Source organism: Pseudoalteromonas sp. Of7M-16, assembly GCF_022347805.1.
Lineage (GTDB): Bacteria > Pseudomonadota > Gammaproteobacteria > Enterobacterales > Alteromonadaceae > Pseudoalteromonas > Pseudoalteromonas luteoviolacea_F.
Map to the genome: position 1 here is coordinate 288,356 of NZ_JAKRFY010000002.1, position 94,922 is coordinate 383,277.

General features: G+C 42.0%; 101 protein-coding genes and 14 tRNA genes (1 of these 115 cut by a window edge). 31 read left to right on the forward strand and 84 right to left on the reverse strand.

Translation table 11 applies throughout. The features are described from left to right. From MHN81_RS03185 to MHN81_RS03245, 14 genes are all read right to left on the reverse strand, one after another. Window positions 1-877 carry the start of a serine/threonine-protein kinase gene (locus tag MHN81_RS03185; RefSeq protein ID WP_239425015.1) on the reverse strand. 1,706 nt of this gene lie to the left of the window's left edge, so the window shows 877 of its 2,583 coding nt (coding positions 1-877); it begins with the start codon at window positions 875-877; the stop codon falls past the left edge of the window. Between the two features lie 355 nt (window positions 878-1,232). Continuing rightward, entirely contained in the window at window positions 1,233-1,478 is a 246-nt protein-coding gene (locus MHN81_RS03190) for a hypothetical protein (RefSeq protein WP_239425016.1), read from the reverse strand. A gap of 209 nt (window positions 1,479-1,687) precedes the next feature. Then, window positions 1,688-1,822, reverse strand: coding sequence for a hypothetical protein (locus tag MHN81_RS28035; protein ID WP_275446915.1), 135 nt, complete (start codon window positions 1,820-1,822; stop codon window positions 1,688-1,690). Window positions 1,823-1,926: 104 nt separating this feature from the next. After that, window positions 1,927-2,322 (reverse strand): hypothetical protein, encoded by a 396-nt coding sequence (locus MHN81_RS03195; RefSeq protein WP_239425017.1) that lies wholly within the window; start codon window positions 2,320-2,322, stop codon window positions 1,927-1,929. 56 nt (window positions 2,323-2,378) lie between these two features. Further along, window positions 2,379-2,651, reverse strand: coding sequence for a hypothetical protein (locus MHN81_RS03200; protein WP_239425018.1), 273 nt, complete (start codon window positions 2,649-2,651; stop codon window positions 2,379-2,381). 10 nt (window positions 2,652-2,661) lie between these two features. Beyond that, window positions 2,662-3,462 (reverse strand): hypothetical protein, encoded by an 801-nt coding sequence (locus MHN81_RS03205; RefSeq protein ID WP_239425019.1) that lies wholly within the window; start codon window positions 3,460-3,462, stop codon window positions 2,662-2,664. 17 nt (window positions 3,463-3,479) lie between these two features. Beyond that, the gene (locus tag MHN81_RS03210) at window positions 3,480-3,917 is read right to left on the reverse strand and encodes a hypothetical protein (RefSeq protein ID WP_239425020.1); all 438 of its coding nucleotides are present in this window, start codon (window positions 3,915-3,917) and stop codon (window positions 3,480-3,482) included. After that, window positions 3,914-4,510: a hypothetical protein gene (locus MHN81_RS03215; protein WP_239425021.1), complete on the reverse strand. Its 597-nt coding sequence runs from the start codon at window positions 4,508-4,510 to the stop codon at window positions 3,914-3,916. Before MHN81_RS03215 ends, MHN81_RS03210 begins: the two co-directional genes overlap by 4 nt. Then, window positions 4,507-5,607, reverse strand: a complete 1,101-nt coding sequence (locus MHN81_RS03220) for a hypothetical protein (RefSeq protein WP_239425022.1) — start codon at window positions 5,605-5,607, stop codon at window positions 4,507-4,509. The genes MHN81_RS03215 and MHN81_RS03220 overlap by 4 nt, the downstream gene beginning before the upstream one ends. Window positions 5,608-5,609: 2 nt before the next feature. Continuing rightward, complete coding sequence (locus MHN81_RS03225) at window positions 5,610-5,843, reverse strand: hypothetical protein (RefSeq protein WP_239425023.1); 234 nt, start codon at window positions 5,841-5,843, stop codon at window positions 5,610-5,612. A 118-nt stretch (window positions 5,844-5,961) separates the two neighbouring features. Next, window positions 5,962-6,156 carry a hypothetical protein gene (locus MHN81_RS03230; RefSeq protein WP_239425024.1) on the reverse strand — a complete coding sequence of 65 codons (195 nt, stop codon included), beginning with the start codon at window positions 6,154-6,156 and terminating at the stop codon, window positions 5,962-5,964. A 9-nt stretch (window positions 6,157-6,165) separates the two neighbouring features. Next, the gene (locus tag MHN81_RS03235) at window positions 6,166-6,309 is read right to left on the reverse strand and encodes a hypothetical protein (RefSeq protein WP_239425025.1); all 144 of its coding nucleotides are present in this window, start codon (window positions 6,307-6,309) and stop codon (window positions 6,166-6,168) included. Window position 6,310: 1 nt separating this feature from the next. Then, entirely contained in the window at window positions 6,311-6,574 is a 264-nt protein-coding gene (locus MHN81_RS03240) for a hypothetical protein (protein ID WP_239425026.1), read from the reverse strand. Window positions 6,575-6,586: 12 nt separating this feature from the next. Further along, complete coding sequence (locus MHN81_RS03245) at window positions 6,587-7,417, reverse strand: major capsid protein P2 (protein WP_239425027.1); 831 nt, start codon at window positions 7,415-7,417, stop codon at window positions 6,587-6,589. Between the two features lie 513 nt (window positions 7,418-7,930). Between MHN81_RS03245 and MHN81_RS03250 the strand changes: the two genes are divergently transcribed. Continuing rightward, entirely contained in the window at window positions 7,931-8,818 is an 888-nt protein-coding gene (locus MHN81_RS03250) for a DUF2971 domain-containing protein (RefSeq protein ID WP_239425028.1), read from the forward strand. 6 nt (window positions 8,819-8,824) lie between these two features. On the opposite strand, the gene MHN81_RS03255 is transcribed toward MHN81_RS03250, so the two are convergent. From MHN81_RS03255 to MHN81_RS03290, 8 genes are all read right to left on the reverse strand, one after another. Further along, the gene (locus MHN81_RS03255; RefSeq protein WP_239425029.1) at window positions 8,825-9,523 is read right to left on the reverse strand and encodes a hypothetical protein; all 699 of its coding nucleotides are present in this window, start codon (window positions 9,521-9,523) and stop codon (window positions 8,825-8,827) included. Next, complete coding sequence (locus tag MHN81_RS03260) at window positions 9,520-10,047, reverse strand: hypothetical protein (RefSeq protein WP_239425030.1); 528 nt, start codon at window positions 10,045-10,047, stop codon at window positions 9,520-9,522. Before MHN81_RS03260 ends, MHN81_RS03255 begins: the two co-directional genes overlap by 4 nt. A gap of 21 nt (window positions 10,048-10,068) precedes the next feature. Beyond that, window positions 10,069-10,587, reverse strand: coding sequence for a hypothetical protein (locus MHN81_RS03265; RefSeq protein ID WP_239425031.1), 519 nt, complete (start codon window positions 10,585-10,587; stop codon window positions 10,069-10,071). Continuing rightward, window positions 10,584-10,772 carry a hypothetical protein gene (locus tag MHN81_RS03270; protein WP_239425032.1) on the reverse strand — a complete coding sequence of 63 codons (189 nt, stop codon included), beginning with the start codon at window positions 10,770-10,772 and terminating at the stop codon, window positions 10,584-10,586. Before MHN81_RS03270 ends, MHN81_RS03265 begins: the two co-directional genes overlap by 4 nt. Continuing rightward, on the reverse strand, window positions 10,772-10,966 hold the full coding sequence (locus MHN81_RS03275) for a hypothetical protein (protein WP_239425033.1): 195 nt from the start codon (window positions 10,964-10,966) through the stop codon (window positions 10,772-10,774). Before MHN81_RS03275 ends, MHN81_RS03270 begins: the two co-directional genes overlap by 1 nt. A 273-nt stretch (window positions 10,967-11,239) precedes the next feature. Beyond that, window positions 11,240-13,201: a replication endonuclease gene (locus MHN81_RS03280; RefSeq protein ID WP_239425034.1), complete on the reverse strand. Its 1,962-nt coding sequence runs from the start codon at window positions 13,199-13,201 to the stop codon at window positions 11,240-11,242. A 1-nt stretch (window position 13,202) separates the two neighbouring features. After that, window positions 13,203-13,439, reverse strand: a complete 237-nt coding sequence (locus MHN81_RS03285; protein WP_239425035.1) for a hypothetical protein — start codon at window positions 13,437-13,439, stop codon at window positions 13,203-13,205. Continuing rightward, the gene (locus tag MHN81_RS03290; protein WP_239425036.1) at window positions 13,436-13,684 is read right to left on the reverse strand and encodes a hypothetical protein; all 249 of its coding nucleotides are present in this window, start codon (window positions 13,682-13,684) and stop codon (window positions 13,436-13,438) included. Before MHN81_RS03290 ends, MHN81_RS03285 begins: the two co-directional genes overlap by 4 nt. A 438-nt stretch (window positions 13,685-14,122) precedes the next feature. On the opposite strand from MHN81_RS03290, the gene MHN81_RS03295 reads away from it, so the two are divergent. Continuing rightward, window positions 14,123-14,572: a hypothetical protein gene (locus MHN81_RS03295; RefSeq protein WP_239425037.1), complete on the forward strand. Its 450-nt coding sequence runs from the start codon at window positions 14,123-14,125 to the stop codon at window positions 14,570-14,572. Window positions 14,573-14,856: 284 nt separating this feature from the next. Here MHN81_RS03295 and MHN81_RS03300 read toward each other — a convergent pair whose 3' ends face one another. After that, window positions 14,857-15,357, reverse strand: coding sequence for a hypothetical protein (locus MHN81_RS03300; protein WP_239425038.1), 501 nt, complete (start codon window positions 15,355-15,357; stop codon window positions 14,857-14,859). 8 nt (window positions 15,358-15,365) lie between these two features. Continuing rightward, window positions 15,366-15,524: a hypothetical protein gene (locus tag MHN81_RS03305; RefSeq protein WP_239425039.1), complete on the reverse strand. Its 159-nt coding sequence runs from the start codon at window positions 15,522-15,524 to the stop codon at window positions 15,366-15,368. 159 nt (window positions 15,525-15,683) lie between these two features. On the opposite strand from MHN81_RS03305, the gene MHN81_RS03310 reads away from it, so the two are divergent. Beyond that, window positions 15,684-15,878: a hypothetical protein gene (locus tag MHN81_RS03310; RefSeq protein ID WP_239425040.1), complete on the forward strand. Its 195-nt coding sequence runs from the start codon at window positions 15,684-15,686 to the stop codon at window positions 15,876-15,878. Beyond that, window positions 15,878-17,152 (forward strand): site-specific integrase, encoded by a 1,275-nt coding sequence (locus MHN81_RS03315; protein ID WP_239425041.1) that lies wholly within the window; start codon window positions 15,878-15,880, stop codon window positions 17,150-17,152. Before MHN81_RS03310 ends, MHN81_RS03315 begins: the two co-directional genes overlap by 1 nt. Before the next feature lie 17 nt (window positions 17,153-17,169). Here the strand turns inward: MHN81_RS03315 and MHN81_RS03320 are convergent. The 22 genes from MHN81_RS03320 to aspS all read right to left on the reverse strand — a co-directional run bounded on the left by MHN81_RS03320 (window position 17,170) and on the right by aspS (window position 29,272). Beyond that, a tRNA-Ser gene (locus MHN81_RS03320) sits at window positions 17,170-17,260 on the reverse strand. Between the two features lie 97 nt (window positions 17,261-17,357). Continuing rightward, window positions 17,358-18,401 carry a quinolinate synthase NadA gene (nadA, locus tag MHN81_RS03325; RefSeq protein ID WP_023402198.1) on the reverse strand — a complete coding sequence of 348 codons (1,044 nt, stop codon included), beginning with the start codon at window positions 18,399-18,401 and terminating at the stop codon, window positions 17,358-17,360. Between the two features lie 122 nt (window positions 18,402-18,523). Then, a tRNA-Lys gene (locus MHN81_RS03330) sits at window positions 18,524-18,599 on the reverse strand. 26 nt (window positions 18,600-18,625) lie between these two features. Next, window positions 18,626-18,701, reverse strand: a tRNA-Lys gene (locus MHN81_RS03335). 23 nt (window positions 18,702-18,724) lie between these two features. Further along, a tRNA-Lys gene (locus tag MHN81_RS03340) sits at window positions 18,725-18,800 on the reverse strand. A 25-nt stretch (window positions 18,801-18,825) separates the two neighbouring features. Continuing rightward, window positions 18,826-18,901, reverse strand: a tRNA-Lys gene (locus tag MHN81_RS03345). A gap of 23 nt (window positions 18,902-18,924) precedes the next feature. Continuing rightward, window positions 18,925-19,000, reverse strand: a tRNA-Lys gene (locus MHN81_RS03350). A 25-nt stretch (window positions 19,001-19,025) separates the two neighbouring features. After that, a tRNA-Lys gene (locus MHN81_RS03355) sits at window positions 19,026-19,101 on the reverse strand. A gap of 23 nt (window positions 19,102-19,124) precedes the next feature. Further along, a tRNA-Lys gene (locus MHN81_RS03360) sits at window positions 19,125-19,200 on the reverse strand. Window positions 19,201-19,227: 27 nt separating this feature from the next. Beyond that, window positions 19,228-19,303: transfer RNA gene (locus tag MHN81_RS03365), tRNA-Lys, on the reverse strand. A 21-nt stretch (window positions 19,304-19,324) separates the two neighbouring features. Then, window positions 19,325-19,400 (reverse strand) — tRNA-Lys (locus MHN81_RS03370). 24 nt (window positions 19,401-19,424) lie between these two features. Then, window positions 19,425-19,500 (reverse strand) — tRNA-Lys (locus MHN81_RS03375). 151 nt (window positions 19,501-19,651) lie between these two features. Further along, complete coding sequence (ybgF, locus tag MHN81_RS03380; RefSeq protein ID WP_023402199.1) at window positions 19,652-20,407, reverse strand: tol-pal system protein YbgF; 756 nt, start codon at window positions 20,405-20,407, stop codon at window positions 19,652-19,654. Window positions 20,408-20,424: 17 nt separating this feature from the next. Beyond that, window positions 20,425-20,958 (reverse strand): peptidoglycan-associated lipoprotein Pal, encoded by a 534-nt coding sequence (pal, locus tag MHN81_RS03385; RefSeq protein ID WP_023402200.1) that lies wholly within the window; start codon window positions 20,956-20,958, stop codon window positions 20,425-20,427. Between the two features lie 41 nt (window positions 20,959-20,999). After that, a complete protein-coding gene (gene tolB / locus MHN81_RS03390; RefSeq protein ID WP_231105444.1) occupies window positions 21,000-22,313 on the reverse strand; it encodes a Tol-Pal system beta propeller repeat protein TolB in 1,314 nt (437 codons plus the stop codon). 54 nt (window positions 22,314-22,367) lie between these two features. Next, complete coding sequence (gene tolA, locus MHN81_RS03395) at window positions 22,368-23,309, reverse strand: cell envelope integrity protein TolA (RefSeq protein WP_023402202.1); 942 nt, start codon at window positions 23,307-23,309, stop codon at window positions 22,368-22,370. After that, window positions 23,309-23,737, reverse strand: coding sequence for a protein TolR (gene tolR, locus MHN81_RS03400; RefSeq protein ID WP_023402203.1), 429 nt, complete (start codon window positions 23,735-23,737; stop codon window positions 23,309-23,311). The genes tolA and tolR overlap by 1 nt, the downstream gene beginning before the upstream one ends. Continuing rightward, complete coding sequence (tolQ, locus tag MHN81_RS03405) at window positions 23,724-24,428, reverse strand: protein TolQ (RefSeq protein WP_023402204.1); 705 nt, start codon at window positions 24,426-24,428, stop codon at window positions 23,724-23,726. Before tolQ ends, tolR begins: the two co-directional genes overlap by 14 nt. Window positions 24,429-25,234: 806 nt before the next feature. Then, complete coding sequence (ruvB, locus tag MHN81_RS03410; RefSeq protein WP_023402205.1) at window positions 25,235-26,236, reverse strand: Holliday junction branch migration DNA helicase RuvB; 1,002 nt, start codon at window positions 26,234-26,236, stop codon at window positions 25,235-25,237. 2 nt (window positions 26,237-26,238) lie between these two features. After that, window positions 26,239-26,856, reverse strand: coding sequence for a Holliday junction branch migration protein RuvA (ruvA, locus tag MHN81_RS03415; RefSeq protein WP_023402206.1), 618 nt, complete (start codon window positions 26,854-26,856; stop codon window positions 26,239-26,241). Window positions 26,857-26,858: 2 nt separating this feature from the next. Further along, entirely contained in the window at window positions 26,859-27,380 is a 522-nt protein-coding gene (gene ruvC, locus MHN81_RS03420; RefSeq protein ID WP_023402207.1) for a crossover junction endodeoxyribonuclease RuvC, read from the reverse strand. A gap of 110 nt (window positions 27,381-27,490) precedes the next feature. Then, window positions 27,491-29,272: an aspartate--tRNA ligase gene (gene aspS, locus MHN81_RS03425; protein ID WP_239425042.1), complete on the reverse strand. Its 1,782-nt coding sequence runs from the start codon at window positions 29,270-29,272 to the stop codon at window positions 27,491-27,493. Window positions 29,273-29,467: 195 nt separating this feature from the next. Here aspS and MHN81_RS03430 point away from each other — a divergent pair, with 195 nt between their 5' ends. Both MHN81_RS03430 and MHN81_RS03435 read left to right on the forward strand, forming a co-directional pair. Beyond that, window positions 29,468-30,316, forward strand: coding sequence for a DUF72 domain-containing protein (locus MHN81_RS03430; protein WP_023402209.1), 849 nt, complete (start codon window positions 29,468-29,470; stop codon window positions 30,314-30,316). 68 nt (window positions 30,317-30,384) lie between these two features. Continuing rightward, on the forward strand, window positions 30,385-30,585 hold the full coding sequence (locus tag MHN81_RS03435) for a hypothetical protein (RefSeq protein ID WP_023402210.1): 201 nt from the start codon (window positions 30,385-30,387) through the stop codon (window positions 30,583-30,585). Window positions 30,586-30,626: 41 nt separating this feature from the next. On the opposite strand, the gene MHN81_RS03440 is transcribed toward MHN81_RS03435, so the two are convergent. Continuing rightward, window positions 30,627-31,043, reverse strand: a complete 417-nt coding sequence (locus MHN81_RS03440; RefSeq protein WP_023402211.1) for a GFA family protein — start codon at window positions 31,041-31,043, stop codon at window positions 30,627-30,629. Between the two features lie 70 nt (window positions 31,044-31,113). On the opposite strand from MHN81_RS03440, the gene MHN81_RS03445 reads away from it, so the two are divergent. Then, entirely contained in the window at window positions 31,114-31,626 is a 513-nt protein-coding gene (locus MHN81_RS03445) for a YgjP-like metallopeptidase domain-containing protein (protein WP_036977442.1), read from the forward strand. A gap of 44 nt (window positions 31,627-31,670) precedes the next feature. Here MHN81_RS03445 and MHN81_RS03450 read toward each other — a convergent pair whose 3' ends face one another. The 3 genes from MHN81_RS03450 to MHN81_RS03460 form a co-directional block, all read right to left on the reverse strand. Then, the gene (locus tag MHN81_RS03450; protein WP_023402213.1) at window positions 31,671-32,468 is read right to left on the reverse strand and encodes a M48 family metallopeptidase; all 798 of its coding nucleotides are present in this window, start codon (window positions 32,466-32,468) and stop codon (window positions 31,671-31,673) included. Window positions 32,469-32,908: 440 nt separating this feature from the next. Next, window positions 32,909-33,517, reverse strand: a complete 609-nt coding sequence (grpE, locus tag MHN81_RS03455; protein ID WP_239425043.1) for a nucleotide exchange factor GrpE — start codon at window positions 33,515-33,517, stop codon at window positions 32,909-32,911. Window positions 33,518-33,575: 58 nt separating this feature from the next. Continuing rightward, a complete protein-coding gene (locus tag MHN81_RS03460) occupies window positions 33,576-34,520 on the reverse strand; it encodes a transcriptional regulator (RefSeq protein ID WP_023402215.1) in 945 nt (314 codons plus the stop codon). Between the two features lie 93 nt (window positions 34,521-34,613). Between MHN81_RS03460 and nadK the strand changes: the two genes are divergently transcribed. The 3 genes from nadK (at window position 34,614) to recN (ending at window position 37,880) form a co-directional block, all read left to right on the forward strand. Continuing rightward, on the forward strand, window positions 34,614-35,498 hold the full coding sequence (gene nadK, locus MHN81_RS03465; protein ID WP_239425044.1) for an NAD(+) kinase: 885 nt from the start codon (window positions 34,614-34,616) through the stop codon (window positions 35,496-35,498). 62 nt (window positions 35,499-35,560) lie between these two features. Next, window positions 35,561-36,142 carry a hypothetical protein gene (locus MHN81_RS03470; RefSeq protein WP_023402217.1) on the forward strand — a complete coding sequence of 194 codons (582 nt, stop codon included), beginning with the start codon at window positions 35,561-35,563 and terminating at the stop codon, window positions 36,140-36,142. A 61-nt stretch (window positions 36,143-36,203) separates the two neighbouring features. Continuing rightward, complete coding sequence (gene recN / locus MHN81_RS03475; RefSeq protein ID WP_023402218.1) at window positions 36,204-37,880, forward strand: DNA repair protein RecN; 1,677 nt, start codon at window positions 36,204-36,206, stop codon at window positions 37,878-37,880. 52 nt (window positions 37,881-37,932) lie between these two features. Here the strand turns inward: recN and MHN81_RS03480 are convergent, their stop codons facing one another. The 4 genes from MHN81_RS03480 to MHN81_RS03495 form a co-directional block, all read right to left on the reverse strand. Continuing rightward, window positions 37,933-38,523 carry a cytochrome b gene (locus MHN81_RS03480; RefSeq protein ID WP_036977435.1) on the reverse strand — a complete coding sequence of 197 codons (591 nt, stop codon included), beginning with the start codon at window positions 38,521-38,523 and terminating at the stop codon, window positions 37,933-37,935. A gap of 216 nt (window positions 38,524-38,739) precedes the next feature. Then, entirely contained in the window at window positions 38,740-40,155 is a 1,416-nt protein-coding gene (locus tag MHN81_RS03485; RefSeq protein ID WP_023402220.1) for an FAD-dependent oxidoreductase, read from the reverse strand. A gap of 10 nt (window positions 40,156-40,165) precedes the next feature. Further along, window positions 40,166-44,623, reverse strand: coding sequence for a glutamate synthase large subunit (gene gltB / locus MHN81_RS03490; RefSeq protein WP_023402221.1), 4,458 nt, complete (start codon window positions 44,621-44,623; stop codon window positions 40,166-40,168). A 489-nt stretch (window positions 44,624-45,112) separates the two neighbouring features. Beyond that, window positions 45,113-45,451, reverse strand: coding sequence for a Grx4 family monothiol glutaredoxin (locus MHN81_RS03495; RefSeq protein ID WP_023402222.1), 339 nt, complete (start codon window positions 45,449-45,451; stop codon window positions 45,113-45,115). Between the two features lie 235 nt (window positions 45,452-45,686). On the opposite strand from MHN81_RS03495, the gene MHN81_RS03500 reads away from it, so the two are divergent. The 4 genes from MHN81_RS03500 to MHN81_RS03515 all read left to right on the forward strand — a co-directional run bounded on the left by MHN81_RS03500 (window position 45,687) and on the right by MHN81_RS03515 (window position 51,219). After that, window positions 45,687-46,268: a Fe-Mn family superoxide dismutase gene (locus MHN81_RS03500; RefSeq protein ID WP_023402223.1), complete on the forward strand. Its 582-nt coding sequence runs from the start codon at window positions 45,687-45,689 to the stop codon at window positions 46,266-46,268. A gap of 192 nt (window positions 46,269-46,460) precedes the next feature. Next, window positions 46,461-48,383 (forward strand): PrkA family serine protein kinase, encoded by a 1,923-nt coding sequence (locus tag MHN81_RS03505; protein WP_023402224.1) that lies wholly within the window; start codon window positions 46,461-46,463, stop codon window positions 48,381-48,383. A gap of 22 nt (window positions 48,384-48,405) precedes the next feature. Then, on the forward strand, window positions 48,406-49,692 hold the full coding sequence (locus MHN81_RS03510) for a YeaH/YhbH family protein (protein WP_239425045.1): 1,287 nt from the start codon (window positions 48,406-48,408) through the stop codon (window positions 49,690-49,692). An 18-nt stretch (window positions 49,693-49,710) separates the two neighbouring features. After that, complete coding sequence (locus MHN81_RS03515) at window positions 49,711-51,219, forward strand: SpoVR family protein (protein WP_023402226.1); 1,509 nt, start codon at window positions 49,711-49,713, stop codon at window positions 51,217-51,219. Window positions 51,220-51,654: 435 nt separating this feature from the next. On the opposite strand, the gene MHN81_RS03520 is transcribed toward MHN81_RS03515, so the two are convergent. After that, window positions 51,655-52,626, reverse strand: coding sequence for a sensor domain-containing diguanylate cyclase (locus MHN81_RS03520; RefSeq protein ID WP_023402227.1), 972 nt, complete (start codon window positions 52,624-52,626; stop codon window positions 51,655-51,657). 4 nt (window positions 52,627-52,630) lie between these two features. Continuing rightward, window positions 52,631-53,635: a response regulator gene (locus tag MHN81_RS03525; protein WP_023402228.1), complete on the reverse strand. Its 1,005-nt coding sequence runs from the start codon at window positions 53,633-53,635 to the stop codon at window positions 52,631-52,633. A gap of 188 nt (window positions 53,636-53,823) precedes the next feature. On the opposite strand from MHN81_RS03525, the gene tpx reads away from it, so the two are divergent. Next, window positions 53,824-54,411 (forward strand): thiol peroxidase, encoded by a 588-nt coding sequence (gene tpx, locus MHN81_RS03530; protein ID WP_023402229.1) that lies wholly within the window; start codon window positions 53,824-53,826, stop codon window positions 54,409-54,411. A 168-nt stretch (window positions 54,412-54,579) separates the two neighbouring features. Here tpx and htpG read toward each other — a convergent pair whose 3' ends face one another. Both htpG and MHN81_RS03540 read right to left on the reverse strand, forming a co-directional pair. Further along, window positions 54,580-56,496: a molecular chaperone HtpG gene (gene htpG, locus MHN81_RS03535; protein WP_023402230.1), complete on the reverse strand. Its 1,917-nt coding sequence runs from the start codon at window positions 56,494-56,496 to the stop codon at window positions 54,580-54,582. Window positions 56,497-56,706: 210 nt separating this feature from the next. Then, on the reverse strand, window positions 56,707-57,009 hold the full coding sequence (locus MHN81_RS03540) for a helix-turn-helix transcriptional regulator (protein ID WP_023402231.1): 303 nt from the start codon (window positions 57,007-57,009) through the stop codon (window positions 56,707-56,709). Between the two features lie 192 nt (window positions 57,010-57,201). Between MHN81_RS03540 and MHN81_RS03545 the strand changes: the two genes are divergently transcribed. Continuing rightward, window positions 57,202-57,654, forward strand: a complete 453-nt coding sequence (locus tag MHN81_RS03545) for a helix-turn-helix transcriptional regulator (RefSeq protein ID WP_023402232.1) — start codon at window positions 57,202-57,204, stop codon at window positions 57,652-57,654. Window positions 57,655-57,706: 52 nt separating this feature from the next. Here the strand turns inward: MHN81_RS03545 and MHN81_RS03550 are convergent, their stop codons facing one another. From MHN81_RS03550 to MHN81_RS03595, 10 genes are all read right to left on the reverse strand, one after another. After that, window positions 57,707-58,051, reverse strand: coding sequence for a hypothetical protein (locus MHN81_RS03550; RefSeq protein WP_239425046.1), 345 nt, complete (start codon window positions 58,049-58,051; stop codon window positions 57,707-57,709). Between the two features lie 734 nt (window positions 58,052-58,785). After that, window positions 58,786-59,154: a hypothetical protein gene (locus tag MHN81_RS03555; RefSeq protein ID WP_155250836.1), complete on the reverse strand. Its 369-nt coding sequence runs from the start codon at window positions 59,152-59,154 to the stop codon at window positions 58,786-58,788. 293 nt (window positions 59,155-59,447) lie between these two features. Next, on the reverse strand, window positions 59,448-60,047 hold the full coding sequence (gene recR, locus MHN81_RS03560) for a recombination mediator RecR (protein ID WP_023402236.1): 600 nt from the start codon (window positions 60,045-60,047) through the stop codon (window positions 59,448-59,450). A gap of 131 nt (window positions 60,048-60,178) precedes the next feature. Continuing rightward, the gene (locus tag MHN81_RS03565) at window positions 60,179-60,703 is read right to left on the reverse strand and encodes a rhomboid family intramembrane serine protease (RefSeq protein ID WP_023402237.1); all 525 of its coding nucleotides are present in this window, start codon (window positions 60,701-60,703) and stop codon (window positions 60,179-60,181) included. A 187-nt stretch (window positions 60,704-60,890) separates the two neighbouring features. Continuing rightward, entirely contained in the window at window positions 60,891-61,217 is a 327-nt protein-coding gene (locus MHN81_RS03570; protein ID WP_010368987.1) for a YbaB/EbfC family nucleoid-associated protein, read from the reverse strand. Between the two features lie 59 nt (window positions 61,218-61,276). Next, window positions 61,277-63,826, reverse strand: coding sequence for a DNA polymerase III subunit gamma/tau (gene dnaX / locus MHN81_RS03575; protein WP_239425047.1), 2,550 nt, complete (start codon window positions 63,824-63,826; stop codon window positions 61,277-61,279). A gap of 5 nt (window positions 63,827-63,831) precedes the next feature. Further along, a complete protein-coding gene (gene apt / locus MHN81_RS03580; RefSeq protein WP_023402239.1) occupies window positions 63,832-64,377 on the reverse strand; it encodes an adenine phosphoribosyltransferase in 546 nt (181 codons plus the stop codon). A 388-nt stretch (window positions 64,378-64,765) separates the two neighbouring features. Continuing rightward, window positions 64,766-65,536, reverse strand: a complete 771-nt coding sequence (locus MHN81_RS03585) for a putative DNA-binding domain-containing protein (protein ID WP_239425048.1) — start codon at window positions 65,534-65,536, stop codon at window positions 64,766-64,768. Then, window positions 65,536-66,381 (reverse strand): DUF692 domain-containing protein, encoded by an 846-nt coding sequence (locus MHN81_RS03590; RefSeq protein ID WP_343224723.1) that lies wholly within the window; start codon window positions 66,379-66,381, stop codon window positions 65,536-65,538. The genes MHN81_RS03585 and MHN81_RS03590 overlap by 1 nt, the downstream gene beginning before the upstream one ends. Window positions 66,382-66,420: 39 nt before the next feature. Further along, on the reverse strand, window positions 66,421-66,885 hold the full coding sequence (locus tag MHN81_RS03595; protein WP_063383341.1) for a hypothetical protein: 465 nt from the start codon (window positions 66,883-66,885) through the stop codon (window positions 66,421-66,423). A 194-nt stretch (window positions 66,886-67,079) separates the two neighbouring features. Here MHN81_RS03595 and MHN81_RS03600 point away from each other — a divergent pair, with 194 nt between their 5' ends. Both MHN81_RS03600 and MHN81_RS03605 read left to right on the forward strand, forming a co-directional pair. Then, window positions 67,080-68,060, forward strand: a complete 981-nt coding sequence (locus tag MHN81_RS03600; RefSeq protein WP_239425049.1) for a tRNA-dihydrouridine synthase — start codon at window positions 67,080-67,082, stop codon at window positions 68,058-68,060. Between the two features lie 42 nt (window positions 68,061-68,102). Next, entirely contained in the window at window positions 68,103-68,468 is a 366-nt protein-coding gene (locus tag MHN81_RS03605) for a hypothetical protein (RefSeq protein WP_023402246.1), read from the forward strand. Here the strand turns inward: MHN81_RS03605 and MHN81_RS03610 are convergent. The 9 genes from MHN81_RS03610 to MHN81_RS03650 all read right to left on the reverse strand — a co-directional run bounded on the left by MHN81_RS03610 (window position 68,455) and on the right by MHN81_RS03650 (window position 76,778). Next, on the reverse strand, window positions 68,455-69,477 hold the full coding sequence (locus MHN81_RS03610) for a hypothetical protein (RefSeq protein ID WP_239425050.1): 1,023 nt from the start codon (window positions 69,475-69,477) through the stop codon (window positions 68,455-68,457). The genes MHN81_RS03605 and MHN81_RS03610 overlap by 14 nt on opposite strands. A 183-nt stretch (window positions 69,478-69,660) precedes the next feature. Further along, window positions 69,661-70,923, reverse strand: a complete 1,263-nt coding sequence (locus tag MHN81_RS03615) for a hypothetical protein (protein WP_023402248.1) — start codon at window positions 70,921-70,923, stop codon at window positions 69,661-69,663. 10 nt (window positions 70,924-70,933) lie between these two features. After that, window positions 70,934-71,548, reverse strand: a complete 615-nt coding sequence (locus MHN81_RS03620; RefSeq protein WP_023402249.1) for an energy transducer TonB — start codon at window positions 71,546-71,548, stop codon at window positions 70,934-70,936. Next, on the reverse strand, window positions 71,548-71,952 hold the full coding sequence (locus tag MHN81_RS03625) for a biopolymer transporter ExbD (protein WP_023402250.1): 405 nt from the start codon (window positions 71,950-71,952) through the stop codon (window positions 71,548-71,550). The genes MHN81_RS03620 and MHN81_RS03625 overlap by 1 nt, the downstream gene beginning before the upstream one ends. A gap of 14 nt (window positions 71,953-71,966) precedes the next feature. After that, window positions 71,967-72,491, reverse strand: a complete 525-nt coding sequence (locus MHN81_RS03630) for a MotA/TolQ/ExbB proton channel family protein (RefSeq protein ID WP_023402251.1) — start codon at window positions 72,489-72,491, stop codon at window positions 71,967-71,969. Beyond that, entirely contained in the window at window positions 72,491-73,855 is a 1,365-nt protein-coding gene (locus MHN81_RS03635; RefSeq protein WP_023402252.1) for a MotA/TolQ/ExbB proton channel family protein, read from the reverse strand. The genes MHN81_RS03630 and MHN81_RS03635 overlap by 1 nt, the downstream gene beginning before the upstream one ends. Before the next feature lie 6 nt (window positions 73,856-73,861). Next, a complete protein-coding gene (locus MHN81_RS03640) occupies window positions 73,862-74,632 on the reverse strand; it encodes a DUF3450 domain-containing protein (protein WP_023402253.1) in 771 nt (256 codons plus the stop codon). 379 nt (window positions 74,633-75,011) lie between these two features. Then, window positions 75,012-75,677, reverse strand: coding sequence for a CatA-like O-acetyltransferase (locus tag MHN81_RS03645; protein ID WP_023402254.1), 666 nt, complete (start codon window positions 75,675-75,677; stop codon window positions 75,012-75,014). Window positions 75,678-75,737: 60 nt separating this feature from the next. Next, a complete protein-coding gene (locus MHN81_RS03650) occupies window positions 75,738-76,778 on the reverse strand; it encodes a Glu/Leu/Phe/Val dehydrogenase (RefSeq protein WP_023402255.1) in 1,041 nt (346 codons plus the stop codon). A gap of 421 nt (window positions 76,779-77,199) precedes the next feature. Here MHN81_RS03650 and MHN81_RS03655 point away from each other — a divergent pair, with 421 nt between their 5' ends. Then, the gene (locus tag MHN81_RS03655) at window positions 77,200-77,367 is read left to right on the forward strand and encodes a hypothetical protein (protein WP_023402256.1); all 168 of its coding nucleotides are present in this window, start codon (window positions 77,200-77,202) and stop codon (window positions 77,365-77,367) included. 51 nt (window positions 77,368-77,418) lie between these two features. On the opposite strand, the gene MHN81_RS03660 is transcribed toward MHN81_RS03655, so the two are convergent. After that, the gene (locus MHN81_RS03660; protein ID WP_239425051.1) at window positions 77,419-78,945 is read right to left on the reverse strand and encodes a fumarate hydratase; all 1,527 of its coding nucleotides are present in this window, start codon (window positions 78,943-78,945) and stop codon (window positions 77,419-77,421) included. 241 nt (window positions 78,946-79,186) lie between these two features. Between MHN81_RS03660 and pabB the strand changes: the two genes are divergently transcribed. The 3 genes from pabB to MHN81_RS03675 all read left to right on the forward strand — a co-directional run bounded on the left by pabB (window position 79,187) and on the right by MHN81_RS03675 (window position 82,561). Then, window positions 79,187-80,530, forward strand: coding sequence for an aminodeoxychorismate synthase component I (gene pabB, locus MHN81_RS03665; protein ID WP_023402258.1), 1,344 nt, complete (start codon window positions 79,187-79,189; stop codon window positions 80,528-80,530). Continuing rightward, window positions 80,527-81,084, forward strand: a complete 558-nt coding sequence (locus MHN81_RS03670) for a CoA pyrophosphatase (RefSeq protein ID WP_023402259.1) — start codon at window positions 80,527-80,529, stop codon at window positions 81,082-81,084. The genes pabB and MHN81_RS03670 overlap by 4 nt, the downstream gene beginning before the upstream one ends. A 100-nt stretch (window positions 81,085-81,184) precedes the next feature. Next, the gene (locus MHN81_RS03675; RefSeq protein ID WP_023402260.1) at window positions 81,185-82,561 is read left to right on the forward strand and encodes an L-serine ammonia-lyase; all 1,377 of its coding nucleotides are present in this window, start codon (window positions 81,185-81,187) and stop codon (window positions 82,559-82,561) included. Between the two features lie 84 nt (window positions 82,562-82,645). Here the strand turns inward: MHN81_RS03675 and cysB are convergent, their stop codons facing one another. Then, window positions 82,646-83,623, reverse strand: a complete 978-nt coding sequence (gene cysB, locus MHN81_RS03680) for an HTH-type transcriptional regulator CysB (protein WP_023402261.1) — start codon at window positions 83,621-83,623, stop codon at window positions 82,646-82,648. 279 nt (window positions 83,624-83,902) lie between these two features. Between cysB and MHN81_RS03685 the strand changes: the two genes are divergently transcribed. After that, the gene (locus tag MHN81_RS03685) at window positions 83,903-84,664 is read left to right on the forward strand and encodes a hypothetical protein (RefSeq protein ID WP_023402263.1); all 762 of its coding nucleotides are present in this window, start codon (window positions 83,903-83,905) and stop codon (window positions 84,662-84,664) included. Here MHN81_RS03685 and MHN81_RS03690 read toward each other — a convergent pair whose 3' ends face one another. After that, window positions 84,665-85,954 (reverse strand): NCS2 family permease, encoded by a 1,290-nt coding sequence (locus MHN81_RS03690; protein WP_239425052.1) that lies wholly within the window; start codon window positions 85,952-85,954, stop codon window positions 84,665-84,667. A gap of 119 nt (window positions 85,955-86,073) precedes the next feature. On the opposite strand from MHN81_RS03690, the gene MHN81_RS03695 reads away from it, so the two are divergent. The 3 genes from MHN81_RS03695 (at window position 86,074) to MHN81_RS03705 (ending at window position 87,539) form a co-directional block, all read left to right on the forward strand. After that, complete coding sequence (locus tag MHN81_RS03695) at window positions 86,074-86,532, forward strand: SEL1-like repeat protein (RefSeq protein ID WP_023402265.1); 459 nt, start codon at window positions 86,074-86,076, stop codon at window positions 86,530-86,532. Window positions 86,533-86,642: 110 nt separating this feature from the next. Next, the gene (locus MHN81_RS03700; protein ID WP_023402266.1) at window positions 86,643-87,068 is read left to right on the forward strand and encodes a SulA-like leucine-rich domain-containing protein; all 426 of its coding nucleotides are present in this window, start codon (window positions 86,643-86,645) and stop codon (window positions 87,066-87,068) included. Between the two features lie 15 nt (window positions 87,069-87,083). After that, complete coding sequence (locus tag MHN81_RS03705) at window positions 87,084-87,539, forward strand: YchJ family metal-binding protein (protein ID WP_023402267.1); 456 nt, start codon at window positions 87,084-87,086, stop codon at window positions 87,537-87,539. A gap of 92 nt (window positions 87,540-87,631) precedes the next feature. Here the strand turns inward: MHN81_RS03705 and MHN81_RS03710 are convergent, their stop codons facing one another. Beyond that, on the reverse strand, window positions 87,632-88,153 hold the full coding sequence (locus MHN81_RS03710) for a VC2046/SO_2500 family protein (protein ID WP_023402268.1): 522 nt from the start codon (window positions 88,151-88,153) through the stop codon (window positions 87,632-87,634). Window positions 88,154-88,265: 112 nt separating this feature from the next. On the opposite strand from MHN81_RS03710, the gene MHN81_RS03715 reads away from it, so the two are divergent. The 3 genes from MHN81_RS03715 to MHN81_RS03725 all read left to right on the forward strand — a co-directional run bounded on the left by MHN81_RS03715 (window position 88,266) and on the right by MHN81_RS03725 (window position 88,562). Next, window positions 88,266-88,350, forward strand: a tRNA-Tyr gene (locus MHN81_RS03715). 19 nt (window positions 88,351-88,369) lie between these two features. Next, window positions 88,370-88,454: transfer RNA gene (locus MHN81_RS03720), tRNA-Tyr, on the forward strand. 23 nt (window positions 88,455-88,477) lie between these two features. Beyond that, window positions 88,478-88,562, forward strand: a tRNA-Tyr gene (locus MHN81_RS03725). Between the two features lie 53 nt (window positions 88,563-88,615). Here MHN81_RS03725 and MHN81_RS03730 read toward each other — a convergent pair. Continuing rightward, entirely contained in the window at window positions 88,616-89,278 is a 663-nt protein-coding gene (locus tag MHN81_RS03730; protein ID WP_023402269.1) for a YgjP-like metallopeptidase domain-containing protein, read from the reverse strand. A 78-nt stretch (window positions 89,279-89,356) separates the two neighbouring features. On the opposite strand from MHN81_RS03730, the gene MHN81_RS03735 reads away from it, so the two are divergent. Then, complete coding sequence (locus tag MHN81_RS03735; protein ID WP_023402270.1) at window positions 89,357-90,337, forward strand: ion channel; 981 nt, start codon at window positions 89,357-89,359, stop codon at window positions 90,335-90,337. Between the two features lie 7 nt (window positions 90,338-90,344). On the opposite strand, the gene MHN81_RS03740 is transcribed toward MHN81_RS03735, so the two are convergent. Continuing rightward, window positions 90,345-90,977 carry an HD domain-containing protein gene (locus MHN81_RS03740; protein ID WP_231105442.1) on the reverse strand — a complete coding sequence of 211 codons (633 nt, stop codon included), beginning with the start codon at window positions 90,975-90,977 and terminating at the stop codon, window positions 90,345-90,347. A gap of 95 nt (window positions 90,978-91,072) precedes the next feature. Here MHN81_RS03740 and MHN81_RS03745 point away from each other — a divergent pair, with 95 nt between their 5' ends. Further along, window positions 91,073-92,263, forward strand: coding sequence for a class I SAM-dependent methyltransferase (locus tag MHN81_RS03745; RefSeq protein WP_239425053.1), 1,191 nt, complete (start codon window positions 91,073-91,075; stop codon window positions 92,261-92,263). Window positions 92,264-92,301: 38 nt separating this feature from the next. Here MHN81_RS03745 and MHN81_RS03750 read toward each other — a convergent pair whose 3' ends face one another. Further along, window positions 92,302-94,167: a S8 family peptidase gene (locus MHN81_RS03750; protein ID WP_023402273.1), complete on the reverse strand. Its 1,866-nt coding sequence runs from the start codon at window positions 94,165-94,167 to the stop codon at window positions 92,302-92,304. Window positions 94,168-94,922 lie beyond the last annotated feature (755 nt).

Here is a 94,922-nt window from a genome sequence, read left to right on the forward strand (position 1 = left end):
TAGTTTCACTTACGTAAGGCAAGGAAGCCGTATCGTCAGCGTCGCCCGCTTCTAGCAATGCTAGTGTTCTGCTCAATACATTGATAATTTCTTTGCTCGAAGGACGGGCATCCTCTGACTTATCGAGCATCTGACGCAATAGAGTAGTTAATTCCGTTGGTATTGAGGGAGTCAAGCTCTCTGGTTCAATCAATGCACCTCGTTTAATCTTGCTTGCAAGCTCCTCTCCCTCAGCGCTACTAAATGGGTGACAGCCAAACAACAACTCAAAACACAGTACTCCAAAAGAGAATATATCTGTCGCATAGCCAAGGGATCTGCCTTCCAGTTGTTCTGGCGACATTGCTCGGATGCTGCCAAAGCTGTTCGATTGAAGCTGCCCAGCTACGTTGCTATGAAGTGAGTTGGCAATACCAAAATCGGAAAGCTTGACCTCTCCGGTATCAGAGATAAGAATATTGCTGGCTTTTACATCGCAGTGGACCAGCGATAATTGATGAATGTACTGCAACCCATGGGCTACTTTTTCCAAAATTGCTAACTTCTCAGTTAAAGTAAGAAATTTTTGCTTCACATATTTCGCTAAGGTTTGCCCTGACACATATTCAAGCACAAGAAGAAGCTGAGAATCGACTTCTACAATGTCATACAGCTGAACAATATTGGGGTGGTTCGCTTTCGCCATTAGACGCGCTTCATACAGAGCCTGTTCCCGTATTTTGTGATCATCGTGCCGGTCAGTCAGCGTAACACGCTTTACTGCTACTTGCCTGTTAAGGCGTGTATCATTAGCGAGAAAAACATCGCTCATTCCACCAGAGGCAATGTGCTTTATCGGCGCTAAATACGTAACAGAAAAACAGTCCTCATTTTGCATACACTCTACCTACCTTGGATCTAGAACTAATGCGAACAGCTGATATTCTATCCTAACTATAAGTTTAATAATAAATGATTGTCGCCAAATGGTAGATTTTTTGACCTGAACATCTTGTGAAATTCTAAATGGAAATCGTAATGCAGAGCAAAGATTAATAATTTGAGTAAAGGAACTATCGGAATTTGAGAAATATAAAGAAGGAATGGCGGAGAGAGAGGGAGTCGAACCCAACATAAAAAACTAAATAACCAAAAATACCCCGCTATAACTGCACTGCGGAAAAATATGCGGGGTTATATTTGGTTATATTGAGACTGCTTTTAGCCCCAGATTAGCCCCAGCTGCAAAAAAACTATTTTGTTAACGCTGACAACTCATTAAATGCATCGACAAACACACTAACCTTATCTTTACAATCGTATAATTCATCAGACTTTTTGTAGTTCTCAGCTTTTAGCTTTTTTATTTCATCTTGCTGCGTTTGATATTGTGCTACTAGATGATCGATTAATTTTGTCGAAGTATTTATGTTTAGAGAACTTTTCAAACGCTCAATTTCTTTTGCTATGTCACTGCTAGGTCTATATGTAATAGCCATCTCAAAATCTCCATTTCAATCAAAAACAGTTCTACACTAACCCAAAAACATAAAAATGCAATCATTTTATAGTTCAGCTCGATATTTCCAGGACAAATATTGATTGCATTTAGTGCTATTTAGTCCTGGGAAAAACGCATTTTTTGCTATCATTTTTTAGAAAAACAAAAAAGGGAGCGTTATGCTCCCTTTTGCCTCTTCCACGTATGCTAAATAAATAGCGGAACCAACGATTTTAATATTGCCGCAGCCTCTGGATTAGCAGTAGACAATACCCCACCGACAAAGCCCGCAAAACAACTAAATTTACGCGTTTCGCAAAGCGATTTAATTTTTTTAGACATTCAATTTCCCTATATTAGATTAGTGTGTTTTTTCAATTGCGCAGCCAATACAGTGACAAGCAAACCTGCAATGACCGTGACACCAATTTTTTTCACGGTTGGATTCATGCTAACGCAATCCCGCGCTCTATTTGCTCAATTGTGAATGCACCTTTTGCGCCTTCCATTTCAGCCATCCAGAAAATCAATTCTGGATAACGTTCTAATGGCATAAAAACATCAGAGCGAATACCCATTTTTTCGCGGACATACGTAATATAACCGTCAGTATGGTTTTCATTGTCAGGTGCCCAGCGCGAAATGATACCGTCAATTGTATCTAGCCCGTGTTTGTTACGGTATGTCATCAGCGTTTTGTATGCTGCTCTAAAACCCAGTTCTGGCGATTCAAATTTCACAAACTCGCCATCATCGCCCACTGCACCATTCCATTTTATTTTGTTTGCTCTGATATTTAGCGGGTTATTGTTTCGCACGTTGCGATTTTTTCGACTAGACATAGTTAATATCCCTATTGTTAGAATCGCGGCAACTCCTGCCGCGACATACTTAGCGTTCACGGCTTTGGATAGCGCGCTTTGATTTCTAAGACCTTCTCACGCCAAGCCTGCTCAGCCTCAGCCGTCTGGTCGAACTGATACTCAATAAAGAGTGGATCAGCTTCGCGATTGTATGCTTGCTGACGCTGCTCAATGACTACTTTAGTTTCTTCAATTTTCACTGCGCTTTTAATCAGTTCGTCAGCTTCTAGCTCGCTTGCACCTAAGCTCATAAGTGCTCCACGCGCATGACCATCTAATAAAATTTTCTTTCCTTCAAACTCGATCATGATATTCCCTTTATTTGATGTTGATGTTTGGATAATTAACAACTTGGTCTATAACGAATGATACAGACGCACCTTTGGAAATATCCGCTAGACTCGCGCCGTTGTATGGTACATTCACAAATCGAACAAATAACATTGCGTATGGATGGCCCCCAGCAATATGCAGCGCTTCGATTTGTTCAACGCTTGGCGTAACCAAATCAGCACCAATCGTTCTTAACACCACGCCATCAGCTGCTAGCTTTTCGTTGATTTGCTCTGACGTAGCATCATTCGAGGCGATAACAAACTGCAACTTTGTATGATTTGAAGAACCATCAGCAGCAACACCAAGTGTTCGAGCCCGAATAAGATGCAGCATAGTCAACGCGCCGTAACTTGGTGTTTGAAAACGTGCAATTTCGTATTCAGAGGATACGGGAACTGGTTGCCACTTAGACATGTGAGAGTTCGCAGGGTCTTGAACCAAAACCATACTTTCTTTACTGTGAAGTTGCCTATCATAGTAACTCTTTCTCACGTGGCTGTGAGATGAGTACAAATCGTTTAACACTGCGTCAACTGCAACACGTCGTTGTTGTAGTTCACTATCCGCCTCAGCGAACGCTTGCGCTTTGTCTGTGTTGAACTGATTTAACACTTCACCTTTTTGCTGCACGAACTCGTCAATTTTAGCGTTGTAAGCTGTCACAAAACCTTCAAGTGTTTGTGTATGCTCAGCTTTCATGTTTGCAATTTCACCGCCGCGAATCGCACTTATTAATTCACTAGCAGTCGCTGCTAATTTGCCGATATTTTCTAATTCAGTCATATCATTTCCTTGATTAACTAAAGTAAGTGTTTGCCTTGCTGAACATCAGCAATGACGTTTTCTATAGCAAGGCCCAGCGCATTATTTGCGGTAAAGCCGTTGCTGATGTTTAGATTCAGACTTTCAACCAGTGCAGTGAGCGCTGTGTTTAAGTCGTGGCCGTTTTGAATAGCAATATTTGTGCTACCCGAGACAGCATTTATTAGATCGTTAATTTCAACACCGTGTTTAATCGAGATAGCCGTCAGTGCTGCCACATTGTCAACTTGGGCGCGATGGTTGTTATAGTCTGTTAACTCACGGCTTAACACATCACCCAATGCTTTACTGACACCTGTGAATGAACTGTAAAGCTCATTCATTAGCGTCACAGCATCATGCTGTGATGGGTCAATCTTTGTGAGTATCTCAGCAAGTAAACTGGCGCTATTTTGAGGATTGCTGATATAGCTCATTGCAATACCTCTATAACACTCAGTTTTGCTTTATGGCTTTGGTCTGAGTTAAACGCATAAACCGCTGCACCATTGCTTAACACAAACGAACCGCCAGCTTTGATTAAACCGCCATTTCGTTGACCCACATTAGCCCCACCAACGCGAATATCTACTGGGTTCACGCTCGTATTTTGCAGAATAAGCTCTTTGCGGTTTATGTTAGCGCTTGCGACCATTTTCGACTCTTGCGGTGATAAATCAGTATCATCAAGCGAATTTAGTCCTAAGCCGACCTCAGAACGCGAAAGCACCTTCACTTCTTCTCTAATGCTGTCTACTTGAATACTGTTTACAACTTTGACATTGCCATCTGCGGCAGACGTGATATTGATATTCGCAATGTCATATTCAATAACAAGTTCAGTATCACTCTCGTTATTTATTTGTATACTGCTAATTTCACCCAAGTCATATTGACGGCTAGCCGCACCCACAATCCCGCTATGATTTTCAAATGAAATCCTAAAGGGGTGTGATGCGTTAATGATATTCAGCCAACGCTTTGTCACTAGAAGCGGAAAGCTATCGAAAGGTTGAATTGTTAACTTCATTTACCACTCCCCTTTGTCGCAATCATTGCCACCATTACGACAGCTACGCCAACACCAACAGCAATTGAAATATACCTGACCATATCACTGGCAGATTTTGCGACTAAATCCTGTCCCTGAAGGCTTGTCGATTTTGCTAACGCTGCGACACGTTCTAGTGCTGCGTCATTCGCTGTGATATTCGACTCAGTAGCATTTGCTAGAAACTCAGTTACATCAGTCTGAACATCTGATAACTTGGCTAAGTTCTGGACATGTGAATTACCTAAATTTTCAGTTACAGCTGTCAGCATCTCGTTTTGATTGCCGAGCACATTGTTAGATAACAGAGACACCGCAGACAGTGAGTTAAATTGATTATCAGAAAGTGTTTCTGAAAGAGAATTTAGTAACCCTGTGTTATCTGCGTGTATATCTCGCAAGTCGCCCGAAATGTCAGAGACCATCGCGTGATTACCTAGCGCAATCGCTTTACTCAAGCTTTCCATTGCGTCAACACTATGATTTGACACGTCAGCCATTTCTGACGCATTCACAGCGTTTGCTGTCGCCAATCCCCCAACGTATTCATTCGATAAATATCGCGCAATGTCACCCACTTCATCAATGGCATGCTCACCAAAGTTTAACGCATTGTTTGTCACGTCATTCATTTGCGATAACGCATGTTCGCTAGACTCGATTGCATGCAGCGAAATCTCTCGAGACGCGTCAATTGCACCGCCATCTAGGATATTAATTACGCCACTATTCCCAGCATATTCGCCATCATTTTCAATACTGTTATCTATGTCGTTACGTACTGAATTATCTATGTCTTGGTTAAGCTCATAATCATTACGCACTGAATTATCTATGTCATTGCGTACTGAATTATCTATGTCTTGGTTAAGCTCATAATCATATTCATAGTCGTAGTCATAATCGTTACGTACTGAATTATCTATGTCGTTGCGTACTGAATTATCAACTTCATAGTCAATATCAGTGCGTGATGCATCGACATTGCTCGCACCTGCAAACTGTCCATCGTTTACTTGGCTGTATGATGTTTGATTTGTGCTTGTGTTTTGGCTGCTTCTAGACTTACCTCCCATCGCTAAAGCTCCAACCTAAATACATATTCATCGTGGAAAATCCCTCTCTTTTTCGTTACCAGCTTGGCGTCAATATTCGCCATTCCATGGCGGATGTGATTAGGGTTACGTGTATGCCAACGTATCGATTTACAGCCGTTTGCATATGCGTGTTCAATTATTGGGTGTACTGCATCGCCCAAATTGCGCCCCGCGGCGGCGACAACAACCAGCTCTTTTCCTTCCTTGCGTAGCACTATGAAAAGCTCCTTGTGCTGATAAAGCTGGCTGATTCCGTGTCGTATCTCGCGCTTTATTGTCCCTCGCGCTCCATAGAGTGCGGGGCGCAGAACCTTCAACACATCTGGCGTTAAATCAACTCTTTCCACCAGATAAAACCCAGTATGCCGCTAACGCTAACCCCACATATAACACCCATTGCGGCATGCCTTTGTTGTATACCGTGCCGCCAAACCTAGTATTATTGTTATATGTGCTATCGCCATTACCTGATTTAGCATGACCGCCATTGATAGGCATTTGACCGTTATTTGTAAAATTCTGTGGCATAGGGAGCATTTACTTACCCCACATCAAATACGCGCTATATACCGCCGCTGCGACGACTGATAACTTAACAATTGAGCGCATAAACCCTCCCAATGATGCACCAACAAATAGGCCACCAATCCCTGCTATTGCAGGCCATAACAATAACGGCATGCTAACTCCTTAACATCATGATCGCACCGAGCAGCAACGCTCCACCAATTAGCATGGTGTTTCGATCAAAAACAAAAGGCGGCTGTACAGTTGGTTGAAACACTTTTGTTGAGCCGTCTGGTCGCGGGGCTTTTATCGGCTCTTGTGCCTTTTTCACCTCTGGCTGCCGCGCCCTTTCGTTTTGGATTTGAGCCCAGCCATTTTTAATAGATGTACCGAAATCATCAAGTGACTCCATCGTTCCATCAATTATTGATTGCCACATAGATAGGCTCTCCTATGCAGCTCTTGGTTGAGGGATAACATTCTGGCTATATCCTTCAAAGTATGTTTTTATTGAACCCTTTCCTGTCACTTCAAAAGTGAACTCAAGACCAGCGGTAGTTAATGCTCCATTACTACCAAACTTAAACATCGTAAAATCAAGCAGGCAATGCCCTTCTTGTAACGAAATATCTGAGTATTCACTCAAATCAAAATCTAAATCCTCTCTCGAGTATTCATGCACTTGAGCACCGCCACGCTTGACAAGAATTTTCTTTATTTGCACTTCGTTTTCGTCAAATATCAAACGCTGAGCAAACTCATTTATTTTAGGGTTTGGCATCGGCCAAACATGCTCGCCTTCTGCCGCAGTGATTTGCACATATTCTTTTTTGATTGGTGAAAATATTTTACCCATATTGTCAGTATCAGACACATACGCAACGCCGCGCATTTGTGGCTTTTCAGGGTCGCCTGTGCCGCGCTGACCAAACTGAACAGACAGTGTTACATCTTCAAGTTCAGACGTTGCTAATTGTGTTTTGAAAATACCCGCGGGGGCTCGATACCTGAAATTACTCAAGCACAGAACAAAACGTCCCTGCTGCACTTTGTCTTGATACAAGGCATTCAATAAGCGTAGGCGTTTACCTGTGATTTTAATTTGCTCACGTCCGCCAATGTCGATTTTGATATGCTCAATTGCAGTTTCAGACTTTAAATTTGTGACCAACTGAATATCATGGTATGTCCAACCAGCTTGCAGCTTACATGTCCATTCTTCACCATAGTTATTACCAGCAAAAGCGGCTAGTTTTACTTTTGAAATATCATTTTTTGCCATAAATTCACCTAACCAATAATATCTTCTATTGGGTCAAAGTTGTTTGACGCCCATACCACTACAGCTGCTACAACCGCTGCGATACCAGCTGTCATCAGATGTCCTTTCATATCTTTACTCATTGAATTGTCCCTAATTAATACAATGTTTGCTTTTGGCGACGTGCATCGCCCCATATTGACCAATTACTACGCTTGCGTTTATTTTCCGCTCTGCGCTTCAATTTTTTAGCCCTTTTCGGTGTTATCCGAGTTTTCGTTTTTTCCATCCGCTGAGGGCGGACGTTCCATGTCCGAAACATGCTTTGTTCCTTTTGCGATTTTTGTAATTACAAAAGCGGCAACCGCTGAGCCAAAAGCCACCAGTATGTTTAATTTCATTTTTCGTGTTTTGCTGTTCGTTGCTGCTTCAGTGGGAACAACACTAGAAAAAGTTTACGGTTAACGTCAACGGGGATTTTGGTGTGCTAACCTATTAGGTTAAATTAGTGAAAAAAAACAGGATTTAACTCTTATGAGTACGGAAAATTCAGACATTATCTATCATTACACTTCTGCTGAAGCTGCTTATTTCATTCTTTCAAGTCAACAAATACGAATGTCTAGCCCAGAGGCTTTAAATGATTCGAAAGAGCTTAAAGTACTGAGTGAAGCTCTAGCAGAGATTGTCTCTAGATCCAAAGGTGAAGGGCATATAAGAGAGACAGACAAACGGTTTTTTAGCTACCAGATACCGCCCATTGTAGAGGCTGACGAAAAAGAGCATCTATATCATATCGCTAGCTTTTCAAAACAAGGTGACAGCCTAAGCCAGTGGCGAAGCTATAGCGATGATGCTCGTGGCATTGCTATTGGGTTTGATAAGCATGAACTTTGGAACTACATAAAAGAGAACAACTCGAATCCATTGTCGAATAGTATAGATATACATGAATGCGCATATACGCTTGAAGAAAAGTCAAAAGTTTTCAAAGAGATATCGGACAGCTTTTTGATAGATTTGTTCAAATGGCAAAATAGTCTTACGACTGCTTCCCCTCAAACTTCGCATCGTACATTTGAAAGTGATATTTTAAAAGTCATTCCAAAGATGAAAACTGAGGCATTTAAAGAAGAAGAAGAAATTCGTGTAGTTAGAAAGTTTAGTAAAAATAATTTGAGCACTAATTTACGTGAAGAGAAAGATAATCAACAAAGCCCAAGTGTAGAATTTAAATTGTCCAATGGGGCTATTACTTCATTCAGCAATCTCAAATTTGATCCAAGTGTAGTCAAAAGAATTATTTTAGGGCCTAAATGTCCTATCGATAAAGACTCAACAGACTTGAAAATGTTTCTAGAATCAGTTGGTGTGGAAGTTAATGATGATACGATTGACAAATCTGCTGCAAGCTATAGATAAAGCCGCTTAAGCGGCTTTTTTAAACTTCAATTTCCCTTTCTTAACGTTGCCAAATCCTGGCGACTTGAAGTAATATTCCAGCGGCTTTAAATCTATGATTTTTTGGTCTGATACACCTAGTTCGCTCGATACTCGCTTTACATCCCCCATTGCTTCTTGCATCCCAATCCATTTGTACGGTGACATTGATATGACTGTATTTGGAATAGGCTGTAATCGCTGGCTCACACTATGCACAACAAAACCAAACTTACGGCCAACCTCTAATAGCTCGCCATACACAGAGTCTTCATTGCCGGACGTAACCGTCACGCGGTTAATTTCTTCAAGATAGATATGTAATAGTTTTTTGTGTTTTCCGTCTCCCAACGCCCAACATGCTCGCAAGAACTCTAAAAACACCTTTCTTCGTGCTGCGGTGGTGGTTTGGTCTTTGGCTGGAGTAAAGGCAATTTTAAAACCGCGATTAGTTTGTCTTCCCGCTTTGGCTGCATTGAAGAAATCTTTTAGATTTGTATAGGTGCGTACTTCACGGTCTAGAAACTTTTTCCCCCTATGTTCGCCATAACGGTCAAAAATCAGCACTTGGTCAGTCGGTTTTAATCGCCCCATTTGCTTAACCGCGGTAGATTTACCCGCACCAGTAGTGCCTGCATACAAACAATGCAGCGCGCTTAATGCTTCGTTTGGGTTTATCGGATTCATGCAGCCTTCTCCGATACTTCATCAGTCTTAGTTTGTGGGTCGATTTTATCTTCTCTTGTGGCCGATTCCGCCTTGATTTGCCTTACCTGACTAAATGACTCGCGTACTAACGCCACAGTAAATAAACCCGCCATAACTTCATCTTTGTACTGACCGAACGTGCCAATTGCAGTAGGGCCATACTTAGCAATAATTGGGGCATACTTCTCAACGGCTTCGGCTTTCATATCATCGGGTAACTTAAATGCTTTACCCACCATACTTTGCATCATGGCCTCATAAGTACCTAGCGCCATGTGCGCAACACCCGCAACCATTTCGGGACTCATATTATTGGTCTCGGGCTGCTCGCTAAACTCCGCGCTTTGCGGTTCGGCTTGTTCTGGCGGTACAAAATCGTTTTCCAAATCGGTTTGTGCAAGGCTCTGTTCCATTGCCTTGGCTTCGCTTTCACGACCGTTTAAAAACTGGTTTTCTGATTGAGATACCGCATCAATAGCGGTTTCTGGGGTAATGTCATTCATGGTTTGTCCTTAAGTTAAAAGTTATGCAATCGCAAACAAACTGCCTATCACTGCACCAAATACTGCACAAAATGCGATTTTTTTGGCATTTCCACTTTCATTAGCTGCTGTGGTGTTTGGCTGTGCAATCGGTTTTACTTCGGGTTCATCTGATAATTGTTTAACCCCGTCATTTGGGGATTCTGTCGGTTGATCAGCTAATTCTTTTTCAACTACTTCTAGCGACTGATTTAATGCTTCACTTTCTTGATGGTCAATATCGCTGTAAACCGCATCATTTGGGGTTTCTAATGCTTCGGCCGCTTCTAACTCTTCAATGGTCCTGTGAGTATTTTCACGGATTAACTGCTGATATTCAGCACCACTTGCCTGATCACATTTACACTTAGGGCAAAGCAAATACCTTAAGTGGGCCTTCTTTTGACCTTTTGGTTGATGAACAGTAGAAATCTCCCCACAATGATGACGATAGACCCCAAGAACAGGGTTTTTGCTAGCGCTCATTGGTACATGGCCACCCTCAACTGGTACTAAGTTCATGCTTGCTCTCCTAACTTTTCTTGAAGCTTAATAATTGTGAGCGCCATTTCTTCCATGGCGCTTATACTTAAATTGATTGCCTCATCTGCAAGTTTTACTTTTTGGTCAAGTTGCCAAGCAGACAAACCATCAGCTTTTTGTTTAAGTTTTTTGCACTGCTGCAATTTACAAAGTACGTTTTCCATCAAATCGCCTTTTTCATTTTTCCTGTGGTTAATGAACGGGCCATAAAGGGAATGTAATCGGTGTTCTCACACAGAAATTCACACATCTGTTTAACCTCAATTTCAGCCCCTGCTGGCACCCACAAAGTTACTTTTTTTAAGCCTTTACCCTTCTGCTTTTGTTCATACTTTTGATTTCGTGTTAGTTTGCGCATGAGCCCCCCCGTCACCAGTGACGGCTTGTTGAAATGGTGTATTTCTCATGCGCCTTACTACTTGAATCACCGCCATTGCGCTTATTATGTAATGCTCTTGAGGGACGCCCTCCTATTATTGGAACAACTGAAGTTTTAAAACAGGAACGCCGCCTTGAGCGCTTATATGCACTCTGAAAAGTTCGATTTTCCTGATTCGCCTGCCAACACAGCATTCCTACTAACAGCATCCAACAAAATAGAAATACCGAGACTAAAAGGCCTGATAAATCCTCACACATAGCTCACACTCTCCTGCATTAGCTGACCCCCGAGAACGCTATACTCGGTCACAGTTTTATTGATTTCATCGGTTTCAATGTATCTAGCGCCCCGCTGCACGCTATTGCGAATCTCTGGGGGTATTAAATTGATAGGATTCAATTTATCCCCGTGCCTGACCTGCCAGTCATTTGGCTCAGGGTTACAATTATTTCCAGTGCTCCAAGGAGATGCTGGCGCACCTCTTTTTTTCAAAACCCATTTTATCGCTCTGGTCACATACGTTCCCGCACTCATGGCTACGCCAACAACACGAGACTTGGCTTCGCCATAGTCGTTTTCGCCGTCGCCCTCTTTCGCAATTGCTACCGGGCGCTCTTTTCTTGTAGCGAATGCACCACCCAGCAATTCGATGAACTCAGAAAATCGAGAATTGTCCGCAGCCTCAAAAATTTCTTTGCCAAGTACGGCTAACTTTTCGATTTCCTGCTCTGTAAATCGTCGAAATTCGCGCCAGATACCAATAGGCGCACCGCCTATGAATTGAAATTGACGAATACGCCAGCGCGAAGCCCATGCACCGATATTCATCACCACACCGTCTTCGTCTATTGGTAGTCCCGTTTCATCGTCGTACATACCATCGCAATGCGCGCCGTTAATATTTTTCGATATGTACTTAATGATGTAGGCAACCGCGTCGCCCTTGTCTGGGTCTTCCTCTACAGCATCAAATCTATTCTTATCCGCGCCTTTTTCGTCTGCGTCTTCTTGCAACGCAAACCTACGCATGACACCTGTAATGAATAGCTCGTCTTCATCTCTCATGAACATGAGCATGTGCCAGTGCGGTGTTGCATCTTGGTGCGGCTCAACAATGCGCAGCCCAAAGAATTTGATTTTCTCTTTCGCAAGTGTGGCTCGAACTTTCGCCCACTGAGACACTAAGTAATTTTGAGTGTCTTTTGGTGATGCATTGTTGTATTTCGAGCTGTTAGCGTGGTATTTACTGGGCGCGGTAATCGTGTAGAACATACCTTTCATTTCGTTATACTTGGCCCACTCTGCGTAACCACGTATGCGAACAATCGTTTCAATCCTACGAATTTCAGGGTTTGAAACAGAGCCATCAAACACTTCGCGCAAATCCACCTCATGTCCTGCCTCGCTTTCGATTTGCATCGAATCAACCCACTCAGCCTGAGATTTTCGGCTACTTCTGAACTCTTGTACTGCGTCTTTGCTTGCGTATGGACTCACATTTTTTCGAACCAACCCCATAGTGATATTCAGGTGTTCGAGTGTCGTATCTCGAATACGCTTTAATTTGCGTATCCACCATTTATCACAACACATACGCTTAATGCCGCGTTCCAATTTGTTAGCAAGTTCGTCTGTATCACAGGCTTTGCATTTAGTCGGGCACCTATCCCAAACTGAACAAGCGTTGTTAAAAGTCGATAAGTAAGGCGGTGTAATCCCCTGTGAGAGCGTGAAATCCACAGCTTTGATATAGCATGCAAAAACTAGTTGCTCTGCATCTTCTAAAGTCGTCGATTCGTCAAAATCAACAATGCACATCTGCGTACAGATCAGCGCTAATTGCTTCGCTTTTTCTTTTCTGCGTTTTGAACTGTTCAACTCACCAACTGTCAGTGGTGTTTTTTCTAAAATTTCAGTGACCCGGGCAACCAATTTACGCAAATATATATTTGCCGAACGCTCAGGGTTTTTAGCTGTAGTTGAGTGAAAACGCTTAACGTATCCGTGCGCGGCAATACGGCGTAATCTATTGGTAGGGATTGAGCGCAATAACTCTTTTGTGCGCTCTGCAACAGCATCAAAGCCAAATTGCGTATAGCAAAATGGCGCTTTGGCGGTGATGCAAATCGGCTGCATTTTGCGGGATTCTTCGCAGTCTCCAACCAACTCCCACGCTATCGGTAGTGAACGAGAATCTAATGTGGCTTGCACGTTACCGCCCAACCTTTACCCAAGCTGCAAGCGTATCTTCTATGATTTTAATCAATTGCTTAGCAACCTCACCTCTGACAGCTAATTTGGCAATCAAAATTTTGATGTATAAGACCTGCTTTTGAGTAGGGGGGAGCTGTTTGCTAGTTGCATCTCGCATATGCGCAGTAATTGCAGGAACGAGCAAAATTGAGGCTACTAAATCAAGGTCTTCCGGGTGTAAGTCAACAAAGCTCATAGCGTCATGCCTCCCGCAGTTTTCATTGCCACTTCACGCAAAACTTTATATTTCAAGCCTTGGTTTTCCATTGGTGCGGTTTTGACTAATGCATGACGAAGCAAAGAACCTGGAGATTTTTGCTCTTGGGGGGCGGGGGTGTAATTGCCAGCGAATTGAGTTTTTAAACGCTGAAATTCGGATTTCAGTGTTTTTAGCTTTTGGCGTTGGTGCGCCCAGTGATTTGGGTCTTTGATTAATTCCATCTTGCATTCCTCAACTTCTTAAGCGCCGAGTTGCAATCATTGATGGTATTTACACAACACGTGTAACCCTGCTTCTCCCTCATCTTTACTGCTTTAGCTTTTCGGTCTTTAAACAATAAAATTCTGTAAATCAAAGCATGCTGAATAGCGCGTTGCTCTTTATATGAAAATGATGGAGGTAATAGAATTTGCATTTCTTTCTCCTTGAATAATAAATTTCCTTGTAAAGCAGAGGGGTGACATGGCCATGCCACTCCCTCTATCAAGGAGCCAGTCTAAAAATAAACTTTTCGTAAACTTTCATATATTACATTACGATCCATTTACTATTAATGTCAACATTAAGTAAGGAGAAAGAAATCTAGCCAAGTAATCAATTTGATTAAAAATACAGGGGGCTGTAATATCGATAACAAGTTCTTCAATTAAACAAAAAACATGACACAACCAACACAGCCAACACCACCCCCATGGGTAAAGACGGTTCAATCCGTAATGAAGAAGCAAGGAGTGAAGCAGCGCGATCTACTGCATATCTTCAATGTTAAGAGTCAGGGTGCTGTAAGCCACTACTTCAGTGGGCGAAATAGCTTGTCGAAGAATCAAATTGATGATTTATCGAAGTTTTTAGGAATTAGTCGAAATGTTTTTTTGGAAGAGCAGGCTAAATCGGCCCACGAATTGGATACGGCATCGCTAACCGAAGCGTTTCAAACACTTGCTAGATTAGACAACTTAAGTGATGAAGAAATTATTGGCTTTTTCAATGTTTATGAAAAGATGGGACCTGATCGGGTTGCTGAAGTTTACGATGTTCTTTATAAAATAAACCAATCAAAACAAGAGCAATTAAATACAGCCATTCACACATTAAAAAAGGCTCGCTAGGAGCCTTTTTTACTTTCTTATACTTTTCAGCATGTTGTCTCGCTGTTTTAAAAGGATTGTTTGTCCTGCCAGACTATTCTGCCCATCAAGCTGTGGTTTAACACCAAAAGCCCTACAACCTATTAAATAATTAATATCTACAACGTCTGAAAAACTCTCCTTAGACTTAGTAGCCCTATATTGCCTGACCGAAAAAAACGCTTCCCGACAAGCAATACAGAGAGTAAAAACTATCGCGCAAATTACTATAACGCTTATAACAAGCTCCATCTAACTCACCATATTTACAGATACTCACCTTTGGTGCTCGTAGACACCTTGAATTGCAAGATACACAAAACACACACAAAACACAACAAGACATTAACAGTGTTAATCGAAATGGTGTAAATGTATGACAAGCTAAATGTCCCTAAAACAGCCTTTTCAGCCAAATAAATTAAATGTATAGACACCTGTAATATATATAAAATGATAACAGCTAGAGCTGCCTTGCTCATTTTTAGCCTAAAGTAGTCATGTAGCAATCTAATTGAAAATACTGCAACCAACTGAATAGCGCAAAAAGTCAAATGAAACACCGCCTTTGGTAATATCCCTGCGTTATTCTTTGCATATGCAAGCACGTATGGCGTGATGTAATTCATTAATAGAGAGAAAAAAACAACACTCGTTAATGCTATCACCTTACTATCTAAGCGCCTGTATACAATCAAATAAATCAACCACATTGCTATATAAGCAAAAGTGATGTGTTCAGAAAACGAAAGTAATTTTTGCTCCATTTTATTCCCTAAGGTTTAGCCCAATTCTTATTAGCAACACGAGCCTGCGCTTGCGCTACGGTTGGGTCTAAACCTCCACCACTAGTGGCCCCAAAAACGATTCCACATGCACTTGCATCAAGCTCTTTAATTTTTCTTTTATTTACTTTTAAAAATACATTTTTCATCAGTTCCTTTACTCCATTGAGAATTAAAAATTAACAGCAAAACCACACAAAAACAAATAAAACCACTTAAAACTTTACATGTATGTATTTTTTTACGTATAGTTTTACAGGAAGCGGCGTTACCGAAACTGATATTATCAAATAGAAGGAGATTTGAACATGAATGCATACATCAAACTAGGCTGGGTACTACCCACCATTATGGAGCAGTTTAAAGGGCTCGATAAAGAGAAACTTGATAACCGCAGGAAGAAGGGGCAACTTGAGGAAGGTGTGATTTGGAAGAAGGCTGGCGACAACCGCATTTACTACCACTTTGAAAATTGGGATAACTTTGTAGAGAACGGCCAGTAATGAATAGTTTAAAGGAGTACTGCAAGCAGTTTGAAGGTGTAAGCATTCACGGCAAGAGCATTAGAATTGATTTTTATTTTAAGTCTGTGCGCTGCCGTGAAGCACTCAAAGGTTTATCACTCACAAAGTCGAACATTAAGTTTGCCAGTAACAAACGAGCAGTTATTTTACATGAGATTGCCACAGGCACATTTGATTACGCAGAACACTTCCCCAACTCTGAACGCGCTCTTTTGTGGAGCGCCAAACCTAAACGCGAAGAGATTCCAACCGTCGCACAAGCAATGGAAATTTGGCTTAGCATCAAAGAGACTCAAGTCGCATTTAGTACAATCCGGTCATACAAAAGCAAGGTTGAAAATCATGTGCTGCCTGTATGGGGCCATTTCAAATTAAATGAGGTGCGTCAAAGTCACATCAAAAAGTGGATTAGCGTTGACCTATCATCGTTAAGCAACAAAACAATCAATGAAGTACTCATTCCGTTTCGTGGAATTTTTGATGATGCACGAGCGGACCGTATTATTGAATTCAGTCCATTGGAGTATGTTGATAACCTAAAGATTGTTCGTGATGAGCCTGACCCTTTCACCCGTGAAGAATTAGACATATTTGCAAGCACACCAACAAAACGCCCACAGGAAGTAAATGCGTTTATCTTCTGCTGTTGGACAGGTTTACGACTGTCTGAACTGCTTGCGCTAGCTTGGGAGGATATTGACCTAAATAACGGCACCATCAAAGTGCAACGAGCAATTGTCCTTAAACAATATAAAGTACCAAAAACCGCTGGAAGCGTTCGCACAGTTCACTTGCTCGAGCCAGCAATTGAAATATTACGGTCACAATTAGCCCTGAGCGCGATGCTAAAGCCTCACACTATCAAAGTGATGCAGCAAGACAATAAAACCGTTAAAACTGAATCCCTGCGCTTTGTGTTCGTTAATTCGCTATCAAATGAAGAATTGAAAGGCGAAGCGCCATACCGAGACCGATTTTTTAAAACACACCTTAAAAAGTGCAAAATTAGATACCGAGGCCCAAGCCAAGCGCGCCACACATTTGCAAGCCAACTTTTAACGGCTGGCGTTAACGAGCGATGGATAGCAAATCAACTGGGCCATACATCTACAAAGATGCTCGAACAGCACTATGGAAAATGGATGCACAATGAAGTACCAGACATGTCAAAACGCGTTAGTGAGCAACTTGGATTTAGCCAGAAAAGTCCCAAAATGGTCCCAAACCTAAGCAAGAAAAGTATAAATAATTGATTTTAAAGGGAAAGGAATGGCGGAGAGAGAGGGAGTCGAACCCTCGATACGCTATAAACGTATACACGAGTTCCAGTCGTGCGCCTTAAGCCACTCAGCCATCTCTCCGCACTGAATGCGGGGCTAATACTATGAAAACCCCCGCCTTTTAGCAAGTACTTTTTTTGTAATCTCGCTTAATTGGCTAGATTACAAACAATATCCATTAGCCTTTTAAACTTGCAGAGAAATCTAACATACGGTTCAGTGAACGCAGTGCCCCTTCACGTAACTCCATATCGACGAAGACTTCTTTACCTTCTGGATTAATTAGCGCTTCTTCAATCGCTTGTAGCCCATTCATGGCCATCCATGGACAGTGCGCACAGCTACGACAAGTTGCACCTTCACCTGCTGTTGGTGCTTCAAAGAACTCTTTCTCAGGGCAAAGCTGCTGCATCTTGTAAAAAATACCGCGATCTGTTGCCACGATGAATTTTTGATTATCCATTTCTTGTGCCGCTTTGATCAATTGACTTGTAGAACCAACAGCATCAGCAAGATCAACGATTTCAGCTGGAGACTCTGGGTGCACCAGCACAGCCGCATCAGGATGAAGCGCTTTCATATCTTTTAGCGCTTTTGTCTTGAACTCATCGTGGACGATACACGCACCGTTCCACATGATCATGTCAGCACCTGTTTTCTTTTGAATGTAAGAACCCAAGTGTTTGTCAGGACCCCAAATTATGGTTTCACCTTCAGAGTCTAAGTGCTCGACTATCTCTAGAGCACAAGAAGACGTCACAATCCAATCTGCACGCGCTTTTACCGCTGTCGATGTGTTTGCATAAACCACGACTTTTCTTTCTGGGTGTTCATCACAGAATTTAGAAAACGCATCAATTGGGCAACCCACATCCAGTGAACAAGTTGCAGCCAATGTTGGCATCACTACGGTTTTTTCAGGTGTTAAAATTTTTGCCGTTTCGCCCATGAAACGAACACCTGCCACAATAATGATTTCCGCATCTTCTTGCTTGGCACCAAAACGCGCCATTTCAAGTGAATCTGCGACACAACCACCAGTCTCTTCCGCTAACGCTTGGATCTCTGGATCTGTGTAATAATGGGCAACCAAGACCGCATTTTTCTCTTTTAACAATGACTTGATCCGCGCTTTATACTGCTGCTTTTCTTCATCATTCAACGGTGCTGGTTTTGGAGGAAATATATAATCCTCAGGCATGATTTGTTCTGCTAGACTCATTCTCTCGACCACATAGTCCACATTGCATAATTGGCGCGAATTATACGAAAAATACGGAGATAATCCTAGTAAATGACAAGATTAGGAAAGAATATTTAAGAATAAAAGAGTCGTAAAGGAAATGGTGGGTCATGATGGACTCGAACCATCGACCAATGGATTAAAAGTCCACTGCTCTACCAACTGAGCTAATGACCCGCTCGAGGAAATTTTTTAAACTTGAATGGTGGGTCATGATGGACTCGAACCATCGACCAATGGATTAAAAGTCCACTGCTCTACCAACTGAGCTAATGACCCGCTCGGGAAGTTTTAATCTTGAATGGTGGGTCATGATGGACTCGAACCATCGACCAATGGATTAAAAGTCCACTGCTCTACCAACTGAGCTAATGACCCGCTCAAGAATTTTTTTAAGCTTAAATGGTGGGTCATGATGGACTCGAACCATCGACCAATGGATTAAAAGTCCACTGCTCTACCAACTGAGCTAATGACCCGCTCGGGAAATTTTTAAGCTTAATGGTGGGTCATGATGGACTCGAACCATCGACCAATGGATTAAAAGTCCACTGCTCTACCAACTGAGCTAATGACCCGCTCGGGTATCCAGATTTAAGCTAATGGTGGGTCATGATGGACTCGAACCATCGACCAATGGATTAAAAGTCCACTGCTCTACCAACTGAGCTAATGACCCGCTCTGGATATTTATATGCTTAATGGTGGGTCATGATGGACTCGAACCATCGACCAATGGATTAAAAGTCCACTGCTCTACCAACTGAGCTAATGACCCGCTCGAGGATATGAAGACAACTTAAAATGGTGGGTCATGATGGACTCGAACCATCGACCAATGGATTAAAAGTCCACTGCTCTACCAACTGAGCTAATGACCCGCTCGGGAATTTTAAGCTTAATGGTGGGTCATGATGGACTCGAACCATCGACCAATGGATTAAAAGTCCACTGCTCTACCAACTGAGCTAATGACCCGCTCATATCAAATTTAAGCAAAAGTGGTGGGTCATGATGGACTCGAACCATCGACCAATGGATTAAAAGTCCACTGCTCTACCAACTGAGCTAATGACCCACTCATTGCAGCAAGAAGTCGATACCGTATCGCCTGCTGCGGGCGCTTATAATACTTATTTAAAATTCTAGTGCAACTGAATTACGCTGTTTTTTTTAAATTTTATGTCTAAGCGCCTATTTTTACACCACTGTGTACATAAAGCAGCTGATTACAGCTTAGATAACCGCTCTGTTGCTAATTTTGCAGCAGTCGTACTTGGGTATTCTTTTATCAACGCATTGAATAATTGCGTCGCTTTGGCCTTATCACCTGCATTCGCAGCCAGAGTACCCAGCTTTAGCATCGCATCAGGGCGTTTGTTTGAATCAGGAAACTGTTCGACCACAATAGTAAAGTGCTTAATTGCTTCCGCAGGCTTGCTCTTAATTGATTGTAGCTGCCCTAGCCAATAATGTGCATTTGGAATATACACAGACTCTGGGAATTGTTGCAAAAAGCTCTGAAACTCTGGAATAGCCGCATCATAGCGCTTATCTTTCATAATTAAGGCAACGGCGCGGTCATAGGCTTCATTTTCAGACAGGTTTGAGCTTACTGCTTGTTCACCCACTGTTGGAATGGCAGTAGCTGCTATATCCGACTTAGTTTGCTCGTAAACTTGGCTAACACGATTTTCAATTTCTTGATAAAGCTCGCGCTGACGCTGTAGTACCTTTTCAAGCTTATAACTTTGCTCATCGGTAAAACCGCGTACTTGGCTTACTTCGTCTTGCAATTGCTGCAACTGTAATTGAAGATCTGCTTGCACTCGATTCCGATTAGTCATCATTTTTTCAAGTTCAGCAACGCGCTGTTCAAGCGACTTTTGATTATTTGCAGCATCATAAACAGTAGCGGGAGCTGCCCAGACTTGGGAGCTCCCGCTAAGAAAGATGATGGCTGCCAAAATAGTTTTCGGCTTCATAACATCTCTTGTCTAAATTAGTATACCAATACCGCGCGACGGTTCTTAGCAAAAGCTTCTTCAGTGCGCGACTTAACCATTGGCTTTTCTTCACCATAGCTCACTACTGAGATTTGGCTATCAGAAACACCTAGGCTCTCAAGGTATTTAGCAACAGACTTACCACGGCTCTCGCCAAGTGCAATGTTGTACTCAGGAGTACCGCGCTCATCCGCATGGCCTTCAACAAGTACTTTTACGCTTGGGTTTTTAACTAGGAAGTCTGCATGTGCTTGTAGTAACTCAACATATTCGCTACGTACTGTAGAGCGGTCAAAATCGAAGTATACGATTTGCTCTTGACGCAACTGAGTGTACTTCTCTTGTAATTTCTCTTCAGCAGTTTTTGGACGGTCGATTGTATTTACATCAACCTTGTCGTTGCTGTTAGAAGCAGCATTGGTTTGCTGGCTATCACCACCTTCAACATCACCAGATGATGAGCTACATGCAGCTAAAGTCATTACAGGCAACGCTACCAATAAAGCCTTTAAAGTTTTGTTAAGTTGCATCGAGTATATTCCTATATCTTTATAAGTCTAACCAGTAAAAATTACTGTAAAAATGGCGACCAGGCCGGTGCCTTCACTTGCCCGTCAAGCACAGGCAGTCTCGCTTTAAAGCGACCGTCCATCGACACCAGGGCCAAAACCTGCTTATTATTATGCAGGGTACTGTAAATAATCATAGAGCCGTTCGGCGCAATACTCGGTGATTCATCGAGTCTCGTACGAGTTAACACCTGAAACAGCCCTGAATCAAATTCTTTCTTTGCTATATGGTACTGACCTAGCGTGCGATTTACCATTACTAATTGTTTACCATCCGGCGTAATTGAACCCGCTAAGTTCATATCACCATCGAATGTAACGCGTCTAGATCTACCAGAGTCTAAATTTAACTTATAAATCTGGGCATTACCACCCCTTTCAGACGTATACACAATTTCTCGGCCATTTGGGTGCCAACTTGGCTCGGTATCTATACTTCTATGCTTAGTTAAGCGCTTTTCCACGCGTGTTTCTAAGTCAATTACATAGACTTCTGTCGCGCCGCCTTTGTCTTTTGATAACACGACCAGCATCTGTGAGCCATCAGGTGAAAACTGTGGCGCTCCGTTAATACCGGGATAGCTGGTTAACTTTTCACGTTTACCGGTATATATATCTTGAATATAAACTTGTGATTGGCGATTTTCAAAAGTCACATAGGCCAGCTTATTGCCATCAGGTGACCAAGCTGGTGACATTAATGGTTCTTTCGAACGCAGTAACACCTGCTCATTAAAGCCATCGTAGTCGGCAACAACTAGCTGATACGGCTTATCTTGCTCTTCACGAACAATCACATACGCAATTTTTGTTCTAAATGCACCACGTTCACCTGTCAGTGCTTCGTAAACCACATCACTGATCTGGTGTGAATAGTAGCGGAACGAATCACTATCGATCACACTTTGGCGACTTTCCAAAATATGGTCTTGGCTTTTCATTAGTTTGCCATTACTCATCATACGCGTTTCACCACCGGTGATCTGAGCACGCAAGACATCAATTAGCTCATACTTAACCAAATAGCGATTAGCCGGTTGCTGAGTGATTGTGCCAACGACGATTGCTTCGACACCTAGACTAACCCATGCATCGTAATCCACATCTTCATCCGTAGTAGGCAACTGTGGCATTTGCTCTTCAGAAACAGCCTTAAATTTGCCGCTGCGCATCAAATCAGCCGCGATGACTGTGCTTATCTCTGAAGGGACGCTACCGTTGCCGATGTATTTAAAAGGCACAACCCCAATTGGTCTTGCGCTGTCTACACCTTCAGTAATGACGATCTCAAGTGCCGCATGAGCCAAAGTCGTCATACCAAAAGCAAAAACCAGAAATATGTTTTTAAAATGCTTTAACATGGTTTTCCTTTAAAGATTTGGTTTAATCGTTAAATTAATATTTTTAAGCTGTTCAAAAACATCTTTGTCTTTTGAAACAGGCAGTGTATCCGCCATGCGCACGGCCCTCAGTGCCGCTTCGCACACTAACTTATCTCCCCCTAATGATTTTGCTTGAGTCACAAGACCATTAAAGCCTAGGCGTATGTTCAAGCGACACTGTTTTCCTTTCATCTTCTCATCAATAAGTAAGTTAGATTGAATACGTTGCATTATAAGTGCTTTGTACTTGTCTACTTCGCCAAGCACTTGTTGTTGTCTAATTTTTGCGCGCGCAGCCTGCTCTTGAGCTAACTGCTCTTGTAACAATTGTTCTTGCAATGCTTTTTGTCGTGCTTGCTCAGCTTCTTGTGCTTTGCGCTTCGCTTCTTCTTCTTGACGCTTGCGCTTGGCTTCAGCTTCTCTTAAACGGTCTTCCTCAGACTTACGCTTTTCTGCCGCCGCTTTTGCTGCTTGTTCAGCCTGCAACTTTTCCTTTCTAGCCTTTTCTGCATCCGCGCGTTGCTTTTTCTCTACTTCTCGAGCCTTTTTGGCTTGAGCTTCAGCTTTGCGCTTTTCAGCAAGTTTAGCCTGACGCTGTTGTTCAAGTTTTTTAATCCTACGGGCCTCAGCTTCTCGGTCTTTTCGCGCTTGCACAGCACGGCGTTCCAAATCGCGAATACGCTTTTCTTCTGCACGCTTTTGTGCATCTTCTTTGCGCTTCAATTCTGCAACCTTGCGCTCTACAGCCTGTTGGTCTACAGAAATTGCAGACACCACTTTTTCATCCGGCGTCTCTTCCATAACCGGGTTTAATTGCACTTGCATGACCGTAGGCTTTGACATTTGTAGGTTAGCCGACGCGAACAACATACCAGCTAACGCGAAGTGAAGCAGAAACGACTTGATAATTCCGCTTGTTAACGCATCCATTAATTATCCTCGAATGATTTTGTCATAAGCCCCACAGATGGCACACCTGCATTTTTCAAAAAGTCCATCAGCAGTAAAACTTCTTGATATGACACGCGACCAGATCCTTTAATCATTACTGGCGTATCAGGGTTTTGTTGCAATTTAAGCTTTATAACCGCAGCGACTTCTACTGCATCCATTGGTGCTTCTGGGTTTGTGCCTACAGACACGTAATATTTCCCTTCAGCATCAATGGTGGCGATTATTGGTGGCGCATCTTGGGTTTCAACCAGATCGGATTCTTGCATTTGGGGTAAATCAACTTTTACCCCATGGGTGATAAGCGGTGCTGTTGCCATAAAGATGATCAGCAGCACCAACATGACATCAATGTAGGGAACTACATTGATCTCAGCAACCGGTCTTCTTTTTTTAGGCTGATACATTGGTTTTGCTCTCCACTAAAGTGGCTGCTTGACGATGCAAAATATTGGCAAACTCTTCCATAAAATTGGCATAGTTCACTTCCAGTTTTTCTACATGTTTCGCAAAACGGTTGTACGCCATCACCGCAGGGATTGCAGCAAATAGGCCCATTGCAGTTGCGATCAGCGCTTCTGCAATACCTGGCGCAACCATCTGCAGAGTTGCCTGCTTAACATTACCTAAAGCGATGAAAGCGTTCATGATACCCCATACAGTACCAAATAAGCCTATGTAGGGGCTGATAGATCCAACTGTAGCAAGAAAAGACAAACTCGACTCTAGCTTTTCTACTTCTCGCGATAACGCTACACGCATCGAACGATGTGTGCCATCTAAAATCATATTTGCTGAGCCCGTGTTATTCTTCTTATGCCTTGCAAACTCTTTGAACCCAGCAACAAATAACGCTTCTAATCCTTTCGAACTGCCTGATCGTGCCGTGATTTCATTATATAACTTACCTAAGTCCATACCTGACCAAAATTGTTGCTCAAACTTACGGGCATCACTTTGTGCTTCAGCAATCACAGAGCGGCGCTGGAATATAATCGCCCATGAGGCGATGGACATGCCGACTAACGTCAACATAACAAGTTGAACCAACACACTGGCTTCTAAAATTAGATCGATGAAATTTAAACCCGATTCCACGTTTTAACACTCCTAATAATATTGTGTACCCGGCATGGCGCCTTTCAACAGATAGACTTCAAGCACGACAAAAGGTTCAGGTAGTTTAACCACACAAATAATGCCTTACAACGTCAAAGCTATAAAATTAGCTTAAATGTCGATAAATAACACAATGCTTCATCCTACGACACTTATGCCCCTAAATAAGGATATTTTTCACATAAATCCATTTGGTTTGTTGCTTTTACTGTTTTATTAACATTTTTATTCTTCGCCGCCAAAGAGAGCGTAAATATTTACTCGCCCTGCATAAATGCAAGGATTTATTCACTTTGCGCGAATAAATGCTCAAAAACACATTGGTAATACCAATTAACAACAGATTATCTAATATTTACATTTTGCGCATAAATAGTACAAAGCCTTATATTTCATATATTTATAAAACACAATATTGCATACTTTCGACTATGTAAGAAATAGTAAATACATTTCGCATTAGTTTTTTTTATTCGAAAGTTGCAATTTTTCTAGTTTGATAACGAACCAGAATATCTCTAATATACACCCTGTACTGAGCGCACTGCTTAACGCAATGCAAAGCCAGTTACCGAGTGATAGAGTTCTGATTTACTCTGTTGCTTTTGATGAGAAACTTTTGGATAAAACCTTAACAGACTCATCAGTTCCCTGGATTACTTCCTTCAACTTGTTGTTTTCGCCCGCACACATGTGCGGGCTTTTTTTTGCCCAAAATTTGGCATTGCTAGGAAATAACGCATGCAAATAAAAAAGCCACAGTAAAAACTATGGCTCAATGAGAGTTACTCTCTGGAAAGGTCAAAGTGTAGATAAGCTCGGTCTGAAACAATACGCCCTCTTGGCGTACGTTGGATAAATCCTTGCTGGATTAGGTAAGGCTCTATGACATCTTCAATGGTTTCTTTTTCTTCCCCTATTGCAGCAGCTAAGTTATCAAGACCAACAGGGCCACCTGTAAACTTCTCAATAATTGCCAGCAAGTACTTCCTGTCCATATAATCAAAGCCACATTTGTCGACATCCACCATATCGAGCGCTTGGTTTGCAATGTGCTTGTCAACGCTACCATCACCTTTTACATCAGCAAAGTCTCTTACTCGCCGCAACAAACGATTGGCGATCCTCGGAGTACCGCGTGCCCTTTTAGCAACTTCACGCGCACCTTCTTCGGTTGTTTCTAGATTTAAAAAGTGTGCCGAGCGGCTGACAATTTGTGATAAATCATCGACCGAGTAAAACTCAAGCCTTTGCACAATACCAAAGCGATCTCGCAGCGGTGACGTCAATGAACCTGCGCGTGTTGTTGCTCCCACCAAAGTAAAGGGAGGTAAGTCCAATTTAATTGAACGCGCAGCAGGTCCTTCGCCTATCATGATATCTAGCTGGTAATCTTCCATTGCCGGATACAGAATCTCTTCAACTTGAGGGCTTAGGCGATGTATCTCATCGATAAATAACACATCACCTTCTTCAAGATTTGTTAGCATTGCTGCCAAATCTCCTGCTTTTTCAAGCACAGGCCCTGAAGTCGTCTTTATGTTTACACCCAATTCATTGGCGACAATATTGGCAAGGGTCGTTTTGCCGAGCCCAGGAGGTCCAAATATCAACAAATGGTCTAACGCTTCGTCTCTCGATCTTGCCGCTTCAATAAAGATTTCCATTTGCTGTTTAACATGAGGCTGGCCTGTGTAGTCACTCAGCAGCTTAGGGCGAATAGCCCTATCAATTTGCTCTTCATTACCTTGAACTTCAGGTTCTATTAGTCTGTCTGCTTCTATCATAATTACATCATAGATCTAAGGGCTTCTTTAATAATGGTTTCTGTATCTAAACCTTCGCCTTTCACTGCTTTAACTGCTTTTTGTGCTTGCGCAGCTTTGTAGCCCAAAGCCACCAGCGCAGCAATTGCGTCATCCGCAGGTAAGTTACCCACAGTCGGATTGTCCTGAGGTGGAATAACTGCATTGTCACTGAATGGCGTGAACAAGTCATGGCCAAAGTCTTTCAACTTGTCTTTCATTTCTAAGACTAGGCGTTCAGCGGTTTTTTTCCCCACTCCCGGGATCTTAACCAGTGTAGACGCATCACCTTGATTAACACAATGTACAAATTGCTCGGCCGACATCCCTGACAAAATCGCCAAAGCTAACTTAGGTCCCACACCATTCGCTTTTATCAGCTCTCTAAATAGCGCCCGTTCAGTTTTATGATTGAAGCCAAAAAGCAACTGGGCATCTTCGCGAACAACAAAATGAGTGAATATTGCAGCTGGCTGACCTGTACTTGGTAGCTCGTAGAAGCAAGTCATTGGCATTTGTACTTCATAGCCCACACCATTTACATCAATCAAAATTTCTGGCGGTTGCTTCTCTAATAAAGTACCACTTAATTTACCTATCATAATTATCTTAACCTTCCACGAACTGTTTTCTTAGCATTACCTGCCAAACGAATTAAGTTTTGTTCAGAGTGCGCATGACAAATTGCAATCGCTAAAGCATCTGCAGCATCTGCTTGAGGTGTACCGGGTAACTTTAAAATGCGTTTAACCATTTCTTGCACCTGAGTTTTATTTGCACCACCTGTGCCAACCACTGCCTGCTTAATTTGTCTCGCTGAATATTCATGGACAATGACATCTTGCATCGTCGCAGCAACAATGGCCGCTCCTCGCGCTTGCCCAAGCTTTAATGCAGAATCTGGGTTGTGCGCCATAAATACTTGCTCTATCGCAAAGCTGTCCGGTGAAAACTGTTCTATTAATTGGCTTATACCTTGAAAGATCATTTTTAACCGAGTTGGGAAATCATGCTCTCCAACTTTAATACAGCCACTACCAAGGTACTTAAATTTTGCACCTTGATGCTCAATAACGCCGTAACCTGTAAACCTCGAACCAGGGTCTATGCCCAAAATAACTGCCAAGGCACTGCCCTCTTTGCTTTTTTCAACATCATGCCAAAATACTGTATGGATTTCCAGTGTTAAACAAAAAAGGCGGCTATTAAAGCCGCCTTTTCATAGAAAGTCAGTGATTACTGCTCTACACTTTGTTCTTGTTGTGCTTGCACTGCAATCGCAAGCTCAGTTAATGCATCTGGGTTTGCAACACTTGGCGCATTGGTCATCAAACAAGATGCCTGAGTTGTTTTAGGGAATGCAATCACATCGCGAATATTATCTGTACCACATAACAACATCACAAGGCGGTCAAGGCCAAACGCCAAACCAGCATGTGGTGGTGTACCATACTTCAGTGCATCGAGTAAGAAACCAAACTTATCTTGCTGCTCTTGCTCTTCAATACCTAAAATTCTAAATGCTGCTTGCTGCATCTCGTTGTTGTGGATACGAACTGAACCACCACCGACTTCATAGCCGTTAAGTACCATATCGTACGCATCAGAGATCGCTGCCGCAGGGTTTGCTTCGAGTTCTTGTGCACTGATATCTTTTGGCGCCGTAAACGGATGGTGTACAGCATGCAAGTTACCTTCGTCATCTTCTTCAAACATCGGGAAGTCAACAACCCAAAGCGGTGCCCACTTGTTAAGATCAGTGATCTCTCTGTCCAAACCAACTTTCAAACGTAGTGCACCCATTGCTTCGTTAACAACATTACGCTTATCAGCACCGAATAGGATGATATCGCCAGTTTGTGCATTTGTGCGCTCTAGTAAAGCGCTGATCACGTCTTCGTTTAAGAATTTAGCGATTGGTGATTGTACACCTTCCATACCTGCATCACGGTCATTCACCTTCATCCAAGCAAGACCTTTCGCGCCATAAATTCCAACGAACTTAGTGTACTCGTCGATTTGCTTACGAGACAATTCAGCACCACCTGGCACAGTTAGTACAGCAACGCGACCTTTTTCGTCGTTCGCAGGACCAGCTAGTACTTTAAACTCGACATCTTTAACGATATCTGCAACGTCGATAAGTTCTAGTGGGTTACGCAAATCTGGCTTATCCGAACCAAAACGACGCATCGCTTCTTCATATGGCATCGTAGGGAATTCACCTAAGTCTACATTCAGTAGCTCTTGCCACATTTCACGGATCATGCGCTCTGTTACTTCACGTACTTGATCAGAGCTCATAAATGACGTTTCTAAATCGATTTGAGTAAATTCAGGCTGTCTGTCAGCACGTAAATCTTCATCACGGAAACATTTTACGATTTGGTAATAGCGGTCAAAACCAGACATCATTAACAATTGTTTGAATAGCTGTGGTGATTGCGGCAGTGCGTAGAAGCTGCCCTTGTGTACACGGCTTGGTACCAAATAATCACGCGCACCTTCTGGTGTTGCTTTAGTCAATACTGGCGTTTCAATGTCTAAGAAATCATTGGTATCTAGGAAACGACGAACAAAGCTAGATGCCTTCGCTCGCAGTTTAATTCGATCGCTCATTTCTAAACGACGAAGATCTAAGTAACGGTACTTTAGACGTCGCTCTTCTGAATTTTGCTGATTGAAGTCTAGCGGTAAAGGTTCAGAGCGGTTAATGATCTCAAGGCCTGTGCCAAGGATTTCAACTTCACCTGTCGCCATGTCTTTGTTAACTTGGCTGTCAGGACGCGCACGTACACTACCTGTCACTTTCACACAAAACTCTTGACGCAGCGTATTCGCAACATCCATCAAGCCTTCAACTTCTGGGTCAAAAACAACTTGAACCAAACCTTCGCGGTCTCTTAAGTCGACGAAAATTAATCCACCTAAGTCACGGCGCTTGTTGATCCAACCACATAATTCGACTTCTTGACCTACGTGGTCTTTATTTAAATTTCCGCAGTATATAGAGCGCATATCGTTCCTATTTGCTTAGGCCTGCATGAAAAGTGCTATTCAGCCTATCGCTATCGTAATTAACAAAAATAATCGCCAATTATATAAAACTGGGGGGCTTTGTCATCCTTATAAAGCAAGGAATCTTCGCAAAGTTGATTTTTTTAGGTACTCTCAATTTGATAAACTCAAAAAAAAGCACAAACGAAGATAACTATGTTGTATTTAGGTTGCCCACAATGGAGCTCATCGCACTGGAAAGGACGTTTCTTTAGTAAACACTGCAGTAATGCAAATATGCTCAGCGAATACTCAACTATGTTCAATAGTGTTGAAGGCAACACCAGCTTTTACGCAAACCCAAAACCTGAGACCGTATTACAGTGGAAGAACGCCGTCCCTGATGACTTTAAGTTTACTTTCAAATTACCTAAACTCATCTCTCACGAATTGGCACTGCAAAATTGCCAAAAAGAGCTAGCAACCTGGTTGAGCCTATTCGCACCGCTGTTTGATCAAATAGGCATGGTCATGTTACAGCTGCCGGCAAGTTGCGGACCGGAACACCTATCAAGAATACAAAGCTTCATTGCACAATTGCCGCGTGAACTATGCCTTGGCATAGAGGTGCGCAATTTGGCGTTTTTTCGAAAAGACGACCATGAAAGACGCTTAAACCAATTTTTGATGAGTAATGGCATTAACCGCATCATGATGGATACACGCCCTCTATTTAGCGAAGCGCCGAGCACAACAGCTATTGAAGACGCACAGCGTAAAAAGCCACGAGTACCTGTCAACGTAATTGCTACGGGCAATCGCCCCATGTTGCGCTTTGTTGGCTGCTCTGTACTTGAGAATAATCGACCTTTTTATCAACCTTGGTTAAAAAAGATAGATACCTGGATAACACAAGGAAAGGAGCCTATCGTTTTTTTCCATACTGCGGATAATTACGACGCACCGCTGCTTGCAAGGCAGTTTATTCAAGATTTAGGTATAGAGCACAAAGTCCTCCTGCCTTTTCCAGCAGAACAACAACCTACACAGCAGTCATTGCTGTGAAGTTTGACAGCGCACCTTAAGACTGGCAAGGTGAAATTGGATTATATAAAAATAAATAAGGACTAACCATGATACTCAAACTACAAAAAAAACCAGTCAAAACTCTATCTTTCGATAAAGTACGTCTCCCAAAAGCCCAGACTAACGAAGTTGCCGGCGGCCAGATTGGGGGCAACTCCCGTGCATCAGACTGCTGCCAAGCAGCCTTAGGCCCTAGTGGTGGTAATTCTCGTGCGTCAGACTGCTGCACGATGGAAACTTACAAATAATAGGAAGTGAGTGCGCCGCACTCACCTTTTCTACAACCGAATTACTTAACTTTCATTCTTCCCGGTTCAAATTCGTCATAGTGGGGGATCTGAGCATTTATTTCGTCCCAATTTGCTTTTGACGACACAAAATTATGTGACGCGGGTCGCTCTTCAATATCCGAATCAAGTATCCCAAGCCTTAGACGTAATTTTTCCGGTAGTTCAGCGTTGGAACTAAACACAGGAGACGCACAGCGGCTGCAAAAATGCCTCAGCTTGCCAGGCTTAAAGGCATAGGATTGGATCAACTCCTTGCCCGCTACTATTTTCAATGAGGACGTCGCAATAAAACCATTGGTCGCATAGGCCGTTCCGCTGGACTTTCTACACAGGGAACAATGACAGTGAATAATACTTTCAATGGGCCCATTGATCTCTAGCTGAACCGCATTGCATAAACAACTCGCCTTATACATTTACTCTTTTCCTTGCGTTATAATCACGCGATAGAATACGTTTAAAACGGCCATGTTCCAAGCGCAAAAAATGCAACAATTAAAGTATTTCCAGCACTACCCCGACAGTTTACAAGCCCAGGTGAAAACACTGATAGCAGATGAGAAGTTGCAGCCTTATTTCAAAAGCAAATATCCGTTGGGCCACCAATTACAAAATCAGCAGGCCCTATATCAATATTGTACGGCCTTAAAACAGCGTTATCTGAAGAATACACCACGATTAAATAACGTCAGTTTTAACAAACATACCGATATGATGAAAGGGACGCTCGGTACTCATACTCACAAGCAGCACCGCCATGGCCAAAAGCTGAAAGCGCGCTACGATATAGCATTGAACAACCAGCTAAAGTACGCGCCAGAAGCAATATTACGCGCCTTAATCGTGCATGAGTTAGCCCACTTCAAACATGCCGAACACGACAAAGCATTTTACAATTTGTGTTGTAATATGGAGCCCGACTATCATCAATTAGAATTAGACCTGCGGCTATTTGTGGTATTGGATGAGCTGGGGTTAAACTTTTATACGCAGAGTTAATGTGTGACAAAGGCAAAGCGTTGCTTGACCTTTGCCAAACTCGATTACACCTTACAATGCGGCTTTAACCCCTGTTGCTGAGCCGCTCTAAACAAATTGTTGGCTTCAGCCATTTTACTGTTTAACTTTTCTATTCTGTTGTCAGGTGATGGGTGTGTCGACAAAAACTCCATAGGCCTATCTCCACCCAGCTTTTCCATATTTTGCCAAAGCTCAACCGACCCTATGGGTTTAAAGCCCGCCTTTGCCATGAGTTCAAGACCTATAATATCGGCTTCACTTTCGTGCGCTCGGCCAAATGGTAATGCCACGCCAACTTGTGCCCCAACACCGAGTCCTTGCATAATGGCGTTGCGGTACTGTACATCATTCATTTCTAATACCGCATTGCTCACCTGTAAACCCGCTTGTAAAAAGCTACTTTGCGTCATGCGTTCATTACCGTGCTGTGCAATTACATGACCAACTTCATGGCCCATCACTGCCGCCAGTTGATGTTGATTTTTGGCTACTTTTAACAGTCCTGTATGTACGCCAATTTTCCCACCAGGCAATGCAAATGCATTCGCGCTGTCATCTTTAAATACCACAACTTCCCAGTTTTGCTGAGCGTATTTATTTGGCAGCTGAGCTATCAGTGCATCTGCAATACATTTTACATATTGATTTGTTTTTGTATCAGCTTCGATAGGCTGTTCTGTTTTAATCTGATCAAAGCTCGCCGCACCCAACTCATTCATTTTATGCTCGGGGAACATCATAATTTGCGTTCTTCCCGTTGGTGATGTTTTACATCCACTCAGCAGCGCAGCTGCCAAGATACAAACGACTACTCGTTTCATAATACTTCCTACGTTATTACTGGCTCGCTATTTAAACTCAATAATAAACTACAACGGATGAATTTGACTAGAGACAACAAGTCGACTTACACCCCCTCCTGTTGTTTACCAGCTTACTACTGAGATTTAAACTGATTAATCAACGTACCTTCAGTACCACAAAGGTGCCGACGGTGATCCTTCATTGTTGCTGCTCGCTGTTGATTGTTTGATACAAGCCCAATGTTTTGCTCCTTGCATATGGGAAGTCGCTTCTTGTAACAAGTAACCGACCAGTGCCAAAAGTGTGCCTGTTATACAAGTTACTTTTTCATTTTACGAAACTTTCCTTATCGCATTTGTGATCTAGTAACAATAAAAAAGGGCCACCAACTAATTGGCAGCCCTTTTAACTAGTATTGTTAACGATTAATAACGTACTATTAAAGTAATTCAGTACGTTACTCAGCAGCTTTAGATACCATTACCATTGCTGGACGCAATAAACGACCGTTTAAGGTATAGCCTTTTTGCATGACAGCCAGCACAGTATTAGGTGCTACATCATTGCTTGGCTGCATTGACATTGCTTGATGGAACTCTGGAGAGAACGTTTCGCCTTGAGGGTTAACCGCTTCAACACCAAACTTGCCCAGCGCTTCTGAAAAGCTCTTTAATGTCATCTCAATCCCTTCTAGGATTGATTTTGTCGCGTCATTCTCTTTATCAGCAAATTCGATTGCACGCTCAAGATTGTCAATCACTGGCAGTAACTCATTTGAGAATTTCTCAAGTGCAAACTTGTGCGCTTTTTCAACATCTTGTGCTGCACGGCGACGCATATTTTCAACTTCCGCCGCAGCGCGTACTACACCGTCTTTTTGGCCTTCAATCGTTTGCTTTGCAGCTTCAAGCTCAGCGTATAAACCAGCAATTTCTTCTTCAGGGCTCACTTCGCCTTGTTCAGACTGTGGCGCTTCTTCCTGTGCTTGCGCTTCAGCAGCTTGTTCTACTACTTCTTCTTGTGCAGTTTCTTGTTCCTGCTCTGGTGCTTTTGTCTGCTCAGACATGAAAGTTAATCTCCGATTCTTTACAACTGCCGTAATTATGGGGATTGATTTTTTAGTTTCAAGAGTCTTTTTGCTCGATACGGCTAAATTCGTCAATTATTGACTCAATTGGCGCCTCTGAAGGACACACCACACAAAAACGACTTTGATATTCTTGGTCCATAAAATAAGGAACACTTAAAATTACGTACCGCGATAAACTGTCGGCATCAATGTCGCTTCCAAGCAACACCGAAAGGCCATCACGAAAAGCGAGCTTATCTTCGACTTGGTGCAAAAATGGCACGCCGAGGCTGACATCATTGCCCTGCTCCAAGCGGTTGTATATATGACGCTCACCTACTACGATACTGTTGTCAGTTCCCAATTGAAGGCTCAGCTCACGTGTCCACTGAGATAACAACTCTCGGCAATTAGGCATAGCACTGTTGGCCATCGCGCGCATACGATGCAACCCTTCTTTGAGTGTTTGCTGACTAAATACCGTATTCATCCACAGCGCAAATTGATATCGAATTTCATCAGAGTTATCTGCGGGCTTATTGATACAAATATTTTGTGATTGCCCAGCTTTATCGATAAGTAAAACAAGCCAATGTTTGCGGTCAAAGTCCAAGACCTCGACACGAAACACTTTTTGACTGCTCACTTGAGGTAATCCAACGACACAACACACTTGATAATGCTGGCTTAGTGAATGTGCCAAAGTAACCAATTGCTCTTGTTCTGGTTGCCAGTAAGTCGCAATCGTATCTAATTCAAAATACTCTTGTAACCAGTATTTGATGCCAATATCTGAAGGCACTCGACCAGCTGAAGTATGGGGTGAAAATAACAACCCCTGATTTTCTAATCGAGCCATCGCATTGCGTACAGTCGCAGAACAAATGGCCATACCTTTCATCTTAGCAATTTTACTGGACGCGACCGGAAGTCCTTCACCGTTACAGTAAAGTGTCATCACAGCCGAGAAAACTTGTTTATCACGAGCACTTAATTTCATAATTATTTATGTTGGGGTGAATTTCAAAGTTTCAAGCGCTTCAATTTTAAGATAATCTTGGGTGAGATTACACACCAAGGATTTGCGTTAAAAATGAGCACTCCATTTACCACCATCGGCCTTATTGGCAAACCGAATCATGACGGCGCGGCTCAGACCTTACATCGCCTTTACACTTTTTTGCAAGCGCTAGGTTATGAAGTTTTTGTAGAGCGCCGCGCAGGCAGACAACTTAATGTATTACAAGATAGCCAGTTACTAGACCTTGTAGAGCTAGGTGAAAAGTGTGATCTGGCCGTCGTTGTTGGCGGTGACGGTAATATGCTTGGCGCTGCCCGCGTACTTGCGCGGTTTGATGTCGCCGTTATCGGCGTGAACCGGGGTAACCTTGGGTTTTTAACCGATTTAAATCCTCATGACTTTGAACCTGCACTAGAACAAGTACTCAGTGGCAAATTTGTTGAAGAGCACCGCTTCCTCCTAGAAGTCGAAGTCTACCGCCATGCGCAACTCAAAAGTGCTAATTTAGCTGTCAATGAAGCTGTTTTACATGCCGACAAAGTCGCACATATGATAGAGTTTGAGGCTTTCATTGACGATCAGTTTGTATTTTCTCAGCGCTCTGATGGTTTGATTGTCACAACGCCCACAGGCTCAACAGCCTATTCATTGTCTGGTGGAGGCCCTATTTTAACACCAGAGTTAAATGCCGTGGCACTGGTTCCCATGTTTCCCCATACACTCTCAAGTCGTCCTTTAGTCGTTGATGCTAACAAACAAGTTAAACTCAAACTCAGCGCTGAGAACACAGCTAGCTTACAGGTTAGTTGTGATAGTCACGTGGTGTTGGCCTTACTACCAGGTGATGAAGTGGTGATTAAAAAAGCAGCACAAAAGCTAAGACTTATTCATCCAACGAGCTATTCCTACTACCATGTTCTTAGAGAAAAACTAAATTGGGGCAGTAGGCTTTACTAAAGCTAATTAGTTAAGCAGAATAGAGCAGATTTATTTTCTAATTTAGGGAAAAGTAATACAACATGAGTTACATAGTGTTTGTATCGATAGTGTTGCTCATCACTATCCTTGGTGTTTACATGGTCATTGAGAACAATCGACAAAAAGCCCGTGACGCTGAGAAAAAAATTTTCAATGAGCGTGTGAAAGATATCTCTTCGTTATACAAAAGAAAAATAGCAGAGTACGTAGACTGTAAACTGATTAGGCCAAAACATGCACCTAAGTTCAACGCCATCGTCAGTAACTTTTTTGTTGTGCAATCACACAACGAGGAAAACTTGGCACGTCTAGAGAAGGTCAGTGAGCACTTGTTGAGCCAAATAGGTTCTGAGCTTAATAAGTGTCGTAGTAACGACAATGTAGAGTTGTTAAGTGAACAGCTGTTTTTATTTGCCGCTGAGCTGCCATCAGCTGGTATAGCGTACAATAAAAATTTTTATGTAGAGATACTCCCTGCATTAATCTCTCGTATTCAAACTCCTGATACTCATGAGAAAATTGAGCATGAAGTTGAAGTGGATGGTGAAGAAAAAATTGAGCCAAACAATGATGGCGAACATGCATCACCTCAACCAAGGCAAGCGGCCGATATAATCAATTAAAAGTTGATTTTTGCAAAAATGCTGTATAAATTAACAGTAAAATACTGTTTGGATATACAGCATGCTTACCAGTTTGCAAATTAAAAATTTTGCCATAGTCAGTGAACTCAACATTGACTGGCGTTCTGGCATGACAGCCATCACTGGTGAAACCGGTGCTGGTAAATCAATCGCCATTGATGCCTTATCCCTATGTCTTGGTGAACGCGCAGATGCAAATGCCATCCGCCCAGAGAGCAGTAAAGCGGAAATTTCAGCCCAATTTGATATTCGCAATTTACCACAAGCACAAAAATTCCTCTCAGAGCTCTTGCTTGATGATGAGGAGCAAAATTGCATTTTACGGCGTGTAGTCACCCGTAACGGCCGCAGTAAAAGTTTTATTAATGGCACATCCGTGACCGCAGCTCAGCTCAAAGAGCTAGGGCAAATGCTCATTGCTATTCATGGCCAACACGCCCACCAATTACTTCTCAAACCGGAACATCAACTTGGTTTATTAGACGCGTACGCTGGGCATCAGAATCTTCTTGGCGCGGTTAAAGCGCAATTTAACCACTACTATAAGTTACAAAGAGAGCATGCCAATTTACTCAAACAACAACAAGCCCAAGCAGCTAAAAAACAGCTATTAGAGTATCAGGTTGAGGAACTTGATGAGTTTGCTTTGCAAGAAGGCGAATTTGAACAAATTGAAGCAGAGCACAACCGTTTAAGCCACGCACAAACTCTAGTAGAAAGCTCGCAAAGAGAGCTAATGAGTTTATACGAACAGGACGACCAAACAGTGCTCGGTCAATTGCAGCATAGTGTACAAACTTTCAGTGAATTAAGTACGTTAGATAAATCACTTGAAGGCATTAGCCAGATGCTCAGTGAAGCAGCTGTACAACTGGAAGAAGCATGTCGAGAGATCCGCAGCTATGGAGAAAGCGTTGAGCAAGATCCAATAAGGCTGCAAGAGATCGAAGAGCGGATCACACAGGCAATGGCACTGTCTCGAAAGCATCAAATTCAGCCAGACCAGCTCGCTTCACATCATTTAGCCTTAAAGCAAGAATTAGACAACATTTGTTCAGATAACGCGCGTATTGACGACTTAGAACATGAAATTGCTGAAGCCCTGCATGCGTACCATATCTCTGCAAGCCAGTTGAGTGACAGCAGAGCAAATGCAGCTGGCAAATTAAACACACTGATCACCCAAAGCATGCACGAGCTTTCAATGGAAAATGGCCGGTTTGCCATTGAATTAAGTAAAGATGCCGACAGACGCCCCAATGAGCTGGGCATGGATAACATCGAGTTTTTAGTGTCAACTAATCCAGGACAACCAATGCAGGCCCTTGCAAAGGTGGCTTCTGGCGGTGAGCTATCTCGGATCAGCCTTGCAATTCAGGTAATTATTGCTAATAAGGTCACCACACCGACTTTAATATTTGATGAAGTAGATGTCGGGATTTCAGGACCTACCGCCTCTCAAGTTGGTAAACAATTAAGGTTACTCGGTAACTCCACACAAGTCATTTGTGTAACACACTTGCCTCAAGTTGCCTGTAGTGGTCACCAACAGTTTTTTGTCCAAAAAGCGGTGAACAATGCGCAAACATACACCTCTATGGTGCCATTAGATATGCATCAACGCGTAGATGAGATAGCCCGATTGCTTGGCGGGGACAGTGTCAGTGACACCACCAGAGCCAGTGCAAAGGAGCTGCTGAGTGTGCAAAGCTGCTAAAACAGCGTGCATGTAAGTGATATCTCTTGTCGATATCACTTACATTTTTTATTTATGGTGCACTGGATGTCATTTTTTTCAGTGTCCGGTCTTTTTTCACATAGTGATGAAAAAGTGCAGCGACGACATGACCTGCTATTAATAACCAAATCAACCATGCTCCGAGTATGTCTTTGTGAATAAAATCAATGGGCTTCTCAAATTCCTTAAAGGTAAGCCCTAGACCATCTAGAACAAAGTATTGAAACAGAGCCGTGTCCTCGAATTTCGGGATCTCTAATAAAAAGAAAAACTCCGTATTTGCACCTGTCCCAATATACCCAGTCACAGGTGCGATAATCATGATGGCATACAAAGCGTAGTGACCCGCATGCGCTGCCAAATGTTCCACTTTGGTGCCGGGTTCCGGCGCTGGCGGTTTATTCATTGCTCGCCACAGGAGCCTCAACAAAACAACAACCATAATGGATACACCAAATGATAAATGCAGCTGCAATGCCGTCCAGTTCTCGGAGGTTTTTGCCTCAGTAAACCAATGACGATAATACACGCTCATATAGGCTGCCAAAAATAATATCGCTGTTATCCAGTGGATCCACTTGGCGATGGTACCATAATCCGTGTCTGTATTTTTTAGTGTCATAAATACCTCAATCATTTCCCGAAATATAACCAAGCTATAAGAGATTATTTTAATACTAACCCCCATAAGTGTATCTCGGTTAATGCTGGACAACATATTCTGAAAAATAGAATGTGAATAGATAAGCCGTACTAGATAAATTCCTAATAAAACAAAAAAGCCCCAGCGTTTATGCGCTGGGGCTTATCAAAGCATTAGATTAGTTCAAAGCGTAGCTTATACCTCAAGGTAATCTAAGATCCCTTCTGCCGCATTCCTGCCTTCAAAAATAGCCGTAACAACCAAATCAGAGCCGCGTACCGCATCCCCTCCTGCAAAAATTTTAGGATTGCTAGTTTGGTGCGTATATGCGCCTTGTTCAGGAGCGACAATACCGCCCCAATGATTTATCTCGACATCATATTGAGCGAGCCAATCTAAGTTATGTGGTTTGAAGCCAAATGCCAGTACTACTGCATCAGCGTCTATAATATGCTCAGAGCCAGCCACTTCCTGTGCTTGTCGACGTCCGTTGCCATCAGCCTCACCCAATTGTGTTTTCACCATTTTAACGCCGCTCACATTGCCCTTTTCATCGACAACAATCCCTTTGGGTTGAACGTTAAATTGAAAGACTACACCTTCTTCTTTAGCATTTTTAACTTCTCGCTTAGAACCAGGCATGTTGTCCTCATCACGTCGATAAGCACAAATCACGGATTTGGCTTTTTGTCGCACCGAGGTGCGGACACAGTCCATTGCTGTATCTCCTCCACCAAGCACAACAACACGCTTGTCAGCCATACTAATGTAGGGCTGCTGAGACTCGTCATAACCCATCACCCGGTTAGTATTGCCGATCAAAAATGGTAACGCGTCATATACCTGTTTTGAATCCTCATTCTCCAATCCACCGCGCATATATTGATATGTTCCAACACCGACAAACACCGCATCATATTGTGCGATTAACTCATCCATTGTTACATCAGAGCCAACTTCTGTATTTAATTTGAATTCAACGCCCATCTCGGTGAACACCTCACGGCGTTTTTCCATGACTGACTTTTCAAGTTTAAACGATGGGATCCCAAAAGTGAGTAAGCCTCCGATCTCTGGATTGCGGTCGTAGACCACTGCTTTAACCCCATTGCGAACTAAGATATCAGCGCAGCCAAGCCCTGCGGGACCTGCGCCGATAATCGCCACTTTTTTGTCAGTCCAAGTGACGTAAGACAAATCAGGCTTCCACCCTTGTGCAAATGCCGTATCAGTGATGTATTTCTCTATGTTGCCGATTGTAACGGCACCAAACTCATCATTTAGCGTACAGGCACCCTCACATAATCTATCTTGTGGACATACACGCCCACAGACTTCAGGCAAACTATTAGTACGGTGTGACAATTCAGCCGCTTCCAAAATACGTCCCGTTCGGATCAACTTCAGCCACTGAGGAATATAGTTATGCACGGGGCACTTCCATTCACAGTAAGGGTTTCCACAATCTAGACACCTGTCTGCTTGTGAGTCTACCTGCTGCCCAGAGAATGGCTCATAAATTTCAACGAAGGAGTTTTTACGCGTTGATATTGGTTTTTTTCTCGGGTCAACACGCTGCACATCGATAAATTGGTAAACGTTTTCGCTCATAATTCCTCCTCTACTGCGCCTGCACTCTTAGTTCAGCACTACTGCGCGCTCGATGCCCTAATAAACTCTTTACATCACTTGACTTAGGCTTTACTAACTTAAACATAGGAATATACAATTCGAAGTTTGCAAGTACTTGCTCAGCTCTACTTGAGCCTGTGCACTCCAAATGTTCTGCTATTAACCCTCTTAGATGCTCCTGATGTGACGGTAGTCTGTTCAAGGTCAGAACCTCCACCAGTTCTGGGTTAAAACGTTTGTCCATGTCATTTTCTTCATCAAGTACATATGCAAACCCACCTGTCATCCCGGCACCAAAGTTAACACCAATTTGACCAAGGACACAGACAACTCCACCCGTCATATATTCACAGCCGTTGTCTCCTAACCCCTCAACCACAGCATGTACACCGGAATTACGCACAGCAAAACGTTCACCAACACGTCCAGCCGCGAATAACTTACCTCCTGTTGCGCCATATAAACAAGTGTTACCTGCAATAGTCGCTTGATGAGACATAAAACTAGAACCCAATGGCGGTCTTATTACCAGCTTGCCGCCAGCCATACCCTTTCCAACATAGTCGTTGGCATCACCAACCAAAGTTAGCTCTAGCCCACCTGCATTCCATACACCAAATGACTGTCCAGCCGTACCATGTAACTCTATCGACACGGGATCTGCTGCCATTCCTTGATTACCGTATTTGCCAGCAATGTAGCCAGACAACATAGCGCCAACGGAGCGATCCGTATTTTTGATTCTACTAACAAGCGATGTGCCAGACTTTTCATCAATTGCTTGTTTAGCTTTACTCAATAACGACTCATTTAACTCCCCACGGTAGTGCGACGTATTCTCTGCGCTACAGTACAAAGTCTGATTACTCGGGTTATTGGGTTTAGCCAAAATTGGTGATAGATCTAACTTTTGCTGTTTGCTCGTTTTTCCTTCAAGTACATCTAAAAGATCTGTTCGGCCAATTAAGTCTGTTAATTTTGTTACACCTAGTGAAGCCATAAGTTCACGGGCTTCTTGTGCAATGAATTTAAAGTAATTCATAGCCATTTCAGGCAACCCATGGTAGTGGCGCTGTCTTAGCGTGTCATCTTGCGTTGCAACACCTGTCGCGCAATTATTCAGGTGACATATACGTAAGTACTTACACCCTAATGCCACCATAGGCCCTGTGCCAAACCCAAAGCTTTCAGCGCCCAAAATAGCAGCCTTGATAATATCTAATCCTGTTTTTAAGCCACCATCAGTTTGCAAACGTATTCTGTGTCTCAAACCATTTTCTACCAGTGCTTGTTGGGTTTCTGCTAATCCAAGCTCCCACGGACATCCGGCGTATTTCACAGACGTCAACGGACTCGCACCGGTACCGCCATCATAGCCAGCGATAGTGATCAGGTCGGCATAAGCCTTGGCAACACCAGTGGCAATAGTGCCGACGCCCGGTTCAGAGACAAGCTTAACGGAAATCATTGCCTGCGGATTAACCTGCTTTAGGTCAAAAATTAGTTGAGCTAAGTCTTCAATAGAATAAATATCATGGTGCGGAGGTGGAGAAATCAAAGTCACACCAGGAACAGAATAACGCAACTTGGCAATATATGGCGTTACCTTTTCGCCTGGTAGCTGACCACCCTCACCAGGTTTTGCGCCCTGCGCAACCTTAATTTGTATCACGTCAGCACTTTGTAAATAATGTGGCGTCACACCAAATCTTCCTGATGCAACCTGTTTGATGCGAGAGTTTTTCTCGTTACCAAAGCGTAACTTGTCCTCTCCACCTTCTCCAGAGTTTGAAAATCCGCCAAGGCGATTCATGGCAATCGCCAGTGCTTCGTGCGCTTCCGGTGAAAGAGCTCCTATACTCATTGCTGCTGAGTCAAAACGTTTGTATAGATTTTCGGCCGGTTCAACCTCGTCTATCGAGACTGCTTGTTGCGACGTTTTTAATTTCAACAAGTCCCTTAAATTAGTCACCGGTCGATTATTTACAATGTCCGCATACTTCAGGTAGTCTTCGTACTTACCCGACTTAACCGCCACTTGCAGCGACTGCACTACATCAGGGTTATAAGCGTGATACTCGCCGCCGTGCACAAATTTCAACAAGCCACCATGACTCAACAATTTTCGTTTGCTAAAAGCAAGCTGGTTTAACAATTTGCTTTCCGCTTCAAAGTCCGTAAAGTCCGCACCTTTAATACGGCTCACTACGCCTTTAAAACATAAATTGACAACTTCATCAGACAAACCTACCGCTTCGAAGAGCATTGAACAACGATAAGATGCAATGGTGCTGATCCCCATCTTAGACATGATTTTATACAAGCCTTTGTTAATCGCATTTCGATACGACAGCGTCACGTCACGATATGATTTTTTGATCACACCTCTGTCGCACAGAGAAACCAAGGTTTCGTAGGCCAAATAGGGGTAGATCGCAGTTGCGCCAAAGCCAAGTAATACAGCAAACTGATGAGGGTCACGCGCACTGCCCGTTTCTACAATGATATTTGAGTCGCAACGCAGATTTTCATTCACTAACCGTTGCTGAATTGCACCTACCGCCATCGCAGCTGGAATAGGTAAAAACCCTTTTGCGATATCTCTATCACTGAGCAAAATCATGACACACCCATTGGCGGCTTTTTCCTGCGCTTCATCACAAACACGACGCAGTGCACATTCTAAGCCCTCTTCAGGTGCGTAATTTAAATTGACCTGACCAACTTGGTAATGTTTATCATCAGCTGCTGTAAGCTGCTTGATATCCGAGTAGGTTAAAATCGGCGAGTCAAATTGCAAACGCTTTGCATGGCCAGTTGTTTCATTGAACACATTCTGTTCACGACCAATACAAGTTGCAAGCGACATCACGTGATTTTCGCGCAACGGATCGATCGGTGGATTAGTTACCTGCGCAAACTTTTGTCGAAAATAATCGTACAAAGAGCGTGCGCCTTGAGACAACACCGCAAATGGCGTGTCATCCCCCATAGAGCCAGTAGCTTCTTGTCCGTTGGCCCCCATCACGCTGATAACTTGCTCTACTTCTTCATTGCTATAGCCAAACTGCTTTTGATAGGTCAACAATGTTTCATCAGAAAAATCGCGCTGACCAGCATCTTTCTCATCGAGTTGTTCAAATGGCGTGAGACGTTGCACGTTTTGTTCGAGCCAAGCCCGATATGGGTGCCGTGCCTTTAGGTCTTGATCAATTTCACTGGATTGCCATATTTTGCCATGGAGCGTATCCACAACAAGCAATTCACCGGGTCCAACACGGCCTTTTTCAACAACTTCGTCCGCTTCATAATCCCAAATTCCAATTTCAGACGCTACGGTAATAAACCCATCTTGTGTGACTACATAACGAGCTGGTCTTAGTCCATTTCTATCTAAGTTACATGCGGCGAACCGGCCATCGGACATAACGATACCCGCAGGTCCATCCCAAGGCTCCATATGCATTGAGTTAAAATCATAAAATGCGCGCAGATCGTCATCCATGGCGCGGTTTTTTTGCCATGCAGGCGGAACCAGCATTCGCATAGCACGGAATATATCCATACCACCAGCTAAAAATAGCTCAAGGATGTTATCCAAGCTCGACGAATCTGAGCCTGACTCGTTGACAAATGGCGCGGCCAATTGTAAATCTGGCAGTAATGGCGATGAGAATTTGTAAGCACGCGCTCGCGCCCACTGTCTATTGCCCATAATCGTATTGATCTCACCATTGTGAGCCAAATATCGAAATGGTTGCGCCAACGGCCATTTGGGCTGGGTATTAGTAGAAAACCTTTGATGGAAAACACAAATAGCACTGGTCATACGAAGATCTGCTAAATCTAGATAAAAATTTGGCAGATCTGCTGGCATCATCAGACCCTTATAGACAGTTACAAGGCCCGACAAACTCGCAATATAAAATTGCTCATCTGCTGTAATTCTTTTCTCAATTCGGCGCCTTGCAATATAGAGACGACGCTCTAAATCTTTAGGTCTCCAACCCTCTGGCGCACTCACAAACACTTGCTCAAATTGAGGCAACTGAGATTTGGCTATCGGACCCAACATGTCAGGCTGAATTGGCACTTCTCTCCAACCGACAATACTTAGTGTTTCTTTTTCTAATTCTTCATTGATAATATCTCTAGCGGACTGAGCTAACGCGTCATCGGCATTTAAAAATACCATGCCAACCGCATAATTTTTACCTAATCGCCAGTCATTTTCAGCCGCAATAGCCCTGAAAAAGCTATCAGGCTTTTGTAATAACAAACCGCAACCATCACCAGTTTTGCCGTCTGCTGCAATACCGCCTCTGTGCTGCATGCGATCTAGACCCGTGATCGCTGTACGTATTAATTTATGGCTTGCCTGGCCTTGAGTATGCGCAATAAGACCAAACCCGCAGTTATCTTTTTCTAATGCCGAGTCATATAACATAGACCCCTCCCCTTGCTACACCTGCCAGCTGAATGACTTCGACGATTTGCTGGCAGATATTCAAAATTAGCGCTGAAATGAAAACGAGTCAACAAAGAAAAGAATAAATATTCACCACATTGAATATTTTTCAACGACCCCATTTCGTAACCAAAATTTAATACAACGCATCAAACTAGCAAATTTCGTCCCTAAAAAACATTTGACACCGGTATCAAATGTTAATAAATAGAAGAAAAAAGAAAACCAAAGATCAGTTTACGTAAACGTAAACCCACACATGAATGAATAAATATTCACAAATTTAATGCTAAGCATTTATTTGAGGTATATTGATTCAAAGCAAGACTACGCTAGTAGAGGAAACGTTAGCTGTGATGTGCTTTAAAAAGCTTACTGAGTGTGTCTCAATGAGATAAGTTAGTTTGGTAGGCATAAAAAAGCCCGAAATACATTCGGGCTTTTACTGTATCTTGGTGATCTGACTGATTACTCTGCCGCTTCTTCTTTGTATTTAGCCGCAGTCTCAGTGATCAAAGGCTGGAGTTCGCCTTTTTGGAACATTTCGATAATGATGTCACAACCACCGATTAATTCACCTTCAACCCATAGCTGTGGGAATGTTGGCCAGTTTGCATAATGAGGCAACTCAGCACGAATATCTGGGTTTAAAAGAATATCCACGTATGCAAACTGCTCTCCGCACGCCATCAATGCTTGTGAAGCTTGAGAAGAAAATCCACAGTTAGGTAATTTTGGAGATCCCTTCATATATAGAAGAATTGGGTTTTCTGCAATTTGCTGTTTGATCTTATCAATGGTTTCCATATATACCTCAAATGACGATATTATCTGTTCGTACGCGTACTTTTCGCTCAAAATTAACGCATACGATAAATTCACACTACAAGTCTTGGTCACGGGCATTGCTGTTTGCCAAAACTTGAGTAAAATACTCAGGAATTATAGTATCACTATATAACACTAAATCGTACTGAAATGTGCCAAGCAAGTGGCATCTTTTTAGATATTTAGAGTACTCAACCAAAAAATGGAGATTAAAATGGCTTTCGAACTACCGTCACTTCCTTATGCTATCGATGCATTAGAGCCACATATTTCTAAAGAAACTTTAGAGTTCCACCACGGCAAACACCACAACACTTACGTGGTTAAACTAAATGGTCTAGTAGAAGGTACTGACTTTGCAAACAAAACTTTAGAAGAAGTTGTTGTTAGCTCTGAAGGCGGTATCTTTAACAATGCAGCTCAGATCTGGAACCACACTTTCTACTGGCACAGCCTAGCGCCAAATGGTGGTGGTGAAGCGCAGGGTAAAGTAGCAGAACTAATTAACGCGAAATGGGGTTCATTTGCCGCATTCCAAGAAGCATTTAATGACAAAGCAGTAAACAACTTTGGCTCAAGCTGGACTTGGTTAGTTCAACTAGCTGATGGGTCTTTAGATATCGTTAACACTTCAAATGCTGAAACACCGCTTACACAAGAAGGCGTTACTCCAATTTTAACAGTTGACCTGTGGGAACACGCTTACTATATCGATTATCGCAATGTTCGCCCTGAGTACCTGAAAGGTTTCTGGTCACTTGTAAACTGGGATTTTGCGAACCAAAATCTAGCTTAATTACAAAGGTATAACTGTACCAATTTAAGCAATAAAAAAGGCACACAGGTGCCTTTTTTTTATGTCTCTGCATACCGCGATCACATTAAATTCTTATATTTTTTAAGCAAATATCCAATAACAAGACTAAGCTTTAAGTACGCCTTGCATTTTAGCCCACGCATTTAATTTAACTGGTTATTGGAGTTTGATATGACAATATTTGAGCATTACCAATCCCGATACGAAGCAGCAAAAGAAGAAGAATTCACAATTGCTGAATTTCTTGAAATCTGTAAAGAGGATAAGGCAGCTTACGCCAGTGCGCCTGAACGGTTGCTCATGGCCATCGGTGAGCCTGAAATGATAGACACCTCGACGGACGCGAGGTTAAGTCGACTGTTTTCAAATCGGGTCATAGCACGTTACCCTGCTTTCAACGAATTTTATGGTATGGAAGATGCCATTGAGCAAATCGTCTCATACCTCAAACATGCAGCCCAAGGATTAGAAGAGTGTAAACAAGTACTCTATTTATTAGGACCGGTTGGTGGTGGTAAGTCTTCAATCGCGGAAAAATTGAAGTACCTAATGCAACAAGTGCCTGTATACGCAATTAAAGGCTCTCCGGTCAATGACCACCCGCTTAGTCTATTTAACCCGCAAGAAGATGGTGAGTTACTAGAGAAAGAATATGGGATCTCTAAACGCTATCTAAAAACAGTGATGTCGCCTTGGGCAACTAAACGTCTCCATGAATTCAACGGAGATATAAGTAAGTTTAAAGTTGTAAAACGCTACCCTTCTATTTTGGATCAAGTCGCCATCGCAAAAACAGAGCCCGGTGATGAGAATAATCAGGACATTTCGGCGTTGGTAGGTAAAGTTGATATTAGAAAGCTTGAACACTTTGCACAAAACGATCCCGACGCTTATGCATACTCAGGGGCATTGTGCTTAGCAAATCAGGGACTCATGGAATTCGTAGAAATGTTCAAAGCACCTATCAAGGTGCTGCATCCTCTACTTACCGCAACACAAGAAGGCAATTATAACGGCACAGAAGGCATTTCAGCGCTGCCATTTAGCGGTATTATCCTTGCCCACTCAAATGAGTCCGAATGGCAAACATTCAAAAACAATAAAAATAACGAAGCCTTCTTAGACCGCGTCTTTATCGTCAAGGTGCCATACTGCTTGCGGGTATCGGAAGAAGTTAAAATATACAAAAAACTGCTCGAGAATAGTGAGCTCAAAGATGCGCAGTGTGCGCCAGGAACACTCGAGACATTAGCAAAATTCTCTTCGCTTTCTCGAATCAAAGAGCCAGAAAACTCAAGTATTTATTCTAAAATGCGTGTTTATGATGGCGAGAGCTTGAAAGACACAGATCCAAAAGCAAAGTCTTATCAAGAATATCGAGACTATGCGGGTGTAGATGAAGGAATGAATGGTTTATCCACTCGATTCGCATTTAAAATATTGTCGCGCGTTTTTAACTTTGACCACGCAGAAGTTGCAGCCAATCCAGTACACCTGTTCTACGTCTTAGAACAACAAATCGAGCGTGAACAATTTAGTGCTGAAGTGCAAGAGCGATATTTAAGTCACTTAAAAGGTTACTTAATTCCTCAATATGTCGAATTTATTGGTAAGGAGTTACAAACAGCTTATCTTGAGTCCTACTCAGAATACGGACAAAACATTTTTGATAGATATGTCACCTATGCTGACTTTTGGATCCAAGACCAAGAATATCGGGACCCAGATACTGGGCAGCTTTTTGATAGAGCAGCTTTAAACGCTGAACTTGAGAAGATTGAAAAGCCTGCGGGCATCTCAAATCCAAAAGATTTCAGAAATGAAATCGTCAACTTTGTTCTACGTGCTAGAGCCCATCACAACGGTGAAAACCCGGTATGGACTAGCTATGAAAAACTAAGAACAGTAATAGAGAAAAAAATGTTCTCTAACACTGAAGATTTACTGCCCGTTATTTCTTTCAATGCCAAGACGTCTGCTGAAGACCAGAAAAAACATGAAGACTTTGTCAATCGGATGATGGAAAAAGGATATACCCAGAAGCAGGTTCGACTACTTTCTGAATGGTATTTGAGAGTTAGAAAATCACAGTAATCTAACGATTGGAGGATGGTCAATGGCACATTTCATCGATCGAAGATTGAACGGTAAAAACAAAAGCACGCCTAACAGGCAGCGCTTTATAAGACGCTATAAAAAGCAGATTAAAGAAGCGGTTTCGGATGCGATAAACAAACGAAGTGTGACGGATATTAGCAGTGGAGAAAGCATATCTATACCACAACGAGATATTAGTGAACCTGTATTTCACCAAGGTAAAGGGGGAAATAGGGAACATATACATCCAGGCAATGATCAATTTAGTACTGGTGACAAAATACAGCGCCCTCCTTCCGGTCAAGGAGGGGGCGCAGGTGAAGGCAATGCCAGTGATCAAGGTGAGGGACAAGACGACTTTGTGTTTTCTATTTCAAAGGATGAGTATTTAGACCTCTTATTTGAAGATCTAGAACTGCCAAACTTGCAAAAGAGCCAGTTAGACAAGCTCGTGCAAATGAAAATACACCGCGCGGGTTTCTGTAATGACGGGATGCCAAGTAATTTAGACATAGTGCGTTCACTAAAAGGCTCGATCGCAAGACGGATAGCAATGACAGCCAGTAAACGTAGCCGCTTAAAGGAGCTCGAAACTGAGCTTGAGCTGCTATTGGCTGAACCTGTTCCACCTCAGCATCAAATTGAAACGATCGAAGCTGAAATTGAATCATTACGGAGACGAATTGCGGCAGTGCCTTTCATTGACAACTATGATCTTAGATTTAGAAATTATGAAAAGCGTCCACACCCAACGAGCAAAGCAGTTATGTTTTGTTTAATGGACGTATCTGGATCTATGGACCAAGCAACAAAAGATATGGCAAAGAGATTTTACATTTTGTTGTATCAATTTTTAACGCGTACTTATAAAGACATTGAGGTTGTTTACATTAGGCATCACACGCAAGCAAAAGAAGTTGATGAACAGGAATTTTTTTACTCTCAAGAGACAGGTGGCACAATTGTTTCAAGTGCGTTGAAGTTGATGGATGAAATAGTTGCAGAGCGCTATTCACAAGGGGATTGGAATATCTATGCAGCACAAGCGTCAGATGGTGACAATTGGGCAGACGACTCGCCACACTGTACCGATATCCTTGCAAATAAACTGCTCAAAGTGGTGCGTTATTACGCCTATATAGAAATCACGACAAGAGCACATCAGAGCCTATGGAGAGAATACCAAGGGCTATCTGCAGCTTATAATAATTTTGCTATGCAGCACATACGCTCAGTAGAAGACATTTACCCAATCTTCAGAGAGTTATTTAAAAAGAACCGGCAAAAGCAGCAAGGTGCAGCATAACAAAGAGGGGAAGCGCAAATGACCTACAACCCTTTAAATGATGGTCCAGATTGGACTTTTGAAAGATTAGAACTGTATCAAGCCGAAATTGCTCGTGTAGCGGAGCACTATCGGCTTGATACTTACCCCAATCAAATTGAAGTGATCACCGCAGAGCAGATGATGGATGCATACTCTAGTGTAGGTATGCCCATCGGTTATGCGCACTGGTCTTATGGTAAAAAATTCATCCAGACGGAACAAAATTATAAACGTGGGCAAATGGGGCTCGCATACGAGATAGTCATTAACTCAGATCCCTGTATTGCTTACTTAATGGAAGAAAACACATTGCCAATGCAAGCACTCGTGATGGCACATGCTTGTTACGGCCACAACTCTTTTTTTAAAGGTAACTATTTATTTAAAACCTGGACTGATGCGTCTTCTATCATTGATTATCTGGTCTTTGCAAAAAACTATGTCGCCGAATGCGAACAAAAATACGGCATCGAGGAAGTCGAAAATTTACTAGATTCTTGTCATGCACTGATGAATTATGGTGTTGATAGGTACAAAAGGCCACAGCAAATTTCGTTATTTGAGGAACAAAAACGTCAAAAAGAACGTGAAGATTATCTTCAATCCCAAGTTAATGAATTGTGGAAAACCATTCCTAAAAGCAAACAGGAAGACACTGAGGATTTACCACACTTCCCATCAGAGCCACAGGAAAATATACTCTATTTCATTGAGAAAAATGCCCCTTTGCTCGAGTCATGGCAACGCGAAATCATACGTATCGTAAGAAAGATATCTCAATATTTTTATCCTCAAAGACAAACTCAGGTCATGAACGAAGGGTGGGCAACCTTTTGGCACTACACCATTCTCAATCACCTGTATGATGAAGGAAAATTAAGCGATGCATTTATGCTTGAGTTCCTACAGAGCCATACTAATGTGGTTTATCAACCCCCCTATAACAGTAAGTTTTATTCGGGAATAAACCCCTATGCATTGGGGTTCAATATGATGGTGGACATAAGACGTATATGTGAAAACCCCACAGAAGAAGATAGACAGTGGTTTCCTGAATTTGCAGGTAAAAACTGGCTAGATACACTGCATTTCGCGATGGAAAACTTTAAAGATGAAAGCTTTGTCAGTCAGTTCTTATCCCCCAAGATAATCCGTGACTTTAAGTTATTTACCATATTAGACAAAGAGTCCTCACCTCATCTTGAAGTTAAGGCTATTCATGACGAAGCGGGTTACCAGAAAGTTAGAAGCAGCCTATCGGCACATTATAACCTCAGTAACAATGAACCAAATATACAAGTTTATAAAGTAGACGTTCGTGGGGACCGATCTTTGACTTTAAGGTACGTCCCTCAAGATAAGATTCCGTTAGCAGATTCAAAAATTGAAGTGCTCAAACATCTCTATCGTCTATGGGGGTTTGAAGTTAGATTAGAACAAGCTGAAGAGGATGGTAGCGTGACAACTCTTGGCCAGTGCCCGTTAGAAAACCCCGAAAGTGATTAGCCTGACAACACACGAGTTACCCTCGTGTGTTGTTTGCTTGCCTGTCCTGACGCACATTTTTCATTTATTACTCTAGTAATGCCAAGTACACCCTACACGTCCGCTGCATATGTTTGAGTGTTACGAAATATATTTCATTAAACTATTACCATACAAATGTAGTTAATATCGTTAACTAAAAAGCTTAGATTCGGTAAAGTTAAACTCAATCAGCCGTCTGTCGAAGAAGAACATCCAATTAACGGGTATTGACAGCAGCCTTTACATGCCTTGGATTTTTTAAAGGTCTTATCAAAACCTGATTTCATTAGTAGAAGTGAATTTCGTTATATCGGACACAGAGAAGCGGTTTGAGAAGATTTAGGCCTGACTCGCAACTTTGGGGTTTAATAACCATTACAGTGCTCAATTAGCCTATTGAGCACTGTATTTCGTCTACTGAGACATCGACGGATCATATACGGTAACTTTGTTCCTACCAGTTTCTTTTGAATGATAAAGAGCAGAATCTGTCGCTTCGATCCACTGCTCATGCTTGTCAAAGCTATTGTCGTAACAAGCGATGCCAAGGCTCACAGTCAATCTAATTTCTTTCTTGTCATAATAGATCACTGAGTTTTCTATCATGCTTCGCAAACGCTCTGCAAAAATCAATGCCCCATCCGCATCGGTATCGACAAGCGTAACTGCAAACTCTTCACCGCCATATCGACCAGCAACATCTGTTTCACGCAGCGTTTTCTTTAAAAGGTCAGAGATATGACGTATCGCCTCGTCTCCGCCACTATGGCCATACTCGTCGTTAATTTTTTTGAAAAAATCTATATCAAACATCAACAAACAACTACAACCATTATTGCGCTTTAAACGTTTAAATTCAGTCCGCGAGCACTCTTCCCAATACCCTCTATTCGATAATTTAGTCAGAGCATCTGTACGGCTCATTTCCTCAAGCGTTTTGTTTGCTTTTTCCAACTCTAGCTTATTCATTGCTTCATCTGTGACATCATAGAGGATCACACATATGTGACCGACATCCCCTGTTAACGTTGTCAATGGAATAAACGTTGCGTTTTGATACATATATTCAGCTTTACCGGTAATAGGCCGGTAGTTTTTAAAGCGAAATATATATGGTTGCTGCTCCCATATGGTAAAAGAGCGATTCTTGAGGACAAAAACTGGCTCGGCTTTCCCCCTGAACCAAGACTCATCAATGCTCGGGAATAGATCGAATACATCTTTATCTTTTACTGCACTAGGCAATAATCCAGAATGATTTTCCATAAAACCATTCCAAACACATACACGATAATCTCGGTCCAGAACAACCAGCCCAACATCAACTGTGTTAAACATATCCATTAGCCAATGGATTTCATTCATATCAAAATCAGAAGCTGGCATAATTCTAATCTTCTAATAAGTATGCGACTTTAAATTTAAGCGTCTTCAAAGAATCTTCAGTGAATAGTAGCATCAAGTCGCAGTTAATATTATGGTGTTCAATTCCATAGCTAATTTCAATTGCTAGGGTCCTCTGCCACCTTGCTTTATTGGCTTTTACCAACTCAGATACCTCACAGTGTTGCCCAAGAACAACGGGATGTCCTTGGCTAAATGGCATATCGAGCTGTTTAGAGAGGCCTGTTAATATCGCACCAATCAATATGTTGCTAATGTCCATCAGCAGTTCGAGTTCAACCTTTTGGTTCAACTCACCTCCATATTTCATCAAAGACGCTATTTCTTTGAAGCTAGAATCATTCAATAGCAGCAATGCTTCTCCCGAAACACCACCACCGATGAAGCCTTGGCACACACCAGATGTAGAGGCGTTTGCGTCTATTGCTTGCAAGGCCATGTGTAATTCGTTGACTTCTAAAACATTGACGTTAGGAATTGGCAACTCCACAAAGACATTGAGCAACCTAGCCAGCAAATCGCCAGCTTGGCCCATTGCGACATTTGCAATTTCTTGGTAAATATCTCTGAGCTCAGGTTCAATTTGCTCGCCAAGCTTGTGAACTAGGCTCTCGCGGATCGCTTTGTCTTTGATACCATGCTGAGTAATAATCTCTTCAAGCTTTTTTGCATCGCACGGTTTTCTAATAAAATCTATTGCCCCAAGCTCCATCACACGTTGATGTGCATTGGGCTGTATATCTCCTGATACAACAACAGTCAGAACATTCAGTCCTTGTTCTTGTATCGCTTGCAATACCTCATAACCATCCATATGTGGCATATTGAGATCTAAAAACAAAATTTCAGGCGTGATCTGTTTTATTTTCTCAATACAATCCAATCCGTGTTCTGCAAACTCAACTTTTATATCCCAGTCATCAGGCAAAGACCGTGCAAGTTGCCGTCTTGCTAGTTTGGAATCATCACAGATTAGGATGGGTGTTGACATAAAAGCTCTCTATATATTGGGTACAATACCCAAAATTCTAATTATAGTTATCAAACAGCAGTGTTTAGATTAAATATGTTAATCAATGCATGATTAATTTACAATCCAAATTACTACCAAAGCTTGGTTATATAAAATCAGTATAATACACTGTCGTGAATTGCGAAAAATTTAAAAAGGAATACGTTATGCGTAGAGTTCCCTTTATTACAACAACCATTTTCGCGCTGAGCTGTTTTTCAGCCAGTGCTGCGCTCGACGAAAACCAAGTAGATAAAGGCAAAGTTACTGCTGGGGGTAAACCAGTTACTTTGCTTGGCTCTGGTGTTACTGTCGGAGAGCAAGCACCTAGCTTTAAAGTAGTTAATGCCGATTTCACACCAGTGTCATTGTCACAGTTTGATGGAAAAGCTGTTGTGATCAGTGTTGTTCCCAGTTTGGATACTGGAATTTGTAGCCTTCAAACCAAATACTTTAATGAAAAAGTGGCAGCTCAGTACCCAAATATTGTGATGTTGACAATAAGTACAGACTTACCATTCGCTCAGAAACGTTTCTGTAAACAAGAAGGCGTTGATAAAGTTCAAACGTTATCTGATGCTGTATGGCGAAACTTTGGAGAGCAATATGGCTTGTTGATTAAAGATATGGGCTTATTGAGTAGAGCTGTATTTATCCTAGATAAAGATCATAAAGTAAAATACAAGCAACTCATCGGCAACCTTGCTTCTGAACCCAACTATGCTGACGTTATAAAGTCACTAGATACGCTTTAAATCACAACTAAAAAGTAGATCTCAAAACAAAAAAGCCAGCTATCGCTGGCTTTTTAATGATTCAATTGAAGAGAAACGGCTGTGGAGCAGTTTCAAAAATCGTCATTGCAAGCGCCCAATATGAGTAATCGGACGCTTTCTAATACTGATTGTAGACTAGTATCTCTCTTACTTACTTAAATCTAGCATCAGCTTGTTTAGGCGCGTTACAAAGCCAACAGGGTCTTTCAAGCTACCACGTTCAGCCAGTAGTGCTTGATCTAATAGTACTTCTGACCATTGAGCAAACTTGTCTTCATCTTGCTCATCGTTCAAGTGCTTAACAAGCTGATGGTCAGGGTTAAGCTCAAATATTGGCTTGCTCTCTGGCGCTGATTGACCAATTGACTCCATGAGCTTCTGCATTTGAGAGCTCATATCATGGTCATCGACAACCACACAAGCAGGAGAATCTGTTAGACGGTGTGTGAAGCGTACCTCTTTAACTTTGTCACCAAGTGATTCAGTGATGCGCTCAACTAACCCAGCTACCTCTTTTTCACTCTCTTCTTGCGCCTTTTTAGACTCTTCATCTTCTAAGTCACCTAAGTCTAAGTCACCACGTGTAATCGACTGTAGCTGCTTGCCGTCAAACTCAGTAAGGTGCCCCATCATCCACTCATCAACTCTATCCGACATAAGTAAGACTTCAATGCCTTTTTTGCGGAAGATTTCCAGATGCGGTGAGCTTTTAGCCGTTGCAAAGCTATCTGCAACAACATAATAAATTTTATCTTGCCCTTCTTGCATACGTTCAACGTATTCAGATAGCGCAACATTTTGTGTGCTTTCATCTGTATGTGTCGAACTAAAACGCAGTAACTTAGCAATTGCTTCTTTGTTTGCAGCGTCTTCTGCTGGACCCTCTTTGATAACTTGACCAAACTCATTCCAAAATGTTTGATACTCTTCAGGTTTGTTCTTACCCATTCTATCAAGCATTTTCAGCACACGAGACGTACAACCCTTACGAATTGCCTGAGTCACTTTGTTATCTTGCAAGATTTCACGTGACACGTTTAGTGGTAAATCATTAGAATCAAGCAAGCCTTTTACAAAGCGTAAATAGCTCGGCATGAACTGCTCTGCATCATCCATGATAAATACACGCTGGACATATAATTTTAGTCCCGTTTGGCGATCACGGTTCCACATATCAAATGGCGCTTTCTTTGGAATATACAACAGGCTTGTGTACTCAGTTTTACCTTCTACCTTATTGTGAGCCCAAGTTAATGGCTCTTCCCAATCATGACCAACATGCTTGTAGAACTCTTTATACTCATCTTCTGAGATCTCCGACTTATCACGCGTCCAAAGTGCAGTTGCTCGGTTAATTGCTTCCCACTCACCTGGTTGAGCTTCTATTTTTTCACCATCTGGTCCTTCTGATTCAGGGACCGGTGCTTTGAACATTTCAACAGGGATTGAAATATGGTCTGAATATTTGGTGATAACTGAACGTAAGCGGAAATCATCTAAAAACTCGCTTTCTTCTTCACGAAGGTGCAAAATAATTTCTGTACCGCGGTCAGCTTTATTGATTTCAGCTAGGCTGTACTCACCCTCACCTTTTGACTGCCATTCAACAGCAGACTGCTCACCCGCTTTGCGTGTACGAACTGTTACGTCATCAGCTACGATAAACGCTGAATAAAAGCCTACACCAAATTGACCGATTAGCTGTGAGTCCTTCGCTTGATCGCCAGTTAAATTTTGGAAAAATTCAGCAGTGCCAGATTTTGCGATTGTACCTAGAGAGTTAATCACCTCTTCACGGGTCATACCAATACCATTATCTGAAATGGTAACTGTTTTAGCATCTTTATCAGCACTTATTCTTACTTTAAGCTCAGCATCCCCCTCATACAGGTCGCCATTTTGCAAAGCTAGATAGCGTAGCTTGTCAGCTGCATCAGAAGCGTTTGATACAAGTTCACGTAAGAAGATCTCTTTATTTGAATATAAAGAGTGGATCATAAGGTTTAATAGTTTACCTACATCTGTTCCAAACTGATGATTTTCTTTGTTTTTAATATCAGACATCGACTATATCCTAATCTATTTGGTATACAGGGTTTTAAGCTGTTAATCGTATTATGAAACGATATATTGTGCTTCGATGTCATTTTTCAAGGGGAAAGTAAAAATTTTTTCTACTTGATAGGTTGTGGCGATTACTGATCTAATTGTCGTAGTTTAGCTGTGCTACCTAACGAGATAGCACAGCGACTTGAATCATATGAGCCAGGGGGACTAAGCTGTTTTCTTGTTATCAAAAGCACTTTCAGCAATATCACATTGTTCCAGTAGCATCAAAAAGTTTGGTTTGCCAAATAACATCATAACATCCAAAAGTTGCGAAGCGGATAGCTCGGTTTTGCCAGATTCCCAATTTGAGATAGTCGCCTGATCAACGGGTGTTACCAAGCTTTTGCCTAACTGGGCTTGAGTCAAATTCATATCTTGACGCATTCTACGTATTGTCATTTGAATATAGCGCTTTGCGTCTTGCGTTTGTGCTCTTCGAGAGCGCTCATTTCTAGAGATTATACTCATAACATATCCATATTATTTATATCATTGTTCTGACATTGAATTTAACAATATACATTGAGCAAATAGTGAGCTCACTAGATACATACATCAGAAAAAATGATTAAAATTAACCCCGACCCAATTAGACAACTTATATCATTTCATGTAGGCTATCTGGGTCAACTGAGTAAATAATTGATCGGATTGGGTTATATGTCAACATCTTTTGCTACAAGATTGAAACAACTAAGGGTTTCATTGGAAGAATCTCAAATCAGTTTTTCTGAGATATTAGATATACCTACAGCCTCCTATCGCAAGTATGAGAAGGGGGAAAGGGAACCTACTTTGTCAGTTATTGAAAAGTTCTTTACGCATCCACTGACAGAAAATCACGCCTGTTGGCTGATCACTGGCGAGGACCAACCCAATCCGACCACTTTAATCACTGAAGCACCCCAAAAAGATAGCACTCAGCCGTTTAGTAAAGACTTTGAATCAAAATTTATTCAAACTGCAAAAGAAAGTTTATTATTTATTTGTCATTTAGGTTGGTTTAAACGAGGAAAAGAAGTCAATTTTGACAGTTGCGGCAAAATTTTATTGAGAGATTTAGAGCCATTTTTAGATAAACACGCCAGTGTAGAAAACAAAAAGGTTGGTTAATGATAAAGGTATAGGGGCTTTTAAACGTACTAAGATCCACCCTGAAATTAATTCACTTAATCACTTTTAGTTTTACTTTTTCTTGCTCATCATTGCTTTGTTTTAGTTGATAGTCTTTAGAGTCATCTCTAAAATCTTCCACCCGTTTTAATGCTACTTGAACAGCGTCGTGTTTAGTCATGTCATTGTCGATCTCAAGCGCTTTACCCAGATCCATTACAATCTCATACGCTTCATCATAGAGCTCCTCAGGCACCTCTTCATTACCCGTAGGTTTAATAAATAGTTCACGGATCTTCTCTTCAAATTTAGTCAGAGAATGGCCGTTAATAATTGCAGCGAGAATGAAGCAGATCACTAAGCAGTGAATTAAAAGCAGTACAATTAAAAATGGCATCCTAACATTCCTTTGCGTATTTTTTTTTCATTATTACATCAAACGGATATTTTGCTATAAGGAAAAATTGCAAGACGATTGTTATCAAAACCAAAATTGAATAGTAGTGTTTAAATGAGGTTATATCTAAATAACCAGCCATCAATAACTGTGCTGTTTTTAACAACATACCAATCAGAAATAAGTAACAAGAGTATCTGGCAACTGGGGAGAAAGTGCACCCTCTGATCGCATGCAATAAAGTTAGTGCTATGATAAACGACGCGTTACCGCATGCGGAAATGAAGTAAAATATTTGCCTTCGCACCATTTTGTCTATCTGTAAATCAAGTAAACTGTTGAGTAGATGCTCGAAAAGAAGGAGGCAAAACACCGAGGTTATAGTCGTTAAAAAGCAAGAATGTAGCTCGTGGTCAGATTTGTTTTTTAAGCTCTTACTTCCACCAAAAATTAATTCTCGTCGTCGTTCTTTAAATAGGTAAAGAAAACACCCAAGTACCGAAAACTGAAGCCCTACGATAATCCAAGAAATTGTATCCAAAAACTCATTCATAAAATTTTGCTAATACTTTCTGGTTGCCCCCAGCTATTTCAAACCAGAGCAAGGTATACCTATTGACACCAGTATTTGAAAAGACTTTTCCGATAATATCTAAGTCACTCTCTTATTCATTAATCAACCAACTCAACACGGGGAGTGTTTAGCAATCACACGGACATTCATTGCAAAAATGCTATTTAACCACCCACAAATTGGCTGCTTTATTTTTTGTTGTTTTTTCAGCTACAGGCGCAGTCTGCTCTTGCTCTGTATGCTGCTTTTGATCCCTAAAGGCTTCAACTCGCTTAAACACACTTTTAACACCATTGTATTTAACCATGTCGTTATTACACTCCAACACAACGGCTAGATCATCCACGATCTCATATGCTTGATGATATTCTTTTTCCGAAATATCTTTATCTTCCACAGCTGTTTCTTTTACAACTACATTCTTTATTCTCTTTTCGATAAAATTCAAACTGTGGCCTTTCACTATCACAGTAATGCAAATAGCAATAACAAGAATATAAAGCAATGTAGCAGCGATGAGCATTATCACAATAAAAACCTTATATGTATCTATCTAAGATAGCGTGTCCAACTTACCCACATTTTTTGTACATGTGTCAGGCTCAATTAAGCTTTGGTCCAAAAAAGTGAGTTTAAATAACAATGCTTTGGGTCACGCTAGTCGTTTAAATACCATCAGTCACAAGATAATAAATTTCTCTATTCCGAATTGCAACTTTTAATTTTACAACTTTTAAACAAAATATACTGGCACACCAAGCACAGCTCAAAAACTATTCTCAAGTCGCATTCATCTTAAATATCTAAGAAAAAATGTAATATTTACAATACTTTTCGGCCAGAAAATGCATGCATTAACGTCATGCCATCTACCAAATCTAGCTCCCCTCCAACAGGCATACCATGTGCTATTCGCGACGCTTTTACGTTGAGATTATTACACAACTCTGCAATATAGTGAGCTGTTGCTTCCCCTTCAACAGTTGGGTTCGTCGCAAGAATAACTTCTTGAACCTGGCCCTTCTGCAAAGTCTGCTGGAGCTTGTCCAAACCGATTTCTTGTGGTCCTATTCCATCTAGTGGAGATAAATGACCCATGAGCACAAAATATAATCCGGTATACTGACCCGTTTGTTCAATCGCAAGAACATCTGTAGGAGACTCGACTATGCATAGCAGCCCCGTATCTTGACGCTTTACACTTTGACAAATATCACATACCGGTGTTTCAGAAAAAGTTCGGCAAGATTCGCAGTGGCCAATATCCTGCATTGCTTGGCTTAAACAGTTGCCTAATTGAGCCCCTCCATCTCGGTCTCTTTCCAACAAATGAAATGCTATTCGCTGTGCAGACTTCGGACCAATTCCAGGTAAGCACCTTAGCGCTTCGACTAAGGCTGCCAATTTAGGTGATAACTGCATATATCCTCAAATAGGTGTGAAAACACCACTGACTTTTCTTAATAAAATGCGATGATAAGTGATCAAACGCCCGATTGAAAGACATCTAAATTACAACCTTGTCAATTTGTCCGAAAATTGTCGAACAGCGTTTAATTTTCGCTCTTAGCTGTTTTTTTCAGACTTTTTGACCTAATGGCATATGCCAATAGTAAACCACTTAAAAACCCAAATAGATGACTTTCTGTGCTAATATTTTCGGAGAAATTAAACAGAGTTCCAAGAAAATTAATATTTGCTAAGTACGTCAACACCGCGAGTACTATTAAACTGATAAAGCTTGCTACGTGACGTTGAAATACTGCGACGCCTGATAAGTAACCATAATACCCCATCACCACACCTGATGAGCCGATATGATTACCATCTCCTGCAAAAAGCCATACTAAGGCACCGGTCATAACTACAATAGCAACACTGACTCTTTTAAATTTTGCTTGTCTACTTGCAATGTAACCACAGATCCACAGGCCAATAAGGTTGCCACTCAGATGTGACCAAGAGCCATGAATAAATGGCGCTGTAACAATACCAATGAGATAGTTTTCTTCTCGCGCAATTATTCCCAGTCGCTCAATAGGTACGCCAATGAAACCAAGTAACATACACCCTATCATTATCAAGGATGCACCAATTATATATTTAAAGTCTGTAGGGAAAAGGATACTGGACCTACGCATATCTGTTTATCTAGAGTGATACGTAAATGAGAGGATAAAGCGGCCCATGTGAGTAGTTTCACCCGATTGCCGTTGAGCAATTTGGACCGCTACAAATAACTCGAATAAGTTACTAATATCTAATTTAGAACGGCATTTTGAAGCCTGGAGGCATTTGCATACCGCCGGTTACTTCTGACATACGCTTTTGCGTTTCTTCACCAACACGACGTACAGCATCATTTACTGCAGCCGCGAGTAAGTCTTCGATCATGTCTTTGTCATCTTCCATAAGACTCTCATCAATTTCTACACGACGGACATTGTGGCTACCAAGCATAGTTACTTTTACAAGGCCAGCACCTGCTTCACCTGTTACTTCTAAGCTTTTGATTTCTTCTTGGGCTTTTTCCATGCGCTCTTGCATTTGCTGAGCTTGCTTCATGATATTGCCCATTCCACCTTTAAACATAGTGTGCTCTCTTACTTCAATAATTTAATTGGCTAAAAGATAAGGGCTATTGTAACCAATTACAATGCCTTTACCGATTTTTCGTTGACCACTGCATCAAACTCAGCAACCATAGTTTGGATGATCGGGTCTGAATTGACAGCATCAACCGCTTCTAGGTAGCGCTGTTGATCTATTTCTTGTTGGATCAAAAATGGGGTTGCCTGTACCTTGTCGATAAATTCCATCCTCAATTCTACTGGCTCATTTAGTGCCAGAGAAAAAGACTGTTGCAACTTATCACGCAGCATAGGAGAGTCTAAATGCTGTTGACTTTGTTCCGCCTGCAATACACAAACGCCACCTTGTTTTTCATACATGGCATGCAAAGCAAACTGTCTCACTCGACCACTCAATGCCATTTTTTCAATCAAGTTTGCCCAATCATCCTTTTCATACGCAAATTTTAAACTGCTTATTGGGCTTGTAAAGTTTTCAGGAATAGGCATCTCAATGACATGTTCCTGCACGTCCTCTTTTGCTGGTTGAGGAGAGAGCTGCTCAAGCAACTCAGGTGCAAGCTTGCTCTCGTCCTTTTTAAATCTCTCCGTAATTTCAACTTTCTTTGGACGACTTGGCGGCTCGCTGCGGGGAACATTCGTTACCGCTGGCTGATGATTGCTATTTGATATGGCCTGAGATTGATCCACCCGGGCTCTCGATGTCGGCATATCATGATTTATATTGCCATCGATATTTGCAGGTGGCAATTGACCTTGAGTATCTCGATTGCTTGATTCAAGCTTTTTTGGCGTATCATTGCCTCCAAGCAATTTACCTGCACCAGAGATTTGTCTGTTCTGTAAAATTTTTGCGATAGCAGATTGTGCTTGTCCTTGCTTTTGCGCATACAGCTGTCCCGTAGGAGCATCATTGTGCACTGTATGCTGAGCTTCTGAATTATCACTAGAGTAACTCGACTGCTGAGAGTGCTCATTAAATCCCTGAGCAGCTGCTTGCGCCATAATGTCGTTGTACTGTTGCTCATACTCTGGCATAGCATCTTGTTGAGCACTTTGTATCGGCGATGCCGAGTCCAACTTCGCGGGCTCTGGCGTCATACCTGTTTGGCCCGCAGCTGTATGTACATGCCCTTGCTGAGGCTGAGGTTGTGCACTTTGAGGTGTCTGCATCTGTGCTGGCACAGCTTGCACCTGAGTCTGCTGCGGTGTATTCGATATTGGTGCTGTCTGAGTTGCTGGAGTCTGAGATGACTCCGCAGGCAAAGTCTGCTGTGTATTCGGTATTTGTGCCGTCTGAGCAGCTGTAGTCAGTGGTGGCTCTGCAGGCGATGGTTCCGCAGGTATAGTCTGCGGAGTATTGATTGGTGCAGATTGAGGCGGCTCCGCATTAGCTACTTTCGGCTCGATAACTGTTTTTTTTTGATTGTTATTTAGTATATCTCGCAAAGCACCTGCTTTAGATTTTTTTGCCACAGGTTGTCCTGTTGACGAAGCCTGTATTGTCGTATTTGATTGCGCAAAATCAGTACCTTCGAACGCAAGTAGCCTAAGCATAACCATTTCGAAACCAAGCTTTGCATCTGGCGCCCAATTTAAATCTTTTTTACCACTCAAAAGCAATTGATATAGCAACTGCGCTGTCTGCGTTGAGATTTGCTCTGCCAATGTTTTTACTTGCTGTTGGTCAAATTGACCGACATGAGCTGCTTGCGGAACCAACTGGGTAAGCTGGATCACGTGTAACAGAGCGATTAAATCATCTATCACACTGACAAAATTTCCGTTTTTAAGAGCAATATTGTCTATCTCTGCCATCAATGCATTGCCATCTTGACAAAGCACAGCACTCATTAACAACATAGCGTGAGCACTATCCATAAGCCCCAGCATTTGCTGAACCGCGTTAACAGTCAAATGACCATTTGTTTGCGCAATAGCTTGGTCAGTCAAACTTAATGCATCACGCATACTGCCATCAGCTGCTTTTGCTAAAATATGTAATGCCTCTTCTTCAAACTGAAAATTTTCTTGCGGCAATATTTTTGAGAGCTGCTCAACAATTTGGCCTTTAGCCATTGCATTTAAATTAAATTGCAAACACCGAGACAATATCGTAATCGGTAACTTTTGAGGATCTGTGGTAGCAAGCAAAAATTTGACATGTTCAGGTGGTTCTTCCAATGTCTTAAGCAAAGCATTAAAACTATGCTTTGACAGCATGTGAACTTCATCAATCAAATACACTTTATAACGCCCACGAGTCGGCGCGTATTGAACATTGTCTAAAATCTCTCTGGTATCTTCGACTTTTGTTCGTGAAGCCGCATCAATTTCAATCAAATCTATAAACTTGCCAGACTCAATTTCTTCACACGTCCCACATTGGCCACAAGGCGTGGAAGATATGCCTTGCTCACAATTCAAGCTTTTAGCAAAGATCCTAGCAATAGTCGTTTTGCCCACCCCCCGGGTGCCAGTAAATAAATAAGCATGGTGCAACCGCTGCTCATTCAAGGCATTAATCAATGCCTGCTTTACATGTTCTTGACCCATCATTTCATGGAATGATTGCGGCCGCCACTTTCTCGCTAAGACCTGATAGCTCATTAATATTACTCGCCGTCGAACTCTACTAATTTTAGAATATTAATACCTAATGCAGCAACACGTTCTTCACCGCCCAATTCTGGCAATGAAATAACAAACGCAGCATCGGTTGCAGAACCACCTAAGCGTGAAACTAACTTTGCTGTTGCTTCAATGGTGCCACCTGTAGCCAACAAGTCATCGACAAGTAATACCTTGTCACCTTGATCAATAGCATCTTTGTGCAGCTCTAATGTGTCTTCACCATATTCTAATTGATAAGATTGGCTGATAACCTCTCTTGGTAACTTCCCTGGTTTTCTGACAGGTATAAAAGGGATACCAAGTGCAAGTGCTAAGGGCGCACCAAAAATAAACCCGCGAGATTCTGTACCAATGATTTTATCAAACCCTTGACCTTTGTATGCGTCAATAAATGCATCCATTGTCGCTTGAAAGGCTTCTGGGTTGGCGAGTAAGGTTGTTACATCTCTAAACATAATACCTGCTTTTGGATAGTCAGGTACTGTCGCGATGCTATTTTTGATCAAAGACAAATTTTGTTGTGTCATAATCGTTCGTTTTTCAGATTTATTTTAGAAAGGAGATGATTATAACAAGAAAGGATCGAGTTTAAATGGGATTGGGTAAAAATCGAAGAAAAAACGCTAAAGGGCTCAATAAATGGGCCAATCTCGATGAAGAAGTGACCCACAAAATAAATTTTACCTCAACTGGGGGTATGATTTGGCCTTTAACTTCCTAAAGTCATCCAACCAAGGATCGCATTTAGACATCCAACAAAAACAAAGCAGACTAAAAAAACAAAAAAGTACTTAACATTAAATGGATCTTTACGTTCAGTTTCTGACATGAGAGTTACCTTTAAAAATATAGCCTTGACCCTATTAAAGGAAAAACAAGGAGTTAGCACGATTCGCGGCTATATCATAGTAGAACTTAGGCTTTCAATAAAGGTGAACTGTTTACTTTATCAACCACAATACCCAACTGTGTAAACTGCTGCAGTGTTTGCAATGCGCCTACTTCAAGTTGCTTAGCACTAAAGCCAGGTATTTGCTCAGACAATTGAGCACTAAGTTGGGATACCGATATGCCAGGGCTTAGTTCAATGCTAGCCAACAGCAGGCTTGTCATCGGGTTGAGGGCGATAAACCGCGTTTCTTCATCTGAGTCTCGATACACAACAAAACTAAAAGGCCCCCCCTGCGGTTTCGTTGGCTGGAAATCAGCTTGGATCTGATGCACAGGGTAAGTATATTGTACACATTGCGCGACGCTCGACAGATACAGCGGGGCCGACTCGTCAATATCGCCCTCAAAGAGATCATCATCTTGAGCGCGCTTCAATATTGAGACATTCAGTTCAACCCACTCATAATGGGCCAATTCGTACATAAAGGCTGGGTCAGTTTCGGTGGTGTTATACTCTTCGTCTAAATACCTTAAAAACTCCTGACTGATCTCCAAAAAGTATGGCGTTTCACATTTATGCTGCGCAAAAAACAGCCTAACCAGAGCCAACCAATCATCGCTATGGTATAAGCTTTTCAGAACTGGAAATGCTGAGGCAATAAACCCTTCAACATTATTGAAGAATAGCTCCCTGTAAACTTGCATTCTTCGCTCTTCGACATCAGACGGCTTTTCAAAATTTTGAGGGTCCTTAATATGCGCGACAAAATCAGCTTGCACTTGATGAAACGACATTAGGCAATTCCTCTTTGTTCATTCTGATGTAATAACTGCGCTTGATGAATTTGCTCAACCTCTGTCAGCAACTCATTCATTGGAGGAAGATTAAAATCCCGCTCAAGTAATGTTGGGAACACACCATGGATATTGTACGCTTTTTGCAGAAGCTGCCATACTGGGTCACACACTTCGGCTCCATGTGTATCAATTAGTAAGTCTTGCGCTTCAACATAGTGCCCTGCAATATGCCCATATGCGATGCGCTCGGACGGTAACGCAGCAAGAAAAGCTTCGGCATCGTAACCATGGTTAATAGAATTCACATAAATATTGTTTACATCTAAAAGTAAATCACAATCTGCCTCTTGCAAAACAGCAAGGGTAAAATCTATTTCGCTCATTTGTTGACCAGGAGCTGCGTAATAAGACACGTTTTCTACAGCTATTCGTCTCTCTAGGCGATTTTGCACTTCGGCGATCCGCTTAGCTGTATGTAACACTGCCTCTTCTGTAAATGGAATGGGCATCAAGTCATACATGTGCCCATTGCCCGAACAATAGCTGAGATGTTCGCTATAGCACTTGATATTATGCTGTTCAAAAAATACTTTAAGCTCAGCGATGAACTGAGTATCAAGTGCGTCACAGGAACCCAGTGATAACGATAGTCCATGACAGACAAAATTATGCTGCTCGGTTAAGCGAGCAAACTGAGCGGCAAACTTTCCGCCTAGTGTCATCCAGTTTTCTGGAGCAACTTCATAAAAATCTATAGTCTTTGGGGGGGCGCCAAGTAAATCATCGAGCATTTCTCTACGTAGCCCCAGCCCAACATTGCCAAAAGTGTCTTTCGTTATCACGCTGTCAGTTCCTATCTCTGCAAGGTAGCCAAACCTAGTTTAGTGGCTACCACCACATTTACCTTCGCCGCATTTGCCTTCTTTATTTTTTGTGCTGCCGCCACATTTACCTTCGCCGCACTTGCCTTCTTTACTTTTTGCGCCGCCACACTTACCTTCGCCGCACTTACCTTCTTTACTTTTTGCGCCGCCACACTTACCTTCGCCGCACTTGCCTTCTTTGCTTTTTGCATCGCCGCCACATTTACCTTCGCCGCACTTGCCTTCTTTACTTTTTGCATCGCCGCCACATTTACCTTCGCCGCACTTGCCTTCTTTGCTTTTTGCATCGCCGCCACATTTGCCTTCTCCGCACTTACCTTCGCTTGCATCTAATTGATAGCCAGCGGTTAATACTTCGTACGAAAATGGGTTTGCATTTGCTTCACCTGAAGCAAGTGCTGCAGTGCTCGCAACTGCGGCAGTTAATGTTAAGGCTAAAGAATTTTTCTTTACTGTATTCATCGTTATTTCTCTCAATCATTAATTCGGGTTCGTTTAATAGACCCTATTACCTAAAAACTAATTTCAAAGTTTTTCTATTTTGAGTGTAGAGCCACACAAATGGGCAGTTGTGTATGAGGAACAGATAAGATTTATATTAATAATTCGCTCCATCTCATATAGAATAGCGCGAATTTTATTTTGGTGCAGTACTGATGAAACTTATATTGGCCCCAATGGAGGGCGTTGTCGACTTTAAAATGCGTGAATTACTGACAGATCTCGGTGGGTTTGACCTTTGCGTCACCGAATTTGTGCGAGTTGTTGACTTAACATTGCCAAGAAGAGTATTCGTGCGCTACTGCCCAGAATTACTGAATGGCGGTTTAACCCGAGCAGGAACACCTGTTAGGATCCAATTGTTAGGGCAAGTACCCCACGTACTCGCAGCCAATGCGCGCAAAGCCGTCAAACTGGGTTCTCACGGTATTGACCTTAATTTTGGCTGTCCAGCAAAAACCGTCAATAAAAGTAAAGGCGGCGCCGTTTTACTCAAAGAGCCAGAACAAATCTACCAAATCATTAAGGCTGTTAGGGAAGCGGTCCCCGAAGAGCACGTTGTCAGCGCTAAAATTAGACTAGGCTTTGATGATGACGCCAACAGTAGCGAAATTGTAGATGCAGTGCAAAGCGCAGGGGCATCAAGTTTAGCTATCCACGCAAGAACGAAACGCGATGGCTATAAACCCCCGGCATATTGGGAGAAGATCCCTCCATTGCTCAAACGACTCTCCATACCCGTTGTTGCCAATGGTGAAATATGGCAAGTTGAAGATGCACTAAGATGCCAGCAGCAAAGTCAATGCGAAGACCTCATGCTTGGTCGAGGCGCACTTGCAACGCCGGACTTAGCAGCAAAAATCAAGGCACATGCTAGTAATAAAATATACCAGCCCTTGAGCTGGCAAGAAGTTGTATACCACATTCTCAACTCATCAATGCATCAGGACGAGAATGTCAGCGAAAAGTATTTTTCTGCGCGAACCAAACAATGGCTAGGGTACTTAAAGTTACAATATCCTGAAGCACATGGTTTATTTGAAGAAATAAAACGTTTAAAAACAAAATTAGATGTCGTTACCGTGCTTGAGAAATACGCAAAATCTCCGTCACTTGATTCAAATCATAACATCTAACTGATTGCATTAGATAATGGGCATTCAGAGGAGAACCTGCCCATGAATGAAAATCTACTAAAGCAATGCCAAGTAAAATTACGGAACGAGCTTGTTCAGACTAGAACAAGCTTTATCCAAGACTTAAAAACCAACACTAATCCTGTGATTCTAGAACTCGCGGAAGTACTAGAAAGTACGTCACCGACAGACTGGATAGATAGTATCAATGAGAAAATTTGCCCAAGTCAGTTCCCTAGCTACCAGCGACTTGTGCAAATTGAAGCAGCATTGTGTCAAATCGACATCGGTCAATTTGGCTTTTGTTGTGATTGCGAACAAGAAATCGAAGAAGCCCTTTTAGAACAAGACCCAGCCACCCAAAGATGCAGCCAATGCAGCCCAGCAAAAGTTCTTACAGACGCTTGAAATGAGGTAAATAGACCAGTGTTGTAGCTGGGAAAAATACAATATTTTTTAGTAACGCATAGGCTTGCGCTTCGTCTATCACTAAACGTGATTGTAACCTATGCATTGCTTGCTGTTGAGACCAAGCAAACATATGTACACCAATGTCTACCTCTGCGAGAGTCGCTGCAACAGATAGTTGCTCTTTACTTAGTACAGTTCCACACTCTAACACCGTTTTGCGGATATTGATAAACAGATCACGCCAGTTCATACCTGCAACAGGCTCGCATTTATCGCCCAACAGGTTCAATGCCATAGGCTGGGATATCAACTCTTCATTAGCTTGCCAATTAAGCCGAATTGGCTCAGACACTTTCTGCGTTGTCTGACTCAACATATCAGCAAGTTCGTAGGGCGCATAGACACCATCGGTATAGTAGTTGATTTTGCTTTGATACCACTCTTTTCCGTTGGGATGTTGATATAAACCGATCCCTGAGCGAGTATTGTACGTGTGTAAATAGTGCGCTAATTCGCGAGCCGCTTTACTGTTGTAAGATGTGGACTCCAGATAGGATAAGATCTGTGCCTTTTCAATACGAGATAACAAAATCTTACTTTCTCTGCCCGTTTGCAGTGTTAATTTTGCCAGAGATAGCCAAGCATCTATTTCTTGTTGGGAAAAGTGTTTGACCGCCGACTCTAGCACATTGATTTGGGCAGGCCATATCAGAAACCGCTCTGGATATCGCTGCTGAATTTTAAGGTAGGCGTAAGTGTGTTTATTCTCTCGGCTAAGCTCTGTATAGTCGAGGTTCTCAAGTAATGCATGACGACGAGATAAGTAAGCATCATCAAAAGGCATAACCTTTTCAACATCTGTATTGGGGCTACCGGCAGAAAACCAGTTTAAAGCGCGGATCTGCTGATCAAATTGCGCTAGATTGATAGTTTCTTTAGGGTTGCTACAAGCACCTAAACACATCGTTAAACACAACACAGTTACTATACTAAAATTTCTCAACATCAAATCTCCACTTCGTAAGTATTACATCAGTGCCCTATTACCATATGGCGTGAGTAATTATTTAAAGAGATCACTTTCACAAAGGAATGCATGGCATAGTTTACGCAAACTTTTCGACATGAATATGTTTTGAATCAAACTTTAGTAACAAGCAATAAAAAAGCCCCTGTCGGGGCTTTTAAATTAAAGACTGATGCCTTTACGCTGTGCTTTTTCTTTAATGAATGCAGCCCAGCTGCGAGCAAACCTGCGAGTTTGAGGATCTTTTTGAGCCTCAATAATTGCACGGTATGCTTGCTTGTACTTCTCTTGATAAAGATAAGCTTCGGCTAAATCAGAGTAGATAGTACCCTTCTTCTTCGAGCCAAGATCAAGTGCTTTGTTTAAACGAACAACAGCCGCTGCATACTGAAGGTCTTGTAGCAATAAGCTACCAGCCTTTCTGTACATCTCTGGGTCGTTATCAAACTTTGCTGCTTCTTCGTAGTACTTTGCTGCTTTGTCAATGTTCTTCGCTTGGTGGAAGTAACTTGCCGTCGCAGTCACATTTTGCTTTGTACGCTCAATGTGCTTGTCTTTGATCGCCTTTTCAAACGTAGCAGCCGCTTTATAAGGGATCTCATTCAATGAGTAGTAACTACCAAGGATCTTGTAGTGGTTCTCTTTCTCAAAATAGCCCTTATCATATGCAATTTCCATCACAGTTTGACCTTTACGGTACTGTTCTGTTTGCATATAGAATGAACCAAGTTGAGTCCAAACCTGCTTATCTTCCGGGAAGATTTTAACAAGCGTTTCAGCAACACTAACAGCGTTCTTATACTGCTTCAGTTCAAAGTATGAACCGATTTTTAGCATGTAGTAAGACTTGTTAGGCTCTTCTTTATTTAGAGCAATCGCTTGGTCAGCAGGCTCAATCACATCAGCAAACTTTTTAAGCTCATAGTTTGCTTGAGCAATACGACCATAAACTTTAGGGTCTTGTTCACCCGTAAAGTCCATCCAGTCGTAATAGGCCTTTTTAGCACCTTCATACTGCTCAGTACCAATTAATAGGTCACCGAGTAACTTCATAAGATCAGCATGATCTTTAAAGTTAAGTACGTCAGGCGCTACTGCTTGACGAATATACTTGATAGCCGTTTTATACTCTTCTTTTTGAGCATAAAGGTTACCTAAGTAACGATTTACCGTAGCCTTATCAAAATCGTCAGATGCATCGATATCAAGAAGTAAAGTGATGGCTTCATCAACTTTGTCTTCGTTGTAAAGGTCGAAAGCTTTAATGACCTTTTTACCAACACGCTCACCCATAACTTTAGTCTTAGCATTTTTGCGCGCTTCGATCTTTGCCGGATCTGGCGCTGCAAACGCAGCGGTGCTAAGTGCACCGCCCGCTAGAGACATCATCAGAGCAAGAGCTGTTGCTTTTGACATTTGCTTCATATCTTACTCCTTAGTCCTGGTTAAGGTTGAAATCTAGTTGAACCTGAATACCAAATTGTTTCTGAGGTTTACCATCAACAATCTTTGGTCTGTACTTCCACTTACGAAGTGCACGTTGCGCTTCACGGTTGAAGATACGCTTAGGTTCAGCTGCAATAATTTTAATATCTTCTACGCCACCCAGCTCATTGATAGTAAATTCAAGCTGTACCCAGCCTTCTTTACCATCACGCGCTGCTTGCGGTGGGTATTTAGGTTCAATACGAACGATAGGTGTTGCTTCACCATCACGACCGAAATCACCCGGGCCACTCAGACCACCTGCCGTACCACCAATACTGATGCTAGGCATGTTAAAACCAATTGCACCAGCAGCAGGGTTTGAAGTCTCTGGCTGTGGCGGCTGCGGTTTAGGCGGCTGCTTAGGCGGTGGAGGAGGTGGAGGCGGCACACGCTTCCTCTCCTGCACATCTGATTCAGGCGGATTCGACATAATCTCGACTATGATCTCTTCTTTTTGGTTGTCTGCCCTCTCAGCTCCACCGGAGATGAGGTAAGACATAAAGAAGAATAAGCCGAAAGTTACTGCCCCACCTGCGAGAAGTGAAAACAGAAATCGAATCATTACTTAGCTCCAGCTATTGAAATCTTCAGTCCATCATCAGTTGCCTTGATCTGGTCCATTACCTTCACAACAACACCGTGCTTAGCGCCTTTATCCGCTTGGATAATGACAGTCTCAGTTTGTTGTTCAGCCAATAGGTTCTCAAGGTTAGCGCTTACACGCTCAACATCGACTTGACGCTTGTCCATCCAAATCTCACCGTTTTCACGGATAGCGATGAAGATGTTTGCATTTTTCTTAGTTTGAGCCTGTGCAGCTTTTGGCTTTTTAACTTCAATGCCTGCCTCTTTAACAAAAGAGGTAGTTACGATGAAGAAGATCAACATGATGAATACGATGTCAAGCATCGGCGTCATATCTACTGCTGCTTCTTCTTCTTCACGAAAACGCTGTTTACGTGCCATATTTATATCTCTCTCTAGTGATGTGGCAAGCTATCGATAAGTTTTTCTTTAGCCATTTTTGCTCTCGCTTCTAGGCGAGTGCTAAAGAATACACCAGATAGTGCCGCAACCATTCCAGCCATTGTTGGTATCGTTGCCATTGAAATGCCTGACGCCATCAAACGCGGGTTACCAGTACCTTGTGTAGCCATGGTTTCGAATACCGAAATCATACCTGTAACTGTACCTAGTAGACCGATTAATGGACACATTGCAACCAATGTTTTGATAATCAACATACGCTCATCTAATTTTTCAGACGCTTCAGAAACCCATGCTTCACGGATTCTGTGTGCGTACCAAGATGTAGTATCTTGGCGGGCATCCCATTTAGCTACAATCCCCTTATGCATTCTAGGGAATTCAACTAATAGGAACCAATAGCGCTCAATCATTAATACCCACATAAGAAAGAGTGCCATCGCGACAACGAACAGTACGTCGCCGCCTGTAGCAACAAAATCCCTGATAGATTCCCACGTCTCCACCAGGACTAGCATTATGCTTTCTCCTTCTCCGCGTGCGCAGCAACGATACCCGCGCTTTGCTCGTCAAGAACGTGTAGGATTGATTTACTACGACCAGCTACAATAGCGTGAAGTAGGATTAGTGGTAGCGCAGCAATTAGACCAAGAGCTGTTGTAACAAGTGCTAGAGAGATGTTACCTGCCATGATCTTCGGATCACCAGTACCGAATAGAGTAATTGATTCGAACGTTAAGATCATACCAACAACCGTACCTAGTAGACCTAGTAGCGGTGCGATAGCAGCAAGGATCTTGATGATGTTGATACCAGCTTCGATGCGAGGCGTTTCACGTAGAATTGCTTCGTCAAGTTTAAGCTCAAGGTTTTCAACGTCTTGGTTCTTGTTGTCATGGTAAACTTTCAAGATACGACCAAGAGGGTTGTTGTCACTTGGGTTGTTCGCATTCTTGATTTGCGATTTGATTTTCGCACCAACAAGCATAAGGTCAACAAAACGTACAAGTGCGATTAGTGCACCTAGTGCTAACAATGCAGTGATGATGTAACCAACCGTGTCACCTTGGTGCCAACGCTCTTCTGGTGTTGCTTTCTGCGTGTTTAGACGAAGAATTGCGCCACGAGTTGGGTCAACAACGAAAGGTACATAGCTGCTTGCAGGCGTGTTAAGAAGATCGCCAATTGTAGCAACAACGTTTGATGCAGGCTGCTTACCTAGAGGAACGATTGATTTGTTCTCTGCATCGTAAACAACGTAACCATCTTGTGTGATTAGGTTGAAGTTACCGATACGAGTAACAGGCTTAACATTGATGTCACCGCTTAGTTCAGCTACTTCAGCTTCGAAAGTAGATGTTTTAGCAGATTCAGTCATTTCAGTTTGGAAAGCAATCCAAAGCTCTTCTAATTCACGTGTAGTTGGAAGCTCTTTAGCTGCTGCTAGAGAACGAAGAACTTCTGCACGTCCTGGCTTTTCAGCACTTACGATTGACGCTTCGATTGAACCGATAGCATCTGCCGCTGAACGACGTACCACACCGAACATCTCACCAAGAGTACCCTGTGCGTTTACTAGCTCAGTTTCTTTCTCAGAAAGTGTTACTTCGTTTTGCTTGAATTGCTTGTTAAGACGCTCACCACGTGCTTTTTCAGCAGCAAGGTCACGCTTAGCTTTGTTTAATAGCGCTTGCTTGTCAGCGCGATCAGACAAGAATTCTTGCTCACGAGCTTTGTTAATTTTACCTTCAGAGATACGGTTCTGTTTAACTTGCTCAAGGATCTTGTCTAGTGCTTCAGTGTTTGCATGTGCATTCAACGCGGCACCAGCAGAAACTGTTAATGCTGCAGCAACTGCAAAACCTTTAAATAGCTTCTTCATGTTTTATTACTCCGCGCCGAAAATAGGAAGTTTAACTAGTTCAGGGGCAGCCTGACCACGTGCGATACGGATCATGTCTTTGATAGGCTTAAGGTATTCTTCACCTAGTGATTGCCACTGCTTTGCACTGTTGTCCCAAACCCATGCATTCTTTTGATCGAATGACTGAGCAACATATGCAATACGACCTAGACGTGCGAAGTCAACGTTGATATTTTTACCGTCGATTTCCAGTGAACCTTGAGAAGCTGTCATTGCAGTACCGTAAGCAGTTTCAACTGTGTATGCTTCAAGTACCTGACGATATTTCTCAGAAGTGGTTACTTTTGCGTTAGATAGTGTTTCACGTAGTCTTTCAACACGCTCTAAACGCTTTTCTGTATCAAACGGGACGTCCGCTTTGATGAATTGCTCGAGTGTATCAATCATGCGATACATCAAAGGCACAACGTCTTGCTTAGTTTTATCAACTGTTGCGATCTGACGCTCTAGAGACTCAATATTTGCATTTTGGTCCGCTACCAAACGTGCAACGTGGTCGTTGTATACTTTTAGAAGCTCTGTTTCATCTACAGTAGTACGATATTCAGCAATCATATCGATAGACTGACCGTAAATTTTATCAACTTTTTCTTGAGACTTTTGAGCAGCCTTTTGAGTTTGCTGACCTACTTTCTGTATGTCATTCAAAGGATCTGCCATCACATTGCTGCTTGCAAATGCTGCCGCGCCAAATAACGCTGAAGCTACAAGACTCTTTCTGATTTTAACAGACATAGTTCCCAACCAATTAAGTAATGTTACTTTTATAATTTTTGCACTCAACTAAAGAAGAGTACCCCGGATACCTTTTTAGAAGTATCAACCGTGCAATAATGCTAAATGCATTTGCCCATGTCAACTTCATGTTTAAAACTAATTTTGTGATAGTACTTCTAATAACTTGAAATAAAACATTGCATTAACAACAAAACAAAGAAAAAAAACTTAAATCACTTACTTTTCATACACAAAGCAACTTAATTAACAATTTATTACAGTTAAAAATTAACCAAGTCTTATTTCCATCTACATTTAAAATCATCGGTTTGGCTTTATTTTTCATTGCGTTAGAATATTTTCGCAGGAAAAAAGAATTGCATATAACACAATATTATCAGCCCCCAAAATTTTTTTTACTTTGTAAATATTCACATAACGCAATGATCTGACGACGGAATTCATCTAAAAACAGTGATAAATGATACCCGTCCACCAATCCATGATGTACCTCTATTGATACAGACAAGCTATTTTTCTCTTTGTTAAATTTACCAAAAACAACTTTAGGGATGCCTAAATTATCCCCATTATGACGAGCATGCTTGAATCCATATACCTCAAACCAAGGTAATATAGAAACATAAACTCGATCGACAGCATCACTTTGAGAGATAAATTCTTCATTTAGTAATCGCTGTTTTAGCCCTCGCTGCTTATTAGCTTGGTTCTTTGTGACAAATTCATCAATTGAATCGCAGTTTTCTAACAAAATAAATCTGAAAGTTTTGTTCTCAGCTAAGAATGTACTACTAATTGCTACGTCATCAACTTCTACAGGTGCGTTGTCCACAATTCGCAAACGCATAAAATCACATACTCTCAGTGCTTGTGTTAAGCAGTATAGATAACAATCGGAAAAAGGCAGCTTTGCCTCCTGTGCATCTGCATATAAAGAATGAGTATCAAGTGAAGTGACAATATTGAAGTTTGGGTCATCGAACTGCTGATAAAACTGAAAATGCTCAGCTCGTTCCCAAGTAGTTAGATTTATTTTTTTCATAAATACAGCAACAAAAAAAGGGCGATAATCGCCCTCTATTATAGCTGCAATACTAATCTATCACAGTCCATTTTCAATGATTTCTAATGCAAGCTCATCCGCAATAACATGGGTAGATTTTTGTTCATCATCAGAACGCTTGAATATTTCCGCCAGCGTATCGAAAATGCCTTCAACATGCTTTGTTGCTAGTGCTTCATCATAACCTTCTGGTTTTGTCTCGTAATAAACATTAATGATGCCACCCGCGTTGATAACGTAATCAGGCGCATAAAGAACACCTTTTTCACGCAGCACATCACCATGTCTCGGTTCCGCTAATTGGTTGTTAGCACAGCCAGCAATGATTGAGGCTTTGATACGAGGGATTGTTTCATCATTTACAGTCGCCCCTAAAGCGCAAGGCGCATAGACATCTACGTCTAGGTCGTAGATTTCGTCAATTGACACAGCGGTTGCGTTAAAATCGTTCACTACGCGCGCTACAGATGCTTCATTGATGTCTGTTACAAAAAGCTGTGCACCAGCTTCGTGTAAGTACTTACATAAACTATACGCAACAGCACCTAAGCCTTGAACAGCGACTTTTACACCGGATAGGTCCTGATGACCATGCTTGTGTTGATAAGCTGCTTTGATACCCAAAAACGTACCTAGCGCGGTAAATGGTGAAGGATTACCACTTTTCCCTTCAAGACCAAGTACATAATTGGTTTCTTTATGCATCATCATCACATCACCCGTTGTGATGTTTACATCTTCTGCAGAATAATAACTACCACCTAGTCTTTCTAAGTGTTTTCCAAATGCTCTGAATAATGCTTCAGATTTGACTGTTTTTGCATCGCCAATGATCACCGACTTGCCGCCTCCGAACGGAAGACGTGCCACAGCATTTTTATATGTCATGCCTTTTGAAAGACGTAAAACATCGTAAACTGCATCTTGGTCTTCTGCATAATCCCATAGGCGACAACCACCTACAGCTGGACCCAATTTAGTATTATGTACTGCGATAATCGCTTTTAAACCCGATTTTTCATCAGAACAAAACACAACTTGTTCATGGTTATCAAATTCAACTTGGTTAAATACAGCCACTTTGATTATTCTCCGATTATTGTCTGACCCTGTCAGATAGCGCTGAAATTGGCCTGACTCTACCATTAACCCATTAGTCAATCCAGCAAATGAGATGATCTAAGCCGAACACCTCACCATCTCACATAAACAATCCAACATAAACAGCCAAATGGAAGGTTTAATCCAATATAGATTAACTTATGAACATATTTAATTATAAATACCTTTTTAACTCACGCTTTCTGTTTACGTAAACGTAAACAAAGCATCCCTTGTAAGTATAAATTTACACGCCAAATATGCTTCAATTTTACTCAGTATTTTAAACTATTAAATGTTTCATATGTAACCTGTTGACTCATCACGCGTTGTATATAATATACAAAATACCATATCGGCAAATTTAATAATAAAATTAAAAGTTCAAAAGGATATTTAAGTGAAAGTTAAATTAGTAAAAAAAGAACTTAAGACACTCTCGGATAATAATGTCAGACTAGATAAAACCATGTTTGTTGCAGGCGGGACTGGTGGTCCTCCGGGGATCCCTGGGATTACAGGTACTCCTCGATGTGCAAAAATAACTCCAGGTAGTCAAATGTGCTAATAACAGTAGCATCGGCAGGCTGAGATTAGAACAGCCTGCCCTTTGCAGTAATTAGCTTAATTTACTATCAAGCTCTTCAATTTTTGCTTTCCAGATAGCAGGCCCTTGAGTATGTGCATTTGCACCTTCACTATCTACAGCTACTGTTACAGGCATATCTTCCACTTCAAATTCATAAATTGCTTCCATACCTAAATCTTCAAAAGCAACAACGCGAGATTTCTTAATCGCTTTCGCAACTAAATAAGCAGCACCACCTACGGCCATCAAGTATACAGCCTTGTTTTGCTTGATAGACTCTACAGTTGCAGGGCCACGCTCTGCTTTGCCTATCATTCCAACAAGACCTGTCTTCTCTAACATTAAGTCAGTGAACTTATCCATACGCGTAGAAGTTGTCGGGCCAGCAGGACCTACGACCTCATCACCCACTGCATCAACAGGGCCAACGTAATAAATAAACTTATTGGTAAAGTCCACACCTTCCGGTAAGCCTTCTCCTGAATTAATCATCTCTTGCAGTCGTTTGTGCGCGGCGTCTCGACCTGTCAAGATTTTACCGGATAACAATACAGTTTCACCCATCTTCCAATCTTGGATGTCTTCTTTAGTCAATGTGTCTAAGTTTACGCGACGCGTATCTTCACCCACTTCCCATGTTACTTCTGGCCAATCTTCTAATTTTGGCGCTTTAAGATCTGCAGGACCAGACCCATCAAGCGTGAAATGTACGTGACGAGTAGCCGCACAGTTTGGGATCATAACTACAGGTTTTGATGCTGCATGAGTCGGTGCTGTTTTGATCTTTACATCAACAACCGTCGTCAAGCCACCAAGACCTTGAGCACCAATACCTAGCTTATTCGCTCTTTCAAAGATTTCTAAACGTAGCTTTTCTTCCGCTGTCTCAGCACCACGCTCTTGTAAATCATGAATATCAACAGGATCCATTAGCGATTCTTTCGCCAATACAGCCGCTTTTTCTGCTGTTCCGCCAATACCAATACCAATCATGCCAGGTGGACACCAGCCCGCCCCCATCGTTGGTAACGTTTTTTCAACCCAAGCTGCTACATCATCCGACGGGTTTAACATCGCCATTTTAGTTTTATTTTCAGAACCACCGCCTTTAGCTGCGATCATCACTTCAACCTCAGCACCAGGGACTAAATCCACATGTACCACTGATGGCGTATTGTCTTTTGTATTTTTACGGCTGCCAGCAGGATCTGCAACGATTGAAGCACGCAATGGATTGTCTGGGTTTGTATATGCGCGACGTGTGCCTTCATCAACCATCTGTTGTACAGTTAAATCCGTTTTGTCCCATTTTACGTCCATGCCCACTTTTACAAAGCAGGTAACAATACCTGTATCTTGGCAAAGTGGACGCTTGCCTTCGGCTGACATCCGCGAGTTGATCAGGATTTGTGCAATTGCATCTTTAGCTGCTTTGCTTTGCTCATTGTTGTAAGCTTTTTCTAATGCTTGCACAAAATCAAGAGGATGGTAAAAAGAGATATATTGTAATGCATCTTCAATGCTATCAATAAAATCTTGCTGACGGATAATGCTCATGACGGTTCCTTTATTAGCCACTTAATCTAACTAAATGGCATGTTCTTGATAAGTAGTAATATGCTAACGAATAACCAGTAACACTGCGAGTAAGTCACAAAATATATGGGTGCCCCTATTATGCTCAACTAAACTCCAGTATGAATATGGTATATGAGTTATCACTTCACTACTCTATAGATTCATTTCTAATTATGATAACCTCCTCGCCCGTTTCGGGCTAGTTTTCAGGGTCAAGTAAATGATAAATGCACAGAATAATTGCATTGCCGTTGACATTTCACTCTCAACCGTTGAAGTTTTTGAACAAATTGCAACTCAACATCACGCTATTCTTTTAGATTCTAGTGACGCAGCGCACGAGAATAGTCGATTTGACATTATTAGCTTTGCGCCAGTACATGTACTAGAAGCTAAAAACGGGACTGTTTATATAGATGGTGTCGAACAACAACAGAGTGTATTTGAAATACTACAACATCATTTAGATGCTCTTTGTCCACAACGCATTCATGCACTGCCCTTTTGCGGCGGATGGCTTGGCTATTTTGGTTACGATTTAGGCCGGTACATAGAATCATTACCCGCGCATGCCAATTCAGATATTTCGCTTCCCGACATGTCTGCTGGCCTCTATCTTGACGCCCTGATTTACGACAATAAACAGGCGCAATGGTTTTATGTATCTCAGCCAGAGGTGAATCGTCTTGAACATTATATGACCTTAATTGCGGACAATGCCGAGCAACATCACTTTGAATTGTGTAGCGATTGGCAATCTAATATGACCAAGCAGGAATATCAAAATAAGTTTCAGCGCATTCAAGACTACCTACTAAGCGGTGATTGTTATCAAATTAACCTAGCGCAGAGGTTCAGTGCGCAGTTTCGAGGCTCTCCATGGGCAGCCTATAAAAAATTAAGACAACACAATCAGGCGCCATTTTCTGCTTATTTCAATTTAGGTAATGATGCAGCAATCGTTTCTGTATCTCCGGAGAGGTTTATCTCTGTACGCCAAAGGAAAGTTGAAACAAAACCAATAAAAGGGACATTGCCTCGCTTGCCTGACCAACAAGCTGACATTGAACAGGCGCTCAAATTAAAAAATAGCAGTAAAGATCGTGCTGAAAACGTTATGATCGTTGACTTACTTCGCAATGACTTAGGTAAAGTTGCCAAGCCAGGTTCCGTCAGCGTGCCTAAATTATTCGACATAGAAAGCTTCCCAGCTGTTCACCATCTTGTCAGCACTGTAACTTGTGAACTCGCAGAAGGTAAAAAGGCGGTGGACCAATTACACGCTGCGTTTCCTGGCGGCTCGATCACAGGAGCTCCGAAAATTAGAGCGATGGAGATAATAGAAGAACTTGAACCTCATCGCAGAAGTGCGTACTGTGGTTCTATAGGCTACCTAAGCGCCTGTGGTGATATGGATACTTCAATTACAATTCGCACATTGGTATGTGAGAAGCAAACAATCCATTGCTGGGCAGGAGGTGGGATTGTCGCCGATTCTGAGCTAGAAGCTGAGTATCAAGAAACTTATCACAAGGTCAATAAAATTTTACCAATACTGCAATGAAACTCGACCATTTAATTAGTAGCTTTAGACTGTCACCTTTTGCAACCTCCTGTACAACATTACAGGGAGTTCAAAGTGCCGTTTTGGTGCCGCTAGTTGAAGTAGAAGGCTGTGCGCACATCTTGCTTTGTAAACGCAACGCCAGCCTAAGAGCACACCCAAGCCAAATTTGTTTTCCTGGCGGAAAAGTAGAGCAGCATGATAGCTCAGTTGAAGATACAGCCCTAAGAGAAACCTTCGAGGAAATTAACCTTGATAGAGAGCAAGTCACAACGCTTGGACAGCTGCCAACGCATAGCTCCTTGAGCGGATTTCATATTACTCCGGTCGTAGCTCTAGTACAAAACTCCGCCACGTGGCAACAAACAAGTAGTGAAGTCGACAGCGTATTTACGGTTTCTTTAAGCGCTTTAATGGACCCTAAACAATGGCGGAGCTACCCTTGCCAAATCCGTGGCAACACCATAAATATCAATGGATTCATGACATCGCATGGTCTTTTATGGGGGGCCACAGCAAGCATAATAAAAAAATTAACCAAGTCGCTTTCATAAACTCATTACAATTGTCAAATTTCCGTTCAATAACGGGTTACTTCTGCAATAATTAACGTTATTATGTGCGCCCGTTCAGAGGCAATGATGAGTAAATTTTATGATTAGTGCATTCGATATGTTTAGCATCGGTATTGGGCCATCGTCTTCCCATACTGTTGGTCCAATGCGCGCTTCGCGTCTTTTTGTCAAAGATCTACAAAATAGTAAATTAATTGACGACGTCACTTCTGTCAAAGTCGAATTATTTGGCTCCCTTGGTCAAACAGGGATCGGCCATGGTTCAGGTAAAGCTGTCATATTAGGCCTTGCTGGCCATGATCCCGAAACCATCGACGCAGATCTTGTTCCAGAAATACTCGAAAAAATTGAGCAAGAGCAAGTAATCTATCTTGATCAAAAACATAAAGCTGATTTCCCAAAGCAAGGCGCTGTTGTATTTCACCGTCGAAAAACACTGCCGAAGCATTCAAATGCCATGGAAATCCAAGCATATAAAGGTGAGACACTTTTACATAGCCAGATCTACTATTCAATTGGCGGTGGGTTCATTGTCACGGATCAAGATTTTGAAGCAGAAAAGCAAGCTGCACTTGATGTGCGAGAACAAAACCCAGCGCCCTATTTATTTGATACAGCTGAGGAGCTTTTAAACATCTGTAAGGAAACTGGGCTAAGTGTTTCTGCATTAATGATGGCTAATGAAAAAACTCTTCGCAGTGAAAGTGAAATAAAACAAGAGCTGTTCAATATTTGGCAAGTGATGAAAGCGTGTACAGAGAGGGGAATGCGTACCGAAGGGATCCTTCCTGGTGGATTAAAAGTAAAACGCCGAGCACCGAGCCTATATCTTAAACTCAATGTAGAAAACAGCAACGATCCGCTTCGAGCAATGGACTGGGTTGATTTATTTGCCCTTGCCGTAAATGAAGAGAACGCAGCTGGAGGACGAGTCGTCACCGCACCGACTAACGGTGCCGCCGGTATATTACCAGCCGTATTGATGTATTATCACACCTTCATCAAAGAAGTTGATATCGAAATTGCAACACGTTACTTACTGACAGCCGCAGCCATTGGCATCCTCTATAAAAAGAATGCTTCTATCTCGGGAGCAGAGGTTGGTTGCCAAGGTGAAGTTGGTGTCGCCTGCTCAATGGCCGCTGGTGCATTGACTGAAATCATGGGTGGCAATGTCGTTCATGTCGAAAACGCAGCTGAAATTGGTATGGAACACAACCTAGGCTTAACCTGTGACCCTGTTGGGGGATTAGTACAAGTGCCGTGTATTGAACGAAATGCTATGGGTGCAGTCAAAGCCATCAATGCCTCAAGGCTTGCTCTTCGAGGTACAGGAGAGCAAAAGGTCTCTTTGGACAAGGTCATCAAAACCATGCTAGACACAGGTAACGATATGAAGACCAAATATAAAGAAACTGCACGTGGCGGTCTTGCCGTAAATATTATTGAGTGCTAAAACAAAAAAACCCAACGCAAGTTGGGTTTTTATATTAAAGCCGCAAAGAGAAAGTCTACAAGTAGACTTTTCAAAACGCGGCTTTTATTTTACCGGTAAAGTGACTTTAGCGAACAATGCATCTACATCATCTTGATTACGCATAAGGCTGGCTTTTTCAACCACATCTTTCGTCAAATGCGGCGCAAAACGCTCTATAAAGTCATACATGTAGCCTCTTAAAAAACTACCTTTTCTAAAGCCAATTTTTGTCGTGCTCGCTTCAAACAGATGGCTGGCATCAATACAGACCAAGTCTTTATCTGCAATATCGTCAACAGCCATGGTTGCCAATACGCCTACGCCCAACCCAAGTCTCACATATGTCTTAATCACATCAGCATCAGTTGCTGTAAATACAATGTGTGGCTCAAGACCATGCGCATTAAATGCTTTATCTAGTTCAGAGCGACCAGTAAAACCAAATACATAGGTTATGAGTGGGTATTTTGCTACGTCTTGTACAGTAATATTCTTGCCAAGCTGCGCTAGCGGGTGGTCTTTCGTTACCACAATGCTTCTATTCCAGTGATAACATGGCAACATGATCAAATCACCGTATAAATGGAGCGCCTCTGTTGCAATTGCAAAGTCCGCGTCACCTCTCGCAGCCGCATCTGATATTTGCTGCGGAGTACCTTGATGCATGTGTAAAGAAACAGCCGGATACTTTTGCATAAACCCTTGAATAACAGGAGGTAAAGCATATCTTGCTTGGGTATGTGTCGTTGCAATGTTTAATTTACCTTGATCAGGCAAAGTGTGTTCATTTGCAACCGCTTTGATACCTTCAACTTTTGACAAAATTTCTCTGGCAATATTGATGATCTCATTACCAGCACTGGTTACATGTGTAAGGTGCTTACCACTACGGCCAAAGATCTGCACACCCAATTCATCTTCTAGCATACGTACTTGTTTTGAAATACCTGGCTGAGAAGTGTAAAGACTTTCAGCAGTAGCAGATACATTCAAATTATGATTAAGTACTTCAACTATGTATTTCAATTGTTGTAATTTCATAACATTGTTTATTTTTTTAGTTGTTATCCAATAAGTGACTTGGTTTACGCGGAACGCCGAGTCGGATCTTTTGTAAGACTAGCATAGTTATTGGTAGCCTGATAGTAATTGTAACAATTACGCAATCATATAAGAAAAACGAATTAGAAACGTCTATACTGAAAAATGGTGTATTCAAATTCATTTACATACACCTTGTTATTAAAACTATCCAATATACAATTGTTTGATGTAATATAAAAAATTATCGCCTTGGGTAGTTTTCGTAGAGATTCGGGTATGTTTGTTTACATAATAATATTGTTGATTGTTGCTTTGGTTGTGATAGCTGTATGGATTAGTGCAATACAGCAACACAAAGAGAAACAAGAAGCAGAAAGACGCAAAGAACTAGCAAAACAAAAGCGGATAATAGAAGAGTCCGAAGATGTTCTCGTGAATAGCACAAATATCCCTATGTCTGGGGACATGCTTAGGGTGATTCAAAAACGTGTTCATGATGCGTTAGCCATGATGGTAGAACTCACCCCCACATCAAGAGAGCTTAAAAACCGACTGCACGAATCTCAAGAACGCATGAGTATGGAACCTGCTAACCTCACTGACAGTGATAAAGTCTCATTGCCCGACAACGACAAACAGCTGATTGCGCTGGTGCAAGGCATCAAAAAACTTCGCCAACTTTTACGCTCTGAACACAGTAAAGGGAAAGTAGATACTCAAGTCTTTGTAAAAGAAGACCGTCGTTTAGAGAAGATCCAACTACGCATTAACGTTGAAAGCCAGATCAAACGAGGCCTATCTGCAAAAACAGCCAATATGGTTGGCTCAGCCAGACAGTACTTTGAAAAAGCCTATGCGACCATAATGGCTGTGACCTATAGCGACGAATATGTAACTGAGAAAAAGAACCAGCTAGAGACCTACCTCAACGAAATTAGTGTTGAACTAAAGGCTTCGAATGCTTCTGCGGTTAAGAAAAAAGCAGAAAAAGAAAAGGACGATTTAGACGTCCTTTTCGCTCCGAAAAAGAAATGGTGATCAACTAAGCGCAAATTTGACGATAAATAACACAGTCAGAACCCACACACTGATGGATATATCGTCTTTTTTGTTGCAAGCCAGCTTTACCGCAGTGTAAGCAATAAAACCCAATGCTATCCCATGTGCAATTGAGAATGTTAGCGGCGTCATCAACAAAACAACGCTAACAGGGATCGCGTCTGTCATATCGTCCCAGTTCACCAGCTTCAGGTTTTGCAACATCAAAACTGCGACATACAAAATTGCACCAGCAGTTGCATATGCAGGCACCATTTTTGCCAAAGGTGCAAAAAACATCATAAGTAAAAAGCAAAAGCCCACAACCACAGCTGTGAGCCCCGTGCGTCCGCCAACAGAAACACCAGATACAGACTCGATATAAGAAGTCGTCGTAGATGTCCCTAAAAACGAACCTGCGACTGTCGCAGTGCTGTCTGCAGATAAAGCGCGCCCTAATCTCGGCATATTTCCTTTTTCATCTGCAATGCCCGCTTTTTGAGTTACTGCGACCAAAGTACCGCTAGTATCAAACAGGTCAACAAATAAGAAAGCAAATACCACGCTCAGCATAGTAATTTCTAATGCGCCGGCAATATCTAATTGGCCTAACGTAGGCGCAATGCTCGGTGGTGCAGAAACAATGCCTTGGTACTCAACTAAACCTGCCGCCCAAGCGACAACCGTGACTAATAAAATACTGATCAATACACCACTTTTCCACTCTCTATACATTAGTGCAGTAATCACAAAAAGGCTGAAAATGGCCAACAATGGACCGGGACTGGTAATATCGCCAAGTTGCACAAAAGTGGCTGGGCTTGAAACAATAATTTCAGCATTCTTTAATGCGATCAAAGCCAAAAACGCCCCAATCCCAGTTGCTATCGCACGCTTGAGTACAACTGGAATTGCCTGAATTACCCACTCTCTAATTTTGAAAATACTTAGTAGTAAAAACAGGCACCCAGATAAGAAGACCGCCCCCAAGGCAGTTTGCCAGCTATGCCCCATACCTAAAACAACACCATACGTAAAAAATGCGTTTAACCCCATACCAGGTGCCAAAGCCAATGGGTAATTTGCAAAGAAGCCCATAATAAAACAGCCAATTGCAGCGGCTAAACAAGTGGCAACGAACGCTGCACCATGATCAATCCCGGCTTCAGCCAACATGGCCGGGTTAACAAATACAATATAAACCATGGTAATAAATGTAGTGAGCCCTGCCACGACCTCCGTTTTTACATTGGTCTGTAGCGCTTTGAGAGAAAATAGTTTTTCTAGCATGTCTTTGTATTTTAAATAGAAACGAGGGAGGCGATTTTACCATATTTCCTCGTCATTAACGGACAAATAAACTAAAAATCAGCTACAATGAAAACTAAGTTGTAATAAGTGAAGAGAGTATGAAAAGTAATCAATCTACAAAAGCTTATGGCGGAGACCTCGAGCAGCAACTATTCAATGTACTCGAATTTGTCACCCAAGAACCAGACCCCAAACACAGCTGGCCAAAGGCACAAGATCCAGAACAAGCTTATAAAAAAGGCCTTTATTACATCAAAGAAAAGCAGTATCCGCTTGCCGCTAAGTGGATGAGATTGGCAGCGATGTCTGGTGATAACAAAGCACAATTTTATTTGGGCTTGTTATTTATAAAAGGCCAAGGCGTGCCTAAAAGTGTTTTTCACGGTGTCGCTTGGTTAAGCTTAGCGCAGAGTCAAGGCAATAGCGCGGCATTAAGTACTCTCAATGAAGTCCGCCCTCACCTGACAACAAAACGTTATATAGATGCACAGTGCTATGCTGCTACTTTATTTGAACAAATCCATCAGCAAATGCATTTTGGGGCAAGCCCAGAGTAGCTTCAGGTATTAACAAGTCGAAGTGAACAAAAAAACACCAAATAAAACTTGATTAAAACCACTGTATGAAATACTGTATACATACTGTATAAAGAATCAGTGGTCTAATCATGTTACCAATCACACCCAATGTAAAAACGCAATCGAGCAGCATTAGTCATGCCAGTAGTTTGAATATCTTGGATGCATACGATGAAACAACCACCAGTAATGAACTTTTAAAAATCTTATATCGTTGCAATTCAAAAGCCGGCTGGACACTTTTGATAGCACCAGATCAGGTTTTCAGTAAATCTATGTTAGATGGCTACAATATTGATGTTAATAAGCTACTAGTGCTTAAGCAAAAGGATCTGATAAACTTAGAGCACACACTGGATAGCGCTTTGTCCAATGGTAATTTTGCAGCTGTCATCACTTGGCCTGGTATTTTAACGAAAAAGCAAATTGAATATCGTAGCCTAAATCACTCTAAAACAGCACTGTACTGCTTTAAAGACTTTGCTCAATTGCCACTATCAAAGCTCACACACTAACTATATAGGTCATTTATGTGTTTTTGTGGTAACACACAAGCCTTTGAGCAATGCTGCAAGCCATTTATTAAAGGACAGTCTATTCCTCACCAATCTGAACAGCTAATGCGCTCTCGTTATAGTGCATACTGTACAAAGGAATGTGAGTATATTTTAAATACGTATGCATCAAAAACACGCAGCGAGCACACAGTCGAAGATATACTCATGTTCGCTCAGCAAGTTAAGTTTGTTCATTTGGATGTTATTGAAACTGATCAAGATGACCAATATCAATATGTAGAATTCAAAGCAGCGTATTTAGAAGGGGTGCAGCTGAGCGTGTTGCACGAACGCTCCAGATTTGTAAAAGAGAATGGCGCATGGCTATATCTTGACGGCGCTCTTTACCCTGAAGAAAGTAAAAAAGTAAGCCGAAACGATCCTTGTCCCTGCTTAAGTGGGAAAAAGTTCAAGAAATGTCACGGATAACCTGCATTCAGCCTGAAGTGGCGTTACCTCACCAATGCCACTTTCGAGATTTAATCAGCACTCCCTATCTTATCAGAATCATAATAAAGCGATTATACAGCCACATTTAATTGAGACTGCATTTCTCCACTGGCCAACTGATCATAAAACCCGGCAGCATCTATTTCTCTTTCTTTAACCTCAATTTCAGGATGCTTTTGTTTATATAGTTTTGCTTTCACTGCCGGCTCTAGGTTTTCCATGACGTTTAAAGGGATATGCGTTTTATCATCACGAATATGAAATGGTTCAGGGTCAAGGCACTCATTTAGCTTGATGTCTTCTAACCCACCATCCTTCACAAAATAACGGTTGTATTGTCCGATTAAAAAATCAAACTCTTCAGGTGCCAATGGCTGCTTCGGGCCTACTTGTAACTCTTTTCGCAATGCCTCTTCAGACTTATCAGCTTCGTCAACAGCACTTCGTGGTAAGTCAAACTGGCTAAAATCCAATGCATCTTGTGATAATGCACTTAATAGCAGAGCAAAATCGCTTCTACGCGATTCATGGACACTCAAACTCAACGCATTGCCTAATTGCGCTTCTTTGAGTAACAATTGTTCTATCTGCATGGATTTTCGCCAAAATTTTCAAAGTCTGAAAATTTATCGGCATTTTTTGAAAAAACTTTAGGACATTTCTTTACTTCGCCAAAAACTTTGTTATTATCAGCGCCGTTGTTGAGGAGGGGTTCCCGAGCGGCCAAAGGGATCAGACTGTAAATCTGACGGCTCAGCCTTCGCTGGTTCGAATCCAGCTCCCTCCACCATCAACGACAAAGTACAATTGGAGGGGTTCCCGAGCGGCCAAAGGGATCAGACTGTAAATCTGACGGCTCAGCCTTCGCTGGTTCGAATCCAGCTCCCTCCACCACTTTGTACTTGAAAATCTGTTATGGAGGGGTTCCCGAGCGGCCAAAGGGATCAGACTGTAAATCTGACGGCTCAGCCTTCGCTGGTTCGAATCCAGCTCCCTCCACCACTTCCTTTTTATCTTAATTTAATTTCTTTACATCTTCATTTCATTTTTAGTATCTACAGGATAATCTTCATTTCCTGCTTCAAATATGCCTTTGCTTTTTCAAATTCAGGATTATAACGCCCTACAATACGCCAGAATGCCTGATTGTGCGCCATGACATGATAATGCGCGAGCTCATGCACTATCACATAATCAATAACCCATTTAGGTGCACTCAATAAAGCACTGTTGAAAGCTAATACACCTTTACTAGAAAGGCTGCCCCACCGCCGTTTATAAAAGCGTACTTTTAGGGTTTTATATTCCGACCCCATCAAAGCCTGATAGTAAGGTAATCTTGCATGTAAATAGGCTTCAAGTTCAACCTTAAACAAATCATATATTTCTCCAATGTGGTTATCTCTGTGCTGTTGCATTGAAGATTCTATATAGATGCAATGGTATTGGTGATCAATATAGCCAGACGAATGCCCATAACAAACCGTGTAGTGCTCTCCATAGATTGCCACTTTTTCTATTGGTGTTTGCTTACATGGTAAAGAATCTGCTACCAAACGCTGTTTTTGAGCAACCCAGCTTTGCTTTGAGCTCAGCCAACCCTGTAACCAGTTTTCACAAATCCCCTCAGGCGCATAAACGACAACTCCGTCCGGTTTTACTTTAATTGCAACTGTCTTTCTTCGTCGACTGAGCTTAAGTTGGTAATTGAAATTCATAGTAAATTTATTGCTTTTTCATCTATCAATCTAATTTGCTGCTAACCTTTATACTTATTACGGAAAAAACAGGCTGCCATGAACAATAAACCTAAATGTCAGTATACATCTCCTGATGGACACAAGTGTCAAGAAATAGACATGGGCTCTGGATATTGTTTTTGGCACGATGCCAAATTCGACAAAAGTGGATTAGAGCTATCTCACAAACTCGAACGTTATGCCAAAAAAGGGGGGTTACTGCAAGGGCTTGAGCTGAAAAGAGCTAATTTGGAAGGACTAAACCTCGTTAAGTTCAATGATCACAACGGCTATGACCTATCGTATAGCAACTTTTATAGAGCGAACTTACACGGTGCTCACCTCTTTAACAGTACAATTCAAAATGCATCTTTAATGAAAGCGGACTTAAGGGATGCGAACCTACACTGTTGCAAGTTAGAAAACACCAATATTCTTGGAGTGAAATTGAATGCAACTAGAATTGATAACCTCGTATTGGGCGACAAGCTCTTACAAGAAAAACAAGCCATTGAGGCAACCAAACAAAAAAATATAGAGGAAGCGCAAGATTTATATTTACAAAGCGAAGAGATATACAGATTACTAAGAAAAGGTGCTGAACAGCAGGGTTTGTTTGAGATGGCAGGAAAGTATACTTATAGCGAGTTGCGCATGCGCCATGCACAATACCCAACCTATTCAAAAAAGCGCTTAGTATCGAGCTTTATCGACATGTTATGCGGATATGGGGAAAAACCAGAAAATGTAATTCGCTTTAGCTTAGGTATGATTTTATTGTGTGCTCTTTGTTATTTTATGCTGGGTATTAATTACAACGGCGAAATTATTCAATTTTCGACCAATGCGCCCCTCAAACAAAACCTTCATTCAATGCTGAATTGCTTCTATTTTAGCGTTGTTACATTTACTACCTTAGGGTATGGGGATATCACACCGGTTGGTATTACTCGCCTAATAGCGACCATAGAAGCTTTTATTGGCAGCTTTTCATTGGCGCTATTCGTCGTTGTATTCGTTAAAAGAATGACTAGGTAGCTTCTACCTAGTCATTCGAAATTTCACGCCCTAACTCCCTCAAGAACAGTTGCATAAACTCTGTGCGCCTCTGGGCTTCTTTTTTTGCCGCCTCAGTATGCATCTGCGACTCAATGTGCAGCAACTTCACAAAGAAATGATCAATAGTATAACTTTTATCATCTGGCTCTCTTTTCTCACAAAACGGGTCTTCGGTATGATATAGGTGTCTAGCTATTGCGCCGCCGACTTTCATACAACGGCTCACACCTATTGCCCCTAATGCATCCATTCTGTCAGCATCTTGTACGATTTGTGCTTCGAGTGTCGTTGGCGACACGTTCGCACTGAAACTGTGTGCAACGATTGCGTGATATATTCCTTCTAATTTGTCTTCAGGGTAGCCGATTTCAATCAAAAACCGTTCTGCTTTGTCGGCAGCCATTTTTGACGCAAATGCTCGATCTGGGTGATTTTTTGCAACAGCGACACAGTCATGTAACCAAGCTGCTGGTATTACAACCTCTAGGTCGGCCCCCTCTTCTATCGCTAACTGTTTTGCAGTTTTCACAACCCTCTGTATATGCGAAAGGTCATGTGCCGTGTCAGCAAAGGGTGTATCAAGCATAAATTCCTTAAATGCTGCTTCAAACTTATTCATATTTTCCATCATTTTTACTTAAACCTTCTGCTTCACATTGTATGTTGGAACCCCCTTCACTAAAATGACAGGATTCTACTTAGTAAGGAATTTATATGTCTTGCGCGCTGTATTTACAACCCGGCCGAGAAAAATCTCTTAAAAGAAAACACCCATGGATATTCTCCAAAGCAATTAAAAAGATCAAAGGTAAACCCGGACTTGGAGATATCGTAAAAATCTACAGTCACGATGGGCAATACTTGGCTACCGCAGCATATAGTCCAAACTCTCAGATCCGCGCACGGATCTGGAGTTTCGATGAAAGCGAACAAATTGACCAAGCATTTTTTAAACGCCGCTTAGCACGTGCATTAGTAGTAAGAGACTATGCAATATCAGAAGGAGGTCTGACCGGCTTTAGGCTGAGCGCAGCTGAATCTGATGGACTACCCGGTATTACTATTGATAAGTTTGACAATTATTTGGTATGTCAGCTTCTGAGTGCGGGTGCCGAAAGGCATAAAGGTGAAATTGTTGCAGCTTTACGTGAACTATTTCCCGATTGTCATGTCTATGAACGCTCCGACGTAGATGTACGGAAAAAAGAAGGTCTTGAGAAGATCACAGGTGTGTTGCACGGAGATGCGCCACACGCACCTGTGCTGATTGAAGAAAACGGCCTTAAGTTGGAAGTCGATATTATCGGTGGGCATAAAACAGGTTTTTATCTCGACCAACGTGACAGCCGCGCTGCACTAGAACGTTTCTCCAAAGGTAAAAGTGTACTGAATTGTTTTTGTTATACCGGTACGTTTAGCCTTTACGCACTCAGAGGTGGCTGTGATGAAGTAATTAATGTCGATGTATCGCAACCAGCACTAGACACTGCCAGAAGAAATGTAGAGCATAACAATCTAGATCTCAGTAAAGTAGATTTTGTCAAAAAAGATGTCTTTAAATTGCTCAGAGAGTACCGAGATGAAGGCAGGCAGTTTGATACCATCGTTATGGATCCACCGAAGTTTGCAGAAAGTAAAGCACAGCTTACGGGTGCATGTAGAGGGTACAAAGATATCAATATGCTTGCTATGCAGCTATTAAAACCCGGTGGTACATTATTAACCTTCTCATGCTCAGGCCTAATGGACCAAAACCTATTTCAAAAAGTCGTTGCAGATGCAGCACTTGATGCTGGTAAAGACCTAATGATAATGGAAAGGCTCAACCAAGCTGCCGACCACCCCATCGCGGGGTTTTATCCAGAAGGTTTCTACCTTAAAGGGCTTATTTGTAAAGTCTATTAAATAAAAAGGGAGCCAGTGGCTCCCTTTTTATTTCAATATTAGTAACTGCCCGTCAATGTGACACCTGAGTAAGCATTGTACCCGCGTAACATGATGTGATACGTCGCGTCTCCTCCAGTGTTTGTTAGGCTGCACGTTTCAGCATTGCCATTACGGTATGGTCTGCAATCATAGGTGCTTGTTGTTGGTGCAGCGCCTTTTCTCACATATAGGTCAGCATCACCTGAACCACCTGATATTTGAACATTAACAGTCGCATTAGCTGGCACGTCAATCGTATATGCAACCTCACTACCAGAAGCACCAGACAAGTTAGTCACAGGTACACCATTGCTCAAACAGTTGTTACCACAACCGCCACCATCTCCAGCTGTGCTTGCGACTAAGCTAGCACCGGAGTATGCACTGTAGCCGTGTAGCATGATATACCAGTCGCCTGCAACAGGGTTATTAAAGGTACAAACTTCTTCATTACCACTTTTGTAAGGACGACAAGAGTAACTGCTTTGAGTCGGCTGTTGACCTTGTTGGACATAAAGATCTGCGTCACCTGTACCACCAGAGAGTTTCACTGTTAACGTGGTTTTGCCCGCAGGTACTTTGAATAAATAATTTGATTCTTCACCGTTAGCTCCACTTGCATTTACTGCAACACCATCATCAAGCTCAGGTAACGGCGGTGGTGGAGGTGGTGGCGTTGAGTCTGCTAGCGAGAATAGTAATTCATTTGGAGAACCACTCTTCGCATCACTGACCTTATTTTTAGAGCTACGAGAACTGAGTAAAGAGTCGATCTGGCTAGGTGTCAGTGATGGATTTTCATCTAGGTATAGAGCAACAACACCAGCTACATGCGGTGCAGCCATTGACGTGCCGCTGATTGTGTTTGTTGCTGAATCTGAATTATACCAAGCTGACTTAATGCTAGAACCAGGTGCATAGATATCTAGACAATTACCGTAGTTCGAGAAGCTTGAGCGAGCATCAGAGCTAGTTGTAGAGCCCACAGTTACAGCATCTGCTGCACGTGCTGGCGAATAGTTACATGCACTGCTGTTATCATTACCAGCGGCAACCACGAAAGTCACACCAGACGCCACCGCTGCATTTACAGCATCATCAACAGCCTGAGATACACCACCACCTAAACTCATATTTGCGACAGATGGACCACTTGCATTGTTCTTAACCCAGTCAATGCCAGAGATCACCCCTGAATATGAACCAGAACCATTACATCCTAAAACACGCACACCTACTACGTTAACGTTTTTAGCTACACCATAAGCACCACCGCCAATCGTCCCAGCAACGTGAGTACCGTGGCCATTACAGTCACTAGAGTCTGCGTCATTATCAACAAAGTCATAACCATGGCTTGCGCGGCCACCAAACTCTGCGTGTGTGATACGAACGCCCGTATCGATTACATATGCCGTTACACCGCTACCATCAAAGTCATAGTGATAGTTGCTGTTTAGAGGCAAGTCTCTTTGATCGACTCTATCTAAGCCCCAGATTGCATTGCCTTGATCTGCGCTAGCATCAACCATTGGAGTAACAGTTACAATTTGGTCTTGCTCAATGTAGTCAATACTCGGATTGCTTAGTAGTTCTTGTACTTTCTGTTTTGAAGCTGTAACTACAACACCATTTAAAACACCATCAAAATGCTGAGTGACCTGCACATTATGCTGAGTGCTCAAAGCTTGAGCTTGACTCGCTGCATAGTTAGAAATGGCAGCACTACTCGAAGCATTCATAACGGCCGGCGTTTTAAAGACCACAATATACTGATCTTCAATTGCACTGTTTTGGTCAACAGACATCAGCTCAGCTTGTGCTAAGCAGCTGCCTGAAAGACCCGCCAAGACCGCAAATGCTAGTGTGTTTAATTTACGCATACTTGTTCCTTTATTATGTCATTTGGTTAATTTCCAATCAAAATGTAGCGCAAATGTAGAATTAATAAACAATTTATTTAACTTAAATTTAACCAAAAACCCTTCTTTTTGTAAGCTAAAATTTACAACAGCAAGTTTTATTCATTAATATCAATTCTTAAACAAACTTAATTCAAGTTGAGTGATTGCAATAGTTAAACCTTATACCCGGAAAGGAAAAAACCTTATTTTAAGTATTTTTTTCAATCATTTATACGAAAATAAAGTAAGCATCTTACAACCACTCTACATTTAAAAGTTAATAGCAATAGTGCGCTAAACCGTTAACAACTCAAGGTTAGATAGTTTTCAAATAAAATCAGAGTGATTTTATTTCACTTTCTCTCACCTCCTAATTGGACGACTTATTCTAGTTGTTACAAATTAGCGACCCTCATACACTTGGAGTATTACAATAAGCATTGCAAATATCTCTTAATCGTACACATAGGAACAAAAAGCTATCGACTACTATCCGGTTCTTGTAGTGAAAATTGTAACGACAGCGAACGCAGTGAGCACGGTTCTTTTGCGCAAGGTGAATATCGTGCAAAATGTAACGTCTGCGAGCGAAGTGAGTGCGTTCAGTTTGCGCAAGGTGAAATGAGCTGTTTTGATAGTTGCTAAGGCTACCACCTCTAACACCTAGCTAATATCGAATGCATGGATCCTGAAGCGAGTTCAGGATGACATCGTGCAAAAGGCTACCGACAGCG

What these genes read in the sequence shown, in the direction of transcription:
- tolR (WP_023402203.1), bottom strand. Translation starts at nt 23,737, where the DNA reads ATGTATCAGCCTAAAAAAAGAAGACCGGTTGCTGAGATCAATGTAGTT.
- MHN81_RS03710 (WP_023402268.1), bottom strand. Translation starts at nt 88,153, where the DNA reads ATGCAGATAGAACAATTGTTACTCAAAGAAGCGCAATTAGGCAATGCG.
- MHN81_RS03220 (WP_239425022.1), bottom strand. Translation starts at nt 5,607, where the DNA reads ATGGGAGGTAAGTCTAGAAGCAGCCAAAACACAAGCACAAATCAAACA.
- gltB (WP_023402221.1), bottom strand. Translation starts at nt 44,623, where the DNA reads ATGTTATATGACTCGGCATTAGAAAAAGATAACTGCGGGTTTGGTCTT.
- MHN81_RS03595 (WP_063383341.1), bottom strand. Translation starts at nt 66,885, where the DNA reads ATGAATACAGTAAAGAAAAATTCTTTAGCCTTAACATTAACTGCCGCA.
- MHN81_RS03235 (WP_239425025.1), bottom strand. Translation starts at nt 6,309, where the DNA reads ATGCCGTTATTGTTATGGCCTGCAATAGCAGGGATTGGTGGCCTATTT.
- MHN81_RS03705 (WP_023402267.1), top strand. Translation starts at nt 87,084, where the DNA reads ATGTGTTTTTGTGGTAACACACAAGCCTTTGAGCAATGCTGCAAGCCA.
- MHN81_RS03450 (WP_023402213.1), bottom strand. Translation starts at nt 32,468, where the DNA reads ATGAAACGAGTAGTCGTTTGTATCTTGGCAGCTGCGCTGCTGAGTGGA.
- MHN81_RS03240 (WP_239425026.1), bottom strand. Translation starts at nt 6,574, where the DNA reads ATGTGGCAATCAATAATTGATGGAACGATGGAGTCACTTGATGATTTC.
- htpG (WP_023402230.1), bottom strand. Translation starts at nt 56,496, where the DNA reads ATGTCTGATATTAAAAACAAAGAAAATCATCAGTTTGGAACAGATGTA.
- MHN81_RS03230 (WP_239425024.1), bottom strand. Translation starts at nt 6,156, where the DNA reads ATGCCACAGAATTTTACAAATAACGGTCAAATGCCTATCAATGGCGGT.
- MHN81_RS03245 (WP_239425027.1), bottom strand. Translation starts at nt 7,417, where the DNA reads ATGGCAAAAAATGATATTTCAAAAGTAAAACTAGCCGCTTTTGCTGGT.
- MHN81_RS03695 (WP_023402265.1), top strand. Translation starts at nt 86,074, where the DNA reads ATGAAAAGTAATCAATCTACAAAAGCTTATGGCGGAGACCTCGAGCAG.
- MHN81_RS03550 (WP_239425046.1), bottom strand. Translation starts at nt 58,051, where the DNA reads ATGCCATTTTTAATTGTACTGCTTTTAATTCACTGCTTAGTGATCTGC.
- MHN81_RS28035 (WP_275446915.1), bottom strand. Translation starts at nt 1,822, where the DNA reads ATGTCTAAAAAAATTAAATCGCTTTGCGAAACGCGTAAATTTAGTTGT.
- MHN81_RS03260 (WP_239425030.1), bottom strand. Translation starts at nt 10,047, where the DNA reads ATGAATGACATTACCCCAGAAACCGCTATTGATGCGGTATCTCAATCA.
- tolA (WP_023402202.1), bottom strand. Translation starts at nt 23,309, where the DNA reads ATGGATGCGTTAACAAGCGGAATTATCAAGTCGTTTCTGCTTCACTTC.
- MHN81_RS03255 (WP_239425029.1), bottom strand. Translation starts at nt 9,523, where the DNA reads ATGAATCCGATAAACCCAAACGAAGCATTAAGCGCGCTGCATTGTTTG.
- apt (WP_023402239.1), bottom strand. Translation starts at nt 64,377, where the DNA reads ATGACACAACAAAATTTGTCTTTGATCAAAAATAGCATCGCGACAGTA.
- MHN81_RS03445 (WP_036977442.1), top strand. Translation starts at nt 31,114, where the DNA reads ATGCAACAATTAAAGTATTTCCAGCACTACCCCGACAGTTTACAAGCC.
- MHN81_RS03265 (WP_239425031.1), bottom strand. Translation starts at nt 10,587, where the DNA reads ATGAACTTAGTACCAGTTGAGGGTGGCCATGTACCAATGAGCGCTAGC.
- MHN81_RS03495 (WP_023402222.1), bottom strand. Translation starts at nt 45,451, where the DNA reads ATGGAAACCATTGATAAGATCAAACAGCAAATTGCAGAAAACCCAATT.
- MHN81_RS03625 (WP_023402250.1), bottom strand. Translation starts at nt 71,952, where the DNA reads ATGGCACGTAAACAGCGTTTTCGTGAAGAAGAAGAAGCAGCAGTAGAT.
- MHN81_RS03515 (WP_023402226.1), top strand. Translation starts at nt 49,711, where the DNA reads ATGACCTACAACCCTTTAAATGATGGTCCAGATTGGACTTTTGAAAGA.
- MHN81_RS03195 (WP_239425017.1), bottom strand. Translation starts at nt 2,322, where the DNA reads ATGTCTAGTCGAAAAAATCGCAACGTGCGAAACAATAACCCGCTAAAT.
- MHN81_RS03675 (WP_023402260.1), top strand. Translation starts at nt 81,185, where the DNA reads ATGATTAGTGCATTCGATATGTTTAGCATCGGTATTGGGCCATCGTCT.
- MHN81_RS03510 (WP_239425045.1), top strand. Translation starts at nt 48,406, where the DNA reads ATGGCACATTTCATCGATCGAAGATTGAACGGTAAAAACAAAAGCACG.
- nadK (WP_239425044.1), top strand. Translation starts at nt 34,614, where the DNA reads ATGAGCACTCCATTTACCACCATCGGCCTTATTGGCAAACCGAATCAT.
- MHN81_RS03745 (WP_239425053.1), top strand. Translation starts at nt 91,073, where the DNA reads ATGTCTTGCGCGCTGTATTTACAACCCGGCCGAGAAAAATCTCTTAAA.
- tpx (WP_023402229.1), top strand. Translation starts at nt 53,824, where the DNA reads ATGCGTAGAGTTCCCTTTATTACAACAACCATTTTCGCGCTGAGCTGT.
- MHN81_RS03700 (WP_023402266.1), top strand. Translation starts at nt 86,643, where the DNA reads ATGTTACCAATCACACCCAATGTAAAAACGCAATCGAGCAGCATTAGT.
- recR (WP_023402236.1), bottom strand. Translation starts at nt 60,047, where the DNA reads ATGCAGTTATCACCTAAATTGGCAGCCTTAGTCGAAGCGCTAAGGTGC.
- MHN81_RS03730 (WP_023402269.1), bottom strand. Translation starts at nt 89,278, where the DNA reads ATGAATTTCAATTACCAACTTAAGCTCAGTCGACGAAGAAAGACAGTT.
- MHN81_RS03215 (WP_239425021.1), bottom strand. Translation starts at nt 4,510, where the DNA reads ATGAAGTTAACAATTCAACCTTTCGATAGCTTTCCGCTTCTAGTGACA.
- MHN81_RS03285 (WP_239425035.1), bottom strand. Translation starts at nt 13,439, where the DNA reads ATGAGCTTTGTTGACTTACACCCGGAAGACCTTGATTTAGTAGCCTCA.
- MHN81_RS03565 (WP_023402237.1), bottom strand. Translation starts at nt 60,703, where the DNA reads ATGATAGGGTGTATGTTACTTGGTTTCATTGGCGTACCTATTGAGCGA.
- MHN81_RS03525 (WP_023402228.1), bottom strand. Translation starts at nt 53,635, where the DNA reads ATGTCAACACCCATCCTAATCTGTGATGATTCCAAACTAGCAAGACGG.
- MHN81_RS03630 (WP_023402251.1), bottom strand. Translation starts at nt 72,491, where the DNA reads ATGCTAGTCCTGGTGGAGACGTGGGAATCTATCAGGGATTTTGTTGCT.
- MHN81_RS03430 (WP_023402209.1), top strand. Translation starts at nt 29,468, where the DNA reads ATGTTGTATTTAGGTTGCCCACAATGGAGCTCATCGCACTGGAAAGGA.
- MHN81_RS03520 (WP_023402227.1), bottom strand. Translation starts at nt 52,626, where the DNA reads ATGCCAGCTTCTGATTTTGATATGAATGAAATCCATTGGCTAATGGAT.
- MHN81_RS03200 (WP_239425018.1), bottom strand. Translation starts at nt 2,651, where the DNA reads ATGATCGAGTTTGAAGGAAAGAAAATTTTATTAGATGGTCATGCGCGT.
- MHN81_RS03440 (WP_023402211.1), bottom strand. Translation starts at nt 31,043, where the DNA reads ATGTATAAGGCGAGTTGTTTATGCAATGCGGTTCAGCTAGAGATCAAT.
- MHN81_RS03635 (WP_023402252.1), bottom strand. Translation starts at nt 73,855, where the DNA reads ATGAAGAAGCTATTTAAAGGTTTTGCAGTTGCTGCAGCATTAACAGTT.
- ybgF (WP_023402199.1), bottom strand. Translation starts at nt 20,407, where the DNA reads ATGAAGCCGAAAACTATTTTGGCAGCCATCATCTTTCTTAGCGGGAGC.
- MHN81_RS03500 (WP_023402223.1), top strand. Translation starts at nt 45,687, where the DNA reads ATGGCTTTCGAACTACCGTCACTTCCTTATGCTATCGATGCATTAGAG.
- pabB (WP_023402258.1), top strand. Translation starts at nt 79,187, where the DNA reads ATGATAAATGCACAGAATAATTGCATTGCCGTTGACATTTCACTCTCA.
- MHN81_RS03305 (WP_239425039.1), bottom strand. Translation starts at nt 15,524, where the DNA reads ATGAAAAATGTATTTTTAAAAGTAAATAAAAGAAAAATTAAAGAGCTT.
- MHN81_RS03600 (WP_239425049.1), top strand. Translation starts at nt 67,080, where the DNA reads ATGAAACTTATATTGGCCCCAATGGAGGGCGTTGTCGACTTTAAAATG.
- MHN81_RS03460 (WP_023402215.1), bottom strand. Translation starts at nt 34,520, where the DNA reads ATGAAATTAAGTGCTCGTGATAAACAAGTTTTCTCGGCTGTGATGACA.
- MHN81_RS03620 (WP_023402249.1), bottom strand. Translation starts at nt 71,548, where the DNA reads ATGATTCGATTTCTGTTTTCACTTCTCGCAGGTGGGGCAGTAACTTTC.
- MHN81_RS03310 (WP_239425040.1), top strand. Translation starts at nt 15,684, where the DNA reads ATGAATGCATACATCAAACTAGGCTGGGTACTACCCACCATTATGGAG.
- MHN81_RS03485 (WP_023402220.1), bottom strand. Translation starts at nt 40,155, where the DNA reads ATGAGCGAAAACGTTTACCAATTTATCGATGTGCAGCGTGTTGACCCG.
- MHN81_RS03645 (WP_023402254.1), bottom strand. Translation starts at nt 75,677, where the DNA reads ATGAAAAAAATAAATCTAACTACTTGGGAACGAGCTGAGCATTTTCAG.
- MHN81_RS03640 (WP_023402253.1), bottom strand. Translation starts at nt 74,632, where the DNA reads ATGTCTGTTAAAATCAGAAAGAGTCTTGTAGCTTCAGCGTTATTTGGC.
- MHN81_RS03275 (WP_239425033.1), bottom strand. Translation starts at nt 10,966, where the DNA reads ATGCGCAAACTAACACGAAATCAAAAGTATGAACAAAAGCAGAAGGGT.
- MHN81_RS03570 (WP_010368987.1), bottom strand. Translation starts at nt 61,217, where the DNA reads ATGTTTAAAGGTGGAATGGGCAATATCATGAAGCAAGCTCAGCAAATG.
- MHN81_RS03670 (WP_023402259.1), top strand. Translation starts at nt 80,527, where the DNA reads ATGAAACTCGACCATTTAATTAGTAGCTTTAGACTGTCACCTTTTGCA.
- MHN81_RS03605 (WP_023402246.1), top strand. Translation starts at nt 68,103, where the DNA reads ATGAATGAAAATCTACTAAAGCAATGCCAAGTAAAATTACGGAACGAG.
- MHN81_RS03750 (WP_023402273.1), bottom strand. Translation starts at nt 94,167, where the DNA reads ATGCGTAAATTAAACACACTAGCATTTGCGGTCTTGGCGGGTCTTTCA.
- MHN81_RS03685 (WP_023402263.1), top strand. Translation starts at nt 83,903, where the DNA reads ATGTTTGTTTACATAATAATATTGTTGATTGTTGCTTTGGTTGTGATA.
- MHN81_RS03480 (WP_036977435.1), bottom strand. Translation starts at nt 38,523, where the DNA reads ATGACACTAAAAAATACAGACACGGATTATGGTACCATCGCCAAGTGG.
- MHN81_RS03610 (WP_239425050.1), bottom strand. Translation starts at nt 69,477, where the DNA reads ATGTTGAGAAATTTTAGTATAGTAACTGTGTTGTGTTTAACGATGTGT.
- ruvB (WP_023402205.1), bottom strand. Translation starts at nt 26,236, where the DNA reads ATGATAGAAGCAGACAGACTAATAGAACCTGAAGTTCAAGGTAATGAA.
- MHN81_RS03290 (WP_239425036.1), bottom strand. Translation starts at nt 13,684, where the DNA reads ATGGAATTAATCAAAGACCCAAATCACTGGGCGCACCAACGCCAAAAG.
- MHN81_RS03190 (WP_239425016.1), bottom strand. Translation starts at nt 1,478, where the DNA reads ATGGCTATTACATATAGACCTAGCAGTGACATAGCAAAAGAAATTGAG.
- MHN81_RS03315 (WP_239425041.1), top strand. Translation starts at nt 15,878, where the DNA reads ATGAATAGTTTAAAGGAGTACTGCAAGCAGTTTGAAGGTGTAAGCATT.
- MHN81_RS03205 (WP_239425019.1), bottom strand. Translation starts at nt 3,462, where the DNA reads ATGACTGAATTAGAAAATATCGGCAAATTAGCAGCGACTGCTAGTGAA.
- MHN81_RS03210 (WP_239425020.1), bottom strand. Translation starts at nt 3,917, where the DNA reads ATGAGCTATATCAGCAATCCTCAAAATAGCGCCAGTTTACTTGCTGAG.
- grpE (WP_239425043.1), bottom strand. Translation starts at nt 33,517, where the DNA reads ATGTCTGAGCAGACAAAAGCACCAGAGCAGGAACAAGAAACTGCACAA.
- tolB (WP_231105444.1), bottom strand. Translation starts at nt 22,313, where the DNA reads ATGACGACTTTGGCTCATGCGGCACTTGAGATCGTCATTACTGAAGGT.
- MHN81_RS03300 (WP_239425038.1), bottom strand. Translation starts at nt 15,357, where the DNA reads ATGGAGCAAAAATTACTTTCGTTTTCTGAACACATCACTTTTGCTTAT.
- MHN81_RS03470 (WP_023402217.1), top strand. Translation starts at nt 35,561, where the DNA reads ATGAGTTACATAGTGTTTGTATCGATAGTGTTGCTCATCACTATCCTT.
- MHN81_RS03270 (WP_239425032.1), bottom strand. Translation starts at nt 10,772, where the DNA reads ATGGAAAACGTACTTTGTAAATTGCAGCAGTGCAAAAAACTTAAACAA.
- cysB (WP_023402261.1), bottom strand. Translation starts at nt 83,623, where the DNA reads ATGAAATTACAACAATTGAAATACATAGTTGAAGTACTTAATCATAAT.
- nadA (WP_023402198.1), bottom strand. Translation starts at nt 18,401, where the DNA reads ATGAGTCTAGCAGAACAAATCATGCCTGAGGATTATATATTTCCTCCA.
- MHN81_RS03585 (WP_239425048.1), bottom strand. Translation starts at nt 65,536, where the DNA reads ATGTCGTTTCATCAAGTGCAAGCTGATTTTGTCGCGCATATTAAGGAC.
- ruvA (WP_023402206.1), bottom strand. Translation starts at nt 26,856, where the DNA reads ATGATAGGTAAATTAAGTGGTACTTTATTAGAGAAGCAACCGCCAGAA.
- MHN81_RS03660 (WP_239425051.1), bottom strand. Translation starts at nt 78,945, where the DNA reads ATGAGCATTATCCGTCAGCAAGATTTTATTGATAGCATTGAAGATGCA.
- recN (WP_023402218.1), top strand. Translation starts at nt 36,204, where the DNA reads ATGCTTACCAGTTTGCAAATTAAAAATTTTGCCATAGTCAGTGAACTC.
- MHN81_RS03690 (WP_239425052.1), bottom strand. Translation starts at nt 85,954, where the DNA reads ATGCTAGAAAAACTATTTTCTCTCAAAGCGCTACAGACCAATGTAAAA.
- MHN81_RS03545 (WP_023402232.1), top strand. Translation starts at nt 57,202, where the DNA reads ATGTCAACATCTTTTGCTACAAGATTGAAACAACTAAGGGTTTCATTG.
- aspS (WP_239425042.1), bottom strand. Translation starts at nt 29,272, where the DNA reads ATGCGCTCTATATACTGCGGAAATTTAAATAAAGACCACGTAGGTCAA.
- MHN81_RS03740 (WP_231105442.1), bottom strand. Translation starts at nt 90,977, where the DNA reads ATGAATAAGTTTGAAGCAGCATTTAAGGAATTTATGCTTGATACACCC.
- MHN81_RS03250 (WP_239425028.1), top strand. Translation starts at nt 7,931, where the DNA reads ATGAGTACGGAAAATTCAGACATTATCTATCATTACACTTCTGCTGAA.
- MHN81_RS03505 (WP_023402224.1), top strand. Translation starts at nt 46,461, where the DNA reads ATGACAATATTTGAGCATTACCAATCCCGATACGAAGCAGCAAAAGAA.
- MHN81_RS03735 (WP_023402270.1), top strand. Translation starts at nt 89,357, where the DNA reads ATGAACAATAAACCTAAATGTCAGTATACATCTCCTGATGGACACAAG.
- MHN81_RS03435 (WP_023402210.1), top strand. Translation starts at nt 30,385, where the DNA reads ATGATACTCAAACTACAAAAAAAACCAGTCAAAACTCTATCTTTCGAT.
- MHN81_RS03295 (WP_239425037.1), top strand. Translation starts at nt 14,123, where the DNA reads ATGACACAACCAACACAGCCAACACCACCCCCATGGGTAAAGACGGTT.
- pal (WP_023402200.1), bottom strand. Translation starts at nt 20,958, where the DNA reads ATGCAACTTAACAAAACTTTAAAGGCTTTATTGGTAGCGTTGCCTGTA.
- MHN81_RS03540 (WP_023402231.1), bottom strand. Translation starts at nt 57,009, where the DNA reads ATGAGTATAATCTCTAGAAATGAGCGCTCTCGAAGAGCACAAACGCAA.
- dnaX (WP_239425047.1), bottom strand. Translation starts at nt 63,826, where the DNA reads ATGAGCTATCAGGTCTTAGCGAGAAAGTGGCGGCCGCAATCATTCCAT.
- MHN81_RS03615 (WP_023402248.1), bottom strand. Translation starts at nt 70,923, where the DNA reads ATGAAGCAAATGTCAAAAGCAACAGCTCTTGCTCTGATGATGTCTCTA.